The organism is Pseudomonas trivialis (assembly GCF_001439805.1).
Lineage (GTDB): Bacteria > Pseudomonadota > Gammaproteobacteria > Pseudomonadales > Pseudomonadaceae > Aquipseudomonas > Aquipseudomonas trivialis.
Window position 1 is genome coordinate 1 of sequence record NZ_JYLK01000008.1, and the last position, 115,343, is coordinate 115,343.

Below are 115,343 nucleotides of genomic sequence, written 5' to 3' on the forward strand. Positions count from 1 at the left end.
TGGAAGAGCGCGATGAATCAATTTGCGATTCTGTACGGAGATCGATTTATCAGGCCGACCTGGTAAAGATAGGGCCTGCCTGACGGCAGGCCGTAACCGGCCCGAACACAAAAAATCTGACACTCTCATCAGGCTCGCTCGACCAGCCGCCGGCTGGCAAAACTGAACGTCAACACCACAAAAATCAACACCCCCGTCGCCACCTGCTGCCAATAGAAATTCCAGCCAATCAACAACAGCCCATTGGCAATCACGTTGATAAACAGCACCCCGAGCAACGTCCCAAAAATATTCGCCCGGCCCTGCCGACTCAACGTCGTGCCAATAAACACAGCCCCAATCGCATTCAGCAAAAACGCATTCCCCGACAACGGCACATACGCACTCACCGTCGCCGCGAGCAACACCCCGGCGATCCCGCATGCCAAGGCTGTGGCCAGCGCCACCACGGTCACGATCCATCGCACCGACAACCCCGAGTAATACGCCAGCAACGGCTGCGTGCCTTGCGCCAGCAATTGCCGCCCCAGGCGCCCCCGCGCAAGTAAAAGACCGTAAAACAACGCCAGTCCCAGCACGATCAGTAACGGCGTGAGCCCCGCCACCCCCGGTTTCAATCCCTGGGCTATGTAGATCGGCTGCCCTCCGTCCGAGAGCAGTTGCTGCGCACTGGTGCCGATAAATAAAGTGCCGAGGGTGGCCAGGAACGGGCTGATGCGCAGCCCGCCAATCAGCACAGCATTCACCAGCCCCACCAGTAATGCCGCAGCCAACGCACCCGCCGCCGCCACGGCCCAGCCATGCCCTCCATTGAGCAGCACCACAACGCTGAAACTGGCGAAGTCCAGCGCCGTCCCCACCGACAGGTCGATGCCGCCCGCCGCCACTGCGTAGGTCATGCCGATGGACACAATCGCCAGCAGCACAAAATTGTTCAGCACCAGGCTTTTGAGGTTGCCGGCGCTGAGGAACCCCGGCGCCTGCACGGCAAACATTACGACAATCACCCCAAAGACCAGCGGCAAGGTCAATGGCAACAAGGCACGCAGCTTCATGGGTGGCTCCCTCGACTCAACGCGCTGGACGCGGCCACCACCAGCAGGATCAACACACCCTGCAAGCCGTTGACCCAGAAACTCGAGACGTTGAGCAATTGAAAACCATTGATCAGAAAGCCGATCAACAACGCCGCGAACAGCGTGCCGGGGATACTCGCCACCAGCCGTCGCGAAAACACGACGCCCAGAAACGCAATCGCCACCACCGACAGCAGCATGTCGCCGGACCCGGTGGTGCTGCCGCTGAAAAACGCCGCCGAACACAACGCAGCCACAGCGGCACACAGCCCCGCCAGCAGATAACTCGACAACACATAGCGCGCGTTGCGCAGCCCCGCCGCTTCGGCGGCCTGCGGGTATTCGCCCACCGCATGCAAACGCAGCCCGTAGGGCGAGTGCTGGATCAGCAAGGTCAGCAACCCCGCTGTCACCAGCAATACCCAGGCCAGCGCCGGCACCCCCAGCCAGGCGCCGCCGCTGAGCAGGTCCAGCAGCGGCGAGTCGGTGGGCACCACGGTATTTTCGGTCAGCACCAGCTCGAGTCCGGCCAGCACATTCATGCTCGCCAGGGTCGCCAGCAGCGGCGGCAGGCGCAATAGCACCACCGCCAGCCCATTGATCAGGCCGACCGCCACGCCGCACGCCAGGGCCAACGACACCGTCAACCAAAGCTCCAGACCAGCGTTGTTGAGGCGGCTGAACACCGCCGCACACAGCCCCAGGTTGGCCGCCAATGACAGGTCCAGCCCGCCGGCGACCACATTCGAGCCGCCGCCGATGATCACGCAGGTCAGCCCGAACGCCAGCACGCCGAGGATCGCCGACTGGCTGAACACATTGGCCAGATTGCCCACCGAGAGAAAATTCGGCGCGGCCACGGCAAACCCCAGCAGGATCGCCAGGAACACGCCGACCGAACCACGCCGCAGCAGCGCCTCAAGCATGCTCGACCTCCCGCGCCCGCACCGCTGCGGCGGGCACCGCCCCGGTGGCACACGCCAGCAATCGGTCGCTGTCGGCCTCGCCGGCACGAAACTCACCGGCGATTTCACCGCGATGCAGCACCAGAATGCGGTCGCTGATCCCCAGCAGCTCGGGTAAATCCGACGACAGCACCAGCACCGCCGCGCCCTCCTGCACCAGGCGCCCGATCAAGCGATAGATCTCGACCTTGGCGCCCACGTCCACCCCCACGCACGGCTCATCGAGCAGGTACACGGCCGAGCGGCGGCTCAGCCATTTGCCCAGTGCAACCTTCTGCTGGTTGCCACCACTGAGCTGGCTGACCGCCGCGTGGGGCCCCGGCGCCTTGATCGCCAACTCATCGATCAGCCGCGCCGTTTCCGCCTGCTCCCTGGAGCGGCTCAACAGGCCCCAGCGACTGAACCTGCCCAGCCCGGCCAGCGTCAGGTTTTCCAGCACCGACAATGCCGGCGCAATGCCCTGGCTGCGCCGCTCTTCCGGCACCAGCGCGATCCCGGCGGCAATCGCCTGGCCCGGTGAACGCAGGCGCAGCAGGCGACCTTGCAGATGGATACTGCCGCTGTCGGCCTGTTCGATGCCAAACAGCGTCTTGAACAACTCCTTGGCCCCGGACCCCACCAGCCCGGTGAGGCCGACGATTTCTCCGCGCCGCACCTGCAGGTCGATGTGCCGATAACGCCGCGCCAGGCTCAGCGACTTCACCTGCAGCAACGGCTCGCCCACTGCCACACGGGCCTTGGGGTACATCTCCTGCACCGCCCGATTGACCATCAGCCGCGCGATCTCGGCACTCGAGGTATGCCGCGGCTCGACCACCGCCACATCGCGCCCATTGCGCAGCACCGTAACCTCATCGCACAGGCTGTCGATCTCCTGCAGGTAATGGGAGATGTACAGAATCGATAACCCTTGGTCGCGCAAGCGCCTGACGATGCGCAACAGCTGGTCGACCTCGCGCTTGACCAGCGCCACGCTGGGCTCGTCGAATACCAGAATCTTCGGCTGGCGAATCAACGCGCGGGTGATCTGCAACACCTGGCGCTCGGCACTGTTCAGCTCGCTCACCAAGGCGCCGGCCGGCAATTGCAGGTCGAAATAGTCCGCCAGCAAACGCTGCGCCTCACGTTGCTGGCGGCGCCGATCCACAAACGGCCCACGGCGCAGCTCATGGCCGAAAAACAGCGCCTCGCCCACAGTAAAACTGGCCGGCAACAGCCGCTCCTGATGGATGAACTGCACGCCCAGCGCGTCCACCTGACGCGGCGACAGCCTGTGGTACGAACGCCCGTCGATGCTCACCTGCCCTGCGTCGGCGGTGTGGATACCGGCCAGGATCTTGATCAGGGTCGACTTGCCCGCGCCATTCTCGCCCACCAGCCCGTGGACGGTGCCGCGCTCGACCTTGAGGCTCGCGCCATCCAGCGCCAGGGTGGCGCCAAAGCGCTTGTGCACATGTTGCAGGTTTAGGGCCGGCATCAGTCACCTCGCAATTGTTGGACCTGCGGCAGGTTTGCAGCGGTGGTCAGCAGCGTCGCCACGTGGGTTTCCTTGGGCAAGTCACGCTGCCCGGCGAGGTAGCGCGCCACGTTCTGCACGGCGGTCCTGCCGATCAGCGCCGGCTGCTGCGCCACCACCGCGCCCACTGGTGAAGGGTCCTGGCCGAGCAGCGCCAGCACCTCCGGCGTGCCGTCGACGCCGTAGGTCTTGATCTCGGTGCGCCCGGCGTCGAGCAACGCCTTGCTCGCGCCCAACTGCGGAATATCCCACGCCGACCAGATCGCCGAGATGCTGCCCCTGGGGTATTTGTTGAGCAGCGCAGACACCTGGGAATAGGCGTCCTGCACGGTGTTGGGAATCACATCGCGCAACTCGGGCTGGATGATTTCCAGCTGTGGATACTCCTTGAGCGCCAGCTTCAACTGGTCATAACGAATCGCGCACACCGGCACGCCGTAGAAGCCGTTGAACACCAGGATTCTGCCCTTGCCGCCGGCATCCTTGATCAACTGCTCGGCCAGGGCCTTGCCGGTGGCGACGTTATCGGAGGTGGTGTTGTTGAGGCTGTACTGCGACGGCGCATCAATGGTGAACAGCGGGATGCCGGCCTTGCTGATGCGCTTGAGCCAGGGGTCGATCACGCTGAGGGTGCCCAGGGTCTGGATCACCGCATCGGGCTTCTGGGTGACCACGGTTTGCAACTGGGTCACCAGGTTCTTGTCATTGCGCCCGGCGTCCAGGGTGATCGGCGTACCGCCCAGGCGCTTGATCTCATCGACCTGTGCCTGGAATGCCTTGATATCGAAATAATGACTGGTGCCGGTCATGCTCACGGCGATGCGCTTGCCGGCGAGCGACGGCACCTCATCATCGGCGTGAGCCGTGCACACCTGGCCCAGCAACAGCGCAGCGCCAAGGCAGATCAAACGGGAAAGCGAGGAAAGGCTGGTGGGCATACGGGGCTCCGCTGAGGCGACCGGTGAATGGGTTCACCGATTGGCATTGCAGAGTGCGTGCCAGGATTTTTTTCTATTTAAATCAACAAGATATATAAAAATAAACAAAAGAAACTGTCATTTACGGATAAGAACTGACTAATCGCTGCTGCTCAGGCAACAGCGCCAGCAACGGGATGCTCGACCACAATCCAGGCTGTCAGCCTCTGTCGTCCATCACGCCGCCACGCGTTGACACTCTAAAACCGCACGCATAGAATCGGCCGCAAATGGACTGGGGGATCCCGGTCGGCGTTATAGCCTCGGTGAGTTTCACCGGGGCTTTTCGCTTTCTGCAGTGGGAAAAACTTTTAGCCCCCAGTTTTCAAACCCCTCCCCGACCTTCCCTCGTCCCCCACTGCAATAAAATTTGCGCTTGAGGATGTCGAAGGCGCGATTCTCCTGCCCAGGGCGCAAGACACTTATACCAATAGGGCGCGCAACGAGGTCCGCAAGTTGCAGTCCCGTGGAATTGACCTGCTTGGTCGCGAAAACGATATCAAACGGCAAGCGAACACCTGATCGATTGGCGCCGTCACACATCCGACGAAACTCCAACTCCAATTCATTATCCTCTTTACGACCTCGGCGCTCGAAAATCACATGGGTCAACGCTGCTTGCTGATTCTTCTCCTGAAGAAACTCGTAAAGGGTTTCAAGACAGAAACCCAGCGCAAGATGGTAGGGATTGTGGACTGGGCCCTGTTGTTCCTGAAGAGTCGCTTTGTCTATCACACAACTGATCAAGACAAAATTACTCGACTCAATGATTCCCGTTAGTTCTTCAAGAAAGACGTGCTTATGTTGGCGAGATACAAACATGCCAGAGAACGCGCCCTTTTCCTTGCGAATCTCCAGTTCATGCAAACCAACCAAATCATGCCCCATATGATTAAACTTGAATTTTTGAAGTGCAGGGATGACCTTTTCGCAATAGTGCCTCTTATGGAATACACAGAACGCCAAGACGAACATGGGGTAATTGACATCAAGTGTCTGCATACCGTGATCGCCACTTTCATCAACATAGACAATGAAGTCGCTGAACAGCCCCTTCGGTGGTTTCGCAGCCGCAAACTCCGCAGTTCGCTCAGCCTCACTTTCGCTTTCAAAAAGCAGGAACTGCGCAGAGGTTGGTGATTCATCTGCCATGGGATGTTTAATCCTGGGATTTCATGAATAGTCTTGGTCGTCAAACCGTGTCCATACTGCCCTGCGTTTTTGCTACGAGGGGCCACCAGTCTGGATTCTTTTGCGCGAACGATCAGGGTTGTTTGGGCAGGCGCTGATCAATCAACTGATACAACGCGCTGCTTTCAGGCCAGTTGCGCATGAACCGCGCGCGGTCCCTGGCAAATGCCGGCGCAAAGCTGGCATCGGAGGTGTGTTGGCACATCGCATCCAGGTCGATCAGCGACCACCGATCCCCCGCCCAGAACAGGTTATGGCCTTTGAAATCGCCATGGCTGATGCGCTCGCGGATCAGTTCGGCAAACAGTTGGTCCAGCGCCTGCAACTCGGCTTCGGGGGCGTCGCCGTTTTCCACGTAAGGCGCAAAGCGTTCGATGATGTCCGGCCCTGGCAGGTACTCCGTCACCAGGTACGCCCGGCTGCGCAGCCAGAAGAAGCGTTTTTCCAGCACGGCCAGCGGTGTGGGCGTGGCGATGCCGAGGAACGCCAGGCGGTTGCCCTCGCGCCAGGAATGCCAGGCGCGGCTCGGGCGCCAGAAGCGCTTGAGCCAATGGGCCAAGCCCTTGATGTTGTAGCGCTTGATCACCAGCGGCCGGCCGGCCACTTCGACCCTGGCCACACTGGCCGCGCCGCCGGTCTTGTACAGGTGGCCCTGATCCAGCAATGCATCGGCCTGTTCCAGCACCGGCAACATCGCCGTTTCTTCTTCGCGACGAATCGCGCGCAAGCCAAAGGCGCCGCGCTGCACGCTGAACAGCGTGCACTCGCGACCCACTTTGCCGAGGAAGTCCTTCAGGCGCCAGGCGCTGACCTTGCGCACCTGTTTTTCCAGCGCCTGCAGCGGCAAGGCGTGCTCGCCGTTGCTCAGCAGGTAATACACCAGCAATTCTTCGGTAAACGGCTCGAGGTTCCTGGGCAACTGCGCAAAAAACACCCCGAGGTTCTCCAGCACGCGGTTGCGCGACAGCGGCTTGCCCGCCTCTTCAACCCGCACACCGGCACCGTCGATCAGGTAGAGCGTGTCACCCTGGCGCAGCAAGTTATCCAGATGCAGATCTTGCTGCCACACGCCTTTGGCGTGCATCTGCGCAATCGCGCCCAGGGCTTCGGCCAGCACCGCCGTCTGCTCGTCAGCCAACGGCGGCAAGCCTTCGACCGCGCGCCAGGCGTCGGCCAGGCTTTGGGCGCCCTCGATAAACTCGAACAACAGCCAGCCGCCCTCGCCTTCCTGCAAGCCATCGGCGAGCAGCAGCGGCGTGGTCAGCCCTTGTTCGGCCAGCAGGCGGACACCGCTCAATTCACGCTGAAAGTGCCGCGCCGCCTTGCTGCCCACCAGCAACTTGGCCAGCACCGGGCGCCCGCGCCAGACCGCCGCGCCCACGTAGCGCTCGCCCGGCAACACGCGTAACAGGCTCAGCAGTTGCAACTGACCAGTACCGGCCGCATCCGCCAGTTCGATGGTCAGCGGCAGGCTCGGGCGGCGCCCGGCCTGTTTGAGTTCGGACAAACGCATCAGCGGTTCTCCTTGTGGCTGCGCCGCGCAGTGAGGCGCTGGTACCAGGTATCAACCAGCGCGCTGTCCTGCGGTTGTTCAAGATACGCCGCCAGCAGTTGCCGCACCTGGGCCTGCGACCACTGCGGCGCGCGGCGCAACAGCGGCTCAAGGTCCTTGACCCGGTCACGCCAGCCAAACAGCAACGGGCGGGTTTTCTCCAGGTCGATCAACTGCGCGGCGTAGCCGTCGCCGGTCGCCTGCAAAAAAATATGCTTGGGGTAAAAACAGCCATGTACCTGGCCCACGCTGTGCAGCTGCCGCGCCAGCCGACCGCAGGCCAGCAGGATCGCGTGGTGCTGGGCGTCGCTCAGTGACGTCCATTGCTCCAGCAAAGAGTCCAGGTCGTTCCAGCCATCCAGCGCACGGGTCAGCAGCATCGCACGGCGTTCGCCCGCGACCTTGCGCTCACCAAAGAACGCCGCTTGCAGGGCCGGAATGCCCAGCGCTCGATAGCGGCTGATATTGCGAAACTCGCGGGCGAAGCTCGGCTCGCCCAGCGGGCTGTGCAGGGTACGCGTGAGGTAGTTGCTCTGGCGCTTGAGGTAATAACCGTGTCCGTCGAGCTCAAGGCGAAACACGCTGCTCCAGCCGCCACGGCTGGTGTTCGGCTCGTCCACCGCGTCCAGTTGCTTGGCCCACAAGGCGTCGAAAGTGGCCAGGCCATTGCGCTCAAGCAGAGCGCGGTCCTCGGCCGCCAGGAAATCACTCATTCGCGTCCCTCGAAAAACTTCACCACGTGGCGAATCCGCAGTTTGTCCGACACCGTCAGGTGCGTGCGTTGGCGATATTGCATGTAAAAGCGCAGGCGCTGGGTGGCCGACAGGTGATACTTGGCCACTTTGTCCAGGCACGCCAGGTCCTTGGTGATGCGGTACTTGAGCCAGAAGCCGCGCCAGAAATCACCATTGGGGCAGTCGATCAGGTACAGCGTGGCCTGGTCGTCCACCAGCAGGTTGCGCCACTTCAAATCGTTATGGGTAAACCGGTGTTCGTGCATGGTGCGCGTGTATTCGGCGAGCTGGCGGCTGACCGCATTGACCCAGCGGGGGTCTTTGAGGCGCGCGTCCTTGTGCTCGGCCAGCGCCGACAGGTCTTCGGTCCTGGGCAGCTCACGGGTGATCATCGCTCCACGGTCATAGGCCAGGCCGTTGCGCTCCAGGCCCCAGGCAACCACGTCGGCAGTGGGAATGCCCCACTTGGCGAAGCGCTTGAGGTTCTGCCACTCGGACTTCACCCGGGGCTTGCCCAGGTAACGGCGCAGGCCTTTACCGGCACCCACGTAGCGCTTGACGTAGTAATTGACCCCACCGCGCTCAACGCGGATCACTTCCGACAGCGGGTCGCGGGTCAGCCGTTCGCCCTGCAAGGCGAACACCGCCTCCAGGCTGCCGAAGTCCTCCGCGAGGTTGGCGTAGGCAGGCTCCAGGTTCCAACCCGCCATCAGAGCGCATCCCCGTAGCGCTGCTTGCGGGCATACAACTTGTCGGCCTTGCCTTGCAGCCACTGCAGCAGGGCGCTTTCTTCGGCCAGGATGCGGCGCAGCGGCTGCTGGAAGTAGCCCTTGAGGAAGCGCAATTTGTCGCGGCGAGTAAGGCCAATGTCCAGCGCCGAGAAGTACAGCGCGGCCAGGTCCTTGTTGCGCCAGCGATGGCTGATTCTGGCGCGGGTCTGCGCGCGGTGCAGGTCGATTACCGACAGCTTGAAATGCTCGGCGGTCACCGGCGTGTCGGTGTGCAGCAGGAAGTGGCAGATGTAGCAATCGCGATGATTCACGCCGCCGCGATGCATCATGCCGGTCATGCGCGCCACTTCGGCGATCAGCGCGCGCTTCAGACGCGGCTCGGGCGGCTGCCTGACCCAGTCGATGCTGAAATCTTCGAGGCTGATGGTCGGCGCCAGCTCTTCGGTGATGATGAACGAGTGCTGGTCGGCCGGGTTGCTGCCGCGCTCGCCGTAGGCGACGGCGGTCATGGTCGGCACGCCGACTTCCTGCAGGCGCTGGATCGCCAGCCACTCCTGGCCCGCGCCGAGCACCGGCAGCTTGACGGTGACAAGGTTCTTGACGATCTCGCCCCAGCCGATGCCCCGGTGGATCTTCACGAAATAACCACGCCCCTCGACCTCGGTGCGCAGCGTGCGACGGGCTTCGAGTTCGCGGTACACCTCGCCCTCCAGACGCTCCACTTCGGCGAACGCATCGCGCCCGGCCCAGAGGGTCTTGAACGGTTCGGCAAGCATCAACTTCATGGTTTTGGCTCCGCCAGAATCACATCCGCCGCGTGCTGCGGCATGCTGTAGAGGTCGGCCGTCTCGGCATAGGCCAGCCCATTGCGGCCCCAGGCCGCGCGCTGTGCAGAGTCGGTCAACATGCGGGCCAGGTACGCGTTGAGCTGGGTTTGTTCAAATGGCTCATCGAGCACCAGGCCGTTGCCGGCCTCGGCGATGTAATGGGCGTAGCCACACACCGCCGACACCAGCACCGGCAGACCGGCCACCAGTGCCTCGAGCAACACGGTGCCCGTGTTTTCGTTGTACGCCGGGTGGATCAACAGGTCGGCGCCCAGCAGAAAACGCGGGATATCGCTGCGCCCTTTGAGGAACTGCACAGTGTCGCCCAGGCCCAGGGTGGCGCTCTGCAATTGGAATACCTTGGGGTCGTCCTGGCCGATTACAAACAGGCGCGTGCGTTTTTTCAGTTCGGCGGGCAATGCGGCCACAGCCTTGAGGCTGCGGTCGACGCCCTTGGTCTTGAAGCCCGAGCCAATCTGCACCAGTAACAGGTCGTCATCGCCGAGCTTGAATTCCTGGCGAAAACCCTCGCGAATCTCGGCCGCGTTCGGCGGCGCCCGACGGTCCTGGGCAATGCCCGGCGGCAGCAGGTGGAAACGCTCACGCGGGGTGTCGTAGTGCTTGATGAACAGTGGCTGCTGAACTTCGGAGATCATCAGCACTTCGGTTTTGGCGTCCCTGGCGAACACGGCGCGCTCATAGTCGGCAAAGTGCTTGTAGCGCCCGAAATAGCGGTACAGCGAATGACGCAGGTTTTGCGCCTTGTCTTCAAAGCAGCCATCGGCGGCGTAGTACACGTCCAGGCCGGGCATCTTGTTGAACCCGATCAGGCGGCCCACCGGGCGTTTGGCCAGGTCGGCTTCCATCCAGGCGCTGAGCTTTTCATTGCGCCGATGATTGAGGAACGCCTTGACTGGTGCCACCAGCACTTCGAAGCCCGGCGGGATATCGCCCTCCCAGATCAGCGTGTAGACCCGAATGCTGTGGCCACGCTGCTGGCATTCCAGGGCGATGCGCATGAAGTCGCGCTGCAGGCCACCGAAGGGGAAATATTTGTACAGAACAAATGCCAGTTGCATCAGCGCAGCTCCTCAGCCAGTAACAACGTGCTCAGTCGGCTTGCCACACGCTCAGGGTTCAGGCGCGTGAAGCACAGGGGCGACTCGCGCTGGAGGTCGAACCGACGCAGGTCGTCGGCCGTCGGTTGATAGGTACAGTGTTTTTGCAGGCAGGGTGCGCACGGCCAGTCGCTGGCCAGGTGAATCTGGCCCTTGCCGTAGGCGCCGGTCAGGCCCGGGTTGGTAGGGCCGAACAGGGAAATGGTCGGCACATCCAGCGCGGCGGCGAGATGACCGAGGCCGGTGTCGACCGCCACGCACGCACGCGCGCCGGCCAATACGCGGGCGACGCCGGCCAGGTTGAGTTTGGGCAGCACCTGGGCGTTGCTCAAGCCTTGGGCCAGGCGTTCGGCACGGGCCTTTTCATCGGCATTGCCCCACGGCAGCTTCACGTCCACGCCGAGGCGCCCCATGCGCTCGGCCAGCTCGCGCCAATAGGCTTCGGGCCAGTGTTTGGTGTCCCAGGTGGTGCCATGCAGCAACAGCACAAAGGGTTTTTCCGGCGGCAGGCCGAGCAGTTTTTCCACACTCAGGCCGTAATCGCCCAGGCCTTTGGGCAGGTCGTAGCCCAGGGCCACGGCAAACAGCTGGCGCAGCCGCTCCACTGCATGCTGCCCCCGGGCCACGGCCAGGCGCCGCGAATAGAAACGCGCCGCCATGGGTTCGCGGGCCGAGCTTTTATCGAACCCGGCGACGGGCGCACGCACGTAGCGGGTCAGCCAGGCGCTTTTGAGCAGGCCCTGGGCGTCGATCACCAGATCGTATTTAGTCGACTGGATGCTCTGCTTGAAGCGCCGCCACTCGCCACTCTTGAGGGTTTGCCAGATATTCTTGCGCCAGCGGCGAATAGCCACCGCAATCACCTTGTCGACCGCCGGGTGCCAGGTGGGGATTTCGGCAAAGCCTTCTTCCACCACCCAGTCGAACCGAATGCCGGGGATGGCCCGCGCCGCATCGGTGAGTGCCGGCAACGCATGGATCACGTCGCCCAGGGATGAGGTCTTGATCACCAGTACCCGCAACTCAGTGAACCTCGACCGCGTCGCCCTGCAACCGCTGCAACGCATCGGTCACCGGCTGCGGCAGCAATTGGCGCAGGCAATTGTAGTGGCCGAACCGGCAGGTGCGCTCAAAACACGGGCTGCACTCCAGGCCCAGACGCACCACTTCGACCTTGTCGGCCAACGGCGGCGTAAAGCCCGGCGAGGTAGAGCCGTACACCGCCACCAGCGGACGGTTCAGCGCGGCGGCCACGTGCATCAGGCCGGAATCGTTGGACACCACCGAATCGGCGCAGGACAGCAAGTCGATCGCCTCGGCCAGCGAGGTCTCGCCGCTCAGGTTCACCGCTTCTTCACGCAGGCCCGGGATCAGGCGCTGGCGGATGTCTTCGCCCACCGAATGATCGTTTTTCGAACCGAACAGCCACACCTGCCAGCCTTCGCGGATCTTCGTTTCGGCGACCTTGGCGTAATGCTCCGACGGCCAGCGCTTGGACTCGCCAAACTCCGCGCCCGGACACAGCGCCAGCACCGGGCGATCCAACTGCAGGCCGAACTTGGTCAGCGCGGCATCGCGGGTCAACGGGTCGATCTGCAGGCTCGGCCGTGGATACGGCGTGGGCAGCTCGGCGCCCGGCGCATAGGCCAGGGCCATGAAGCGCTCGATCATCAGCGGGTAGCGCGTTTTGTCGAGGGTGCGCACGTCGTTGAGCAGCACATAGCGAAACTCGCCGCGCCAGCCGGTACGCTTGGGGATGCCGGCAAAATAGGGCACCAGCGCCGACTTGAGCGAGTTGGGCAGCAGGATCGCCTGGTCGTACTGGCCGGCCAGGGACTTGCCGATGCGCCGGCGCGTTGCCAGCTCCAGCGCGCCGTGGCCGAGCGGAAAGCTCAAGGCCTGGCGCACCTCGGGCATACGCTCAAGGATCGGCCGGCTCCACTCGGGGGCGAGCACGTCGATCTGGCAGTCTGGATGGCGCTGGCGCAGGCACTGGAACAGTGTCTGTGCCATCACCATGTCACCGACCCAACTGGGCCCAACGATCAGAATATTCATGTAGTTTCCACAAACGATGCGGGGAGGCTTATGCCTCCCCGCCTCGACAATGATTGTAGATCGCGCTTTTTGTGGGAGCTGGCTTGCCTGCGATGGCATCGCTTCGGTATGGCTGAAGTACCGAGGCGCCTGCATCGCGGGCAAGCCCGGCTCCCACATAAGGCCGATTTCCACATTAAATTGGCGTCACTCAATTAATCAGCTTAAACCCAGCTCACGCCAGATTCGCATCACCTGCCGCCGCTCGTCGGCAAACTGCTCCCCGCTTACGGTGCCAGCCTCGTTCTGCAAGGCCTGGCGGTGTGCGGCAGAACGGTAGGCCTTGTACACCTCGCGCAGTAAATGGGCATCGGCGGCGGGCATCAGTCCGACCTGCTCCAGGCCCTCCAGAATGCGGATATTGTCGGTAAAGCGCAGCAACGAAGGATGGTGCGCAGACCACGCCAAAGCCGCGTATTGCACCATAAATTCAATATCGACGATACCTCCGGCGTCCTGCTTGAGGTCGAACAGCGCCGTGGCCTCGAAGGCATTGGCGCCGGTACCGGCCGTGGTGGCCTTGGTTCCCAGGTTGTCGCGCATCCTGGCGCGCATCTCGCTGACCTCCTGGCGCAGCTTCGCCAGATCGCGTTCACGCCCCAGCACCGTGGCCCGGACGTGCTCGAATGCCTGACCCACATCCTGGCTGCCCACCAGCACCCGCGCGCGGATCAGGGCCTGATGTTCCCAGGTCCATGCTTCATTTTGTTGATAGCGGTCGAATGCCCCCAGCGAACTGACCAATAGCCCGGACGCGCCGGAAGGTCGCAGGCGCATGTCCACTTCGTACAATTGGCCGGAGTTGGTCTGGGTGGTCAGCAGGTGAATGATGCGCTGGCCCAGGCGCGTAAAGAACTGCGCGCCGTCGATCGGCTTGGCGCCGTCGGTTTCGGCATGGGGGTCGCCATCGTGGATAAACACCAGGTCCAGGTCCGAGCCATGGCCCAGTTCGATACCGCCGACCTTGCCATAGCCGACGATGATGAACCCCGGATTGCACAGGCTGCCGTCCAGCCGCTGCGGCGAGCCGTGGCGCGCAACGGTCTGGCGCCAGGCCAGGGCCAGCACTTGTTCGAGAATGGCTTCGGCGAGCCAGGTGAGGTAGTCGCTGACCTTCATCAACGGCAGGCTGCCGGCGATTTCCGAGGCAGCCACGCGCAGGCGGTGGGCCAGTTTGAAGTGGCGCAGGGCCTCCATCTGCTGCTCGAGGTCGTCCTCGGGGATACGCGTGAGGCGCTCGCGCAGCTCAGCAGCCAATTCCGGCGCCAATGGCGGCTTGAACAGGCGACCTTCGTTGAGCAACTCATCCAGCAGCAGCGGGAAGCGCGTGATTTGCTCGGCGATCCACGGGCTGGCGGCGCACAGGGTCAGCAGGCGGCGCAGGGCGTCGGGGTTTTCGGTGAGCAGCACCAGATAGGCCGAACGGCGGGCAACGGCTTCCACCAGCGGCAATACGCGCTCCATCACCAGGTCCGGGTTGGCGTGCTCCACGGCCTGCGCCAGCAGACGCGGAATAAAGGAATCCAGGCGCTCGCGCCCCAGACGCTGCATGGCGCGCAATTGCGGGCTGCTGCGCAAGCCAGCCAAGGCCTTGAGTGCCTTGGGCGCATCGGCAAAACCGCCTTCGGCCAGTTGGCGGCAGGCCGCGTCGTCATCCTGGGATTCTTCCCACAATGGCAGCCACTCACCGCCCACGACCAACTCGCTTTCTTCGCCCTCCTCCTCATCCGGATCGGCAATCACCTGGCGGAAGTGCCAGTCCACGCGGCCCCGCCAGTGCATCAGGCGCTCGTGAAACGCCGTCCAGTCGGCGAACCCGAGCATAAAGGCAATGCGCGCCTGGTCTTCCGGGCTGTCGGGGAGCATTTGCGTCTGGCGGTCGGCAATCGCTTGGATCGCGTGTTCGGTGTAGCGCAGGAACTCGTAGCCATTGCGCAATTCGGCGATCACCGCCGGCGGCAGGTAGCCCTGGCCTTCGAGGGTGCCCAGCACGTTGAGCAGGGGCCGTTGTTGCAGGCTCAGGTCGCGGCCACCGTGGATGAGCTGGAACGCCTGGGCGATAAATTCCACTTCGCGAATGCCGCCCGAACCCAGCTTGATGTTTTCGGCCATGCCCTTGCGCCGCACTTCCTGCTGGATCAACTGCTTCATGGTGCGCAGCGCTTCAATGGCCGAAAAATCCAGGTAACGGCGGTAGACGAACGGTCGCAGCATATCCAGCAACAATGCGCCGGCCACCTGATCGCCCGCCACCACGCGCGCCTTGATCATCGCGTAGCGTTCCCAGTCGCGGCCCTGATCCTGGTAATACTGCTCCAGCGCGTTGAAGCTCAGCACCAGCGCGCCGGCCGAACCATAGGGGCGCAGGCGCATGTCGACGCGAAAGACAAAGCCGTCGACGGTCATCGGGTCCAGCGCCTTGATCAATTTTTGACCCAGGCGAATGAAAAACTCCTGATTGTCCAGGGAGCGCTTCACTCCCACCGTCTCGCCGCCTTCGGGGTAGGCGAAGATCAGGTCGATATCCGATGACAGGTTCAGCTCCACCGCGCCGAGCTTGCCCATGCCAAGGATGACCATGTGCTGGGCTTCGCCGCTGCGCCGACCGGTGGGCGTGCCGAACTGCACGCAGTGGCGCTGGTACAGCCATTGATAGGCCTGATCGATGCAGGCGTCGGCCATGTCGGAGAGGTCGCGGCAGGTTTGCACCAGGTCGGCCTGGCGGGTCAGGTCGCGCCAGATGATGCGCACTTGCTGGCGCGTGCGCTGACGCCGCAGGAGACGACCCAGTTCATCTTCCGTTTGCGCCTGTTGCACGGCGCCGGCGATCTGGCTGCACAGCTCGCCCGGCGCAAAGCCGCGATCCAGCTCGCCCCAGGCCACCAGTTCAAGCAACATCAAAGGGTCACGAACGCTCTGTTCAATGACAAAATCACTGGCGGCGCACACACGGGTAAACTCTGCCCACCGTTGCGGCGTCCACGCACTCAGTCCATTATCGTCGTCCAGCGCGGCCACGGCGTCACGAAATGACTGCTCGGCCCGCTGGGCAAATGGCAAGAGAATGGCAGGCAGTTCGGCCAGCGTTGGAAGGCTCATGGTCTATCCTTGATCGGCGTGTAAACAGCCTGTAGAGGTGAGCGCATGAACCACTCCCGGTGAAGAACTGTCGAACAAAAGTTAGAAATAGCTGAAATTAAATCAATCTTGGCAGGTAACATCAAACTTGAACCTTTTCTTGTTCGCAAAAGATCAACATTAACGATTATGCTCACCAGCCGGACCGAGCCATACGCTCGGTCTTGTGTAGTTTTACTACTCGTATATACATTCGAAAGGCTGAAATGGCCGACGATTTGTAGTAAAACTACAGGACGCCGAAGCAACCTTCGGCCATCCAAGAATTTATGTCGTCTGCCCACAAGGCCAGTCGCAAACTTCAGGCAACCGATTCTGGTAGCCTTTCCGCCCTGGAGCAAGCCATGCAAGACCTCGATCCCGTCGAAACCCAGGAATGGCTGGACGCCCTGGAATCGGTTCTCGACAAAGAAGGCGAAGACCGTGCTCATTACCTGATGACCCGTCTGGGCGAACTCGCGACCCGCAGCGGCTCGCAGTTGCCTTACGCCATCACCACGCCATACCGCAACACCATCCCTGTTACCCACGAAGCACGCATGCCTGGCGACCTGTTCATGGAACGCCGCATTCGCTCGCTGGTACGCTGGAACGCCATGGCGATGGTAATGCGCACGAACTTGAAAGATTCGGACCTGGGCGGTCACATCTCCAGCTTCGCTTCCAGCGCAACCCTGTATGACATCGGCTTCAACTACTTTTTCCAGGCCCCGACCGACGAACACGGCGGCGACCTGATCTACTTCCAGGGCCACACCTCCCCAGGCGTTTACGCCCGTGCGTTCATGGAAGGCCGCATCAGCGAAGAACAAATGAACAACTTCCGCCAGGAAGTCGACGGCCAGGGCTTGTCGTCCTACCCGCACCCTTGGCTGATGCCCGATTTCTGGCAGTTCCCAACCGTGTCCATGGGGCTGGGCCCGATCCAGGCGATCTACCAGGCACGCTTCATGAAGTACCTGGAAGCCCGTGGTTTCATCCCGGAAGGCAAGCAGAAAGTCTGGTGTTTCCTGGGCGACGGCGAGTGCGACGAGCCGGAATCCCTGGGCGCCATTTCCCTGGCCGGCCGCGAGAAGCTGGACAACCTGATCTTCGTCATCAACTGCAACCTGCAGCGCCTCGACGGTCCGGTTCGCGGCAACGCCAAGATCATCCAGGAACTCGAAGGCGTGTTCCGTGGCGCTCACTGGAACGTGACCAAAGTCATCTGGGGCCGTTTCTGGGACCCACTGCTGGCCAAGGACGTGGACGGTATCCTGCAACGTCGCATGGACGAAGTCATCGACGGCGAGTACCAGAACTACAAGGCCAAAGACGGCGCGTTCGTGCGTGAACACTTCTTCAACACGCCTGAACTCAAGGCAATGGTTGCAGACCTGTCCGACGACGAGATCTGGAAACTCAACCGTGGCGGCCACGACCCGTACAAGGTCTACGCGGCATACCACCAGGCGGTCAACCACAAAGAGCAGCCGACCGTCATCCTGGCCAAGACCATCAAAGGTTATGGCACCGGTGCCGGCGAAGCGAAGAACACCGCGCACAACACCAAGAAAGTCGACGTCGACAGCCTGAAGCTGTTCCGCGACCGTTTCGACATTCCGGTCAAGGACGAAGAGCTGGAGAACCTGCCGTTCTTCAAGCCCGAGCCAAACAGCGCCGAAGCCCGCTACCTCAGCGAGCGTCGCACCGCACTGGGCGGTTTCGTGCCGCAGCGCCGTGCCAAGTCGTTCGATATTCCCACGCCGCCACTCGATACCCTCAAGGCGATTCTGGACGGTTCGGGCGACCGTGAAATTTCCACCACCATGGCCTTCGTGCGCATCCTCGCGCAACTGGTCAAGGACAAGGAAATCGGTTCGCGCATCGTGCCGATCATCCCGGACGAAGCGCGTACCTTCGGTATGGAAGGCATGTTCCGTCAGTTGGGCATCTACTCCTCGGTCGGCCAGCTCTACGAGCCAGTCGATAAAGACCAGGTGATGTTCTATAAGGAAGACAAGAAGGGCCAGATCCTCGAGGAAGGCATCAACGAAGCGGGCGCCATGAGCTCCTTCATTGCTGCCGGTACTTCGTACTCCAGCCACAACCAGCCGATGCTGCCGTTCTACATCTTCTACTCGATGTTCGGTTTCCAGCGTATCGGCGACCTGGCGTGGGCAGCAGGCGACAGCCGTACCCGTGGTTTCCTGATCGGCGGCACCGCCGGACGCACCACGCTGAACGGCGAAGGCCTGCAACACGAAGACGGTCACAGCCACATCCTGGCGGCCACCATCCCGAACTGCCGCACCTTTGATCCAACCTACGGCTACGAGCTGGCGGTGATCATCCAGGACGGCATGAAGAAGATGACCGAGCAGCAGCAGGACGTTTTCTACTACATCACCGTGATGAACGAGTCCTACCAGCAACCTGCCATGCCGGCCGGTGTTGAGGAAGGCATCATCAAGGGCATGTACCTGCTCGAAGAAGACACCAAAGAAGCAGCGCACCACGTGCAGCTGATGGGCTCCGGCACCATCCTGCGTGAAGTGCGTGAAGCGGCGAAGATCCTGCGTGACGAATTCAACGTCGGCGCCGACGTGTGGAGCGTTACCAGCTTCAACGAACTGCGTCGCGACGGCCTGGCCGTGGAACGCAACAACCGCCTGCACCCAGGTCAGAAGCCACAACTGAGTTATGTCGAAGAATGCCTGAACGGCCGTAAAGGTCCGGTCATTGCATCCACCGACTACATGAAGCTGTTTGCTGAACAGATTCGTCAGTGGGTCCCGTCCAAGGAATTCAAAGTCCTGGGCACCGACGGTTTCGGCCGCAGTGACAGCCGCAAGAAGCTGCGTCACTTCTTCGAAGTCGACCGTCACTTCGTGGTGTTGGCAGCCCTGGAAGCCTTGGCTGACCGTGGTGAGATCGAACCCAAGGTGGTGGCTGACGCCATCGTCAAGTTCGGGATCAACCCGGAAAAACGCAACCCACTGGACTGCTGAGGAGACTTTTTGTGAGCGAACTCATTCGCGTACCTGACATCGGCAGCGGTGAAGGTGAAGTAATCGAGCTGTTTGTGAAGGTCGGCGACACCGTCGAAGCCGACCAGAGCATCCTGACCCTCGAGTCGGACAAGGCGAGCATGGAAATCCCTGCGCCCAAGGCCGGCGTGGTCAAGAGCCTGAAAGTGAAGCTGGGCGATCGCCTGAAAGAAGGCGACGAACTGCTGGAGCTGGAAATCGAAGGTGCTGCCGATGCAGCCCCTGCGGCCAAGGCTGAAGCCGCTGCCGCACCCGCGCCGGCCGCTGAAAAACCGGCTGCCGCCGAGGCCCCTGCGGCCCCGGCTGCTGCACCGGCAGAAGCCACGGTCCAGGACATTCACGTCCCGGACATCGGTTCGTCGGGCAAGGCCAAGATCATCGAGCTGCTGGTCAAGGTCGGCGACACCGTCGAAGCCGACCAGTCGCTGATCACCCTGGAGTCCGACAAGGCCTCCATGGAAATCCCCTCGCCGGCTGCCGGCGTGGTGGAAAGCATCGCGGTCAAGCTGGAGGACGAAGTCGGCACTGGCGACTTCATCCTCAAGCTGAAAGTACAAGGCGCAGCTCCAGCTGCCGCTCCAGCACCCGCCGCCGCGCCGGCTGCTGCAAAGCCTGAAGCTGCTCCGGCCGCTGCCGCCCCGGCACCTGCTGCAAAAGCCGAGGCCGCACCGGCCCCTGCTGCTGCCGCACCTGCGCCAAGCGGTGCCAAGGTTCACGCCGGCCCGGCGGTCCGTCAGTTGGCCCGTGAATTCGGCGTTGAGCTGAATGCAGTGTCGGCCACCGGCCCGCACGGTCGCGTGCTCAAGGAAGACGTGCAGGTTTACGTCAAGGCCATGATGCAGAAGGCCAAGGAAGCCCCGGCTGCCGGCGCTGCGACTGGCGGCGCAGGCATTCCACCGATTCCGGTCGTGGACTTCAGCCGCTTCGGCGAAACCGAAGAAGTGCCGATGACTCGCCTGATGCAAATCGGCGCATCGAGCCTGCACCGCAGCTGGCTGAATATTCCGCACGTGACCCAGTTCGACCAGGCCGACATCACCGACCTCGAAGCTTTCCGCGTTGCGCAGAAAGCCGTGGCCGAGAAGGCCGGCGTCAAGCTGACCGTGCTGCCACTGCTGCTCAAGGCCTGCGCGCACCTGCTCAAGGAGCTGCCGGACTTCAACAGTTCGCTGGCGCCGAGTGGCAAGGCGATCATCCGCAAGAAGTACGTGCACGTAGGTTTTGCGGTGGATACACCGGACGGTCTGCTGGTGCCTGTGATCAAGAACGTTGATCAGAAGAGCCTGCTGCAGCTTGCCGCTGAAGCTGCTGCGCTGGCTGCCAAGGCCCGTGATAAGAAGCTCACCGCTGACGACATGCAAGGCGCCTGCTTCACCATCTCAAGCCTGGGTCACATTGGCGGCACTGGCTTCACGCCAATCGTCAACGCGCCGGAAGTCGCGATCCTGGGCGTGTCCAAGGCGACCATCCAGCCTGTGTGGGACGGCAAAGCGTTCCAGCCCAAGCTGATGCTGCCGCTGTCGCTGTCCTACGATCACCGTGTGATCAATGGCGCGGCGGCTGCACGCTTCACCCAGCGCCTGAGCCAGTTGCTGAACGATATCCGCACCATCCTGCTGTAAGCATCACCCGGCCTCCCCTTCATCGGAGAGGCCGGGCGGCACCGATTTTCGAGCGCCACGCTCGTACCTCAACCCCGCCCCATGGCGGGGCTTTTTTTTGCGCGTACGGCACACAGGCAATGAACGGAGTACAGGTTTGTACACCTTTGATCAATGCGACTGCAGAAATCCCCCAGCCGGCCGATAACACCCTTATAGCACTTAGCCTTCATCCTCTCTTGTCAGCCTGTGCTGCATGATGCAACCTTGCCACAAGCAACAGTCAAGAGGGCGTGAGCCCGGCGCCAAGTGCGTTATTTCAAGTGAGCTTCCCCATGAAGAGCCAGCCCGATGTCGCCCGTATGGCGGCCGAGGTAGTGACGCAATTACCCGTGCCTTCGCGCCTGGGTATGCTGCGTTTCGAGCGGCTGAATGAGGCAAGCTGGGCCCTGCTGTACCTTGACCCCAACTGCGAACGCCAATTCGGCCTGTCGGCGGTGGAGCTGTGCGCCCTGCTCGGCACGCCCTACGCCAGCCTGATGGAGCCACAGGCACGCTATCAACTGCACGATGCCATCCAGCAACAGTTGAGCCAGAGCCCTCACTATCTGGTGCGCTATACCCTGCACACCAACGATGGCCCGCTGAACCTGCTGGAAATGGGCGAGGCCTACAAACAGCACAATCGTCATCTGCTGCGCGGCTACCTGATGGTGGTGGACGCCTTGTTCAGCGAGCTTCCCTCCACACTTCCGGCCGCCGACCTGGAAAGCCAGAACAGCCGCCTGCAAATTGCCCTGGAACTCAATCAGCGCGCACAACAGGAACAGCTGCAGCACCTTGAGCGGGTGCGCGCCCAGCAGGAGCTGATCCTGCTGCTGGCCCGCCAGCGCTACACCACCCCCAACTCGCTGCAGGAAGCCGCTGAGCTGATCACCCGCAGCGCCTGCGACATCTACCAGATCGATTTCGCCAGCATCTGGAACCTCGAAGGCCAACGCCTGGTGCCGATCTCGGCGTACAACCATGTCGACGGGCGCCACTATCTGCCCGACCCGATTGATGCCAGTGGCTTCCCCGACTACCTGGAGGCCCTGCACACCAGCCGTGCCATCGACGCCAGCAACGCCATGCGCGACCCACGCACCCGGGAAATGGCCGAAACCCTGCGCGCCAATGACACCTACGCCATGCTCGATGCGAGCATCCGCGTGGACGGCCAGGTGGTCGGCGTGTTGTGCCTGGAACAGGGCGGCAGCCCGCGCGCCTGGCAGTCCGATGAGATCGCGTTTGCCGGCGAGCTGGCGGACCAGTTCGCCCAGGTCATCAACAACCATAACCGGCGCACCGCCACCAGCGCGCTGCACCTGTTCCAGCGTGCGGTGGAGCAAAGCGCCAATGCCTTTTTGCTGGTCAATTGCGACGGCGTGGTGGAGTACGTCAACCCCAGTTTTACCGCGATCACCCAGTACAGCACCGAAGAAGTCCACGGCCACCGCCTGGCGCAGTTGCCGGCCCTGGAAAACCTCAGTGAGCTGCTGTTCGACGCGCCCTCGGCCCTGGCCAAGAGCAACAGTTGGCAGGGCGAGTTCAAGAGCCGGCGCAAAAACCTGGAACCCTACTGGGGCCAGCTGTCGATTTCCAAGGTGTACGGCGACAACCGTGAGCTGACGCATTACATCGGCATCTACGAAGACATCACCCAGACCAAGCTGGCGCAGCAGCGTATCGAGCGCCTGGCCTACACCGACAACCTGACCAACCTGGGCAACCGTCCGGCGTTCATCCGCAACCTCGATGAGCGCTTTGCCCGCGACAGCGACAGCCCGATCAGCCTGCTGCTGGTGGACATCGACAACTTCAAGCGCATCAACGACAGCCTCGGCCACCAGACCGGCGACAAGCTACTGATCAGTCTCGCCCGGCGCCTGCGTAACAGCCTGAGCACCAGCGGCAGCCTGGCGCGTTTCGCCAGTAACGAATTTGCAGTGCTGCTTGACGACACCGACCTCGAGAGCGGCCAACAGGTTGCCAGCCAACTGCTGGCCACCCTCGACAAGCCGATGTTCGTCGACAACCAGTTGATCAGCGTCACGGGCTCCGTGGGCCTGGCCTGCGCACCGTTGCATGGCCGCGACCCGCAGACGCTGATGCGCAACGCCGGCCTGGCCCTGCACAAGGCCAAGGCCAACGGCAAACATCAGGTACAGGTGTTCACCGAGGCGTTGAATGCCGAGGCCAGCTACAAGCTGTTCGTGGAAAACAACCTGCGCCGCGCGCTGACGCAAAACGAGCTGGATGTGTTCTATCAGCCCAAGCTGTGCCTGCGCAGCGGCCGCCTGCTGGGCATGGAAGCACTGCTACGCTGGAACCACCCGGAAAAGGGCATGATCCGCCCCGATCAGTTCATTAGCGTGGCCGAAGAAACCGGTTTGATCATCCCCATCGGCAAATGGATCGCGCGCCAGGCCTGTCGCATGAGCAAGCGACTGAGCGCCGCCGGCATGGGCAACCTGCAGGTGGCGATCAACCTGTCGCCCAAACAGTTCTCCGACCCGGACCTGGTGGCCTCCATCGCCAGCATCCTCAAGGAAGAAGAACTGCCGGCCAACCTGCTCGAGCTGGAACTCACCGAAGGCCTGCTGCTGGAGGCCACCGAAGATACGCGCCAGCAACTGGACCAGCTGAAAAGCTTCGGCCTGACTCTGGCCATGGACGACTTCGGCACCGGTTATTCGTCGCTGAGTTACCTGAAAAAATTCCCCATCGACATCATCAAGATCGACCGCAGCTTCATCCACGAAATCCCGGACAACCAGGACGACATGGAAATCACCTCGGCCGTGATCGCCATGGCCCACAACCTGAAACTCAAGGTGGTGGCCGAAGGTATCGAGACCGCCGAGCAGCTGGCGTTCCTGCGCCGGCATCGTTGCGATGTGGGGCAGGGCTACCTGTTCGACCGGCCGATCCCGGGCTCCGAGCTGCTCGAAAAGCTCAAGCGCTACCCACGCGGGCCAATCGCCTGACAGCGCTGTAACACTCGGGCACACTGGCGGTCCGATTCTTACCCAATTCAATCTGACTGAGAGGACTGATCATGGTCTTGCGCTCGGAAATTCTGGTGAACAAAAACGTGCTGCCGACTCAAGAACAAGCATTGCCTGGCCGTGAAACGCCAATGACCCTGCCAGAAACGCACTTCGTCAACGGCAACCCGCTGCTGGGCCCGTTCGTCGACGACGTTGGCTTTGCGATCTTCGGCCTCGGCTGTTTCTGGGGCGCCGAGCGCAAGTTCTGGGAGCGCGACGGCGTGGTCAGCACCGTGGTGGGCTACGCCGGCGGCTACACGCCGAACCCGACCTACGAAGAAGTGTGCTCGGGCCTCACCGGCCACAGCGAAGTGGTGCTGGTAGTGTATGACCAGGCCAAAGTGAAATACGAAGATCTGCTGAAGATGTTCTGGGAATTGCACAACCCGACCCAGGGCATGCGCCAGGGCAACGACATTGGTACCCAGTACCGCTCGGTGATCTACGCCACCACGCCGGAACAACTGGCGGCGGCGCACGCCAGTGCCCAAGCGTATCAGCAGGAACTGACCAAGGCCGGGCTGGGCGAGATCACCACGGAAATTGCCGAGGCGCCAACGGTGTATTTCGCCGAGGCGTATCACCAGCAGTACCTGGCGAAGAATCCGCAGGGCTATTGCGGCATCGGCGGCACAGGCGTGACCTGCCCGATCTAAGACGTGCGCAACTCAACTGTGGGAGCGGGCTTGCCCGCTCTTATCAAACACAAAATAACTTTTTGATTTAAAAACTGAAATTTCAGGAAGCCACATTCTTGTGGCGAGCAGGCTTGTCCTGCGTTGGGCTGCGTAGCAGCCCCAAAACCAGGCGTTGAGCCTTATCAGGTACACCGCGTTTTGCTGGATTGGGGGCGCTTCGCACCCCAACGCGGGGCAAGCCCGCTCGCCACAGAGCCTCCAGTTTGCTGCGCGACAGCACTGGGTCGAAGACTTGGCAGAGCCGCACATTTGGTTTGGTGCCTGGCTTGAGCGCCAATTATTCAGCGATGAGCCAATCCATCTGCCAGCCGCCCTGGGTCTGGCCGAGCTTTTTGGACAGCCATGGCAGCAGCTCGCGCAGCTCCTCTTCCAAACCCCACGGCGGGTTGGCAATTGCCAGGCCTGAGCCGGTCAGGGTGTTGGGCGTGTCCAGCGGATGCACCAGCAACTCCACACGCAGCAACTTCGGCGCGCCGGTGCCGGCCAGGTCCTGGTAGAAGCGACGCAACATGCGCTGATCCTTTACCGGGTACCAGATCGCCGCGACCGTCTGGCGCATGCGGCCAATGGCCTCCTTGAGGGAGGCGGCGCAACGCTGCATTTCATCGAGCTGTTCAAACGGCGGGTCGATCAGCATCAGCGCGCGTTTTTCCGGTACTGGGAGCAAAGCGCGCGGTACGTGCCAACCTTCGCCCAAATGCACTTTCACACGACGATCGCCCTTCATGTTGTCCTTGAGCAACACACCGTCTTCCGGGTGTTTTTCGTTGAGCAGTACGCGGTCCTGCGGGCGCGTTAGGCGGCGGGCCAGCTCGGGTGAGCCCGGGTAGTAGCGCAACTGGCCATCGGGGTTCATCTCATGCAGCACGCGCATATAGTCGGCGGTCAGTGGCGGCAGGTCGATGGCGCCCCACAGGCGGGCGATGCCTTCGAGGTACTCACCCGTGCGGTTGGCCTGATCACCTTGCAGGTCGTACAGGCCGATGCCGGCGTGGGTGTCGAGGTAGGCGAACGGCTGCTCCTTGCGCGACATCAGGGCGATGAGGCGGGTCAGGGTCAGGTGTTTGAAGACATCGGCGTGGTTGCCGGCGTGAAAGGCGTGACGATAATTCATGGTTGCTCCTGCGCAGGGGGCGAAGTTTACCTTCTGCGCGGGCAAAGGTGCAGGGCCGTGTGCCGGGCGGTGCTCAGGGCGTCAGTTCCGTACTGAGGTAGTCGATCAGTGCCGCAATGTCCGGCTCCGACCTGCGCACGAAGTACGACAGCTTGTGTTGCAGGGTCGTCGGGGCAAAAGCGCCGTACAGGTCCGGGCGCTGTTCTGCCAGCCATTGCAGCAGGTTGTCGATCAGGGTCTGGGGGGAGTGCGCGGCCAGATGCCCAAGCAGCGCCGGCGGAACCTGCCACCAGGGACTGGTTTTGGCGACGGTCACCGCACCCGTTGTCACCGTTAGCGGGCAGCCATTGATCAGGTAACGCTGAAACACCGGCAATACCTTCGAGGCGGCATCGCCCAAGTGTTGCAGCAGCGGCAGAAACCGGGCGCCGTCCCAGTAGCGCAAAAACACAGCCTGCCCCTCGGGCAGCAGCACCTTGGTCAGGCCCTGCAAATGGGCGATCACGGTTTCCAGCGGGCTGGACGACACCGCCAGCCATCCCCAATCCGTCGATTCGCCGGCGGCGACCCAATCGAGAAAGGCGCAGCCCGGTTCGACATTGGCCACATAAGGCATGACCTCGCCCCACTGCGCATAGGCCGTCCCTGCCCATACAGGTTGGGGCGCGGGCCCGACAGCACTGGCTCGCCAGACGGCAAGCGGCGCCGCCGCGCTGGCATTGCCCAGCACCGCGTAGAGGGTTTCACCGGCCTGCAAAGGGCACCGCGCCAGCCAGGCACTGGGCGTCAAAGGAATAGGCATCAGGGGCGTTTCCTGTCGATGTTGGCATGTTCGGCGATGTCACACTGCCCGTTCTTGCAGCGCTCACACTCTTCACAAAACGGCGCGCTGCGTTTCAGGCTCGCCACCTGCACCTGGCTCAGCGGCGCAAGCAGCTTGTCCGTCACGCCAGGCAGCAACGGCGCCGCCGCAGGAGCCGGCCCACCACCGACCTGAATCGGCACACTGCTGAAAATCCCGGCGGCCGACAGCGTGATCGACTGCCCCCCGGCCTGAATAGTGACGGTAGCCCCGGCATCAATCACCACACTTTGCCCCGCACCAATGCGGATGGAGCCCCCGGCCTGCACTTTCTGCGAACCGCCGACCACCAGATGATCGTCCTGCTTGAGCTCGGTGAGCCGATTGCCATGGGTGATGCGCTGTTCATCGCCCTGCAACTCATGGTGCGACTCGCCACCCACCGTCACCCGCCGATGATGGTCGACCTGCACCTGCTGGTCATTGAGCACATGCTGGGTCCAGTCCCGCTGGGCGCGCAGGTAGATTTCCTCGGCGCCCTTGCGGTCCTCGATGCGCAACTCATTGTAACCCCCGCCGCCAGGGCTGCTCTGGCTGCGCAAGATGCTGCGGGTCTTGTCCGCCGGCAGGTCGAGGGGCACGGGTGTGGAGGCATTGGGCAGGCAGCCCATCACGACTGGCATATCGATATCGCCGTTGATGAACCCCACCAGCACTTCCATGCCCACGCGAGGAATCAACACCGTCCCGTAGCGATCATGAGCCCAATTGCTGGCAACCCTCAGCCAGCAGCTGGAATGCTCGTTATGCTTTCCATCGCGATCCCAGGCCATTTGGACCTTGACCCGGCCGTATTCGTCGCAATGAATCTCGCTGTCGACGGGCCCGGTGACCACGGCATTCTGAAAGCCGGATATTTGTGGCCGCGACGTTATCAGCGGGGTGCGAAACACAGCGTCCCAGGGCGTTACCGTAAATTCGTTGCTGTAGCCCTGGGGCGACTGGCTTTCATATTCATCAGGCGCAGACTCCTCCAGCACTTGAGGTTGCCGCCCCGAATGACCCAGATGAGTGATCAGCCACAAGTCATTCCATTCCTGACGAGGGTGGCCGGTCATCTTCAAAAACTGCCCGCAAGCCAACGCTGACTGGTCGCTGTTCCCCTTGGCCTGGCGATAATCGCTTCGATGACGCTCCAACAGGCGTCGCGCCAGGTAATTACCGTGATCGCGGTCGGTAAAATATCCGGGGTAGCCCTGCGCATTCAGCACGGGAAGCTGCTCGCCGGAGGTTGCGCTTTCCAGTATCACGTTCGGCTTCCTGAAATCGTAGTCCCGCAGGTTCACACCCGTGCTGCGCGTCTCCATCCGCAGGATGAAGCACTTGATCGCGGGCGTGTCGGCGACCAATCCGAAACCTGGCGAGTACGCAATGGGCTCATCTGGTTGGGCAAACACGCTTTGATCATCGCCGAACACCAACAGATGGCGCTCGGGGCTGTGCTGAAAGTGGTAGTGAATACCCGACTCGACGCACAAGCGCTGGACGAAATCCAGATCGGTTTCGTCAAACTGCACACAATACTCACGCTCGGGATACTTCCCGCTCAGTTTGAACGCGAAGCTATCGGCCTGGATGGCTTGCGCCTCCAGCACCAGCGCAATAATTTGCGGCACGGTTTTTTTCTGGAAAATCCGCTGGTGGGTACTCCTCTCCAAATAAGCCAGCTGCGGCGACAGGACCATCTGGTAATGGGTAAATCGCTTGCCCGAATCACCCTGCCCCACCTGATAGACCTGACCGTGAACGCCTCGGCCTCGCGCATCAAATGAAAGGAAGGCCTGGCGGTGCATCAAGCTTTCAATGTCCAGATCGGGACGCTCGCTGACCAGCTCAAGCTCATAGTAGAAAGGGGTACTGATCCACTCGTCACCCCGAAAACTCAACACTTTCAGCTCACTGGGCTGCCCGTCGAGGGTCAGGGTAAAATTACGTTGATTGGCAGGCGCGAACATCCGGTGTTTCTCTGCAAAGGGTAGGCGAGCGATTCTGCCCCACCCCCCTGCTCTACCGAGCACACGCCTTTTAAATCAGTAAAACCCTACAGCGGCATGTCTGAAACTTCCTCGTACCGGCATGAACCGGATGCAAAAAAGGCCCGCAATCCGTAGGACGCGGGCCTCTCTTTCAACTCAACGGGCGCTTGACGCCCACCGAATTACTTGTTGAGGTTGTAGTCTTTTTCCGCAGCATCAAAACGCTCGAGCATCGCAGCGGTCGGTGCGCCCATTTTGCTGACGAAGTAGATCGCGAGGCTGGCGAAAATAAAGCCGGGGATGATTTCGTACAGCCCCAGCAATTCGAACTGCTTCCACACGATCACGGTAATTGCACCGACCAGGATGCCGGCCAGTGCGCCGTTGCGGGTCATGTGCTTCCAGATCACGGAGATCAGCACCACCGGGCCGAACGCAGCACCGAAACCGGCCCAGGCGTAGCTCACCAGACCGAGCACACGGTTTTCCGGATTGGCGGCCATGGCAATGGCGATCAACGCCACCACCAGCACCATGATGCGGCCCACCCACACCAGCTCAAGCTGGGAAGCGCCCTTGCGCAGGAACGCCTTGTAGAAGTCTTCGGTCAGGGCGCTGGAACACACCAGCAACTGGCAGCTCAGGGTGCTCATCACGGCCGCGAGGATGGCCGACAGCAGTACACCGGCGATCCAGGGGTTGAACAGCAGCTTGGCCAGCTCGATGAACACACGCTCGGGGTTTTCGGTCACGGGACTGGCCACTTCCGGGTGCGCCGAGAAATAGGCAATGCCGAAGAAGCCCACCGCCACGGTGCCGCCCAGGCACAGGATCATCCAGGTCATGGAGATGCGACGTGCGTTGGCGATTGACTTGACCGAATCCGCCGCCATGAAGCGCGCCAGGATATGCGGCTGACCGAAGTAACCCAGGCCCCAGCCCATCAGCGAGATGATGCCGATGAAGGTGGTGTTTTTGAGCATGTCGAAGTGGGTCGGGTCCTGGGCTTCAATCGCCAGGAACGTGGTGTCGACACCGCCGGTGGCCAGCAGCACGATGATCGGCGTGAGGATCAACGCGAAGATCATCAGGGTGGCCTGCACGGTATCGGTCCAGCTCACCGCCAGGAAACCACCGATGAAGGTGTAGGCAATCGTCGCCGCCGCACCGGCCCACAACGCCGTCTCGTAGGACATGCCGAAGGTGCTTTCAAACAGGCGGGCACCGGCCACGATGCCGGAGGCGCAGTAAATGGTGAAGAACACCAGGATCACCACCGCAGAGATAATGCGCAGCAGGCCGCTGTTGTCTTCGAAGCGGCTGGAGAAGTAGTCCGGCAGGGTCAGGGCATCGCCGTTATGCTCGGTCTGAACCCGCAGGCGACCGGCCACGAACAGCCAGTTAAGGTAGGCACCGACGATCAGGCCGATGGCGATCCAGCTTTCCGACAGGCCGGACATGTAGATCGCGCCCGGCAGGCCCATCAACAACCAGCCGCTCATATCGGAAGCACCGGCCGACAAGGCAGTGACCACGCTGCCGAGGCTGCGACCGCCCAGGATGTAATCGGACAGGTTGTTGGTGGAGCGATAGGCCATAAGGCCAATCAGCACCATTGCTGCGATGTAGATCACGAACGTGATCAGGGTAGGATTGCTAACGCTCATAAGAGTGACGCCCTGGCATTGTTTTTATGTAGCGACGGTCTCGCACGCTACCTGCTGTGTAGCGGATAGACGAACCTGCGTGCCGCGCATTTATGACTGGCGTTTCCCCAGGAAAGCCGCCAGCCGATGAACCGAACCTCGAAGGTGGTTGCACCTTGGCGCGAATGCTATTCAACAAAGCAAATAAGGTGCAACCAGTTTCTTGAGAATAAGTTGCACCTTTGGGACTTTCAGTCAAAAAGGCGGTTTTTTGCTCCTTTTCGGAGCAAGCCATGCACGCCTCAGACGCAAAATGCACCAGCAAGAAACACGCCCAGCCATGCGCTGAATGTTTCGGATGAAACGTCGAATGTTTCATGCATAAAAGGGTTGCACCCGGTTGCACCTTCGCCTGTGCTAACGCTAATCTTGCCGCCAGCAGATGCCACTCGGTTAGTGGCACCCATGAGGATAAGAAAATGGCTACGACCACCCTTGGGGTCAAACTCGACGACCCGACCCGCGAACGCCTCAAGGCCGCCGCGACCTCCATTGATCGCACGCCGCACTGGCTGATCAAGCAGGCAATTTTCAATTACCTGGAGAAACTGGAGGGTGGTGCAACCCTGACCGAGCTCAACGGTTTGAGCAGCAAGGAAGCCGATGAAGCGGGCGAGGTCCAGGCCGACCACGCACACCAGTGCTTCCTTGAGTTCGCCGAAAGCATCCTGCCCCAGTCCGTGCTGCGCGCCTCGATCACCGCCGCTTACCGCCGACCGGAGCCGGAAGTGGTGCCGATGCTGATCGAACAGGCACGCCTGCCGGCGTCGATGGCCGAAGCCACCAACACGCTGGCCGCCTCGATTGCCGAGAAGCTGCGCAATCAGAAAAGCGCTGGCGGCCGTGCCGGGATTGTCCAGGGCCTGCTGCAGGAGTTTTCCCTGTCGTCCCAGGAAGGCGTGGCGCTGATGTGCCTGGCCGAAGCGCTGCTGCGCATCCCGGACAAGGGCACCCGCGACGCGCTGATCCGCGACAAGATCAGCACCGGCAACTGGCACCCGCACCTGGGCAACAGCCCGTCGCTGTTCGTCAACGCCGCCACCTGGGGCCTGCTGTTGACCGGCAAGCTGGTCGCTACCCATAACGAGGCGGGTTTGACCTCGTCCCTGAGTCGCATCATCGGCAAAAGCGGCGAGCCGATGATCCGCAAGGGCGTCGACATGGCCATGCGCCTGATGGGCGAACAGTTCGTCACCGGCGAAACCATCGCCGAAGCCCTGGCCAATGCGAGCAAGTTCGAAGCCAAGGGCTTCCGCTATTCCTACGACATGCTCGGCGAAGCCGCGCTCACCGAACACGATGCGCAGAAGTACCTCGCGTCGTACGAACAAGCCATTCATTCCATCGGCAAAGCGTCCCACGGCCGTGGGATTTATGAAGGCCCGGGCATCTCCATCAAGCTGTCGGCCCTGCACCCGCGCTACAGCCGTGCACAGTACGAGCGCGTGATGGACGAGTTGTACCCGCGCCTGCTCTCGCTGACCCTGCTGGCCAAGCACTACGATATCGGCCTGAACATTGACGCCGAAGAAGCCGACCGCCTGGAGCTGTCCCTGGACCTGCTCGAACGCCTGTGCTTCGAGCCGCAGCTGACCGGCTGGAACGGCATCGGCTTTGTGATCCAGGCCTACCAGAAGCGTTGCCCGTATGTAATCGACTATGTGATCGACCTGGCGCGCCGCAGCCGTCATCGCCTGATGATCCGCCTGGTCAAGGGCGCGTACTGGGACAGCGAAATCAAGCGCGCCCAGGTCGAAGGCCTCGAAGGCTACCCGGTGTATACGCGCAAGGTGTACACCGATGTTTCCTACATTGCCTGCGCCCGCAAACTGCTGTCGGTGCCGGAAGCCATCTACCCGCAGTTCGCCACGCACAACGCCCACACTCTGTCAGCCATCTACCATATCGCCGGTCAGAACTATTACCCCGGCCAGTACGAGTTCCAGTGCCTGCACGGCATGGGCGAGCCGTTGTACGAGCAAGTGGTGGGCAAGGTATCCGAGGGCAAGCTGAACCGTCCGTGCCGCGTGTACGCCCCGGTCGGCACCCACGAAACGTTGCTGGCCTACCTGGTGCGCCGCCTGCTGGAAAACGGCGCCAACACCTCGTTCGTCAACCGCATTGCCGACCAGTCCATCTCCATTCAGGAGCTGGTGGCCGACCCGGTGGCCAGCATCGAGCAAATGGCCACGCTGGAAGGCGGCTTCGGCCTGCCGCACCCGCGTATCCCGTTGCCGCGCGACCTGTACGGCAGCGATCGCGCCAATTCGGCCGGTATCGACCTGGCCAACGAACATCGGCTGGCGTCGCTGTCCTGCGCCCTGCTCGCCACGGCCCACAACGACTGGAAAGCCGCGCCGATGCTCGGTTGCGCGTCCAGCGATCAGGCGGCGGCGCCGGTGCTCAACCCGTCCGACCTGCGTGACATCGTCGGCCACGTGCAGGAAGCCACCATCGAAGACGTCGACAATGCAATCCAGTGCGCCATCAGCGCCGGCCCGATCTGGCAGGCCACCCCGCCTGCCGAACGCGCTGCCATCCTGGAACGCGCCGCCGACCTGATGGAAGGCGAAATCCAGCCGCTGATGGGCCTGCTGGCCCGCGAAGCCGGCAAGACCTTCGCCAACGCCATCGCCGAAGTGCGCGAAGCCGTGGACTTCCTGCGTTATTACGCGGTGCAGGCGCGCAACGACTTCACCAACGACGCCCATCGCCCCCTCGGCCCGGTGGTGTGCATCAGCCCGTGGAACTTCCCGCTGGCGATCTTCAGCGGTCAAGTCGCTGCCGCACTGGCCGCCGGCAACCCGGTATTGGCCAAGCCAGCCGAGCAGACGCCGCTGGTCGCCGCCCAAGCCGTGCGCATCCTGCTGGAAGCCGGCATACCTGAAGGCGTACTGCAACTGCTGCCGGGCCAGGGCGAAAGCGTGGGTGCCCGTCTGGTGGGCGATGAGCGCGTCAAAGGCGTGATGTTCACCGGCTCCACCGAGGTCGCGCGTCTGCTGCAACGCAATGTCGCCGGTCGCCTCGATGCCCAGGGTCGTCCGATCCCGCTGATCGCCGAAACCGGCGGCCAGAACGCGATGATCGTTGACTCCTCGGCGCTCACCGAACAAGTGGTGATCGACGTGGTGTCCTCGGCGTTCGACAGTGCCGGCCAACGCTGCTCGGCCCTGCGTGTGCTGTGCCTGCAGGAAGATTCGGCTGACCGCGTCATCGAAATGCTCAAGGGCGCCATGGCTGAATGCCGCCTGGGCAACCCGGAGCGCCTGTCGGTGGACATCGGCCCGGTGATCGACGCCGAAGCCAAGGCCGGCATCGAGAAACACATCCAGGCCATGCGCGACAAAGGCCGCAACGTGTATCAGGTGGCGATTGCCGACGGCGAAGAAATCAAGCGCGGCACTTTCGTGATGCCCACTCTGATCGAGCTGGAAAGCTTCGACGAGCTGCAACGGGAGATCTTCGGCCCGGTGCTGCACGTGGTGCGCTACAAGCGCAAGGAGATCGACCAGCTCATCGGCCAGATCAATGCGTCCGGCTATGGCCTGACCCTGGGCGTGCACACCCGTATCGACGAGACCATCGCCAAGGTGATCGACAACGTCAATGCCGGTAACGTCTACGTCAACCGCAACATTGTGGGTGCCGTGGTCGGCGTGCAGCCGTTCGGCGGCGAAGGCCTGTCGGGCACCGGCCCGAAAGCCGGCGGCCCGCTGTACCTGTACCGCCTGCTGTCGACCCGTCCTACGGATGCCATCGAGCAATCCTTCGTGCGCGGCGACAACCTGGCCGCACCGGACGTACGCCTGCGCGATGCCATGAGCGCGCCACTGAACGCCCTGAAAACCTGGGCCGACAGCCACACCTTCAGCGAACTGAGCGCCCTGTGCTCTCAGTTCGCCGCGCAATCGCAAAGCGGTATCACCCGCCAACTGGCGGGCCCGACCGGCGAACGCAACAGCTACGCCATCCTGCCCCGCGAGCACGTGTTGTGCCTGGCGCAAATAGAGGGCGATCTGTTGACCCAACTGGCGGCGGTTTTGGCCGTTGGCGGCTCGGCGGTATGGCCGGAAACCGACCTGACCAAGGCCTTGTTCCCACGCCTGCCGAAGGAGATTCAGGCGAAGATCAAGCGCGTGGCCGACTGGACCAAAGACGAGGTGGTGTTCGACGCGGTCCTGCACCATGGCGACTCCGACCAACTGCGCGCGGTGTGCCAGCAAGTGGCGCAGCGTGGCGGGGCGATTGTCGGGGTGCATGGTTTGTCACAGGGTGAAACGTCGATTGCCCTGGAGCGTCTGGTCATCGAGCGCGCGTTGAGCGTGAACACCGCCGCGGCAGGCGGCAACGCCAGCCTGATGACCATCGGCTAACTGACGAAATGCGGTAAAGATGTGGGAGGGGGCTTGCCCCCTCCCACATTGGGTCTGCGTTCTGCTCTTCCATCACGCAAATCAATCTTGCTATCCAGCCTCTATTGGCGCACTTAGACTCAGGCCATTCCCTTAGAAGGTAAGCCGCCATGTCCGAGACGCTGCTCAGTTCCCGCAATCTGGCTTTCGAGCTGTATGAAGTCCTCGATGCCGAGGGCCTGACCCAGCGCGAGCGGTTTGCCGAGCACAACCGCGAAACCTTCGATGCGGCCATCAGCACCGCGCGCTCCATCGCCGAAAAGTACTTCGCGCCGCACAACCGCAAAAACGATGAAAACGAACCGCGCTACGAAGACGGCAACGCCATCCTGATTCCGGAAGTGAAACCGGCGGTGGAGGCGTTCCTCGAAGCCGGCTTCCTCAACGCAGCACGCAGCTTCGAAGCGGGCGGCATGCAACTGCCCACCCTGCTGTCGCAAGCCTGTTTCGCGCATTTCCAGTCGGCCAACGCTGCGTCCACGTCCTACCCGTTCCTGACCATGGGCGCCGCCAACCTGATCGAGAGCTTCGGCACTGAGGAGCAGAAGCAGCGCTTCCTGCAGCCGATGATCGACGGGCGTTTCTTCGGCACCATGGCCCTCACCGAACCCCACGCCGGTTCGTCCCTGTCGGATATTCGTACACGCGCCGAGCCGGCGGCTGACGGCAGCTACCGCCTCAAGGGCAACAAGATCTTCATCTCCGGCGGCGACCACCCGCTGTCGGAAAACATCGTGCACATGGTGCTGGCCAAGCTGCCGGATGCGCCGGCCGGGGTGAAGGGCATTTCGCTGTTTATCGTGCCCAAATTCCTGGTCAACGACGACGGCAGCCTCGGTGAGCGCAACGATGTGCTGCTGGCCGGGCTGTTTCACAAGATGGGCTGGCGCGGCACGACATCAACCGCGCTCAACTTCGGCGATAACGGTAACTGCGTCGGTTATCTGGTGGGCAAACCGCACCAGGGCCTGAGCTGCATGTTCCAGATGATGAACGAGGCGCGGATTGGCGTGGGCATGGGCGCCGTGATGCTTGGTTACGCCGGTTATCTGTATTCCCTGAACTACGCGCGCGAACGCCCGCAAGGTCGTCTGCCGGACAGCAAGGACCCGGGCACCGCGCCGGTATCGATCATCCAGCACGCGGACATAAAGCGCATGCTGCTCACCCAGAAAGCCTACGTTGAAGGTGCCTTCGACCTGGGCCTGTACGCTGCGCGGCTGTTCGATGACACCACCACGCTGGCCACCGACACCGAGCGCAAGCAGGCCCATGAACTGCTGGACCTGCTCACCCCCATCGTCAAATCCTGGCCGTCGGAGTTCTGCCTCAAGGCCAACGAACTGGCGATCCAGATCCTCGGCGGCCACGGTTATACCCGCGAATACCCGGTGGAGCAGTACTACCGCGACAACCGCCTGAACCCGATCCACGAGGGCACCCACGGCATTCAATCGCTGGACTTGCTGGGGCGCAAGCTCGCGCAGAATGGCGGCGCAGGCCTCAAGCAACTGATTCGATTGATCGCCGAGACGGGCGCACGGGCCCAGGAACACCCGTCACTGACCGCGCTACGCGAACCGCTGGAACAGTTGGTCACCCGGCTGCAAGGCGTAACGCTCGGCCTGCTCAGCGACCTCGCTCAGGGCAAGGTCAACAGCAGCCTGGCGAACTCGGCGCTGTACCTGAAAGTGTTCGGGCACACGGTGATCGGCTGGCGCTGGCTGGAACAGGCGATTCGCGCCGAGGAAGGGCTGGCCAAAGGCAATGCCGCGGACGCAGCCTTCTATAAAGGCAAGCGCCAGGCCGCCCGGTATTTCCTGACCTGGGAAGTACCGGGTTGCCATCACGAACTGGACATTCTGGAGGCGCGCGACGACACGTGCCTGGGGATGCAGGATGAGTGGTTCTAGGACTGGATCGCCTTGGAAATCACCTCGACCGTGGCGCTGACTTGCTCTTGGTAACGGTCGAGTTCCTGCTGGTGACGCTGCTGCATCTCGATCTGCTCGGCGCACAGATTGAGCGCGGCCAGTACCAATAATTTGTCACCGATCAGGGTCGGGTACTTTTTCTTGGTGGTGGCCAGGGATGCCTTGAGCATCGTCACGGCGTGCAACAGGGTCTGGTCTTCCCCGGCCGGCGCCTTGATCGAGTAATCCTCACCGAGAATCGAAACGACCTTTATCCCATCGTTCATGCGCTCACAGGCCCTGCGCTCACGCGCTCAACCAAGGCCTGGATGCGCGCGGCGGTGGCGCCGTGCTTTTCTTCCTGCTCCATCAGGTTCAGTTGCAGGCTGTCGTTTTCATCCCTGGCGCTGGCCAGTTCCGCCTTGAGGGATTCGTTGCTGCTCAGCAGGGCTTGATTGTGCTGTACCAGGTCGCTGACCAGTTGTTCCAGTTGGCTGAGTGATGCTTCTAACATTTTGATTTCTCGAGCTTTTTAAAAGGGCGGTGACGATAAAGAAAATTCACCTCGGATGCCAGGGTTTATCCCCGGCACGCAGCCCGATATTCCGGGGCCGGGCCACGCTTTCGAGCCTTAGTGACTGCAATAACCCCATCTGGTTCCTGAATCGATCAAAGCCCTGACCGGCTGCGACAAAAGCGCACGCCCGCTTCAGACTTCGGCCACTGTGCCGATAGCGCATGCACACCCCGTCTCATGGCCGCATGGATCGCGCTTCACCCCAGGATTCCAGCATGTCTCTTCGTAATATGAATATCGCGCCGCGAGCCTTTTTGGGCTTCGCGCTGATTGGTGCACTCATGTTGTTTCTCGGCGCGTTCGCCCTGAACCAGATGAGCAAGATCCGCGCGGCCACCGAAGACATCACCCTGGCCAGCGTGCCCAGCATTCGCGCCCTGGATGATTTCACCCAGTTGACCCTGCGCCTGCGGGTGCTGTCGTACCGCCTGCTGACCAACCGCGAGCCGGACGTGCAGCAGAAAACCCTGGAAGCCTTCGACCTGCGTAACCAGCAGATCCGCTCGGCCCAGGGCATCTATGAAAAGCTGATCGAAGGCCAGGAAGAACGCGCCGCCTACGACGAATACGTGCGTCTGCTCGGCCAGTACCACCAGATCGAAGAGCGCATGAAGAGTTTGTCCCGGGCCAACCAGATCGACGAACTGCGCGTATTGCTCAACACCGAGCTGCTGAGCAATTCCGAGCAGGTCAACGCGGTATTGGCGCGGTTGCTCGACATCAATAACAAGATGGCCCTGGCCACCAATCAGGAGGCCACGGATCAGTACAGCTCGGCCTTCAATCTGGTGGTCGGCCTGCTGGCGATCACCACCCTGATGACGGTGGTGTTCGCCTGGCTGCTGACCCGCAGCATCACCTCGCCGATCTCTCAGGCACTGGAGGCCGCCGAAGAAATCGCCGAAGGCAACCTCACGCGTCCGATCAAGGTCGACGGCAACGACGAAGCCGGTCGCCTGCTGGCGGCCATGGCCAAGATGCAGGAAAAACTGCGCGACACCCTGCAACGCATTTCCGGCTCCGCCACCCAGCTTGCGTCGGCAGCCGAAGAGCTGAACGTCGTGACCGACGAAAGCGCCCGTGGCCTGACCCGGCAGAACAACGAAATCGAACAGGCCGCCACCGCCGTCAACGAGATGACCAGCGCCGTGGAGGAAGTCGCGCGCAATGCCGTCAGCACCTCCGAAGCGTCGCGCAACGCCACGACGTCTGCCGGTGACGGCCGTGACCTGGTGCAGGAAACCGTGAGCGCCATCGAGCGCATGAGCGGTGATGTGCAAGCCACCGCCACCCTGATCGGCGAACTAGCCAATGAGTCCCGCGATATCGGCAAGGTGCTCGACGTGATCCGTGGCCTGGCCGACCAGACCAACCTGCTGGCCCTGAACGCGGCGATTGAAGCGGCACGTGCCGGAGAAGCCGGGCGTGGCTTTGCCGTGGTGGCCGACGAAGTACGGGCGCTGGCCCATCGTACCCAGCAATCAACCAGCGAAATCGAACGCATGATCGGCAGCATTCAGTCCGGCACCGAACACGCGGTGGATTCGATGCGCAACAGCACCGAACGCGCCGAATCGACGTTGAGCATCGCCAAGGGGGCGGGGCTGTCGCTCGATACCATCAACACGGCGATTGTGGAAATCAACGAACGCAACCTGGTGATCGCCAGCGCCGCCGAAGAACAGGCGCAGGTGGCGCGGGAAGTGGACCGCAACCTGGTGAATATCCGTGACCTGTCGGTGCAATCGGCGACCGGCGCCAGCCAGACCAGCGCAGCAAGCAGCGAGCTGTCGCGCCTGGCGGTGGATTTGAACGGGATGGTGGGCCGCTTCCGCCTCTGACTGACTGCACCGGTTCAAACATGTGGGGCCCTCAAGGTCTTCGAACGGTGGCGAGCGGGCTTGCCCGCGTTGGGCTGCGCAGCAGCCCCAAACCCAGACCCTGAGCACTATCAGGTACACCGCGTTTTCCTCAATTGGGGGCGCTTCGCACCCCAACGCAGGGCAAGCCTGCTCGCCAAAGGGATAGGGGTTTCCTGAAATAGTTAGTCGGTAGATTTGATACCGACACACCGCTATCGAGAGCCAGTCCTTCCCGCATTTGATCTGTGCGAATCGGAAAAAGCTTTTTGACAGCGCAGCAATTCAACAGGTTAGAATCGCTGGCACGCAGACTGCATGGTCAGTTTGCGCCCCGTCCTGATTTGCTCACGGAGTAACTGCCTTTGAATGCGACAACCATCAACAGCCTGTTCCTGATCGGCGCGTTGCTGGTGAGCGCAAGCATTCTGGTGAGCTCTCTTTCGTCCCGCCTGGGTATTCCGATTCTGGTGATCATCCTGGCCGTGGGCATGGTCGCCGGCGTCGACGGCGGCGGCATCATTTTCGATAACTACCCGACCGCCTACCTGGTGGGCAACCTCGCCCTGGCCGTGATCCTGCTCGACGGCGGCCTGCGCACGCGGGTGGCGAGTTTTCGCGTGGCGCTGTGGCCGGCCTTGTCGCTGGCTACGGTGGGGGTGCTGATCACCACTGGCCTCACCGGCATGGCGGCGGCCTGGCTGTTCGACCTCAATATCATTCAAGGCCTGCTGATCGGCGCGATTGTCGGCTCCACCGACGCCGCAGCGGTGTTTTCGCTGCTGGGCGGCAAGGGCCTGAACGAACGGGTCACCGCCAGCCTGGAAATCGAATCCGGCAGCAACGACCCGATGGCGGTGTTTCTCACCGTCACCCTGATCGACATGCTCGCCAGCGGCCAGACCGGCCTGCACTGGAGCCTGCTGACGCACCTGGTGCGCGAGTTCGGCATCGGCGGCATCATCGGCCTGGGCGGCGGCTGGCTGATGCTGCAGATGGTCAACCGCATCAACCTGGCGGCGGCCCTGTATCCGATCCTGGTGATCGCCGGTGGCCTGTTCGTGTTCGCCTTGACCAACGCGCTGCACGGCAGCGGCTTCCTCGCCGTGTACCTGTGCGGCCTGGTGATCGGCAACCGGCCAGTGCGCAGCCGTCATGGCATTTTGCATATGCTCGACGGCATGGCCTGGCTGGCGCAGATCGGCATGTTCCTGGTGCTGGGCCTGCTGGTCACCCCCCATGACTTGCTGCCTATCGCGTTGCCCGCCCTGGGCCTGGCGCTGTGGATGATTCTGTTTGCGCGGCCGCTGTCGGTGATGGTGGGCCTGCTGCCGTTCAAGGCCTTCCACGGCCGCGAAAAGGCCTTTATCGCCTGGGTCGGCCTGCGTGGCGCGGTGCCGATCATCCTCGCGGTGTTCCCGCTGATGGCCGGCCTGCCCCATGCACAGCTGTATTTCAACCTGGCGTTCTTTATCGTGCTGGTCTCGCTGCTGGTGCAGGGCACGAGCTTGCCGTGGGTGGCCAAGCTGCTCAAAGTCACCGTTCCGCCAGACCCCGCCCCCATCTCCCGCGCCGCCCTGGAAGTGCACGTCACCAGCGAGTGGGAGCTGTTCGTCTACCGCCTGGGCGCCGAGAAATGGTGCATCGGCGCAGCCCTGCGCGAACTGAAAATGCCCGAGGGCACACGGATTGCCGCGCTGTTCCGTGGTCAGCAACTGCTCCATCCGTCGGGTAGTACGGTGCTGGAAGTCGGCGATCTGCTCTGCGTGATCGGCCACGAACACAACCTGCCGGCCCTCGGCAAGCTGTTCAGCCAGGCGCCGCAACGCGGCCTCGACCTGCGCTTCTTCGGCGACTTCGTCCTTGAAGGCGACGCCCAGCTGGGCGCGGTCTCGGCCCTGTACGGGCTCAAGCTCGACGGCATCGACCCGGACATGCCGCTCAGCCGCTTCATCACGCAAAAGGTCGGCGGCGCGCCGGTGGTGGGCGACCAGGTGGAGTGGAACAACACCTTATGGACGGTCGCGGTCATGGACGGGAACAGAATCGGAAAAGTCGGCGTCAAATTCCCCGAAGGAAGTCGCCCGGGTCCCGGACTCTTCCTCTAAACTGCGGGGCCACGACGCCCCCCGATTCTTCACCTAGCACGACCGGTCTCTATGCCAACCCTGCGCACTTTTCTCGCCTCCGCCCTGCTGGGCCTGACCCTTTGCGTCGGCACCGTCAACGCTGCCGAACCGCCCAGCGCCGACGCCATCCAGCAAACCCTGGACAAGCTGCCCGACCGCAAGCTGCCCGACGCCGACATGAAGGCGTTGCAGGGCATCCTGCAACAGACCCTGACCTACCTGGGCAACCAGCAGGATTACGAGCAGCGCCTCGCTGACCTAAAGCGTCAGCTGGCCGAAGCGCCGCGCGAAACCATCGACAACCAGCGCGAGCTGGCGCGCCTCAAGGCCACCAAGCCGATCCCCGTGGCCCAACGTTACGCCAACCAGCCGGTGTCGCAGCTGGAGCAACTGCTGGTGCAACGCACCACGCAGCAAGGCGATCTGCAAAAGGCGCTGGCCGACGCCAACAGCCTGACCATCGCCGCCCAAACCCGCCCGGAACGCGCCCAGACCGAAATCAGCAGCAGTCAGACGCGCATCCTGCAGATCAATTCGATCCTCAAGACCGGCAAGGATAACGGCAAGGCGATCAACGCCGACCAGCGCAACCAGCTGAACGCCGAACTCGCCGCGCTGAATGCGCTGATCCCCTTGCGCCGTCAGGAGTTGGCCGGCAATAGCCAACTGCAAGACCTGGGCAACAGCCAGCACGACCTGATCCAGGAAAAAACCGCACGCCTGGAACAGGAAATCCAGGACCTGCAAACCCTGATCAACCAGAAGCGCCTGGCCCAGTCGCAACAGACGGTCACCCAACAATCCATCGAAGCGCAGAAAGCCGGTGGCAGCAGCATCCTCGCGACCGAAAGCGCCGAGAACCTGAAACTCTCCGACTACCTGCTCAAAAGTACCGACCGCCTCAACGATCTGACCCAGAAAAACCTGCAGACCAAGCAGCAACTGGACACCGTCACCCAAAGCGATTCGGCGCTGGACGAGCAGATCAACGTGCTCAAGGGCAGCCTGCTGCTCTCCAAGATTCTCTATAAACAGAAGCAGGCCCTGCCCCACCTTACCGTGGACCGCGATCTGGCCGACGATATCGCCAACATTCGCCTGTACCAGTTCGAGGTCAACCAACAGCGCGAGTCGATCAGTTCGCCCAGTGCGTATGTGGATAAACTGCTGGCCAATCAGCCTCCAGACGACGTCACCCCGCAACTGCGACGCACCCTGCTGGAACTGGCGGTCACCCGCAGCGACCTGCTCGAACGCCTGAGCCGCGAGCTGAGCGCCCTGCTCAACGAATCCATCACCCTGCAACTGAATCAGAAACAACTGCTGAGCACCGCCACCACCCTGCGCGCCACGCTCGATGAGCAGATGTTCTGGATCCCCAGCAACAAGCCGCTGGACGCCGAGTGGCTGGAAACCGTACCCGCGCACCTGAGCAAGCAGATCACCACGCTGCCGTGGGCCTCCAGCGTCAGCGAACTGTATGACGGCCTGACCCAACGCCCGCTGCTGTTTCTGCCCTTGCTGCTGTTGATCGGCGCGCTGTTGTGGCGGCGCAAGGCGCTGTACCACCGTTTGAACCGGGTCCACCTGGACATCGGCCACTTCAAGCGCGACAGCCAGTGGCACACGCCCCAGGCCCTCCTGATCAACATCCTGCTGGCGATGCCGGTGTCCCTGGGCCTGGCGCTGTGCGGCTATGCGCTGCAGATCGACGCCCGTGGGCAAAACGCCAACCTGGGCTCGGCCCTGCTGCAGCTTGCCCAGGCATGGCTGGTGTTCTACACCGCCTATCGCATCCTCGCGCCGGGCGGCGTGGCCGAACTGCACTTTCGCTGGGAGAAACCCCAGGTCCAATTTCTGCAAGGCTGGGTACGCAAGCTCGGGCTGGTGGTGCTGGCCCTGGTGGCAGTGGTGGCGATTGCCGAACACCAACCGGCGGCGCTGGCCGACGACGTGCTGGGCATCGCCGTGGTGCTCACCTGCTACGCCTTGATGGCCTGGCTGCTGAGCCGCCTGCTGCTCAACAGCCCGACCCACGAGAAAGCCTCACTGTTTCGCAAGGTCGCGGGCATTCTGTTTACCGCCCTGCCCGTCGCGCTGTTTGTCGCGGTGTGCTTCGGCTACTACTACACCGCGCTCAAGCTCAGCGACCGCCTGATCAACACCCTGTACCTGCTGATGTTGTGGCTGGTGATCGAAGCCACGTTCGTGCGCTGGCTCAGCGTTGCCGCGCGGCGCCTGGCCTACGCGCGGGCCCTGGCCAAACGCCAGGCCGCCAAGGAAGCCGGTGAAGGCGAAGCGGTGGTTGAAGAGCCGACCCTGGACATCGAAAAGGTCAACGAACAATCCTTGCGCCTGATCCGCCTGGCCCTGCTGGGAGGCTTTATCGCCGCGCTGTATTGGGTGTGGTCGGACCTGATCTCGGTATTTTCCTACCTGGACAACGTCACGCTCTACGAATACACCAGCGGCACCGGCGCCAACATCAGCATGGTGCCCATCAGCATCGGCGACCTGCTCGGCGCGCTGATCATCGTCGGCATCACCTTCGCCCTGGCGCGCAACCTGCCCGGTCTGCTGGAAGTGCTGGTGCTGTCCAAGCTGGAGCTGGCCCAGGGCAGCGCCTACGCCATCACCACCTTGCTGTCCTACGTGATTGCCGGCTTCGGTATTGTGTCCACCCTCGCCACCCTCGGCGTGAGCTGGGACAAGTTGCAGTGGCTGGTCGCGGCGCTGTCACTGGGTATCGGCTTCGGGATGCAGGAAATCTTCGCCAACTTCATCTCCGGCATCATGATTCTGTTCGAGCGTCCGGTGCGCATCGGCGACACCATCACCATCGGCAACCTGTCGGGCACGGTGAGCAAGATCCGCATCCGCGCCACCACCATCACCGACTTCGACCGCAAGGACATCATCGTCCCGAACAAAACCTTCATCACCGGGCAATTGATCAACTGGTCGCTGACCGACACCATCACCCGCGTCACCTTGAAACTCGGGGTGGACTACGGCTCCGACCTCGATCTGGTGAGGGAATTGCTGCTCAAGGCCGCGCGGGAAAACCCACGGGTGTTGAAAGACCCGGAACCCCACGTGTACTTCCTCAACTTTGGCGAAAGCACCCTTGACCACGAGCTGCGCATGCACGTGCGCGACCTGGGCGACCGCAACCCGGTGCTGGACGAGGTCAACCGCTACATCAACAGCGAATTCAAAAAGCAGCACATCAACATCTCGTTCCGCCAGATGGAGGTGTACCTGAAAAACATGCACGGGCAGGAATACAAGCTGGTGCCAGTGGAAGACGAACACAAGACCCTTGTCGGCCCGGTTCCAGAGCCTGAAGTACCCGAACCGCCTGCCGCCAACGTGGTGGACGCACCGGAGCCGCCGCCGAGCAAACTCGACTAAACCGTCCTTCCCCAGCAGAATGCTCGGACATTCTGCTGGAGATGGCCGGTGAAAGCCCTCGACGAACTGACCTTCGACAACCGCTTCGCACGCCTGGGCGATGCGTTCTCAACCCACGTGCTGCCAGACCCCCTCGACGAACCGCGCCTTGTGGTGGCGAGCGATGCCGCCATGGCGTTGCTCGACCTCGACCCGGCCGTGGCCCAAACGCCGGTATTCGCCGAACTGTTCAGCGGCCATAAATTGTGGGAAGCCGCAGAACCGCGGGCGATGGTTTATTCCGGGCATCAGTTTGGCGGCTACAGCCCGCAACTGGGCGATGGGCGCGGACTGCTGCTGGGCGAGGTGTATAACGCGGCGGGCGAGCACTGGGACCTGCACCTGAAGGGCGCCGGCATGACGCCTTACTCGCGCATGGGCGATGGTCGCGCCGTGCTGCGCTCCTCGATTCGCGAATTCCTCGCCTCCGAAGCCCTGCATGCCCTGGGCATCCCCAGCAGCCGCGCGCTGTGCGTGATCGGCTCCAGCACGCCGGTGTGGCGCGAAAAACAGGAACGCGGCGCGATGGTCCTGCGTCTGGCCCCGAGCCATATCCGCTTCGGCCATTTCGAATACTTCTACTACACCAAAAAGCCCGAGCAGCAGGCAGAGCTTGCCGAGCACGTACTCAACCTGCACTACCCCGAATGCCGCGAGCAGCCCGAGCCGTACCTGGCCATGTTCCGCGAAATCGTCGAACGCAACGCCGAGATGATCGCCAAGTGGCAGGCCTACGGCTTCTGCCATGGCGTGATGAACACCGACAACATGTCGATCCTGGGCATCACCTTCGACTTTGGCCCCTTCGCGTTTCTCGACGACTTTGATGCGCACTTCATCTGCAACCACTCCGATCACGAAGGGCGCTACTCCTTCAGCAATCAGGTGCCCATCGGCCAATGGAACCTCAGCGCGCTGGCCCAGGCACTCACGCCGTTTATCAGCGTGGACGCGTTGAAGGAAGCGCTGGGTCTGTACCTGCCGCTGTACCAGGCCCACTACCTGGACCTGATGCGCCGCCGACTGGGGCTCACGACCGCCGAAGAGGAAGATCAAAAGCTGGTGGAGCGGCTGCTCGCGCTGATGCAGAACAGTGGCGTGGATTACACGCTGTTCTTCCGCCGCTTGGGCGATGAATCGCCAGCACTGGCCGTAGCGCGGTTGCGCGATGATTTTGTCGATAGAGCGGGGTTTGACGCCTGGGCCGACCAGTACAAGGCCCGTGTTGCGCGGGACGGGGAATACAGTGAAGAACAGCGCCGCGCACGGATGCACGCGGTTAACCCGCTGTATATCCTGCGCAACTATTTGGCACAAAACGCCATCGCCGCCGCCGAGTCAGGAGATGACAGCGAGGTTCGGCGATTGCATGAGGTGCTGACCAAACCGTTCGAAGAACAAGTGGGAATGGAACAGTACGCGCAGCGCCCGCCCGATTGGGGCAAGCATTTGGAGATCAGTTGTTCGTCGTAAGGAGGCGGATCGTGAGGTTTTCCGACATACCAGCAGCACTGTTACGCAGCACCCATTTACAGCTTGCCGCGCCGACAATCGACAAGGCAGAGCAGATGCACCGGCTGATTCAGGACTTCACCCAGCCCCACACCGACTTTCTGGTGTGGGCAAACGGCCGCAACAGCCTGGAAGATGCCCGCGCCAACCTGCAAACGGCTGTGGATAACTTCAACGCCGATCAGAACGAATACAAGTTCCTGATTATCGACAACAGCTGCGACGCGCTAGTCGGTTGCATCAGCCTGTTTATCCGTGACCTGCGCATCCCGCACCTGGAAATCGGCTATTGGATCGGCACCGACAGCATGGGCAAAGGCTACGCCAGCGAAGCCTGCGCCCTGGTGCGCGACCTCGCCGTTGAGTTCTTCAACGCCAAACGAATCGACCTCACCACCGCCCGCCGCAACACCCGCAGCATCAACGTGGCAGAGCGGTGCGGGTTCGAATGCGAGGCGGTGCTGTCCAATGCACGGGTCGATAATGCAGGGGTGGTGGACGACACCTGCGTGTATGTGTTCAAAGGTGCGTCTAGATAAACGTTTCCACCGACACGCCAAATCGATCCGCCAGCCAGCGGATCTGCCGCAGGTTGAGCTGGCGTTTGCCGTCGACGATTTCAGCGACGACGGCCTGGGTGCCAATGCCCGAAAGATCGCCGGGTCTCAGGCCATGCTCTCGCATCATCGAGCGCAACACGTCGACCCCGCTGGCGACGGGCATTGGGCGATGCTCATGATCGTAGCCTTCGATCCAGTCAGCCATGATATCCAGCAGCCCTTTCAGCGGGTGAGCTTCGCTTTCGCCCACAATATCGAGTAAATCATCGAGCGCTTTCACCAAGCCGTCATAGTCGCGTTCGTTTTGGGGCTTGGTCAGCAGCGATGAAACAAAGGGCCAGTGTTCAATCGCGAGTTTTAGATCGTCGTTCATGGGTTGTCACTTCTTGTAGAGGCTTGATAAACCGACCGTCCGGCTCCAGATTGAACCCATTGGCCAAATCCGAGGAGCCCACCATGTCCGAACCGCTTGTAATCCCCTGCCCTCATTGCAATGGCCTCAACCGCATCCCCGGTGAACGCCTGAGCGATGCCCCAAAATGCGGGCGCTGCAAACAGCCAGTGTTGCTGAAAAAGCCGTTTGAGCTGAAACAGGGCGATTACGCCAGCCAGATCAAGGGCGACTTGCCGTTGCTGGTGGATGTGTGGGCGGAGTGGTGTGGGCCGTGCAAGTCGTTTGCGCCGGTGTTCGAGCAGGCGGCCAGGCAGCTCGAGGGCAAATGCCGGCTGGCCAAGCTGGACAGTGAAGCGAACCAGCAGTTGTCGGCGCAGTTGGGGATTCGGTCGATTCCGAGTTTGATCCTGTTCAGAAATGGCCGGGAAGTGGCGCGCCAGAGTGGAGCGTTTCCACTGCCGCAGCTGATGAGCTGGTTGCGAAGCCAAGGGGTGTAACCCGCCCTTGAAACCGGCGCAGTCCAATGTGGGAGGGGGTTTCGTAACTGTTAAGGACTAGCGTTTCGGTGGGGAGGTTGGGTGTGATGTTGTAAAGATTGCTAGCTGTCATGGTCATTCCCGGATTGGCCCGCCCTCACCTCGCTACTAAACAAGGGGTGGCAGCTGTACGCAGGTTAGTAGACCGGGGGAACGGCGCAAAGCCGGCGCACCCGAAGGTGCCCTACGCACAGCCACCATCAAGCACAGACAGAATCTGCTGGATGAAGCTTGTGCACTTTACGACGCTCTTCGGGCTACTAAACCCGATCGCTGAACATTCAGCGACCGGCAAACCTTAGAGCCCCCATTCAGACGCACAAGCCGGCGGATTCTGGCGTAGTTGTAGGTAACGAGACAAGACTTGCCCGCTATTGCAGAGCTGTCCTACAGCCTTTGTAAGAGAAATTCCCGAACACAAAGGAGAGCCTAAAGAGTGTGGGGCTCTGCGTGCCTTAATTTGGCGGAAAACTGTGAATAAACACGAATCTTCTCTAAAAAATTCTCCGCATATACACCGTGCCGTACGCAGGAACGCACTTAACTTGGTCACTCACGAAGTGACAGTCGGCGTGAGGTATGCATGAGGAATCTTTGCTAGACTCCAAATGCGCCGCACAAAGTAAACACTCGTTAAGTTATTCGCATACCCAATCGACAGGACCAGGAATGTTTAACTCATTGACCCAGGGCATATGTAATATCTTATTGGTTGGTTGCCTGCTCTACCTGAGCGCAAGCTGGCTAATTTCTCCCTCAGAAGTCAACTTAGACGAGCTTGTATATAAACAATCGCTCGGAAACGGCAACTCATCTACGGAGCCCGCGACAATCGCGGGGGAGCAACAGTAGCCTTTTCTTATCGCTACTATATTTCGAAGGAAGTTGAGGATGATGAACAAGCGTTGAAAGCACTAAAAGAAATCAACCCTTTCTTGATAACCAAAAATCCAGATACCTCTGCACAGATAGTAGATGGCACGTTCTATCTATCCACTCGCGGAAGAATTTATGAATTCAGTAGTTATGCTCTTGAGAACGTTCAGGGCGCGAGTGCTATTAAAGTAATCATGACATTGTAAATATCAATGTGGGAGGGGCTTGCTCCCTCCCACAGTTTTTTTGAGCTGAATCTTGCCTCAAGTGCTCTCAAGCAAGTTATGCAACTGCACAAACTGCTGCGTCAGCTTGTGCCGTGGGTCCAGGTGAATCAGCGGTTTGCTCTCCTGGTGCGACTCGCGCATGCGCACCGAGCTGGCCAGGTATACGGGCAACACCGGCAACCCTTCGGCAATCAACTCGTCCAGCATCTGCTGCGGCAGGCTCGCGCGGGCCTGGAACTGGTTGACCACGATGCCTTCCACTTCGAGGCTTTCGTTGTGGTCTTCCTTCAATTCTTCGATTTCCGCCAGCAGGCCGTAAAGGGCCTGGCGCGAAAAGCTGTCGCAGTCGAAGGGGATCAACACGCGATCGGCGGCGATCAGCGCCGAGACGGCATAGAAGTTCAGGGCCGGCGGCGTGTCGAGGTAAATACGGTCGTAATCTTCGCTCAGTTCGTCCAGCAACTTTCGCAGTTTGTTGATCTTGTGCTTGGCCTCGAGCTTGGGTTGCAGGTCGGCCAGCTCCGGCGTTGCGGTAATCACATGCAGGTTGTCGAACGGCGTTTCGTAGATATCCACCTTGTTCTTCTTGGAAAACGGCCCGGAAGACAGGGTTTGCTTGAAAAAATCGGCGATTCCCATGGGGATATCGTTACCGGTCAGCCCGGTGAGGTACTGGGTAGAGTTGGCTTGTGCATCGAGGTCCACCAACAGGGTTCGATAGCCTTCGCTGGCGCTGACCGCCGCCAGGTTGCAGGCGATGCTGGACTTGCCGACCCCGCCTTTTTGATTGAACACCACACGCCGCATGGGGAAACCTCCGGGTATCAATGAATGCCCGAGTGTAGAGGGCAAAAGCGCCTGTTAGCTACCTCGTTGATCACTGCATTGGAAGCCGGTCCCATACGCTAAAAAAGGAAAGCTCCGACAACCCATTTCTGTCGGGGGTCAAGCACAATCCGTAACCTTCCCCTCGCAAGGTTCAATAAATCGTGAACAATTATTTACCAATGTTTGCTAGAACCTCGCAGCACCGGGATAATGCGCGCCATTCGGCCCTGCGCTGTCCCGGAAAACCGGGACATCGGTGGCACATGGAAGCCCGCAGGGGCGGGATAACTTCTCAGTGATCAACTTCAGCATCGCCCAATGGCGCGCCTGGGCTCCTGGCCTCGACAGCGCGGACGACTGGCACGCCTGGTGCCGGGCCCCGGTGTTGCTGCCCGCCAGCGAAGCCTCCCCTGACGTGTCATTTTTGCCGGCCATGCAGCGTCGGCGCCTCAGCCGCCTGGCGCGCATGGCGTTCAGCGTGGGTTGGCCGCTGGCCGAGGGCCTGCCGGACCTGCCGCTGGTATTTATTTCCCGGCATGGCGAAACTCCGCGCACCCTCGACATCCTCAGCGACCTCGCCAATGACGAACCCCTGTCGCCCACCCAGTTCAGCCTGTCGGTGCACAACGCGGTGGTGGGGCTGTGGTCGATTCTGCGCAATGAGACCAGCGAAATGACCGCCCTGGCCGCCGCCGGCGACGGCCTCGAACACGGTGTGCTCGAAGCCGCCGCGCTGCTCAACGAAGGCGCGCCGGCGGTGTTGCTGGTGATCACCGAAGAACAGCCGCCCGCTGCCTATGCCGGCTGGATTCACGACGTACCGTTCCCCTATGCCCTCGGCCTGCTGCTTACGCCCGGCGACGAGTGGCAGCTGGAACTCACCGGCAGCACTGTCCAACCCTCGACTGTCGCCCAGTGGCCCCACGCGCTGAACCTGCTGCGCACCCTGCTCACTGAACAGGGAGCCTGCCAACATGCCTGGAAGAACCGAGTATGGAATTGGCAACGCAAGCTGTGAACGAGAAACCCCGGGACGCCTATTACTGGCGCCTGTTCGCCACCGCCGCGAGTTTTTTCCTGTTCGGCCTGGGCGGCCTGTGCCTGCGCCTGCTGGTGTTTCCGCTGCTCAGTTGCCTGCCCGGCGGCGCGGCGAAACATCAGCGCCGCGCCAGGCACACCATCAGCCGACTATTCTGGTTTTTCATTCGCCTGATGCAGCGCGTGGGGGTGCTGACCTACAGCGTCGAAGGCGCGGAAAAACTCGGGCGCCCCGGCCAGATGATCGTCGCCAACCACCCGTCGCTGATCGACGTAGTGTTCCTGATCGGCCTGATGCGCCAGACCAACTGCGTGATCAAACGCAGCCTGTTTCAAAACCCGTTCACCCGCGGCCCGGTGCGCGATGCCGGCTACCTCAGCAACGACGGCAGCGCCGACATGCTCGATGCCGCCGCCGACGCCCTGCGCGCCGGCCAAACCCTGATCATCTTTCCCGAAGGCACCCGCACCACGCCGGGCGCGCCGCCGGCCTTTCATCGCGGCGCCGCCGCCATCGCGCTGCGGGGCGCATCGGTCATCACGCCCGTGGTGATCAAGGTCAGCCCCACCACCCTGACCAAGGCCGAACCCTGGTATCGCATTCCCAAACGTCGATTTCACTTCAGTTTGCGCGTGGGTGCCGATATAGAACCACAGGCGTTCGCCTCACTGGGGCCTGCGCCTCAGGCCTCGCGCAAGCTCAACGATTACCTGCACCACTATTTCATTAAGGAGCTCGCCGAAGATGAGCGACCAACAACGCCTTGAGCGCGACATAAAGATGCTGATCATCGAGGCCCTGGGCCTGGAAGACATCAGCGTCGACGACATTGGCAGCGAACAGACCCTGTTCGGCGAAGGCCTGGGCCTGGATTCGGTCGACGCCCTGGAACTGGGCCTGGCGATCCAGAAGAAGTACGGCATCAAGATTGATGCCGACGCCAAGGACACCCGTAACCACTTCACCAACGTGGCCTGCCTTGCGGCGTTCGTCACAGCCAGACAGGCAGCTTGAGACCGGACCATGCAAACTCGTGACGATATTTTCAACACCCTGCGCGCGGCCCTGGTGGAACTGTTTGAACTGCCGCCGGAGCGCGTCACCCTTGACGCCAACCTGTATCAGGACCTGGAAATCGACAGCATTGATGCCGTGGACCTGATCGACCATATCAAGCGCCAGACCGGCAAGAAGATCGCCGCCGAGGAATTCAAGGCGGTGCGCACCGTCAACGACGTGGTTGAGGCGGTGTACCGCCTGGTCCAGCCCGCCGCATGAGCCGGTTGATCAGCCTTGGCCTGTTGCTGGCGGGGCTGCTGTACCCGTTTGCGGTGTACTACGGCACCGAGCACTTCGCCCCGTGGCAGTTCGGCCTGCTGTTGGGCAGCCTGTGGCTGTTGCGCGCCTTTACCGGTGCGCGACGCCCCGGCAGCCGCTGGATGGCGGTGGCGGTGATCCTGTTCTGTCTGTTGCTGGCGTGGTTCGACAATCCCTACCTGCTGCGCTGGTACCCAAGCCTGGTCAGCGCGTTCATGCTGGCCCTGTTCGGCCTGAGTCTCCTGTACGGTCCGCCAATGGTCGAGCGCATAGCGCGCATCACCGAGCCGGTGCTGGCGCCCAAAGTGGTTGCGTACACCCGCCAGGTCACCGTGGTGTGGAGCGTGTTTTTTCTGTGTAACGGCCTGCTCGCCGCCGCCCTTACCCTGTGGGCGCCGCTGAGCTGGTGGACGTTGTACAACGGCTTCATCGCCTACGGGCTGATGGGACTGTTGTTTGCCGTGGAATGGCTGATACGACAAAGGGTTCGAGGCCGCGTATGAAAGGTTTGAAACTTGAGCACCTGCTGCTTGAGCCACTGGAGCAGCGCCTGGTCACCACCGAGCCTGCGATGCACCATGCCCAACTGTGGACGCACGCCCTGAGCCTGGCGGCGGGCCTGCAGGCGCGCGGTATCCGCCGCCTGGCGGTGCACCTGGAAGACGCCGGCGTACTGGCGATTGCCCTGCTGGGCGCCTGGCGCGCCGGCGTGAGCGTGCTGCTGCCCGCCGACCTGCAACCGCACACGCGCCAACGCTGGGACGCATCCGTTGATGCCTGGCTGACCCAGGCGTCGGACCTCGACGCGCTGTACCAGGCGCCCCTGCCCGGCGCCGCCCTCGACCTGAATGCCTGCCAACTGAGCCTGTGCACCTCCGGTTCCAGCGGTGAACCCAAGCGCATCGACAAGACCCTGCGCCAATTGGCCAACGAAGTCGACGCGCTGGAAGCCCTGTGGGGCGCCGACCTCAAGGACGCGTGCATCATCGGCAGCGTTGCCACTCAGCATATTTACGGCTTGCTGTTCCGCGTGCTGTGGCCGTTGTGCGCCGGGCGCAGCTTTGGTCGCACCCAACTGGCGTTTTCCGAAGACCTGCAGCGCGCCAGCCGCGAACATCCCCGGTTCGCCTGGGTCGCCAGCCCCGCGCTGCTCAAGCGCATGGGCGACAACCTCGACTGGCCGGCGTTGAGCCAGGTGTCGCGGGTGTTTTCCTCCGGCGGCGCGTTGCCCGTCGAGGCCGCCGGCAGCCTGTACGATCGCCTGGGGCAATGGCCGACGGAAATCCTCGGCAGCTCGGAAACCGGCGGCATCGCCTGGCGCCAGGGCGCGCAACCCTGGCAGCCCTTTGCAGGCGTTGAGCTGAGCCAGGATGCCGACGGCGCGCTGCGTATCGCCTCGCCTTATTTGCCTGCCGGGCATATCGAACACACCGCCGACGCCGCACGCATCCATGCCGATGGCCGTTTCGAACTGCTGGGGCGCCTGGACCGCATCGTCAAGCTGGAAGAAAAACGCATCTCCCTGCCCATGCTCGAACAGGCCCTGATGGCTCACCCCTGGGTCACCGAAACCCGCCTGGGCGTGGTCCAGGAAAACCGCGCGTCATTGGGCGCCCTGGTGGTCCTGAGCGTCGAAGGCCTGCATGCCCTGCGCAATCAGGGCCGACGCACGGTGACCCAAACCCTGCGCCAGCATTTAAGCCGGCATTGCGAAGCTCTCGCCTTGCCACGGCGTTGGCGCCTGCTGCGTCAGCTGCCGCTCAACAGCCAGGGCAAGCTGCCCCAGGCCGAGGTAAACGCGCTGTTACTGGCGCCCCGGCCCAAAACGCCCGACGTACTGGAGCAGGTCGAAGCCAACGGCGAATGGACCCTGCAACTGAGCATCCCGCCGGACCTCGCGTATTTCAGCGGTCACTTCCCGGTCACACCGGTATTGCCAGGCGTGGTGCAGGTGGAATGGGCATTCAACCTGAGCCAACAACTGATGGACGTGCCGACCCGGTTTGCCGGCATGGAAGTGCTCAAGTTCCAGCAACTGCTGCGCCCTGGCGATACCCTCGAACTGCACCTGCGCTTTGACGCCCAGCGCAGCAAGCTGTATTTCGCCTATCGCAATGCCGACACCGCCTGCTCCAGCGGCAGGATTCAGCTGGAGAGGGCGAATGATTAACCTGTCGCAGCTGTTATGGCCAGTGGGCGTGTTGTGGCTAATGGGCTTGTTGTGGCGAGCGGGCTTGCCCGCACGGTGGGTGCCCCATGCATAACCCCTGCGCCCTGATCCCCGTCTACAACCACGAAGCCGCCGTGCCCGCCGTGGTCCGCAGCCTGCTCGCCAGCGGCCTGCCCTGCCTGCTGGTGGACGACGGCAGCAGCCCGGCCTGCGCGGCAGTGCTGGTGCAGTTGGCGACCCTGGAACACGTCACCCTGATCACCCTGCCCCACAACCTCGGCAAGGGCGGCGCCGTCATGGCCGGTTTCCGCGAGGCCGCACGCCTGGGCTACAGCCATGCGCTGCAAGTCGACGCCGACGGCCAGCATGATCTGCGTGAGGTCGAAACCTTTATCGACACCTCGCGCCGGCACCCCGACGCAATCATCTGCGGCTACCCCGAATACGACGACAGCGTGCCCAAGGGCCGCCTCTACGCGCGCTACCTCACCCACGTATGGGTGTGGATCAACACCCTCTCGCTGCAGATCCGCGATTCGATGTGCGGTTTTCGCGTGTACCCGCTGGCACCGGTGCTGGCGCTGATGGACACGGCCTACATCGGCACGCGCATGGATTTCGATTCGGACATCCTCGTACGCCTGGCCTGGCGCAACCAGCCGATGCGCTGGCTGCCGACCCAAGTGCATTATCCCGCCGACGGCCTGTCGCACTTTCGCCTGTTCCACGACAACCTGCGCATCAGCGCCATGCACACCCGGCTGTTCTTCGGCATGCTGGTGCGCGCGCCGATGATCCTGTGGCGACGGTGGCAGGCATGACCGACAACACCAAACACTGGGCCGACCGCGAAGAACGTGGCAGCTTCTGGCTGATGAAATTCACCGCCGTCGCCGCCCGGGTGCTCGGCCGGCGCCTGCTGAGTCCGTTGCTGTACAGCATCGTGTTGTACTTTTTCCTGTTCGGCCGCACCGCGCGCCAGAGCGCCTGGCAATACCAGCAGCGCCTGGCGCAGTGGAGCGGGCGCGATGAGCTGCGCCCCACACGGCGCAAGGTATTCGGCCAGTTCATGGCCTTCGCCGACTCCCTGCTCGACAAGCTCGACGTGTGGAACGGCAAACTGCGTCTGGAACAGATCGAAATCAACGACCCGGCGCAACTGCGCGGGCAATTGCGCGGCGAGCGCGGGCAGATGCTGGTGGGCGCGCACCTGGGCAACCTTGAGGTGTGCCGCGCGCTGGCGGAGATCGGCGAACAGGTGACCATGAACGTGCTGGTGCACACCAAGCACGCCGAACGCTTCAACCGCCTGCTGGGCGAGGCCGGCGCCACCCACTTGCGGCTGATTCAGGTCAGCGAGCTGGACCCGGCCACCATGCTGCTGCTCAGCCAGCGCCTGGACGACGGCGAATGGCTGGCGATTGCCGGCGATCGCGTGCCGCTGCATGGCGGGCGCACGGTGCGCGTGGACTTTCTCGGGCATGCCGCCGCGTTCCCTCAAGGCCCGTGGCTGCTGGCCGGCCTGCTCCAATGCCGGGTCAACCTGCTGATGTGCCTCAAGCACCAGGGCCGCTACCGCCTGACCATCGAGCCCTTCGCGCAACGGATCGAATGGAAGCGCAGCACCCGCGAACAGGTGATCGCCCTGTGGACCGCGCGTTACGCCGCACGCCTGGGCGAGTTCTGCCTGCAGGCGCCCCAACAATGGTTCAACTTTTACCCCTTCTGGAAGACCCATGATCCCGCACCCTGAGCCGGTCACCTTTGGCGAACGCCCCCTGCGCATCGAAGACGTGCTGGCCCTGGCCAACCGTCAGGCGCCCACGCGGTTGCAGGACGATGCAGCCTATCGCCAGCGCATTGCCAAGGGCGCGCAGTTCCTCGACTCGCTGCTGGACAAGGAAGGCGTGATCTACGGCGTGACCACCGGCTACGGCGACTCCTGCGTGGTGGCGGTGCCCTTGCAGCACGTCGAAGCGCTGCCGCGTCACCTGTACACCTTCCACGGTTGCGGCCTGGGCAAGCTGCTCGACGCCCAGGCCACCCGCGCGGTGCTGGCGGCCAGGTTGCAATCGTTGTGTCACGGCGTGTCCGGGGTACGCGTGGAGCTGCTCGAACGCCTGCATGCCTTCCTCGAACACGATGTGCTGCCGCTGATCCCCGAGGAAGGCTCGGTGGGCGCCAGCGGTGACCTGACGCCGCTGTCCTATGTGGCGGCCACCTTGTCCGGTGAGCGCGAGGTGTTGTTCCACGGCGAACGGCGCCCGGCCGCCGACGTGCACCGCGAGCTGGGTTGGGCGCCACTGGTGTTGCGTCCCAAGGAAGCCCTGGCCTTGATGAACGGCACTGCGGTGATGACCGGCCTCGCCTGCCTGGCCTTCGCCCGCGCCGATTACCTGCTGCAACTGGCCACGCGCATCACCGCACTCAATGTGGTGGCCCTGCAAGGCAACCCGGAACACTTCGACGAACGCCTGTTCGCCGCCAAACCGCACCCGGGACAGATGCAGGTCGCCGCATGGTTGCGCAAGGATCTGGCGATTGACGCGCCGACCGCGCCGCTGCACCGCCTGCAGGACCGCTACTCGCTGCGCTGCGCGCCCCACGTGCTCGGCGTATTGGCCGACAGCCTGAACTGGCTGCGCTCATTCATCGAGATCGAGCTGAACAGCGCCAATGACAACCCGATCATCGACGCCGAGCAGGAACGCGTGCTGCACGGCGGGCACTTCTACGGCGGGCACATCGCCTTCGCCATGGACAGCCTCAAGACCCTGGTGGCCAACGTCGCCGACCTGCTCGACCGGCAGCTCGCGTTGTTGGTGGACGTGCGCTACAACCACGGCCTGCCGAGCAACCTGTCCGGCGCACCGGCCGACCGCGCGATGATCAACCACGGTTTCAAGGCCGTGCAGATCGGCACCAGTGCCTGGACCGCCGAAGCACTGAAAAACACCATGCCGGCCAGCGTGTTCTCGCGTTCCACCGAGTGCCATAACCAGGACAAGGTGAGCATGGGCACCATCGCCGCCCGCGATGCGATCCGCGTGCTGGAGCTGACCGAACAAGTGGCCGCCGCCGCCCTGCTGGCCGCCAATCAAGGGGTGTGGCTGCGCGCCCGGGCCGAGGATGCGCGCCCGCTGCCACCGGCCCTGGCCGCCATGCACGTCGAGCTGGGCAAAGACTTTCCGCCCGTGATCGAAGACCGTGCCCTGGAAGGCGAATTGCGCCTGTGCCTGCAACGCATCGCCGCGCAACACTGGAGGCTGCATGCGTAGCCCCGGCGTGTTGCACTGCGACACTGAGATCCTCGTGCCGTTTTTCGACGTCGACACCCTGCATGTGGTGTGGCACGGCCATTACGTCAAATACCTGGAAGTCGCACGCTGCGCCTTGCTCGACAGGATCGGCCACAACTACAGCGCCATGCGCGAGGCGGGCTACGCCTGGCCGGTGATCGACATGCAATTGCGCTACGTGCGCGGCGCGGTGTTCGGCCAGACGATCAACGTGCGCGCCAGCCTGGTGGAGTGGGAGAACCGCTTGAAGATCAACTACCTGATCACCGACCTCGCCAGCGGCGAGCGCCTGACCCGCGCCAGCACCGTGCAAGTGGCGGTGGAAATCACCAGCCGCGAGATGCAACTGGTCTCCCCCACACTCTTCACCGACGCCGTCGAGAGGGCCTTGAAATGAGATCTCCTGTGGGAGCGGGCCTGCCCGCGAAAATCGTCAACGATAATGCGATCCGCCATGCACTGCGCAGCGTCCTCAGGTTTTTCGTGGGCAAGCCCGCTGCCACATTGATCGGGCTGTTGCTGAGTTTCAGCGCCCACGCTTTCGACCTGCAACAGCTCAGCGATCAACTGGCCAAACCCTCCGTGATCCACGGCAGCTTCACCCAGGAAAAACACCTGCGCGCCCTGCCCCAGCCCCTGGTCAGCAAGGGCACCTTCGTGCTCGCCAAGGACCACGGCCTGCTCTGGCTGCTGAAAACCCCGCTGCAACAGGACTACCGCATCAGCGCCCAGGGCATCGCCCGGCGTGAAGGCAACGGCTGGCAATTGCTGCCGAACAAGAGTGCCGGGGCTGAGCAGAACCGTCTGTTTCTCGCCGTGCTGCAGGGCGACAGCAGCGGCTTGCAGCGTGATTTCGAGCTGCACCTGCAAGGTGAGTCCACGCAGTGGAAGCTGACCCTGATTCCGCGCTCGCTGCTGCTCAAGCAGGTGTTCAATCAAATCAACATCGACGGCGGCGCGCTGGTGCACACCATCGAGCTGCAGGAGACCCAGGGCGACAGCACCGTGCTGCGCATGCAGGACAGCACCGCGAGCCTGCCCCTGACCGACGCGGAGCAACATGACTTTGCCCAGTGAGCGCCTGCTGCCGCGCCTGTTCCTGATCCTGCTGGTGGCCGTGCTGGCGCTGGCCGGCTGGCAGTGGCGCCACGGCGCGCCGCTGTCGGCCAACCTGATGGAACTGGTGCCGGGCAGTGCGCCGGACGCCCTGGAGCAGCAAGCCGAACACCGCATGCAGGAGCCGCTCAACCGCGAGATGCTGGTGCTGGTGGGGCATGCCGACCGCCAGCAGGCGGTGACCGTGGCGCAACAGTTGGGCGAGCGCTGGCAGGCCAGCGGGCTGTTTGAAAAGGTGCAGTGGAACCTGCAGGCCGACCTGCCGGCACTGCGCGAGCAATTGCTGCGCGGACGACTGGCGATGCTCGCGGCCAAGGACCGCGAGCAACTCATCGAACATCCCGAGGCGTTTATCCAGCAGCGCGTGCAATCGCTGTTCGACCCCTTCACCGGCTTCAGCCTGGTGCCGAGCCAGGACGACTGGCTGGGCCTCACCGGGCGTATCCAGAACAGCCAGCCGCAGCATGGCTCGGTGCAACTGGATATCGGCAGCGGTGCGCTGATTGCCGATGCCGACGGCAAAAGCTGGGTGCTGCTGCGCGCGCGCACCACCGGCAATGCCTTCGACATGCACCTGCCGCTGCAAGTGGCGGACCTGCTCCAGGCCAGCCGCGCCGAGGCCGCCGAACACGGCGCGCAACTGCTCGCGGCCAGCGGCCTGCTGTATGCGGCCAATGGGCAGCAGCAAGCCACGCGGGAAATCACCTGGGTCGGCGGCGGCGCGACGGTCGGCATTCTGCTGTTGCTGCTTCTGGCCTTCCGCCGCTGGCGCGTATTGCTCGCCTTCGTGCCGGTGGTCACAGGCATGCTGTTTGGTGCGGTGGCCTGTGTGGCGCTGTTCGGCCATGTGCATGTGATGACGCTGGTGCTGGGCTCCAGCCTGATCGGCGTGGCGGTGGATTACCCGCTGCATTACCTGTCCAAAAGCTGGAGCCTGAAGCCGTGGCAAAGCTGGCCGGCGTTGCGCCTGACTTTGCCGGGGCTGAGCCTGAGCCTGGCGACCAGTTGCATCGGTTATCTGGCGCTGGCCTGGACACCGTTTCCGGCGCTGACGCAGATTGCGGTGTTTTCCGCCGCAGGGCTGGTGGGCGCCTACCTCTGCGCCGTGTGCCTGCTGCCGGCGCTGCTCAAGGGCATTGAATTGCGCCCGGCGCAGTGGCCGCTGCGATTTGCCGAGGGCCTGTGGCGGCTGCGCGAGTCATTGCTGCAGCGCGTGCCGAGCCCGCTGTTGCTGGCGCTGGTGCTGTTGTTCTGCGCCGGCGGTGTATGGCACCTGAACAGCAAAAACGACATTCGCCAGTGGATCGGCGCACCGCCCCACTTGCTGCAGGAAGCCCAGGCCGTGGCACGGATTACCGGCTTTCAGCCCACCAGCCAGTTCTTCCTGGTGCGCGCAGACAACCAGCAACAGTTGCTGGAGCGTCAGGCCGCGCTGGGCCAGCGCCTGGAGCAACTGGTGAATATGGACAAGCTGCAGGGTTATCTGGCGCTCAACCAACTGGTCAGCTTGCCGGCCGAGCAACAGCAACTGCGCGATGCGCTGGGCAACCTGGCGCACCACTGGCAGCCGCTGGTGGACCTCGGTGTGCCGGCCAGCGCCCTGCAAGCCGAAGTGGCGCAGTTGCAGGCGCTGCCCACCGAAGACATCGACGCCGCCCTCAAAGGTCCGCTGGCCGAACCCTGGCGCACGCTGTGGCTGGGCCCGGTCAACGGCGGCGTGGCGGCAATGGTCAGTCTGCAGGGCCTGAACAATCCGGCGCTGCTGCGAGTGCAGGCCGTGGACTTGCCCGGTGTGCAGTTGGTGGATCGCCTGGGCGACCTGAACCGTGTGTTCGCCGCCACGCAGATCAGCGCCGCCGAACTCAAGTTACTGTCGTGTGTGCTGATCGTGGTGCTGCTGATGGTACCGTTCGGCTTCGGCGGCGCCTTGCGCATCGTTGCCCTGCCGTTGCTGGCCGCGCTGTGCAGCCTGGCCAGCCTGGGCTGGCTGGGCCAGCCGCTGACCCTGTTCAGCCTGTTCGGCCTGTTGCTGGTCACGGCCATCAGCGTCGATTATGCGATCCTGATGCGCGAGCAGATCGGCGGCCCGGCGGTCAGCCTGCTGGGCACGTTGCTGGCGGCGCTGACGACCTGGTTGTCGTTCGGCCTGCTGGCGGTATCGAGTACGCCGGCGGTGAGCAATTTCGGCCTGTCGGTCAGCCTCGGCCTGGCATTCAGCTTTATGCTGGCGCCCTGGGCCGCGCCGCGCAAACCCGCCTTATGAATGTGATTATCGCCCATGCGGCAAGGAGCCTCCGTGCCCACAGTTGAAATGGAACGTCGCCAGGTAGTGGTGATCGGTGCCGGCCCGTCCGGTGCCATCGCCGCCGCATTGCTCAAGCGCAAAGGCCATGACGTCGTGATCATCGAGCGCGAGCATTTCCCGCGCTTCTCGATTGGCGAAAGCCTGCTGTCGCACTGCATCGACTTTATCGAAGAGGCGGGCATGCTCGAGGCGGTGCAAGCGGCCGGGTTCCAGGTCAAAACAGGCGCTGCGTTCGCCTGGGGCGAGCGCTACAGCGCGTTCGATTTTGGCGACACGTTCAGCAACGGCAAGCCAACCACCTATCAGGTGCAGCGCGGCGAGTTCGACAAGCTGCTGGCCGACCAGGCGGCGCTGCAGGGCGTGGACATTCGCTATGGCCAAACCATCGTCGGCGCGGATTTCAACGGCGAATGCCGTTACCTGCACGTGCGTCGGCAAAACGGCAGCGAGTATCACCTCAAGGCCAGATTCGTGCTCGACGCCAGCGGTTACGGCCGCGTGCTGTCGCGCCTGCTCGACCTGGAGGCACCGTCGAATTTCCCACTGCGCCGGGCGGTGTTCACCCATGTTGAAGACCGCATCAAACACCCAGGCTTCGACCGTAGCAAAATCCTCATTACCACCCACCCGGTGAAGCGCGATATCTGGTTCTGGACCATCCCGTTCAGCAACGGCCGCTGTTCGGTGGGCGTGGTGGCGGCGCAGACGCATTTCGACGGCCGCGACAGCGACCTCGATGCGTGCCTGCGCGGCTTTATCGATGAAACCCCAAGCCTGTCCGGCGTGCTGCAAAACGCCGTGTGGGATACCCCGGCGCGCAGCATCGGCGGCTACTCGGCCAACGTCAAAACCCTGCACGGCCCTGGTTTTGCCTTGCTGGGCAATGCGGCGGAATTTCTCGACCCGGTGTTTTCGTCCGGCGTGACCATCGCCATGCGTTCGGCAAGCATGGCCGCCGGCGTGCTGCATCGTCAGCTCACGGGCGAAACCGTCGACTGGCAAACCGAATTCGCCGAGCCGCTCAAGCGCGGCGTCGATACCTTTCGCTGCTACGTGGAGGGCTGGTACGCCGGCACCTTCCAGGATGTCATCTTCCACCCGGGCAGTTCGCCGGAGATTCGCCGCATGATCAGCGCGATCCTCGCCGGTTATGCCTGGGACGAGCGCAACCCGTTTGTCAGCGAGCCCAAGCGACGCTTGCGGATGTTGTCGGAAATTTGTGCGAGTGATCCGGTATGAGCAGCCAGTACCTGAGTAAACATTACGTCGAAGAAACCCGCTTCGGCCTTTGGTTTCTGCGCAGCCGCACCTGGCAACACTATGTGTTGCGCGTGGCCATCGACGACCTGCGCGGCCTGTTCACCGAGCCTGTGCCGCAGGCCCCGGTGTTGCTGGACGCCGGCTGCGGCCAGGGCAAATCCTTTGCGTACCTGCAGCAGGTATTCGCTCCGGAACGGCTGATCGGCCTGGATGCCGACCCCCACAGCCTCGACCAGAGCCAGGCCGAAGCGGCGCGCCAGGGCCTGGCCATCGAACTGATCGGCAGCGACTGCGCCACCCTGCAAGTGCCGGACGCCAGTGTGGACATCCTGTTCTGCCATCAGACGTTCCACCACTTGGTGGAGCAGGATCGCGCCCTTGCAGAGTTCTATCGCGTGCTCAAGCCCGGCGGCTACCTGCTGTTTGCCGAGTCCACAGAAGCCTATATCGACACCTGGGTGATTCGCTGGCTGTTCCGCCACCCCATGCAGGTGCAAAAAAGCGCCGCGGCGTACCTGGCGATGATCCGCGAGCAGGGCTTTGAATTTGGCCCGCAGAACGTTTCCTACCCCTATCTGTGGTGGAGCCGCGCCACGGATTTCGGCCTGCTGGAGCGCCTGGGCCTGCGCAAGGCGCCGCCGGTGGGCCAGCGTGAAGAAACTTTGGTCAACTGCGTGGCGCGCAAGCCGCTGGCGAGCAGCGCACCATGATGCGCCTGCTGCTGATCGGCTGCCTGTTGCTGCTGAGCGCGTGCGCCAGCCAGGCGCCGTTGCCGGAAAAAATCCCGGCCCTGAATTTGCCGCTGCAATTGCACGTGCAGCGCATGGAAGGCAACCAGCGCCAGGACTGGCTGCTGGTGATCCAGCGCGAGGGCGCCGCCATTCGCTGGTCGATGATGGACCCGCTGGGCATTCCCCTGGCGCGGCAAAAGTTGATTGATGGCACGTGGCAGGCCGACGGCCTGCTGCCACCCAATCCGCAGGCACGCGAGCTGTTCGCCGCCCTGTTGTTTGCGCTGGCCTCGGCGGACGACCTGCGCGCCCTGTACCCGGGCGCCCAGGCCAGGGACCTGACGCGCACCCTGCCGGGCCATTGGCAAATCGTTTATCAGTCTTCCGAGGTGTTCAGCGTGAACATGACGGGCCAGCCGCTGAGCTATCGCATTACGCCGCTTGGGGTTGAGCGATGACCGCCTATCTCAATGCCCTGGGCGTGATCTGTGCCCTCGGCCGTGGGCAGGCCGAGGTCGCCCGCAGCCTGTTTGCCGGCGACTGCGCAGGCATGCGCGCCGAGAGCGGCTGGGTGCCGGCGCGTGCACTGCCGGTGGGCGCTGTGCACGGTGAGCTGGCGCCGATCCCGCTGCAACTGGGCCAGCAAAGCAGCCGTAACAATCAGTTGCTGCTGGAGGCCGCGCTGCAGATCGAAGGCGAGATGCGCCGGGCGATCCAGACCTATGGCGCCTCGCGGGTGGGGGTCGTGCTGGGCACCAGCACCTCGGGCATCGACGAAGCCAGCCGTGGTATTGCCCAGTACCTGCGCGACCGGCAGTTCCCCGGCAATTACGACTATCAACAACAGGAACTCAGCGCGCCGGCCAACTTTCTCGCCGACTGGCTGCACCTGAGCGGCCCCGCCTATGTGATTTCCACCGCGTGCACCTCGAGTGCCCGGGCGCTGATGAGCGCCCGGCGCCTGCTGGACCTGGGCGTGTGCGATGCGGTGATCTGCGGTGGCGTCGACAGCCTGTGCAAGCTGACCCTCAATGGCTTTACCTCGCTGGAAGCGGTGTCGGGCGAGCGCTGCAATCCGTTTTCGGTGAACCGCAACGGCATCAATATCGGCGAAGCGGCGGTGCTGTTCCTGATGACGCGCGAGCGGGGGCCCATTGCCCTGCTCGGCAGCGGCGCGAGCAGCGACGCGCACCATATTTCCGCGCCGGAACCCACGGGCAAAGGCGCGTTGCAAGCCATGCGCAAGGCCTTGAGCAGTGCCGCATTGAACCCCGAGCAGATCGGCTACCTGAACCTGCACGGCACCGCCACCCAGCATAACGACGCCATGGAAAGCCTGGCCGTCGCCCAACTGTTCCCGCACGGCGTGGCGTGTTCGTCGACCAAGCCCATGAGCGGTCACACCCTCGGTGCGGCCGGTGCGCTGGAGGCGGCGTTCTGCTGGCTGAGCCTGGCTCACGGCGTGGTGCCGCCGCACGTGTGGGACGGCCAGGCCGACCCGGCACTGCCCACGTTGCAGTGGGCACGCGGCGGTGACGCCCTGCAACAACCCCGCCTGATGAGCAACTCGTTCGCCTTCGGCGGCAACAATGTCAGCCTGATTATCGGAGAGGCCCCATGATCGATTGGCCACTCGCCGAACTGCTGCCCCACGCGGGCGACATGATCCTGATCGACCAGGTGCTGTCGTTCGATGAAGAGCAGATTCATACCTGTCTCACCGTAAAGCCCGGCGGCCTGTTCAACCGCGCGGACGGCAGCCTGCCGGCGTGGGTCGGCATCGAACTGATGGCGCAGAGCGTCGCCGCCTATGCCGGTTGCCGCGCACGCAAGAACGGCGAAGCGGTGGAACTGGGCTTCCTGCTCGGCACGCGCAAGTTCGAGTGCAACGTGGATGGCTTCCCGGCCGGCGCCGAACTGACCATCCACGGCCTGCGCTCGCTGGAAGACGACAACGGCATGGGCGTGTTCGAATGCCACCTGACCGGCGACGGCATCCACGCCAGCGCGCGCCTGAACGTATTTCGACCGCCCCAGGCGGCCAACTATTTAGCTGAATCGAAGGACCCAACGTCATGACTCAATCCGTACTGGTCACCGGCTCCAGCCGAGGCATCGGCCGCGCCATCGCCCTGCGCCTGGCCCAGGCCGGGCACGACATCGTGCTGCACTGCCGCAGCGGGCGCGCCGAAGCCGATGCGGTGCAGGTCGAGATCCAGGCATTGGGACGCAATGCCCGCGTGCTGCAATTCGACGTCGCCGACCGTGCCGCGTGCCGCGAAATACTCGAAGCCGATGTGGAGCAACACGGCGCCTATTACGGCGTGGTGCTCAACGCCGGCCTGACCCGCGACGGCGCGTTCCCGGCCCTCTCGGAAGACGATTGGGACGTGGTGTTGCGCACCAACCTCGACGGTTTCTACAACGTCCTGCACCCGGTGATGATGCCAATGATTCGGCGCCGCGCGCCCGGGCGCATCGTGTGCATCACCTCGGTTTCAGGGCTGATCGGCAACCGTGGGCAGGTCAATTACAGCGCCTCCAAGGCCGGGCTGATCGGCGCGGCCAAGGCGCTGGCCATCGAGCTGGGCAAGCGCAAGATCACCGTCAACTGCGTCGCTCCCGGTTTGATCGACACCGCCATGCTCGATGAAAACGTGCCGGTGGAAGAACTGATGAAGATGATCCCGGCGCAGCGCATGGGCACTCCGGAGGAAATCGCCGGCGCCGTGAACTTCCTGATGTCGGCCGAAGCCGGCTACATCACGCGCCAGGTATTGGCAGTGAACGGAGGCCTGTGCTGATGAAGCGCGTCGTCGTCACCGGCATGGCCGGCATGACCTCCCTGGGTTGCGACTGGGAGACCATCGCGGCCAACTTTCGCGCCAACCGCAGCGGCATCCGGCGCATGGATGAGTGGGACCGTTTTATAGAGCTGAACACGCGCCTGGCCGGGCCGATTGACGATTTCGTGGTGCCCGCACACTGGACCCGCAAGCAACTGCGCAGCATGGGCCGCGTGTCGCGCCTGGCGGTGTGGGCGGCGGAGCAGGCGCTGCAGGACGCAGGCTTGCTCGGCGACGAGTCGATCAAGGACGGGCGCATGGGCGTGGCCTGCGGTTCGTCCACCGGCAGCACCGATGAGATCAAGGCGTTCGGCAACATGCTGCTGAACTCGGTGGCCGAGGGGCTCAACGCCAACTCCTACGTGCGCATGATGCCGCACACCACGGCGGCCAATATCAGCATCTTCTTTGGCCTCACCGGGCGGCTGATCCCCACCTCCAGCGCCTGCACCAGCGGCAGCCAGGGCATCGGGTATGCCTACGAGGCGATCAAGTTCGGCCGCCTGCCGTTGATGCTCGCCGGCGGCGCCGAAGAGCTGTGCCCCACCGAGGCCATGGTGTTCGACGCCCTCTACGCCACCAGCTTGAAGAATGACGCCCCGCAGACCAGCCCACGCCCCTACGACAGTGGCCGTGACGGCCTGGTAATCGGCGAAGGCGGCGGCATGCTGGTGCTGGAAGAGCTGGAACACGCCCTGGCGCGCGGTGCGCATATCCACGCCGAACTGGTCGGCTTCGGCAGCAATGCCGACGGTCAGCACACCACCCGCCCGGAACAGAAAACCATGCGCCGCGCCATGGAACTGGCCCTGGAAGACGCCGCACTCGCGCCGTCCGCCATCGGCTACGTGAATGGTCACGGCACCGCCACCGACCAGGGCGACATCGCCGAAACCCTGGCCACCAGCAGCCTGTTCGGCAGCCGCATGCCCATCAGCTCGCAGAAGAGTTTCCTCGGCCACACCCTGGGCGCGTGCGGCGCGCTGGAATCATGGTTCAGCATCGAGATGATGAACCGCGACCAGTACGTGCACACCTTCAACCTGGACACCGTCGACCCGCAATGCGGCGAGCTGGATTACCTGCAAGGAGGCTTTCGCGAGATGCACCACGACTACGTGATGAACAACAACTTTGCCTTCGGCGGGGTGAACACCTCGTTGATCTTTCGGCGCTGGTGCTGACGATTCACCCGCAAACGAGTGACCCCAATCGGTGGCAAAACGCCGTAAATGTGGCGAGCGGGCTTGCCCCGCGTTGGGGTGCGAAGCGCCCCCAATTAAGTAAAACGCGGTGTATCTGATAATGCTCGGAGCCTGCTTTTGGGGCTGCTTCGCAGCCCAACGCGGGGCAAGTCCGCTCGCCACAACAAGCCTGCTCGCCATGGGGAGTCTTCGCTTAACTGGTCGACCTTGGGGCAATCCCGCTCGCCACCAACAACGCCACAAACGCCTTCGCCATCGGCGACTGCACACCCTTGCGTTGCACCAGCCATACCGCTGACACCGCGGCAGGGTCCAGCAAGGTGCGATAGACCACCCCATCGATGCGGATGCGCTGGTACGACGCTGGCAATACCGACACCCCCAGCCCCGCCGCCACCAGGCCGATGATGGTCATCGCTTCGCCAGCCTCCTGGGCAAAACGCGGGCTGAAGCCGGCGTCGCGGGCCAGGTCGAGCAGTTGGGCGTACAGGCCGCTGCCGTAGCTGCGCGGGAAAAACACGAAGGGTTCCTCGGCCAGTTGCGCCAGGTGCAAGCCGTGCTCACTGCCTGCTGTCAACGGATGGCCGGTGTTCAACACGGCCACGAGCGGCTCACGCATCAGCTCGACGGCACTCAGGGTGTCGGGCAACGGCAATGGCCGCATCAAACCGACCTGGATCGATTCGTCCACCAGTGCCTCGGCCACCTGGGTACTGCTCATTTCCCGCAGCGTCAGGTGAACGGCCGGAAACGCCTGGCGAAACCCATGAATTGCCTGGGGGATGCTGGCGTTGATCGGCGCCGAGGAAGTGAAACCGATCTTCAGCTCTCCCAGCTCCCCCATGTGCGCACGCCGCGCGACATCCGCCGCCTTGTCGACCTGCGCCAGCACCAGGCGCGCCTCGTGCAGGAACAGCCGCCCCGCTTCGCTCAGCTCAACACGCCGGTTGGTACGCTCGAACAAGCGCGCACCCACTTGCTGTTCCAGCGCCTGAATCTGCTGGCTCAGCGGTGGTTGCGAGATGCCCAGCACCTGCGCGGCGCGGCCGAAGTGCAGTTCCTCGGCCACAGCGATGAAGTAGCGCAAATGACGTAATTCCATACCTTCACCATTAAGTCGCAGAAGCTATCAAACAGATCGAACAATATATTGGAAAGAATCATTAGCCAGCTATATTCTTTTTTGCATTGCCGGCCATGGCAGTCTTGCCCACCGAGGTCCCCGTGAAATCTGCTGTCGCTCCGTTCGCCCAGGAAGTCCCGACCACCGCTTTGGATGAGGTGGCCGCCGAACTCACTGAGGCGTTCATCGAAAAAGGCACGCCGATGTTCATGCGCACGGTGCTGGCGCTGTTCTGCGGTGGCTTTGCCACGTTTGCCTTGTTGTATTGCGTGCAGCCGATGATGCCGGCGCTGTCCCATGAGTTCGCCATCAATGCCGCGCAGAGCAGCCTGATCCTGTCGGTGTCCACGGGAATGCTCGCGTTCGGCCTGCTGATCACCGGGCCGATATCCGACCGGCTGGGGCGCAAGCCGGTGATGGTGGCGGCGTTGTTTTGCGCGGCCCTGGCGACGTTTGCCAGCGGTCTGATGCCGAGCTGGGAAGGCATCCTGCTGATGCGTGCGCTGGTGGGCCTGTCCCTCAGCGGCCTGGCCGCCGTGGCGATGACTTACCTCAGTGAAGAGATTCACCCGCAGCACATCGGCCTGGCAATGGGCCTGTACATTGCCGGCAACGCGATTGGCGGCATGAGCGGGCGGCTGATCATGGGCGTGCTGATCGACTTCGTCAGTTGGCACACCGCCACGCTGATCATCGGCGCCCTGGCACTGATCGCGGCAACCGTGTTCTGGAAGATCCTCCCCGAATCGCGCAACTTCCGCGCCAGCAGCCTCAAGCCGCGCAGCCTGATGAACGGTTTTGTCATGCACTTCAAGGACGCCGGCCTGCCCTGGCTGTTTCTCGAAGCCTTCCTGCTGATGGGCGCCTTCGTGACGCTGTTCAACTACATCGGCTACCGCCTGCTGGCCGATCCCTATGACTTGAGCCAGGCCGTGGTCGGCCTGCTGTCGCTGGTGTACCTCGCGGGCATCTACAGCTCGGCGAAAATCGGCTCCCTGGCCGACCGCCTCGGCCGCCGACGCGTGCTGTGGGCCACCATCGTATTGATGCTGGCCGGCTTCGTCCTGACCCTGTTCAGCCCGCTGTGGCTGATCGTGCCCGGCATGCTGATCTTCACCTTCGGCTTCTTCGCCGCCCACTCGGTCGCCAGCAGCTGGATCGGCCGCCGCGCCGTCAAGGCCAAGGGGCAGGCCTCGTCGCTGTATCTGTTCAGCTATTACGCGGGATCGAGCATTGCCGGGACGGCAGGTGGGTTCTTCTGGCACCTGGGCGGGTGGAACGGGATCGGCGGGTTTATCGTGGCGGTGTTGATCGGCGCGTTGCTGGTGGCGTTGAAGCTGGCGAAGTTGCCGCCGTTGGGGGAGGTCTGAAGGTTTCTGGCTTTTAATGTGGGAGGGGGCAAGCCCCCTCCCACATTTTTGCTCTGTGTTTTATTCGTGGTACTGCGCCGAGAGTTCGTGCACCGCGCGCAGGAACGCACCCGCATGCTCCGGGTTCACTTCCGGCGTAATGCCATGGCCCAGGTTGAACACATGCCCGGTACCCTTGCCGTAGCTGGCCAGGATGCGGCCAACTTCGCTGCGGATCGCTTCGGGGTTGGCGTACAGCACGGTCGGGTCCATGTTGCCTTGCAGCGCGACGCGGTTACCCACGCGCTGGCGCGCTTCGCCGATATCGCAGGTCCAGTCCAGGCCCAGAGCGTCGGCACCGGTGTCGGCGATGCTTTCCAGCCACAGACCGCCGCCCTTGGTGAACAGGATGACCGGCACTTTACGGCCTTCGTGCTCGCGGATCAGGCCGCTGACGATCTTGCGCATGTAGGCCAGGGAGAATTCCTGGTACGCCGCCGCCGACAGGTTGCCGCCCCAGGTGTCGAAAATCTGCACGGCCTGGGCACCGGCCATGATCTGGCCGTTGAGGTAGGCCGTGACCGACTGCGCCAGCTTGTCCAGCAACAGGTGCATGGCTTGCGGATTGTCGTAGAGCATGGCCTTGGTCTTGCGGAAGTCTTTCGACGAACCGCCTTCGACCATGTAGGTGGCCAGGGTCCAGGGGCTGCCGGAGAAGCCGATCAGCGGCACGCGGCCATTGAGTTCGCGGCGGATGGTGCTGACCGCGTCCATCACGTAGCCGAGGTCCTTGTGCGGATCAGGAATCGGCAGGGCTTCAATGTCGGCCAGGGTGCTGACGACTTTCCTGAAGCGCGGCCCTTCGCCGGTCTCGAAATACAGGCCCTGGCCCATGGCGTCGGGGATGGTGAGGATATCGGAGAAAAGGATGGCCGCGTCCAGTTGCGGGTAGCGGTCCAGCGGCTGCATCGTGACTTCACAGGCGAATTGCGGGTTCATGCACAGGCTCATGAAGTCGCCCGCATGGGCGCGACTGGCCCGATATTCCGGCAGGTAACGACCGGCTTGACGCATCATCCACACGGGCGTGACGTCTACGGGCTGCTTGAGCAGGGCACGAAGGAAACGGTCGTTCTTGAGGGCAGTCATGTCGGCATCCGCAAAAAAAGTGCGGGCATTTTCTCAGAGCACGACGCAAAAGGCACGGAATGCACCGTGCCTTTTGTCTATCGGGTCAATTTGTCGCGGTAGCTTGAATACACCGCAAGCCCCCTCCCACATTTTGATCCCATTTCAATCAAGGATCGGGGTCAGACCTGCAGGTAATCCAGGATCCCTTCGGCGGCGTTGCGGCCTTCGAAGATCGCCGTCACCACCAGGTCAGAGCCGCGCACCATGTCGCCACCGGCGAAGATCTTCGGGTTGCTGGTCTGGTGTTTGTACTGGCCTTGTTCCGGGGCCACCACGCGGCCCTGGCTGTCGGTCTGGATGGTGAACTGCTCGAACCACGGCGCCGGGCTCGGGCGGAAACCGAAGGCGATGACCACGGCGTCGGCCGGGATGATCTCTTCGGAACCCGGGATCGGCTCGGGGCTGCGACGGCCACGGGCGTCCGGCTCGCCGAGACGGGTCTCGACCACCTTCACGCCTTCCACCTTGTCTTCACCAACGATGGCGATCGGCTGGCGGTTGTAGAGGAATTTCACGCCTTCTTCCTTGGCGTTCTTCACCTCTTTGCGCGAGCCGGGCATGTTGGCTTCGTCACGGCGATAGGCGCAGGTCACCGACTTGGCGCCCTGGCGGATCGACGTACGGTTGCAGTCCATCGCGGTGTCGCCACCGCCGAGTACCACGACCTTCTTGCCTTTCATGTCGACGAAATCTTCCGGCGACTTCTCAAAGCCCAGGTTGCGGTTGACGTTGGCGATCAGGAAGTCGAGCGCGTCATGCACGCCCGGCAGGTCCTCACCGGCAAAACCGCCCTTCATGTAGGTGTAGGTGCCCATGCCCATGAACACGGCGTCGTATTCGGCGAGCAACTGCTCCATGGTGATGTCCTTGCCGATCTCGGTATTGAGACGGAACTCGATCCCCATGCCGGTGAACACTTCACGACGGTGGCTCAGTACGGTCTTTTCCAGCTTGAACTCGGGAATACCGAAGGTCAGCAGGCCACCGATTTCCGGGTTTTTATCGAACACCACCGGGGTCACGCCGCCACGCACCAGCACGTCGGCACAGCCCAGGCCGGCAGGCCCGGCGCCGATGATCGCCACGCGCTTGCCGGTCGGCTTGACCTTGGACATGTCCGGGCGCCAGCCCATGGCGAACGCGGTGTCGGTGATGTACTTCTCCACCGAACCGATGGTCACCGCGCCGAAGCCGTCGTTGAGGGTGCAGGCACCCTCGCACAGACGGTCCTGCGGGCACACCCGGCCGCACACTTCCGGCAGGGTGTTGGTCTGGTGCGACAGTTCGGCGGCGGCGAGGATGTTGCCCTCGGCCACCAGTTTCAGCCAGTTGGGAATGAAGTTGTGCACCGGGCACTTCCATTCGCAATACGGGTTACCGCAGCCCAGGCAGCGGTGGGCCTGGTCGGCCGAGTGCTGGGGCTTGAAGGGTTCGTAGATTTCCACGAACTCTTTCTTGCGTTGACGCAACAGTTTCTTCTTCGGATCCTTGCGCCCGACATCGATGAACTGGAAGTCGTTATTCAGACGTTCAGCCATGTTAAAACCTCATCAAACTCTTCAGGCGCATATCACTGCGGGTTGGCACGGATGCTGGAAAGCAACGATTTCAGGTTGGCAGCCTTGGGCTTGACCAGCCAGAAACGACGCAGGTAATCATCGAGGTTTTCGGCGAGGTTACGCCCCCATTCGCTGCCGGTCTCTTCGACGTACTCGTCCAGCACATGCTGCAAGTGGTTACGGTAGGACTCCATGGCTTCGCCGCTGATGCGCTGGATCTCGACCAACTCGTGGTTGACCTTGTCGACGAAGGTGTTGTCCTGGTCGAGCACGTAGGCGAAACCGCCGGTCATGCCCGAACCGAAGTTATAACCGGTCTTGCCCAGTACCGCGACAAAGCCCCCGGTCATGTATTCGCAGCAGTGATCGCCAGTGCCTTCCACCACGGTGTGGGCACCGGAGTTACGCACGGCGAAACGCTCACCGGCAGTGCCGGCGGCGAACAGCTTGCCACCGGTGGCGCCGTACAGGCAGGTGTTGCCGATGATTGCGCTTTCCTGAGATTTGTAAACGCTGCCGATTGGCGGAACGATCACCAGTTTGCCGCCGGTCATGCCCTTGCCCACGTAATCGTTGGCGTCGCCTTCGAGGTACATGTGCAGGCCACCGGCGTTCCACACGCCGAAGCTCTGGCCTGCGGTGCCCTTGAAGCGGAAGGTGATCGGCGCTTTGGCCATGCCCTGGTTGCCGTGCCTGCGCGCGATTTCGCCGGAGACACGGGCGCCGATGGAACGGTCGCAGTTGCAGATGTCCAGAGCGAATTCGCCACCGCTGGCGTCATTGATCGAGGAGCCGGCCATATCGACCATCTTCTCGGCCAACAGGCCCTTGTCGAACGGCGGGTTGCGCTCCACGCCGCAGAACTGCGGTTTGTCGGCCGGGATGTGATCGCTGCCCAACAGCGGCGTGAGGTCCAGGTGCTGTTGCTTGGCGGTCTGGCCCTGAAGGATTTCCAGCAGGTCGGTGCGCCCGATCAGCTCTTCCAGGGAACGCACGCCCAGCTTGGCCAGCCACTCGCGGGTCTCTTCGGCGACGTAGGTGAAGAAATTCACCACCATGTCGACGGTGCCGATGTAGTGGTCCTTGCGCAGTTTTTCGTTCTGCGTGGCGACGCCGGTGGCGCAGTTGTTCAGGTGGCAGATGCGCAGGTATTTGCAGCCCAGGGCGATCATTGGCGCGGTGCCGAAGCCGAAGCTCTCGGCGCCGAGGATCGCGGCCTTGATCACGTCGAGGCCGGTTTTCAGGCCGCCGTCGGTCTGTACCCGCACCTTGCCGCGCAGGTCGTTGCCGCGCAGGGTCTGGTGGGTTTCAGCCAGGCCGAGTTCCCACGGTGCACCGGCGTACTTGATCGAGGTCAGGGGCGATGCGCCGGTGCCGCCGTCGTAGCCGGAGATGGTGATCAGGTCGGCATAGGCCTTGGCCACGCCGGCGGCAATGGTACCCACGCCGGCTTCGGCCACCAGTTTCACCGAGACCAGTGCCTGCGGGTTGACTTGTTTCAAGTCGAAAATCAGCTGCGACAAGTCTTCAATCGAGTAGATGTCGTGGTGCGGTGGCGGCGAAATCAGCGTCACGCCCGGCACTGCATACCGCAGCTTGGCGATCAGGCCGTTGACCTTGCCGCCCGGCAGTTGCCCGCCCTCACCCGGCTTGGCGCCCTGGGCCACCTTGATCTGCAGCACTTCGGCGTTGACCAGGTATTCCGGAGTTACACCGAAACGGCCGGTCGCCACCTGCTTGATCTTCGAGCTTTTCAGCGTGCCGTAGCGCGCCGGGTCTTCGCCGCCTTCGCCGGAGTTGGAACGCGCACCCAGGCGGTTCATGGCTTCGGCCAGGGCTTCGTGGGCCTCGGGCGACAGGGCGCCCAGGGAAATACCGGCGGAGTCGAAGCGCTTGAGGATCGATTCCAGCGGTTCGACTTCGCTGATGTCCATCGGCGTGTCCAGGGTCTTCACCTTGAACAGGTCGCGAATCATCGACACCGGGCGGTTATCCACCAGCGCGGTGTAGGCCTTGAACTTGGCGTAGTCGCCCTGCTGCACGGCGGCTTGCAGGGTGCTGACCACGTCCGGGTTGTAGGCGTGGTATTCGCCACCGTGCACGAACTTGAGCAGGCCGCCTTGCTGGATCGGCTTGCGCGCGCTCCAGGCTTCGGCTGCCAGGGCTTTCTGTTCAGCTTCGATATCGACGAAGCGTGCACCCTTGATGCGGCTCGGCACACCACGGAAGCTCAACTCGCAGACTTCTTCGGACAGGCCGATGGCTTCGAACAACTGCGCGCCGCGATAGGACGTGACGGTGGAGATGCCCATCTTCGACAGGATCTTCAGCAGGCCTTTGGTGATGCCTTTACGGTAGTTTTTGAACACCTCATAAAGGTCGCCCAGCACTTCACCGGTACGGATCAGGTCGCCCAGCACTTCGTAGGCCAGGAACGGGTACACCGCCGACGCGCCGAAGCCGATCAGCACCGCAAAGTGATGCGGGTCACGGGCGGTGGCGGTTTCGACGAGGATGTTGGAGTCGCAACGCAAGCCTTTTTCGGTCAGGCGGTGGTGCACCGCGCCGGTGGCGAGCGAGGCGTGGATCGGCAACTTGCCCGGCGCGATATGGCGGTCGGTCAACACGATCTGGGTACGCCCGGCACGCACGGCTTCTTCGGCCTGATCGGCGACGTTGCGCACGGCGGCTTCCAGGCCAACGCTCTCGTCGTAGTTCAGGTCGATGATCTGGCGGTCAAAACCCGGACGTTCCAGGGTCATCAGCGAGCGCCACTTGGCCGGGGAAATGACCGGCGAGCTGAGGATCACGCGGGAGGCGTGCTCAGGCGACTCCTGGAAGATATTGCGCTCGGCACCGAGGCACACTTCCAGGGACATCACGATGGCTTCGCGCAGCGGGTCGATCGGCGGGTTGGTCACCTGAGCGAACTGCTGACGGAAATAGTCATACGGCGTGCGCACGCGCTGGGACAGCACGGCCATTGGCGTGTCATCGCCCATGGAGCCGACCGCCTCGTAGCCCTGCTCGCCGAGCGGACGCAACACTTGGTCGCGCTCTTCGAACGTGACCTGATACATCTTCATGTATTGCTTGAGTTGGTCTACGTCGTAGAAAGCCGAACCGTGGTCGTTGTCTTCCATGGTCGCCTGGATGCGCAGGGCGTTCTTGCGCAGCCATTGCTTGTAGGGGTGACGCGACTTCAAGCGGTTGTCGATGGCGTCGGTGTCGAGGATCTGCCCGGTTTCGGTGTCCACGGCCAGGATCTGGCCAGGGCCTACGCGGCCTTTGGCGATGACGTCTTCGGGCTGGTAGTTCCACACGCCGATTTCCGAGGCGAGGGTGATGAAACCGTTGGTGGTGGTGACCCAACGCGCCGGGCGCAGACCGTTACGGTCGAGCAGGCACACCGCGTAGCGGCCGTCGGTCATGACCACGCCGGCCGGGCCGTCCCACGGCTCCATGTGCATCGAGTTGTACTCGTAGAATGCACGCAGGTCCGGGTCCATGGTTTCGACGTTCTGCCACGCAGGCGGAATGATCATGCGCACGCCACGGAACAGGTCGATGCCGCCGGTGACCATCAGTTCGAGCATGTTGTCCATGCTGGAAGAGTCGGACCCCACACGGTTGACCAGCGGGCCGAGCTCTTCGAGGTCCATCAGATCGTTGGCGAACTTGGTGCGACGGGCCACGGCCCAGTTGCGGTTGCCGGTGATGGTGTTGATCTCGCCGTTGTGGGCGAGGAAGCGGAATGGCTGAGCCAGCGGCCATTTCGGCAGGGTGTTGGTGGAGAAGCGCTGGTGGAACACGCAGATTGCGGTTTGCAGGCGCTCATCGCTCAGGTCCGGATAGAAGGCGGTGAGGTCCGCCGGCATCATCAGGCCCTTATAAATGATGGTCTTGTGGGAAAAGCTGCAGATGTAGTGGTCGGCGTCAGCGGCGTTGAGCACCGAGGAGCGGCGGCGCGAGGTGAACAGCTTGATCGCCATGTCCTGGTCGCTGAGGCCATCACCGGCGATGAACACTTGTTCGATCTGCGGCAGGCGCTCATGGGCCAGACGGCCGAGCACGCTGGTGTCGATGGGCACTTTGCGCCAGCCAACGAGTTGCAGGCCGGCAGCGAGGATCTCGCGGTTCATGTTTTCGCGAGCGGCTTCGGCTTTGACCGGGTCCTGGTTGAAAAACACCATGCCCACGGCGTACTGCTTGGGCAGGTCGACCGAAAAATGCTGTTTGGCCACAGCGCGCAGGAACAGGTCGGGCTTTTGAATCAGCAAGCCGCAACCGTCACCGGTCTTGCCGTCGGCGTTGATCCCACCGCGGTGGGTCATGCAGGTCAGGGCTTCGATGGCCGTTTGTAAAAGGGTATGACTGGGCTCGCCCTGCATGTGGGCTATCAGGCCGAAACCACAGTTATCCTTGAATTCATCGGGTTGGTACAGACCTGCTTTCATAGACACTTTCTCACCAGGCTGCCTCTTATACCGAGGCAAATTTCTTTTCAATTCAACCGGTTACCTTCCACGCCGAACGTACGCCGGCTTAGCGGGGGCAAAAGGGAGGTCATTGTACACACCGACACAGAGGCTCACAAATTTAGCGACGAAATGTCGCAAATCTATGTCGCATTTATGAAAGGTTTAAAGGGATATGCTGTGCTAGTCAAAACTTTTTTAATTTTGACTGCCACGACTCAAAAGCTACCGTGACGCAGACACCACAAAGCGCGCGGCCTTCAGGGCTGCACGCTGTTGTAGTTTTTTGAGGTGCCGGGAGGGCGGCCTGGGTAAGGCCGCCGGATCTTCAGCGAGCAGTTGCCAGTTCTTGTTGAACGCTGGCAACGGTGCGAGGCCAAGGTTTACCAGCCTGAACCTTCGCTGGCAAGGTTTTGATCGCGGAATCAGCTGCGGCACGGCTGGTGAAGTTGCCGTAAGTGATCACGTAGAGAGGCTTGCCGTTGAGCACTTTCTTGAAATAACGGTACTCGCCGCCCTGCTCTTTCACGAACGCCTGGGCGTTGGCTTCGGAGCTGGTGCCCAGGATCTGCACCACGAAGTTGCCGGTAGGCTGGCTGGCGTACCAGCCGCTGCCGGCGGCGCCGGCCTTGGCGACGGTGGCTGGCTTCTCGGCCGGTTTGGCGGCGGTGGTCGGCGCAGGCTTGGCGGCAGGTGCAGGCGTGACCGGCTTGGTCACCGGCGCTGGCTTGGCGGTGGCGACCGTCGGTGCCGGAGTCGGGGTTGCGGCAGGTGCCGGTGCAGGCTTGCCCGCCGGTACGCCGGCTGGCGGTGCGGTGGTGGTGACGGTCGGCGGAGTGGCGCTGGAGCCTTCCACCGGCACGCCGTCGTCACCTTCGGAGATGCCACCGGCTTCTTCGGCGAGCGGACCGCGCATCACCGGCTGGCCGACCATCGGCAGGTTGGTGGGCTGACCGGAGTTGGCGAACTCGACGTTCGGTGTGGGCTTGCCCAGTGGCAACTGCGCCTGTTCCGTTGGCGCGCCGGCCGTGGTCGGCGCCTTGCTGCGGCCCGGGATCAACCAGGCGGCGGCAACGGCGACCACGACAACAGCGGAAATGGCCAGTACGTGCTTCTTAGGCATAGTGAACCCCATCTTTGGACGCTTGACCGCGGAGCGGCTGGCAATCATGGCTTCGATCATGGCATCGCGGGCAACCTGATTGATGTTTCCAGGCCAGCCATCGGAGCTTTCGTGAATATCAGAGATCTGATTTGCCGTGAAAAGTTCGATACCTGCCCCCGCGCCTTCGAGGCGCTGGGCCAGGTATTCGCGGGTTTCTTCTTCTTCGTAGGGCTGCAACTCGATAACGTGGAACAGCTCCTGTTCGCCGCTGATCTGCTCCAGATCGGCGATCAACGACGACTCACCAAACAGAAATACGTGCGGACGGCCTTCCGGCGTACCGGCGGCCAGCGCCAGCAGAGCTTCAAGGGCGGATTCGTCGAGCTGCTCGGCATCGTCCACCAGCAGGTAGACTTCCTGACCGGTCAGGCCCAACTGCACCACCTGCTTGAGGATGGCATTGGGCTCGGCGTTGGCCACGTCCAGCGCCTGGGCGACCTGACGCAACACACCCGCCGCATCGCCGGCACCACGGGCCGACACCACCACACTCTGCACCGACTGTTTGTTGGTGCTGGCAACCAGCGCCTGGCGCAGCAAGGTCTTGCCGCTGCCCAGCGGGCCCGTCACCACCAGCAGCAGCTGGCTGTAGCGCGCAAGGTGATGCAACTGACCCAACACCGGCTTGCGCTGGGCCGGGAAGAATTTGAAGCCAGGCACCCGTGGAGCGAAGGGGTCGTGGCTCAACTGGTAGTGGCCGAGGAACGCCTCGTCGGCATGCAAACTAGTCATCGCGATCTTATTAACCTTTAAGCTGGGCCAGGGCGCGGTAATCCGCTCCCAGCGTGGCCTGTAAAATCTCTTTCGGATAATCGTCGGTCACCACCGCTTCGCCCATGCGGCGCAGCAGCACCAGTCGAAGTCGACCGTCGATCACTTTCTTATCTACCGCCATATGTTCGAGGAAGTCCGCCTCGGTCATCTGCGCGGGTGGAATCACCGGCAAACCGGCACGCTGCAACAGACGGATACCGCGATCACGCTCCTGGGCGCTGATCCAGCCCAGGCGCTGGGACATCTCCAGTGCCATTACAGTGCCAGCCGCGACAGCCTCTCCATGCAACCACACACCATAGCCCATGTGCGTTTCGATCGCATGGCCGAATGTGTGGCCCAGATTGAGGGTGGCGCGCACGCCGGACTCTCGTTCATCGGCATTGACCACCAGCGCCTTGGCCGCGCAGGAGCGCGAAATGGCTTCGGTGAGCGCCACCTGATCGAGGGCGCGCAGAGCGTCTACATGCTCCTCCAGCCAGGTGAGGAACGGTTCGTCGCAGATCAGCCCGTACTTGATGACTTCCGCCAGCCCCGCCGACAGCTCGCGCGGCGGCAAGGTGTTGAGCGTCGTGGTGTCGATCAGTACGGCCTGGGGCTGGTAGAACGCGCCGACCATGTTCTTGCCCAGCGGGTGGTTGATGCCCGTCTTGCCGCCCACCGACGAATCGACCTGGGACAGCAGGGTGGTCGGCACCTGGATGAAATCCACGCCGCGCTGGTAGCAGGCGGCCGCGAAGCCGGCCATGTCGCCGATCACGCCGCCGCCCAAGGCGACCACGGTGGTACGACGGTCATGCCGCGCAGACAGCAGGCCATCAAAAATCAGTTGCAGGGTTTCCCAGTTCTTGTGGGCTTCGCCGTCGGGCAGCACCACGGAAATCACCGAGTATGCCGAAAGGCTGCGGCTCAGACGCTCAAGGTATAGCGGCGCGACCGTTTCATTGGAGATGATCGCCACCTGCCGCCCGGCAATGTACGGCGTGAGCAAGTCGGGCTGGTCCAGCAGACCTTCGCCAATATGGATCGGGTAGCTGCGCTCGCCTAAATCGACCTTAAGTGTCTGCATGTGTCCCCGCGTGAGAGATGGATTGACGACCGGCAACGTCCGCTGCCTGATGGCTCTACGCCACACCTCAAGGTGATGACGCGCCGCCGAGAATAGCGCATTTCGGGCCAGGCTTTAACGGGGTGGCAGCCGATGCAGGCGCTCAAGAATCTCGACCACCACCATCCGCGGCGGCCGTTCATCGGTTTGTACCACCAGATCGGCGATTTCCCGGTACAGCGGATCACGCAGAGTGAGCAGGTCCCGCAGGGTTTTCTCCGGGTTGGCCGTGCGCAACAACGGGCGATTGCGGTCGCGGGCGGTGCGGCCCACCTGCTGCTCGACCGACGCATGCAGATACACAACCCGACCACCGGCATGCAGTGCTCGACGATTCTCATCACGCATCACCGCGCCACCACCGGTTGCCAATACCACGCCGTCGCACTCGCACAGCTCGGCAATCATCGCCTGCTCGCGGTCGCGAAAGCCCAGCTCGCCTTCCTTGTCGAAGATCCATGGGATATTGGCGCCCGTGCGCAATTCAATTTCCTTGTCGGAATCTTTGAACGGCAGGCGCAGCTCTTTGGCCAGCAAACGGCCGATGGTGCTTTTTCCAGCGCCCATCGGCCCTACAAGAATCAAATTTCGCACAGAATCAACGACTCACAGCAATCGCCTGGTTATTCATGATACGCGGAGTCAGGAATACCAGCAGCTCGGATTTTTTCTCCGCCAGCACATCACGCCGGAAAAGGCGGCCAAGATACGGCACATCGCCCAAAAATGGCACTTTATCTACCACTTTGCTCTGGGTATTGGAGAAAACGCCGCCGATGACGATGGTCTCGCCATCCCGCACCAGCACCTTGGCGTTGACCTCGTTTTTCTTGATCGGCGGTACGTCATTGAGTTTGTTCAAATAGTCGGGCTCATCCTTGGTGACTTTCACCTCCATGATCACACGGTCGTCGGGGGTGATCTGCGGGGTGACCTCCAGCGACAGCGAAGCCTCCTTGAACGACACCGAGGTGGCACCGCTGGAGCTGGACTCCTGATAGGGAATCTCGGTGCCCTTGAGAATGCGCGCAGTCTCCTTGTCGGACGTGACCACCTTGGGCTGTGAGACGATTTCGCCATTGCCGGTTTTTTCCATGGCGCTCAGTTCCAGGTCCAGCAGGAAGTTATCGGTGATGAAGGCGATGCCCAGCCCGGACGCGCCGGCAAGCGAGCCAAGGTCGACGAAGGGTGAGGCGGGTGGGTTTTCCGGCGGCTTCGCGCCTTCGGCCAAGGATTTCGGGATACCCCCGGCGCCCCAGTTGCCGCGACTGAGCCGCCCGCCCCAACGCACGCCCAGGCTTTTGTCATAGTCGACATTGGCCTCGACAATCCGCGCCTCGATCATTACCTGGCGCACCGGAATGTCCAACTGCGCCACGATACGCCGCAGCTCTTCGAGCCGTTCACCGGTCTGGTAGGCAATGATGTTGTTGGTGCGGTCATCCACCGCCACCGAACCGCGCTCATCGGTGGTGCCCTCGAGGCCGTTCACCGACTGGAACAACTTGGCCAGATCGGCCGCCTTGGCGTAGTTGACCTGCAACAGCTCGCGGCGCAACGGTGCCAGGTCGGCCATCTGCCTTCGCGCTTCCAGGGTCAGCAGTTCGCGCGCGGCCAGCTCGTCGGCGGGCGCCACCAGCAACACGCCGGCTTTCACCCGTTTGTCGAGGCCCTTGCTTTGCAGCACCAGGTCCAGCGCCTGGTCCCAGGGCACATTCTTCAGGCGCAGGGTGACCGAGCCTTGCACCTCGTCACTGGCCACCAGATTGAGGCCGGCCACATCGGCGATCTGCTGCAACGCAGCGCGCAGGTCGATGTTCTGGAAATTGAGGTTCAGTGTGTCGCCGGTATAGCCGCCCGACGCTGCGCCACCGGGTGGCGGCATCTGGATCAGGTCTACACGATTGGGCACAGCAGCAGCCATCGGTGCCGTGAACGCTATCCATAGCGCCACACCGAAGGACGAGAAAGTCCTTTTCATTGTTCGATTCCGTTATGAGTTGACGTTCAACACAAGGGTTCGTGAGCGCTGCAACCAGGCGCCCTGTTCATCGGGAAACAGCTCGGCCAGCTCGATGTGGCCGTCATGGATGGCCGTGACGCGGCCATGGTTGGGCCCCAGGTAGTCGCCGACCGCCAGGCGGTGCACGCTGGAGGCCGCGCGCAGCAGGGCGAAACGTTGAATACCACGGGACAGCGTGCCGACCATTTCGAACTGGTCGACAGCCAGGCTTTCCAGCACGCCGCGCGGCCGTGAAAGGTCCGGCGCGGGCGCAGGTTTGCCGGGCGCATGCTCCACCTGCATAGCCGAGGGCTGGAACGGGTCACGCAGGGCAGCAGCGCTGTAGGCAAAGCGCGGCCCCCACGGCGTGACCGGCCCAGGCTCGCCATGGGGCGACAGACTGCGGTAGGTCTTGGCCAACAGCTCCACACGCAGCAAGGCCCCGTCAGACGCAAGCGCGAGATCATGCACGGTGACGATCCGCGCCAACCCGCCCAGGCCGCTCACAAAGGTTGCCAGGTCGTGGTAGGTGCCAAGCACGCCAACCTGCACCGGCGCTTCGATATAAAACGGCCGAGGCTGCTCGTCCAACACCTTTACGCCTTCGACCAGCAGGCCATCGCCGGCCGCCAGCCGGGCGATGTCTTCGAGCAGGCCGGGCATATCGGACTCAGCGGATAATTGCCGGAACAGCCCGCCAACCCGCGCCTGCATCGCCTGGGCCTCATCGCTGCGACGCTCAAGGTTTGCGGCAAGATCGGTCTTTTGCGCGAGCGCCTGTTGTAGGGCCACTTCCTGCGTCTGGAGCACCCGCAGCCGCTCGCGGGACGGCGCCAGGACCACACTGTTGCCCACCGCCAGCACCAGCCCGGCCAGCGCGCAGCCAAGCAAAACCTTACCGGGCAAGGGCCATTTGGCAGCGTGGTGAGTGAGTGCAGAAAGATCGAGCCTGGGCAGGCTCATGGCTGGGCCTCGGTGGATTCCCCCTGGCGCACCATCAGTTGAAATTCATTGCGGCCATCCGCGCCTTCCGCCCGCACATGCTGCAGCCGGGTAGCGTGGGCACCCTGGGAGGCCTCCAGGCTGCGCATCAACTGGGCGATATCCTGGCTGGACTCGGCGCTGCCGCTGATGCTCACGCTGTCGCCCCGGGCAACCACCTCGTGCAGATGCACGCCGTCGGGCACGGCGCGGGCCAGTTGGTCCAGCAACTGCGTACCGGCGGAACGGGCTTCGTGCAGGTCCTGCACGACCTTCATGCGCTCGGCCAGTTGCTGGCTCTGCTCCTGCAGGTCGTCGATGGTCTTGATCCGTGCATCCTGGGCGGCCACGTCCTTGCTCACATGGCTGTTGCGCGTTACCTGGCGGTCGATGGCCTGGTCGATGACCTGATCCGCCAGCCACACCGCCGCCAGCGCCACACAGGCGAACGCCAGCAAAAATACCAGAAAGTATTTGCGCCGCCGCTGCGCCAGCGCCTGGCGCCAGGGCAAAAGATTGATTCGTGTCATCCAGCGAAACTCCTCAGGGCCAATCCGCAAGCCACTCCCATCCCGTGGGCATCCGCGGCCCATTGTGCGCCATCGACACGACGGCCCGGCGTGAAGCTGGCGAAATCCTGACTGCATGCGCGCTCCAATGCAAACCCTTCGACATCCACCACCCTCGGCACCAGCCCTGCCAGGGCCAAAACAGCCTCGCGGGTTTCAACCTGTTCCTTCAGGCACGCCGCCAGCAATACCTGCACCCGCTCGGGGTTGTCGGCACAAGGGCCGCGCACTTGAAAGTCGATGGCGACGTCGTCCAGCGGGTAAGGAATGTACTGGTCGGCTTCCAGTTGGATCTGCCGGGCCATTTCCTGCTCGCTGAGCCGCGCCTGCAGGTCGATCACCCGCGTGATCACCGAGGAGCCCGCTACCGCCACCGCAGCCTGCCGGGCCGAGGTGCGCAGGCGCGACAGGGCCTGATGCAGGGCCTGGCCGATCAGTTCAAGGTCGAGCAAGGTGCCATCGACCACCGCCCGGCTCGGCAGCGACTGCGTGGCATAGCCTTCGACGGTATAGCCGCTGGCCGAACGGCTCAGTTCAATCAGTTTGATCCCGCTGTCATTGATGTCGACGCCCAGCACAGTATCGACTTTTCGCCTGAAAAATCCCTTTCCCATAAAACTCCCTAAACCTTTGCCTGTCTTACCGCCTGATTGGCGCCGGGCACCGTGCATTCGGTCGACTTGTTGAACCGGTACGAATGACGCCCCAAGTCGAAAAATGCTTTAATGCCCAGCGTTTTTTTCCGCTTTTATCTGCTGCCCGGGTCGATCCATCGTTTGTCATGCATGCCCCGGCGCCTAACTCATTCTTTTCTCTGGAAATCCAAAAGCCTTGATTCGTCTGCTGAAGTTTTTCGGGTACTCCATTGTCGCCATCGTTTGCGGGCTCCTGCTCGTCCTCAGCGGGGCCTATCTCTACCTTAGTCCGGGTTTGCCCTCCGTAGAGGCACTCAGAAGTATCCAGTTGCAGATTCCTTTGCGGGTCTACAGCAGCGATGAAAAACTGATCGCGGAGTTCGGCGAAATGCGCCGCACACCGATCCGTTTCGCCGACATTCCACCCAATTTCATTAGCGCGCTGTTGTCGGCTGAAGACGATAACTTCGCCAATCACTACGGTGTGGACCCCAGCAGCCTGGTGCGCGCCGCCACGCAGTTGGTAAAAAGCGGACACATTCAATCCGGTGGCAGCACCATCACCATGCAGGTGGCAAAAAACTTCTTCCTCACCAGCGAGCGCAGTTTTTCGCGCAAGGCCACCGAGATCCTGCTGGCCTTGCAGATCGAGCGTCAGCTGACCAAGGACGAGATCCTCGAGCTGTACGTCAACAAGATCTACCTGGGCAACCGCGCCTACGGCATCGAAGCCGCGTCGCAGGTGTACTACGGCAAGTCGATTCGTGACACCAGCCTGGCGCAGATGGCAATGATCGCCGGCCTGCCCAAGGCCCCTTCGCGCTTCAACCCCCTGGCCAACCCGGCGCGCAGCAAAGAGCGCCGCGACTGGATCCTGGGGCGCATGTACAAACTGGGCAAGATCGACCAGGCCGCCTATGAAAGCGCGGTGGCCGAGCCGCTGAACGCCAGCTACCACGTGCCGACGCCGGAAGTGAACGCGCCGTATATCGCCGAAATGGCCCGCGCCGAAATGGTCGGCCGTTATGGCAGCGAGGCGTACACCGAAGGCTTCCGCGTGACCACCACCGTGCCGAGCGACCTGCAGGACATCGCCAATGACGCGGTGCATTCCGGGCTTGTCGCCTACGACCAGCGTCACGGCTACCGGGGCCCCGAATCGCGCCTGCCGGGCAAGACCCTCAGCGCCTGGACGGCCGAGCTTGGCAAACAACGCACCATCAGCGGCCTCGAGCCGGCCATCGTCACCCAGGTGAAGAAAGACGGCGTGCAGGTGCTGACCCGCACCGGTGAAGCACACGTGGCCTGGGACAGCATGAAGTGGGCGCGACCGTTCCTGAACACCAACAGCATGGGCGCGCTGCCCAGGCAGCCGTCGGACGTGGCACAGGTGGGTGACTTGATCCGCGTGCAACGTCAGAAGGACGACAGCCTCAAATTCAGCCAGGTACCGGTCGCCCAAGGCGCCCTGGTGTCCCTGGACCCGCAGAATGGTGCGATTCGCGCGCTGGTCGGCGGCTTTGCCTTCGAGCAGAGCAACTACAACCGCGCCACCCAGGCCAAGCGCCAACCGGGCTCGAGCTTCAAGCCGTTCATCTACAGCGCTGCGCTGGACAACGGCTACACCGCCGCCAGCCTGGTCAACGATGCACCGATCGTGTTTGTCGACGAGTACCTGGACAAGGTCTGGCGTCCGAAGAACGACACCAACACCTTCCTTGGCCCGATCCGCATCCGCGAGGCGCTGTACAAGTCGCGCAACCTGGTGTCGATCCGCCTGCTGCAGGCGATGGGCGTGGGCAAGACCATCGACTACATCACGCGCTTCGGCTTTGCCAAGTCGGACCTGCCGCCCAACCTGTCCCTGGCCCTGGGCACCGCGACCCTCACGCCGATGGAAATCGCCACCGGCTGGAGCACCTTTGCCAACGGCGGCTACAAGATCGCGCCCTACCTGATCGACAAGATCGAGAGCCGCAACGGCGACACACTGTTCACCGCCAACCCGCCACGCGTGCCGGGTGATGTGGTCAACGGCGTGGCTGCTACCGACGGCCTGGCCGCGCCGAGCAACGGCGGTATCACCATCGAGCCGACGCCGGGCGCAGCACCGGCCACGAATGCCGGCAACCCGGCCGAACCCCAGGCACCTGCGGTGGCCGAGCGCATTGTGGATGGTCGCACCACCTATATCCTCAACAGCATCCTCGAAGACGTGATCAAGAAAGGCACCGGCCGTCGCGCCCTGGCCCTGGGCCGCGCGGATATCGCCGGCAAGACCGGTACCACCAACGAATCCAAGGACGCCTGGTTCTCCGGCTACAACGGCGACTACGTGACCACCGTGTGGACCGGCTACGACCAGCCGGAAAGCCTGGGCCGCCGTGAGTTCGGCGGCACTGTCGCGCTGCCGATCTGGATGAGCTACATGGGCGCCGCGCTGAAGGACAAGCCCTTGCACACCCAGCCGGAACCGGAAGGCATCCTCAGCCTGCGGATCGACCCGGTGAGTGGTCGCGCCGCATCCCCGAGCACGCCGAATGCGTACTTTGAACTGTTCAAGAGCGAAGACACGCCGCCATCGGTCAACGAACTGGGTAACGGCGTCGCACCGGGCAGTCCGCTACCGGCAGACGAGGCCGCGCCGATCGATTTGTTCTAACCCGATCTAGAGCCTGATACAGATCCAATGTGGGAGGGGGCTTGCTCCAGATGGCAGTGTCACAGTCACTTGATGTATTGACTGGTGCACCGCTATCGGGAGCAAGCCCCCTCCCACATTGGATCTCCACAGGCCTCAAGTTGATCGCCAAATCATAAAAAAGCCCCGACTCATCCGAGCCGGGGCTTTTTGTTGGTGCGCTACAACGGCTTAGCCGTTGAACACATCATCCACGCTTTGCAGCGGGTAGTGCTTCGGATACGGCAGGGTGGCCACACCGGTCTCGATGGCGGCCTTGGCCACGGCGTCGGAGATCAGGGTGATCAGACGCTTGTCCATCGGTTTCGGGATGATGTACTCACGACCGAACGCCAGCGGTGCACCACCGTAGGCGTCGCAGACATCCTGTGGCACCGGCAGTTTGGCCAGTTCACGCAGGGCATTGGCGGCGGCGACTTTCATTTCTTCGTTGATGCGCTTGGCGCGAACGTCCAGGGCGCCACGGAAGATGAACGGGAAGCCCAGCACGTTGTTGACCTGGTTCGGGTAGTCCGAACGACCGGTGGCCATGATCACGTCGCTGCGGGTGGCGTGGGCCAGCTCAGGCGAGATCTCGGGGTCCGGGTTGGAGCAGGCGAACACGATCGGGTTCGGCGCCATGGACTTGAGGCCTTCGGCGCTCAGCAGGTTCGGGCCGGACAGGCCAACGAACACGTCGGCACCGTTGAGGGCGTCAGCCAGGGTGCGCTTGGAGGACGGATGAGCAAACATCGCCTTGTACTGGTTCAGGTCGGTACGCTCGGACTGGATCACGCCCTTGCTGTCGACCATGTAGATGTTTTCGAGCCTGGCGCCCATGCTGATGATCAGCTTCATGCAGGAAATGGCGGCGGCGCCGGCGCCCAGGCAGACGATTTTTGCCTCGGCCAGGGTTTTGCCGGCGATTTCCAGCGCGTTGATCATGCCGGCTGCGGTAACAATCGCAGTGCCGTGCTGGTCATCGTGGAATACCGGAATGTCGCACTGTTCGATCAACGCCTTTTCAATCTCGAAGCACTCGGGTGCCTTGATGTCTTCCAGGTTGATGCCACCGAAGGTGATGGAAATGCGCTTGACCGTGTCGATGAACGCCTGCGGGCTCTCGGAGTCGACTTCGATGTCGAACACGTCGATGCCGGCAAAGCGCTTGAACAGCACGCCCTTGCCTTCCATGACGGGCTTGGACGCCAATGGGCCGAGGTTGCCCAGGCCGAGAATCGCGGTGCCATCGGAAATCACTGCAACCAGGTTGCCTTTGCCGGTGTACTTGTACGCCAGTTCAGGGTCACGGGCGATTTCACGTACGGGCTCGGCAACACCAGGGCTGTAGGCCAGCGAGAGGTCGCGAGCAGTGGCAGTGGCTTTGGTGAGCTCTACACTCAGCTTTCCTGGACGAGGATGGGCATGATATTCGAGAGCGGCAGTTTTCAAATCAGACATATCGGCATTCCGCTTTTACTGTTGGTCGACGGACCGCCGAGGATACGCGCGAAGCAATTTCCCTACAAGACTGGGCAGTCACGGGCCGCAAGTCCCCGCAAAGACGCAGTTTGATCGCAAGCCACGGGATACGAGGGCGCAACTGTTCACAATCACAGCATTTAAATGTCTACAATTTTTATTGGCGAGACGACTTGAGCATGGCCGGATCGCTCAACGGCAGCAACCAGCGCGCCTGGCCGCTCTCAAGACGACCACGTCGAGCACGATCCTGCACCCAGCCACGCGTCTCGACAGTCTGGCCTTGCAGACCGGCGAGCGTGGCTGCGTCGAACTTCCCGACCACATTCGGCGCAATGCGCAATGCCAGCGAACCGGGGAGTTGAATCCAGATGCCACCGCGATTACGTTCGACCTTTTTCACCCGGCCGCTGATCAGGGCAAATCCTGCGCGCCTGACCTGCGCCACGCTGCGCACGGGCGAGGTGCGCCACAGCCCCAGGCGGTGCTGGCGCGCATTGTTTTCTGCCGCCTGCTGGCAAGCGATGAGGTCGACATTGGGTGCAATGCCCACCTGAAACCCCAGGCCTTCGGCGAGCAACTGCGCTTCCAGATTGTTGCCATCGGCGCCATAGAGGTGGGCCAGGGTACGGCCGTAATGATCCTTGCGCTCGCGCCCCGGCACGAGCCCGACGCGCCCGTTACTGGCCCGCACCAAGGCCTGCAATCGCTGACGGGCAGCAACGGCGTAAGGCTCGTCGGGACGGCCTTTTTGGCGGTTTCCGGCGCATTGAGGCCGATCATGCGCACGCTGCGGCCATCCGTGAGGCGCACCGTGTCGCCATCCACCACGCGCTTGACCTGCACATGGGCCAGGGAGGTCGGCGCCGGGCAGAACACATCGGCCTGGGCGGCGGACAGCCAAATTCCGGGCACAAAAAAGGCGCCCACAAGGGACGCCTTTTTCAACAGCTGGCAAAAGCCCATAAGGCTTTTGAACCTTACTCTGCCGGAGTGGCAGCAGCAGGCTTCTTGCCGAAAGCACCAAAGCGATCTGCGAAGCGCTGTACACGGCCGCCGGTGTCCAGAGTTTTCTGCTTACCGGTGTAGAACGGGTGGCACTCGTTGCATACGTCAGTACCCAGTGGCTTGCACAGGTTCGAACGGGTTTCGAACTTGTTGCCGCAGCTGCAGGTGACTTCGATGGTTTCGTACGCTGGATGGATATCGGCTTTCATGGCACTTCCTCGGGCTAGCGTGCCGCCACTCGACACTATTGTCGAATACCGCACGTAATTAGGCCGCGAATTCTAACAGACCTTTCAAATCGCGCAAGCGGCGCTCACAGCCCAATCCCTTCCTTTCATCAGAAAACTGTCGGCTACCCCAAGCCTCCCCCTGTCTGCTAGGCTCGCGCCCCTGCACCACCGCCTGCCTTATAGATGAGACCTCTCGCGTGCCCGACGCCATTTTGCGCCTAGCCCTGCCCTCGCCCCTGCGCCGCCTGTTCGATTACCGGGCGCCGGCCGGTGTGCTGCGGGCGCAGTTGCAGCCGGGGATGCGCGTGCGCGTGCCGTTCGGTCGCCGGGAAATGATCGGCATCCTGGTGGAAATTGCCGACCACAGCGAAGTCCCGGCAGAAAAGCTCAAACCCGCACTGGCGATCATCGACGCCACGGCGCCACTGCCACCGGCGCTGTTCAAGCTGTGCCTGTGGACCGCCCAGTACTACCAGCACAGCCTGGGCGACACCTTGAGCTGGGCGCTGCCGGTGCTGCTGCGCCAGGGCGAACTGGCCGAAGCGCGCCAGGAACGCTTCTGGTCCACGGTGCCCGGCGCGCGCCTCGACGACCCGCGCATCGCCCGCGCGCCGCGCCAGCGTGAGGCCCTCGCCACCCTGGCGCAGCACCCCCACGGCGTGGCGCATCAACTGTTAAGCAAGCTGATGCTGAGCAAGGACAGCCTCGACCTGCTGCTGGCCAAAGGGCTGGTGCAGGTCGAAATCCGCAAGCATGCGCCCGACCCGCGCCATGAACACTGGTTGGCCCAGCCGGAGCTGCCGCTGAACCCAGAGCAACGCGCCGCCTATGAAGCAATCCGCGCAGGCTTCGACAGCTTCCACGCGTTCCTGCTGGCCGGCGTCACCGGCAGCGGCAAGACCGAAGTCTATCTGCAGTTGATCCGCGAGACCCTGCAGGCCGGCAAACAGGCGCTGGTGCTGATCCCCGAAATCAACCTGGGCCCGCAGACCCTGGCGCGCTTCGAGCAGCGCTTCAATGCGCGCATCGCTCTGGTGCACTCGGCGGTCAACGACCGTGAGCGCCTGGAGTCGTGGCTGGCGGCGCGGGACGGCGAGGCCGACATTATTATCGGCACCCGTTCGGCGCTGTTTACGCCGATGAAAAATCCCGGGCTGATCATCATCGACGAGGAGCACGACGGCTCCTATAAACAGCAGGAAGGCCTGCGTTATCACGCCCGCGACCTCGCGCTGGTGCGCGCGCGCCAGGAGGACATCCCGATTGTGCTGGGTTCGGCCACGCCGTCCCTGGAGAGCCTGCACAACGCCTACACCGGCCGCTATGGCCTGCTGCGCCTGAACGAGCGTGCCGGTGGCGCCAAACAGCCACGTTTCCTGCGCCTGGACGTAAAAAGCCGTCCGCTGGACAGCGGCATTTCCGGGCCGATGCAACAGGCCATCGGCCAGACCCTCGCCGCCGGCCAGCAGGTGCTGGTGTTTCTCAATCGACGCGGCTTTGCACCGACGCTGTTGTGCCACGACTGTGGCTGGATGTCCGAGTGTGAACGGTGCGATGCGCGCATGACCGTGCACCAGCGCCACGGCGAGCTGCGCTGCCATCATTGCGGCCATGTGGAGCGGGTGCCACGTCACTGCCCGCAGTGTGGCAAGGTCGACCTGCGCCCCGTCGGCGCGGGCACCGAGCGCGCCGAAGAGCGCCTGGGCATCCTGTTTCCGGATTACCCGGTGCTGCGGGTCGACCGTGACAGCACCTCGCGCAAGGACGCCATGAATCAGCTGTTTGCCACCATCCAGAAAGGCCAGCCGTGCATTCTGGTGGGCACACAGATGCTCGCCAAGGGGCATCACTTCCCACGGGTCACCCTGGTGTCGATTCTCGATGCGGACGGTGGCTTGTTCTCCGGGGATTTTCGCGCCAGCGAGCGCATGGCGCAGTTGATCGTGCAGGTCGCCGGCCGCGCAGGCCGCGCCGAAGAACCGGGCCGGGTGATTATCCAGACACACCTGGCCGATCATCCGCTGCTGATCCAGTTGACCGAACAAGGCTACTTCGCCTTCGCCGAACAGGCCCTGAGCGAACGCCGCTCCGCCGGCCTGCCGCCGTTTGCCCACCTCGCCCTGCTGCGTGCCGAAGCCCATAAACCGGGGCAGGCCGAAAGTTTCCTCGATGAGGCCTGCAGCGCCGCTGAACGTTTGCTGGCAGAGCTGGGTCTGAGCGGCATCGAACTGCTCGGCCCGGTGCCCGCCCCCATGGAGCGCCGCGCCGGACGTTATCGCGCCCAGTTGCTGTTGCAGGCGACCTCCCGCGCACCGTTGCACCGGCTGTTGAGCAGCTGGTTGCTGGCCCTGGAGCACATGCCCGGCGGCCGGCAGGTGCGCTGGTCGCTGGATGTGGATCCGGTGGATTTGTATTGATAGCGAGATCGCCATCGGGCTTGAACGGTTGGCAAGCCCGCCCGCGCCACGGATAATGCCGAGTTTTTCCACCTGCGCATCGCGCGCCGCCGCTTGCGGTTGAAAGAGAACACCATGAAAGACACCATTCGCCAGCTGATCCAGCAAGCCCTCACCCAACTCGTCAACGAAGGTGTGTTGCCTGAAGGCCTGTCGCCGGCGATCCAGGTGGAGAACACCCGCGACAAGACCCACGGCGACTTCGCCAGCAACATCGCGATGATGCTGTCCAAGCCGGCCGGCATGAAGCCGCGCGACCTCGCAGAAAAAATCATCGCCGCACTGCCCGCCGACGCCAGCGTCAACAAGGCCGAAATCGCCGGCCCGGGCTTTATCAACTTCTTCCAGAACACCCAGGCCCTGGCCTCGCGCCTGGACGCAGCCCTGGCCGACGCCCGCATCGGTGCACGCAAAGCGGGGGACAGCCAGCGCGTGGTTGTCGACCTGTCGGCGCCCAACCTCGCCAAGGAGATGCACGTCGGCCACCTGCGCTCGACCATCATCGGCGACGGCGTGGCGCGGGTGCTGGAGTTTCTCGGCGACACCGTGATCCGGCAGAACCACGTGGGCGACTGGGGCACCCAGTTCGGCATGCTGATGGCCTACCTGCAGGAGAACCCGATCACCAGCAACGAGCTGGCCGACCTCGAGAACTTCTACCGCGCGGCCAAAAAGCGCTTCGACGAATCCGAGGCGTTTGCCGATCGCGCCCGTGGCCTGGTGGTCAAGCTGCAAGCCGGTGACACCGAATGCCTGGCGCTGTGGAACCGCTTCCGTGAAATTTCCCTGTCCCACTGCCAGGACATCTACGAGCTGCTCAACGTCAAACTGACCATGGCCGACGTAATGGGCGAAAGCGCCTACAACGACGATCTGATCAACGTGGTCAACGACCTCAAGGCCGCAGGCCTGCTGGTCGAGAGCAACGGCGCGCAGTGCGTGTTCCTCGAAGAATTCAAGACCGCCGACGGCGAGCCGCTGCCGGTGATCATCGTCAAGGCCGACGGCGGCTACCTCTACGCCACCACCGACCTCGCCGCCGTGCGCTACCGCAGCGGCGTGCTCAAGGCCGACCGCGCCTTGTACTTCGTTGATCAGCGCCAGGCCCTGCACTTCCAGCAGGTGTTCGAAGTGGCCCGCCGTGCAGGTTTCGTCACCCACCCGATGCACATGGAGCACATGGGCTTCGGCACCATGAACGGCGCCGATGGCCGCCCGTTCAAGACCCGCGACGGCGGCACCGTGAAGCTGATCGACCTGCTGACCGAAGCCCAGGAACGTGCCTACACCCTGGTGAAGGAAAAAAACCCGGAGCTGGCCGAGGCCGACCTGCGCAACATCGCCCGCGTGGTGGGCATTGGCGCGGTGAAGTACGCCGACCTGTCCAAGCACCGCACCAGCGATTACAGCTTCAATTTCGAGCTGATGCTCAACTTCGAAGGCAACACCGCGCCTTACCTTCTCTACGCCTACACCCGCGTGGCCGGTGTGTTCCGCAAACTGGGCAAGGATTTCAGCGAAGTCCAGGGCCAGATCAATCTTCAGGCCCCCCAGGAACACGAACTGGCGGCCAAACTGGCGCAGTTCGGCGAAGTGCTGAACAGCGTCGGCGAAAAAGGCACGCCGCACATTCTGTGCACCTATCTGTACGAAGTGGCCGGGTTGTTCTCCAGCTTCTACGAGAACTGCCCGATCCTCACCGCCGACGACGAAGCCCAGAAGCACAGTCGCCTGCGCCTCGCCGCACTGGCTGGACGGACCCTCAAGCAAGGCCTGGAACTGTTAGGCCTGGAAACCCTGGAGCGTATGTAAGTTGGCTGCCAAGAAGAAACCAGCACCCAAGCGCGGCGCGAGCCGCTATCAGGCCCCGGCAAAGAAGCCGATTCCGGGCTGGCTGTGGATGGCGATCGGCCTTACGGTCGGCGCGTTTGTCGTGTTCCTGATGAAGCTGGACCCGGGCCAGGGCGACGACGTCAAACGGGTCAAAAAGGAACAGCAGAAAGCCAGCAAAATGGCCGAAGCCAATAAAACCGCGCCCAGCCCGACCGCACCGGTGAAGCCGAAATACGACTTCTACACGCTGCTGCCCGAGTCGGAAGTGATCGTGCCGCCTGATGCCGTGCCGGAAAAAACCCTGCCGACGCCGCAGGTGCCGACCACCCCGGTGACCCCGGCGGAAGCTGCAAAAATCGACACCGCCCGCGCCCAGGCCGCGCTGGCCGGGATCACCCCGCCGCCGGCGCCACCGGTTGCCGAAACCAAGGCGGCGCCAGTGACCAAGTTCTTCCTGCAGGCGGGCTCGTTCCCGAAACAGGCGGATGCGGAGCGCGTTCGCGCGCAGATCATCCTGTTGGGCCAGACCGTTTCGGTGGAGTCCGGCACGGTGAAGGAAGCAACCTGGTACCGCGTGCTGGTGGGGCCGTTCAGCAACCGCGAGCAACTGACCGTGGCGCAGAAGCAACTGGCGGGCGCGGGCTTTAGCAACCTGTTGTTACAACAACGCCAGAGCCGCTGATCCAGGCGTAACGCTGATCAAAATGTGGGAGAGGGCTTGCCCCCTCCCACATTGGACTTTCATTGATCTTCAGAATGAGTCCGACACCGCCGCGCTGCTTGTTCGCACAACGTCCTATAGTTGAAATCCCCACCACCACCCCCATATCAGTTTCCATCAGGGCATTTTCGCCCCGCTGCGTGGAGACTCTCCCCTTGACCACCATCGTTTCAGTACGTCGCCACGGCAAAGTCGTCATGGGCGGCGATGGCCAGGTTTCCCTGGGCAACACCGTGATGAAAGGCAACGCCAAGAAAGTGCGTCGCCTGTACCACGGCCAGGTGCTTGCCGGTTTCGCTGGCGCCACCGCCGACGCCTTCACCCTTTTCGAGCGTTTCGAAGGTCAGCTGGAAAAACACCAGGGCCACCTCGTGCGCGCGGCGGTCGAGCTTGCCAAAGAATGGCGCACCGACCGCTCCCTCAGCCGCCTCGAAGCCATGCTGGCGGTCGCCAACAAGGACGCGTCCCTGATCATCACCGGCAACGGCGATGTGGTTGAGCCTGAACACGGCCTGATCGCCATGGGCTCCGGCGGTGGCTACGCCCAGGCGGCGGCCAGCGCACTGCTGAAGAAGACCGACCTGTCGGCCCGCGAAGTCGTCGAGACCGCGCTGGGTATCGCCGGCGATATCTGCGTGTTCACCAACCACAACTTCACCATTGAGGAGCAGGACCTCGCCGAGTAAGCCGTAGGCTTATTTGCGCTTGAGGCCGCCAAACACTATGTCCATGACTCCCCGCGAAATCGTCCATGAACTCAACCGCCATATCATCGGCCAGGACGATGCCAAGCGCGCCGTCGCCATCGCCCTGCGTAACCGCTGGCGCCGGATGCAACTGCCCGAAGAACTGCGCGTTGAAGTAACGCCCAAGAACATCCTGATGATCGGGCCAACCGGCGTGGGCAAAACCGAAATCGCCCGGCGCCTGGCCAAACTGGCCAACGCGCCGTTCATCAAGGTCGAAGCGACCAAGTTCACCGAAGTGGGGTATGTGGGCCGCGATGTCGAGTCGATCATCCGTGACCTGGCCGACGCTGCCCTGAAGATGCTGCGCGAACAGGAAGTGACCAAGGTCAGCCATCGCGCCGAAGACGCCGCCGAAGAACGCATCCTTGACGCCCTGCTGCCTCCGGCGCGCATGGGTTTCAACGAAGACTCGGCGCAGTCCACCGATTCCAATACGCGCCAGCTGTTCCGCAAGCGTCTGCGTGAAGGGCAACTGGACGACAAGGAAATCGAGATCGAAGTCGCCGAAGTCTCCGGCGTCGACATCTCCGCACCGCCTGGCATGGAAGAAATGACCAGCCAGTTGCAGAACCTGTTCGCCAACATGGGCAAGGGCAAGAAGAAAAGCCGCAAGCTCAAGGTCAAGGACGCGCTCAAACTGGTGCGCGATGAAGAAGCCGGACGCCTGGTCAATGAGGAAGAACTCAAGGCCAAGGCCCTGGAAGCGGTCGAGCAGCACGGCATCGTGTTCATCGACGAAATCGACAAAGTGGCCAAGCGCGGTAATTCCGGTGGCGTCGATGTGTCCCGCGAGGGTGTTCAGCGCGACCTGCTGCCGCTGATCGAAGGCTGCACCGTGAACACCAAGCTGGGCATGGTCAAGACCGACCACATCCTGTTTATCGCCTCTGGTGCGTTCCACCTGAGCAAACCGAGCGACCTGGTGCCGGAGCTGCAAGGCCGTCTGCCGATTCGCGTGGAGCTCAAGGCGCTGACGCCGGGTGATTTCGAGCGCATCCTCAGCGAACCGCACGCGTCGCTCACCGAGCAGTACCGGGAACTGCTGAAAACCGAGGGCCTGGGCATCGAGTTCCAGCCGGACGGTATCAAGCGCCTGGCCGAGATTGCCTGGCAGGTCAACGAGAAGACCGAGAACATCGGCGCCCGTCGCCTGCACACGCTGCTTGAGCGTTTGCTGGAGGAAGTGTCGTTCAGTGCCGGCGACCTGGCCGGTGCGCAAAATGGCGAAGTGATCAGGATCGACGCGGATTACGTCAACAGCCACTTGGGCGAACTGGCGCAGAACGAAGATTTGTCGCGCTATATCCTGTGACCGCCCTGCTCTAAAGTGTGGGAGGGGCTTGCTCCCTCCCACATTTTGGAATATCACCCATGTCTAAATTCCCGACCGCCGTAAACCTGCACAAAACCTCCAACACCCTCGGCCTCACCTACGGGCCGGATGAAACCTACCAGTTGCCCGCCGAACTTCTGCGGGTGCACTCGCCTTCCGCTGAAGTCCAGGGCCACGGCAAACCGATCCTGCAATTCGGCAAGCTCCACGTTAAGTTGATCAAGGTGGAACCGGCCGGCCAGTACGCACTGAAATTGACCTTTGACGACGGCCATGACAGCGGACTGTTCACCTGGGATTACCTCTACCAACTGGCCGTGCGTCAGGAAAACCTGTGGGCCGATTACCTGGCCGAACTCAAGGCCGCCGGCAAAACCCGCGACCCGAGCGAGTCGGTCGTGCGGCTGATGCTCTAGCTCAGGCTTCCTGCACGTTAGAGGGCACTTTCTAATTTCATCTGCTTGAATGTTCTGCTTCGTGGTCAATGATTGGCCCGCTTGCGAAACAAATTAAACTCGGGTAACCAATGGAACTGGCAAGTTCCCTGCATTTGACGATGCGGTAGCAACGGTCACCCAAGTGCAGTACCTGGCTTGTGCCGTGCAGCGAAACCGGACGCGCGGCAGTAACCGGTACTCGTCTTTCGGACAATGGAGCGTCGTAGATGAGTGACAAGAACAACGATGACCTGAAACGCCAGGCCTCGGAAAACACCCTGGGGCTCAACCCGATCATCGCGTTACGCAAAAAGGACTTGCTCGCCTCGGCGAAGATGGTGCTGACCCAGGCCATCCGGCAACCGCTGCACAGCGTCAAGCATGCCGCCCACTTGGGGCTCGAGTTGAAAAACGTGATGTTCGGCCAATCCGCGTTGGTGCCCGAGCAGGACGACCGTCGCTTCAACGACCCCGCCTGGAGCCAGAACCCGCTCTATAAACGCTACCTGCAAACCTACCTGGCGTGGCGCAAGGAACTGCACGACTGGATCGACGACAGCAGCCTGTCGCCCCAGGACATCAGCCGTGGTCACTTCGTGATCAACCTCATGACCGAGGCCATGGCCCCCACCAACAGCGTGGCCAACCCGGCAGCGGTCAAGCGCTTCTTCGAGACCGGCGGCAAAAGCCTGCTCGATGGCCTGTCCCACCTGGCCAAGGACATGGTGCACAACGGCGGCATGCCCAGCCAGGTCAACATGGGTGCTTTCGAAGTGGGCAAGACCCTGGGCACCACCGAAGGCGCGGTGGTGTTTCGCAATGACGTGCTGGAGCTGATCCAGTACAGGCCCATCACCGAACAGGTGCACGAGCGCCCACTGCTGGTGGTGCCGCCGCAGATCAACAAATTCTATGTGTTCGACCTGAGCCCGGAAAAAAGCCTCGCGCGCTTCTGCCTGCGCAATAACCAGCAGACTTTTATCGTCAGCTGGCGCAACCCGACCAAGGCCCAGCGCGAGTGGGGCCTGTCCACCTACATCGAAGCGCTCAAGGAAGCGGTGGACGTGGTCAGCGCGATCACCGGCAGCAAGGACATCAACATGCTCGGCGCCTGCTCCGGCGGCATCACCTGCACTGCCCTGCTGGGCCACTACGCGGCGCTGGGCGAGCACAAGGTCAACGCGCTGACCCTGCTGGTGAGCGTGCTGGACACCACGCTGGACACTCAGGTGGCGCTGTTCGTCGACGAACAGACCCTGGAAGCGGCCAAGCGCCATTCCTACCAGGCCGGCGTGCTCGAAGGCCGCGACATGGCCAAGGTGTTCGCCTGGATGCGCCCCAACGACCTGATCTGGAACTACTGGGTCAACAACTACCTGCTGGGCAATGAGCCGCCGGTGTTCGATATCCTGTTCTGGAACAACGACACCACGCGCCTGCCGGCCGCTTTCCACGGCGACCTGATCGAGCTGTTCAAGAACAACCCCCTGGTGCGCGCCAATGCCCTGGAAGTGTGCGGCACGCCCATCGATCTCAAGCAGATCACCGCCGATATCTACTCCCTGGCCGGCACCAACGACCACATCACGCCATGGCAGTCCTGCTACAAATCGGCGCAGTTGTTTGGCGGCAAGGTGGAATTCGTGCTGTCGAGCAGCGGCCATATCCAGAGCATCCTCAACCCGCCGGGCAACCCCAAGGCGCGCTATCAGACCAGCGATGGCCTGGGCTGCACCGCGCTGGAGTGGCAGGAGAATGCGACCAAGCACACCGACTCGTGGTGGCTGCACTGGCAGGCGTGGCAGGCAGAGCGCGCCGGGAAACTGAAGAAAGCCCCCACCAAACTGGGCAATAAAGCCTACGCCGCAGCTGAAGCGGCGCCTGGAACCTATGTGCATGAACGCTAGAACACACTTTTATGATGGGATGAGATCAATTGTGGAAGGGTGCTTGCTCCCGATAGCGATGTGTCAGTCAACACCTGTATCACTGATATGACGTCATCGGGAGCAAGCCCCCTCCCACAGTTCGACCCCATTCCAGCTTTAAGACTTCACAGGGCTTGAGCATGTCGCAACCGTTCATCTTCCGCACCATTGACCTGGACGGCCAGACCCTGCGCACGGCGGTGCGCCCGGGCAAGCCGCACATGACGCCGTTGCTGATCTTCAATGGCATCGGCGCCAACCTGGAACTGGTGTTTCCATTCGTGCAGGCCCTGGACCCGGACCTGGAAGTGATTGCTTTCGATGTGCCGGGCGTCGGCGGCTCTTCGACGCCCAGCCGGCCCTATCGTTTCCCCGGCCTGGCCAGGCTCACCGCGCGCATGCTCGATTATCTGGACTATGGACAGGTCAACGCAGTGGGCGTGTCGTGGGGCGGCGCGCTGGCGCAGCAGTTCGCCCATGACTACCCGGAACGCTGCAAGAAACTGATCCTGGCGGCCACGGCGGCGGGTGCGGTAATGGTGCCGGGCAAACCCAGGGTGCTGTGGCTGATGGCAAGCCCACGCCGCTATATCCAGCCGTCCCACGTGGTGCGCATTGCGCCGATGATCTACGGCGGCTCGTTCCGTCGCGATGCCCGGTTGGCTGCCGAGCACGCGAGCAAAGTGCGTTCGGCGGGCAAGCTGGGTTACTACTGGCAGCTGTTCGCGGGGCTGGGCTGGACCAGCATCCACTGGCTACACAAGATCCGCCAGCCGACCCTGGTGCTGGCCGGCGACGACGACCCGCTGATCCCGCTGATCAACATGCGCCTGCTCGCCTGGCGCATCCCCAATGCGCAATTGCACATCATCGATGACGGCCATCTGTTTCTGATCACCCGGGCCGAAGCCGTGGCGCCGATCATCATGAAATTTCTACAGGAGGAGCGCCTGCGCGCCGTGATTCACCCGCGACCGACCGTGTAAGAACGCATCGCGGGCCACGTGTGTGGGCCTGCGCTCAACTCAATGATCAGCCCAAGAAGACCGGATGAAAACCCGCGACCGTATCCTTGAATGTGCCCTGCAGTTGTTCAACCACAAGGGCGAGCCCAATGTGTCGACCATGGAGGTGGCCAATGAAATGGGGATCAGCCCCGGCAACCTCTACTACCACTTCCACGGCAAGGAGCCGCTGGTACTGGGGTTGTTCGAGCGCTTTCAGGGCGAACTGACGCCGCTGCTCGACCCGCCCGCCGACGCGCACCTGGAACCCCAGGATTACTGGCTGTTCCTGCACCTGATCGTCGAGCGCATGGCGCATTACCGGTTTCTGTTCCAGGACCTGTCCAATCTGGCCGGACGCCTGCCCAAGCTGGCCAAGGGTATTCGCCACCTGCTCACCGCCCTCAAGCGCACCCTCGCCTCGCTGCTGGCGCGGCTCAAAACCGATGGTCAACTGGTGAGCGATACCCAGGCGCTGGGGCAACTGGTGGAGCAGATCACCCTGACCCTGCTGTTTTCCCTGGACTATCAGCGCGTTCTCGACCGTGCCGGCGAGGTGCGGGTGGTGGTTTACCAGATCATGATGCTGGTGGCGCCGCACCTGTTGCCGCCGGCACGCCAGGCCACCGAACGACTGGCACTGCGTTACCTGCAAGACCCGGTTTAATCGGCAATTATTCCAATTCGCCGAACTGCTGATTGAACTTGAACAGTTCGCTGTCGTTGCTGATACCCAACTTTCGATACGCCGATTGTTTTTGCGTGCTGATGGTACTTGCGCTGCGTGAAAACTTGGCGGCGATTGAACTCACCGACATGCCATCGAGAAAACACCGCAGCACTTCCTGCTCTTTGGGTGTGAGGCAGGCACTCAAGCGCAGTGGCGTAGAAACATCCATCCCCGAACGCAGGCCGGCAACGTGCGTCATCGATTGCATGCCTTGCAGCGCCGGCACCATACAGGGCTGTACATACAAGCGGCCCTGGGCAACGGTTCGAATAGCGATGATCAACGCCTGCAGGTTCTGGGTTTTCCCCAGGATTCCCCAGCAACCGGCTTTCAACGACAGCGAAACCGTCGCGGGCGTGTAATGCGACGCCACGATCAATGGCCTGCAGCGGTTGAAACGCCGCTTGAGCACTCGGATCAGGTTCAGACCGTCGGTCTCCGACGGCGCCAGCACGAAGTCCATCACCACCACGTCCGCAGAGTGCCGGGCCAGCGCCTCCAGCAACGCACTGGCCGTGCCGAAGGAGCCGATCACGTTGATATCGGCCTCTTTGCCAAGGCCCAACTCGATACCCTGGCGAACCATCTCGTGGTGATCCAGCAGCATGACAGTGCAAGGGGTGGAATTTGAAGTTGCCATCGGGACACCTGCGTTAATGGCTGTAACTTGCTCAACGCTATAACCCAGGCCTACAGGGCATTCAATATATGCCCACAACAAAGACTACATAAAACTACAGTAACGACTGACAGAGTATTCCGAGGGAAACTTCCCAGGCCCGCCGCACTTTAAAAAATATTCAATACAAACAATACGATTTCAATCTATTACGAACGCAATATCGATACTTCTCTATAGAGAACATTCATTTTTAGATACAAATTATGAGGACCGATTATTACACCCAACTTGAGATCACGATGAACGTTAAGGCTTTAATCCCCGCCGCACTCCTCCTGAGCACTGCGCTGTCGACCAGCACACACGCCACCGATGGCGTGATCAATTTCAGCGGTCTGGTGACGGACGTGACCTGCACCATAGAAGGCGCCGCTCCCGGCACCGGTGCGGTGGTCAAGGACGTGAACCTGGGCGGCGTCTCCGCTGCCCGTCTGGCCACCGCCGGCAGTCGCGCCAACCTCACCGGCTTCACCATTCGCATCGGCGCTCCCGGCGAAGGCAGTTGCACCAACGGGCGCACCGCCATGGTGGCGTTCGATCCGACCAGCCCCGCTATCGACGTGGCGACCGGGCGCCTGAATATCGATGGCTACAACGACCCGTCCGACACCACCAACGCCAAGAACGTACAGGTCGAAGTCACCAGTCGCACCGGCACGCCGCTCAATGTCTACACCGAGAAATCCGAAGGCGTGGTGATCACCGACAACCAGGCGACCATCCCCCTCGCAGCGCAGCTCTATGCCAGCGGTGCCGCCACCGAAGGCAAGGTCAATACCCGGGTCGGTTTCATGATCGAGTACGCCGAGTAAAAGGCGGCGAGAGGAGATCGGACGATGAAAACAACGAACGGCCTGGCACGGCTTTGCGCAACAATTGCCGTACTGTTATTGCTGGCGCCTGCGGTCCAGGCGGGCGTGATCGTGCATGGCACACGAGTGATCTACCCGGCGCAGCGCCAGGAAGTCATCGTGCGCCTGGAAAACAGAGGCAGCCGCCCGGCGCTGGTGCAAACCTGGCTGGACAGTGGCAACCGGCAGTCCAGACCGGCCACCGCGCAGGCACCGTTCAGCGTGTCGCCGCCGATCTTTCGCATCGAGCCTTACCAGCAACAGGCATTGCGCCTGCGCTATTCCGGCGACCCGGTGCCCACCGACCGTGAAAGTCTCTACTGGCTCAACGTGTTGGAAGTCCCGCCACGCGCGGCGGATGCCGAAAAAAACAACCAGATCGAGTTGTCGTTCCGCACCCGTCTGCGCGTATTCCTGCGCCCGCCAACGCTGCCCTACCCGGCGGCCAGTGCCGCGGCCAGGCTGAAATGGAAGCTGATCAGCCACGAGCAGGGTTTTGCCCTGCAGGTCACCAATCCTACGCCGTACCATCTTTCGCTCGCTTCAGTGGATCTGCTCAACGCAGGCCAACGGTTCAGCAAAGCGCCGAACCAGACCGCCACCGACAGCCTGCTGCTGCCGGCCGGCGACGTGAAACAATTTGTGCTGCCGCTGCTGCGCAATCGTCCCGGCGGCGCGGCAAAGGTCGAGTTCACCACCATCACCGACTTCGGCGCCCGCGTGCGTCACTCGGCTGACCTTGACGCGCAGGTCCGCTGACATGAACACGACCGCGATTTCATCGGCACGGGTCAGGCGCGCGGTGTTGGCCTTGGCGCTGATAGGGGCCCATACCGCGCAGGCGAGCGTGGTGATCAACAGCACGCGCATCGTCTATGGGCAGAACGACAGGGAAGTGACGGTGCGCCTGGAAAGCAAGAACCAGGCGCCGGTACTGGCTCAGGTATGGCTGGACAATGGCGACGAACAGGCGACGCCGGAACGGGCGGGCGTGCCCTTTGTGATCACGCCGCCGATCTTTCGCATGGAGGCGGGCAAACAGCAGGTCACGCGACTGGCCTACACCGGCGAAACCTTGCCGCAAACCCGCGAAAGCCTGTTCTGGTTCAACCTGCTGGAGGTGCCCTCGCAGTCACAAGGGGCCGCGCAGGCCAATCAATTGCAGTTGGCGTTTCGCTCGCGGATCAAGCTGTTCTTCCGGCCGGCCAACCTGCCCTACAGGGTCGAGGACGCACCGGCAAAACTGCAATGGCGCCGTATTGGCACTGCGCAAGGTCAGGCTTTGGAAGTGTTCAATCCAACACCCTACCACGTGACCTTTGACCAGATTGAAGTGCTTGAAGCAGGGCAGCCTCACGCGCGCAAACCGCCCACGTCAGGTGCTGAAAACATGGTGATCCCCGGCGGCCGCAACCGCTTTGAGCTGCCCACGCTCAAGTTGGCGCCAGGCGCCGCGGCCACCGTGGCGTTCACGACCCTCGACGATTTCGGGGTGAAGGTGGCCCACAGCGCCACGGCACCGCCCTGACGTCGCCCTGGCGTCCCAACTCGATAAGAACCTTCGTACCGATGCCCGATCACCCGGGCAGGAAATTGCCTGCGCCGACATTTCATCGGCCTCTGTTTTTGAGCACTGCAACCATGAGTCTGAACACGCCGGTCGGCGTAAAAACTCCACGCCACTCGATGTACCCGCTAGCGCTCGGCCTGTTGTTAGCCAGCGACGTACAAGGTGTCGAACAGGTCGAATTCAACCCGGCCTTCTTTGCCGATCGCGCGGCCGGTCTGCAGGTGGACATCTCCCGCTTCAACCAGGGCAATGTCGTGCTGCCCGGCAGCTACCGCGCGGATGTGCACCTCAACGGCCAGTGGATCGGCCGTGAGACCGTGTCGTTCGTCAGGGTGCCAGGCCAGGACGCGGCGCAAATGTGCCTGGCGCGCGAGGCATTGCAGCGCTTCGGCGTCAGCGTGGACACCGTGACGGCGTTTTCCGCCTGCACGGACATCGCCACGTACCTGCCAGGCGCCAGCAGCCGGTTCGATTCCGGAGAAAACCGCCTGGACCTGCTGATTCCGCAGATCTACCTGGTGCGTCAGCCGCGCGGCTACGTCGACCCCCAGCACTGGGACAGCGGCATCAACGCCGCCTTTGTGCGCTACAACGCCAACACCTTCGTCACGCAAACGGCGGGGCGCTCTCTGGGCTCGAGCTATCTGGGTTTGAATACCGGACTCAACCTGGGTGATTGGCATGTGCGCCATAACGGCAGCTACAGCCGCACTTCGACCGCCGCCGGCTACCAAAGCAGCGCCAGCTATGTGCAACGCGATCTGAGCCCGTGGCGCTCGCAACTGGTGATCGGCGAAATCTACACGCCGGGAGCGTTGTACGACAGTGTGCGTCTGCGCGGTGCCAGCCTGTTCAGCGATGACCGCATGCTGCCCGATTCCCAAAGCGGATTCGCGCCGGTGGTGCGCGGTGTGGCCGAGACCAACGCCCGGGTCAGCGTACGCCAACGGGGTGTGCTGCTGGACGAAGTCTCCGTGGCGCCGGGCCCGTTTGTACTCAATGACCTGTTCCCCACCGGCTACGGCGGCGACCTGCACGTCACAATCACCGAGGCCGACGGCCGCATGCGCGAATTCATTGTGCCTTTCGCGGCAAATGCCAACCTGCTGCGCCCCGAACACAGCCGCTATTCGCTGAGCGTCGGTCAACTGGATGAAATCGGCCTGCGCCATCGGCCCATGCTGATGCAAGCCACTTACCAGCGTGGCCTGAACAACCTGTTGACCGGCTACACCGGCGCGGTGCTGGGGGATGACTATCGCTCACAACTGCTCGGCGCCGCGGTCAATACGCCGCTCGGCGCGCTGTCACTCGACTTGACGCACGCGAACGCACGCCTGCCGGGGCACGGCGCCAGCGAGGGGCAAAGCGTGCAATTACGCTACAGCAAGAATTTTGCAGACTCCGGCACCCACTTTGCACTGGGCGCCTACCGTTACTCCACGCAGGGTTTCCTCAGCGTGAGCGATGCGGCCCATGTGCGCGATCTCGCCATCGACGGGCTGAAACTGGACAGCGTGTCACGCCTGCGCGACCGCATGGATATCAGCCTCAACCAGAGCGTGGGCAGCGGCTCGGCGTACCTGACCGGTTCATCGCAGAACTACTGGAACCGCACCAACGGCAACCTTACGTTTACCGCCGGCTACAGCGGGGCCTGGCGGGGCCTTAATTACACCGTCAGCGCACAACGTACCCGCGACTTGCTCAGCGAACGGGTCGACAAGCAGGTCGACTTCACCTTGAGCCTGCCGCTGGGCAGCAGCGCCCGCCCGCCGACCTTGACCACCACGGCCTACCACGGCGATCAAAGCAGCGGCGAGCGCGTCAGCCTCGGCGGCAGCCTGGGTGAGCGCAGCGAATTGAGCTACGGCTTCAGCACCAGCCATGCACGGGGCGGCGGCAACGCGAGCAGTGCCGACCTGAGGTATCAGGCCAGCCAAGGCGTGCTGTCGGCCGGGTATGGCCAGAGCGACGCGTACCGTTCGAGCGCAGTCGGTATCACCGGCGGCGTCGTCGCCCACTCAGGCGGGGTGACCTTCGCCCCGGAGCTGGGTGACACCATCGGCATCGTCCAGGCTCCGGACGCCCAGGGCGCAAGGGTCAACGGCAACCGCAGTGCGCAGATTGGCAAAAGCGGCTTTGCCGTGGTGCCCCACCTCACGCCCTATCGGCAAAACGTGGTCGAGCTGGACCCCAGGGACCTGGCCGTCGACATCGAACTCAAGACCGCCTCGCAAAATGTTGCTCCACGCGCGGGCTCGGTGGTGAAGCTGCCGTTCGAGACGGTCAGCGGCCAGGCGCTGTTGATCAGCGCCGTGCGCGAGGACGGTGAGCCGTTGCCGTTCGGCGCCGATGTCTTTGATGAAGACGGCGCCAGCGTCGGCATCGTCGGGCAAGGCGCTAAAGCGTTCGTGCGCGTGTCCCGCCCTCGTGGCCGGTTGCGCGTCAAGTGGGGCGGGCTCCTCGAAGAGGCCTGCACGTTCGACTACGCCCTGGATACACCCGCCGGTGGCACGCGTCTGCGCCAGCTGAATGCCGGCACCTGCAAGGCAGACCGTCATGGTTGATCGGCAAAACGCGCAACGTCGCGCGCCCCCAAACACCCTGTTTTTTCTTGCGAGACCGAAGATGAAGCATTTCCTCACCCATGCTATCGCGCTGCTCGCGGTGGGTTCGCCGATTGCGGCACAGGCCTACTGTGAGAGTTATTCCAATTCCCAGCATGGCCTGACGCTGCCTGCCGTCGTGACCGTACCGAACAGCCTGCCCGTGGGCAGCGAGATCCTGCGCCAGCCGTTCAACGGCGTGCTGCCTGCACGGTTTCTCGACTGCCCCACCCACAACCTGATCGTGCTTGTCGCGCGCCAACTGGGCGCGGTCATTCCGGGAATCATGGCTTACCAGACTGAAGCGGCAGGGGTTGCCATCAAGATCAGAATCACCGATGCACGCGGGATCACCAATAACTTTGCCCTGACCAGCGGCGAAACCGTGAACCCACCGGGGAGGATTCCCATCTTCACCAACGCGGAGGCCATTTTCTACAAAACCGGTCCGATCACAGGCGGGGTCGTTCCCGCGGGCAATATCTTCGATTACCGAATGCGGGATGTCGGAAACAATATCCTCGGGCGTTATCAACTGCTGCTCGACAGCCCGGTGCGCTTCGTCAGTCCCACTGCCACCTGTGACCTCGCGGTGGGGGACGTCAACCGCACGATTGCGCTCGTACCGGTTCAAGCCAACGCCTTCGACAACTCACCCTTTGCAGGTGTACACGACTTTGAGCTGAGCGCCGAGTGCAGCGATACCCAGTCCGTCACCTTCCGTTTTTCCGGCGCCCCTGCCACCGAGAACCCACTGCTCTTTGCCAACACCGGCACAGCGGGCGGTGTCGCCCTCTGGCTGTATTCACGTATCAACGGCGCTGCGCAGACCCTCCCGGCCAACGGCAGCGACAACGAACGCACGGTGGCCGTAACGGGCAATCGTGCAGTACTGCCGCTCAGTGCGGCCTACCACAGAAATGGCACTGTCAGCCCAGGCACGCTGATCAGTACCGCCACCGTCAACATCACCTACAACTGACCCCCCAAGGACTTTTGATGAAACTCCCGAAACTTCCCCTGACGCTGGCCCTCACGGCAAGCCTGTGCACGTTGAATGCAATGGCTGCCACCACGGGCACGCTGACCTTTGCAGGCGTGGTCAACGCCGGCACGTGTAACCTGATCGCCGGCGACGTGAACCGCACCATCACCCTGCCGCCGGTGAAAGTGTCGGACTTCGATACGGCCGACTCGGCCGGAGAGCACGACTTCGAATTGGCCGCCGACTGCGACTCGGACGTCAAGAATGTGATTTTCCTGTTCGCCGGCACGCCATCTACCGACAACCCTGCGCTCTTTGCCAACACCGGGACCTCGGCGGGCACCGCACTCGGGCTGTCCAGCGGGCAAGCCTTGCCGGCCAACGGAACCCCTGTGCAGCGCAGCCGCACGATTGCCACGAGCAACAAAAAGGCAGTGGTGCCGCTGAAAGCGGCGTACCACAAGACCGGCAAGGCGATCACCCACGGGACACTGGCCAGCGCAGTGACGGTGTCGATTACTTACAATTGATGATGCCCAGGCAGTGAACACAAAAAAACGCCCGACCTTCACAGGCCGGGCGTTTTTTGTGTGCCCTGGAAAATCAGGACTGACTGGACGCCGCCGGGGTTGCCGGCGGAGTGGCAGCAGGTGCAGAGGCCGAGTTGGCGGCGGAGGCGGTTGGCGCCGACGTTGCCGGCTTGGCGGCGGCGGGTTTCTTGGCAGCGGCGGGCTTTCTGGCGGCGGCCGGTTTGGCAGCGGGCTTGGCGGCAGCAGGCTTCGCAGCGGGTTTGGCCGCTGCAGTTTTGGCTGCAGGCTTGGCGGCGGCTTTAGTCGCAGGCTTGGCGGCGGTCTTCGCTGCCGGCTTGGCCGCTGCTTTAGCGGTCACCGGTTTGGCGGCGGCGGTTTTTGCAGCAGGCTTGGCAGCCGCTTTGGCCGGAGCCTTGGCGGTGCTTTTCGCAGCGGGTTTGGCCGCTGCCGTTTTAGCGACTGCAGGCTTGGCAGCGGGTTTGGCCGCCGCTGCCTTGACGGGAGCCGCCTTGGCACCGGTGAGTTTTTCAATCTGTCGGGTCAAGGTATCGACCTTGCTGTGCAAGGTCTTGAGCTCTGCCTTGCTCGGCACGCCCAAACGCGAAATGGCACTGTTAAGACGCTTGTCAAAGGTCTCTTCCAACTTGCTCCACGTATCGGAAATGCTCGACTTGGCGGAGCCGGCGGTGGCCTTGGCCGCGTCGACTTTTTTACCCGCCGCGGTCTTGGTCAACTTTTCGGCTTTCTCGCCGTCCTTGACCAGGGTCTCGAAGTATTTACCGCCGTCACTGCTAACCTTCGAGTACACGCCTAAACCAGCAAGCCAGATCTTCCGGGAATATTTTTCAACTTCCCCGACCCACGAGCTGCCTTCTTTCTGAGTAGTCTTTTTAACAGCCATTCCGGTGTCTCCTTAGTGTTTACGCGCGACACGTTCGAGCAATGCCGTCAGCTCTTCGAGCTTAGCAGAGAGTGTCTCAACGTCATGTTTAGACGCAATGCCGATCCGATTCAAGGCACTTGCAACACGCGAGTCAAAAGCGTCTTCAACTTTATCCAGTTGAACTTCAACCAGGCCTTTGACGCTTGAGAGATGACTCTTTACTTGATCAATCTGACTGTTAGCCGCAGCCACTTGTTCAACTGCAACTTTTTTGCTTTTACTTTCAACATGTTGACCGCTCTTGACGAGTTCCTTGAAGTACTCGCTGCCCTCGCCGCCGACCTTGGCATACGCTCCAAGGCCCGCCAGCCAGATCTTGCGGGCGTAGCGCTTGACGTGACTGACGGCAGGGGTCTGAACATCGATTTTTTTTCGCAGCACAACGTTGGTCAAGGTGCACCTCACACATCAGGGCGGAAATCGGCCCGCAGGAGTTGAGGGCTTGAGCACAAACTAGGCTGGAAAATTAGAATCGGCACCCTAAGTACAATCGATCAGGCCAACGCTTTATCCAGTGCTTTCTCGATCTCGGATTTAAGTGTGCCACTCATGGCCGACATCAACAGGCCAAGCTCCACGTTGATGCGCAATGAATCGTCGTCCACCTGTACCGTGCCTTTAACGCCCGAGCGTTTGAGGTTCAAGGTGTCCCCGGACCACGACGACTCCACGCCATACTTGTCATTGAGTTTTTGCGCCAGCGCGTCGGCTTTCGCCCGCGCGCCTTCCTTACCCAGGGAATGCTCACGCTCAACGGTTATACGGGCCATGCCAATGACTCCTTTCATAAGGGGCTGAGAAACCTTCAATGCGCCAGAAGGTCTCGATAAGCACCTATCTTACCTTCAGCCTTGCCAAGACAAAGCAGCCCTTGGGGATTATCATGTGCCGCATTCTCTTTTGGTGACAGCGATATGACTGATCAGCGCAAAGGCAGCGATGCCGAACCCACCACTCACTTCGGTTTCAAGAACGTCCCGCAAAGCCAGAAAGCGGAAAAGGTCGCTGAGGTATTCCACTCCGTGGCGGCCAAGTACGACCTGATGAACGACGTGCTGTCAGGCGGCATGCACCGTCTGTGGAAGCGCTTCACCATCGAGCTGTCGGGCGTACGCACCGGCAATCGCGTGCTGGACATTGCCGGCGGCACCGGCGATCTGGCGGCCAAGTTCTCCAGACTGGTTGGCCCCACCGGCCAGGTAGTGCTGGCGGACATCAACGGGTCGATGCTCAAGGTCGGCCGAGATCGCCTGCTGGACAAGGGCGTGGCCGACAACATCGAGTTCGTCCAGGCCGACGCGGAAAAACTGCCGTTCCCGGACAACCATTTCGACTGCGTGACCATCGCCTTCGGCCTGCGCAACGTGACCCGCAAGGAAGACGCGATCCGCTCGATGCTGCGCGTGCTCAAGCCCGGCGGTCGCCTGCTGGTGCTGGAATTCTCCAAGCCGACCAACGCGCTGATGTCCAAGGTCTACGACACCTACTCGTTTGCCTTCATGCCGCTGATGGGCAAGCTGATCACCAACGACGCCGAAAGCTATCGCTACCTGGCCGAGTCGATCCGCATGCACCCCGATCAGGAAACCCTCAAGTCGATGATGGTGGAAGCCGGCTTCGACCGCGTGACCTATCACAACATGACTTCGGGCATCGTCGCCCTGCACCGCGGCATCAAACCCTGATGCTGCTCGCGGGCCTTCTTGCCGGCGTCGAACACGGCCTCAACCGTGTACTGTGCCTGGACAGCACCGCACTGGCGCGGCTGGGGCACTTGAACGGCAAGGTGATTGCCGTCGATTGCACCCGCCCGGCCGTGCAGCTGTTCATCCTGCCCAGCGATGAAGGCCTGCTGCTGGCCACGCAATGGGCGGCCGAAGCCGATTGCACCCTGCGCGCGCCGGCCTCCAGCCTGTTGCACCTGGCGCTGAGCCGCAACAAGACCGCCATCCTGCACAGCCCGCAGGTGCACCTGGAAGGCGAAAGCGCGGTGCTGATGGACCTGGCCGCCGTGTTGCAGGACCTGGCGCTGGACTGGGAATACGAGCTGTCGCGCTGGCTCGGCCCGGTGGCCACCCCGTTGATCAGCGGGCACCTGCGCAGCCGCGCGCAGTGGTATCAACAGGGGTTTGCCAGCCTCAACCAGAACCTCGCCGAATACCTGAGCGAAGAAGCGCGCACCCTGGTCGGGGAGCGAGAAGCGCAAGCGCGCTTTCGTGAACTCGACAAGGCCAAAATCGACCTGGAACGCCTCGAGGCCCGCTTCGAGCGCCTGAGCCGTTCCCTTGATCCAAGCGATAACGCATGAAGCTGCTCGCCGTCCGCCGTTTGTTTCGTATCCAGCGCGTGGTCATGCGCTATCGCCTGGATGACCTGCTGTTCGCCTTGCCACTGCCATGGTTCTTGCTGGCGGTGCGCTATGTGCTGCCGTGGCGCTGGTTGCCACGCAAAAAGCTCGAGCTGAGCCGTGGTGCGCGCCTGCGCCTGGCGTTGCAGGACCTGGGACCGATCTTCATCAAGTTCGGGCAGATCCTCTCCACCCGCCGCGACCTGTTGCCCGAAGACATCGCCGACGAACTGATGCTGCTGCAGGACCGCGTGCCGCCGTTCGACTCGCAGCAGTCGATGGCACTGATCGAGTCGCAGTTGGGCAAGAAGATCAGTGAAGTGTTCAGCCGCTTCGATGTCGAGCCGCTGGCGTCGGCGTCGGTCGCGCAAGTGCACGCCGCGCAGCTCAAGACCGGCGAAGAAGTGGTGGTGAAAGTGATCCGCCCCGGCCTCAAGCCGATCATCGGCCAGGACCTGGCGTGGCTGTTCGTCCTCGCTCGCGCCGCCGAACGTTTCTCGGCCGATGCACGCCTGCTGCACCCGGTGGACGTGGTCGCGGACTACGAGAAAACCATCTACGACGAGCTCGACCTGCTGCGCGAAGCCGCCAATTCCAGCCAGCTGCGGCGCAACTTTGAAGGCTCGCAACTGCTGTACGTGCCGCAAGTGTATTGGGACTGGTGCCGCCCCAAAGTGCTGGTGATGGAGCGCATCTACGGCCTGCAGGTCACCGACCTCGCCGCCCTGGCCGACCAGCGCACCGACATGAAGATGCTCGCCGAGCGCGGCGTGGAGATCTTCTTCACCCAGGTGTTCCGCGACAGTTTCTTCCACGCCGACATGCACCCCGGCAATATCTTCGTCAGCACGGTCACGCCGTGGAGCCCGCAATACATCGCAATCGACTGCGGCATCGTCGGCAGCCTCACCCCGGAAGATCAGGACTACCTGGCGCGCAACCTGTTTGCCTTCTTCAAACGCGACTACCGCCGCGTGGCGCAGTTGCACATCGATTCGGGCTGGGTGCCGGCGGAAACCAAGCTCAACGAATTCGAAGCGGCGATCCGCACAGTGTGCGAGCCGATCTTTGAAAAACCGTTAAAGGATATTTCCTTCGGCCAGGTGCTGATGCGCCTGTTCCAGACCGCGCGGCGCTTCAACATGGAAGTGCAGCCGCAGTTGGTGTTGCTGCAAAAAACCCTGCTCAACATCGAAGGCCTCGGCCGCCAGTTGTACCCGGACCTCGACTTGTGGAACACCGCCCAACCGTTCCTGGAACGCTGGATGCGCGAGCGCATGAGCCCGAAAACCATGATCGGCAACATGTACAGCCAGATGGAGCAACTGCCCCATCTGGCCAACATGACCCGTGACCTGCTGGAGCGCATGTCGCAGCCCCATGCCAGGGACCCGGAGCCGCCATGGCGCAAGCGCAAGGACGACTGGTTCCTGCGCCTGCTCGGCGCCGCGCACCTGGTGGGGGGCGTGATGCTCGCCATCGTCGGGCCATTGAACCAGCTGGGCTTCTGGCCGGCCGGGGTCATGGTGGCCGTGGGTATTTATCTGATCGTGCGTCGATAGCCCATCCGGTTATACACTGTCGCAAATTGCCGGAGCCGAACATGAAAGACTGGCTGGACGAGATCAAGTGGGACAGTGACGGCCTGGTGCCGGCCATTGCCCAGGACTACAAGACCGGGCGCGTGTTGATGATGGCCTGGATGAACCGCGAGGCCCTGAGCCTGACTGCCGCCGAGCAGCGCGCCATTTACTGGTCACGCTCGCGTGGCAAACTGTGGCGCAAGGGCGAAGAGTCCGGGCATGTGCAAACCCTGCACGAGCTGCGCCTGGACTGCGACGGCGACGTGGTGATCCTCAAGGTCGAGCAGATCGGCGGCATCGCCTGCCACACCGGGCGTCACAGCTGCTTCTACCGCGTGTTCGAGAACGGCGAGTGGAAAGTGGTGGAGCCGGTGCTCAAAGACCCGCACGCCATCTACTCGGCAGGACACTGAACATGAGCGATACCCTCAACCGTGTGGCCCAGGTGCTGGAAGCGCGCAAAGGCGCGGACGCCGACAGTTCCTATGTCGCCAGCCTCTACCACAAAGGCCTGAACAAGATTCTGGAGAAGCTCGGCGAAGAGTCCGTCGAGACGATCATTGCCGCCAAGGATGCGCAGATCAGCGGTGATTGCAGCGATGTCATCTATGAAACCGCAGACCTGTGGTTCCATAGCCTGGTCATGCTCGCCCAACTGGGGCAGCATCCGCAGGCCGTGCTGGATGAACTGGACCGTCGCTTCGGCTTGTCCGGGCACGTCGAAAAGGCCTCGCGCCCGTCCGCTTGAATAACTAAGACTGGAGGATTTGCAGCATGGGCATTTTTGACTGGAAACACTGGATCGTCATTCTGGTGGTGGTGGTACTGGTGTTCGGTACCAAGAAACTCAAGAATCTGGGCACCGACGTCGGCGAGTCGATCAAGGGCTTTCGCAAAGCCATGAACGACGATGAAAAACCGGCCGATCCGGTGGTCAATCCTGTGCCGCCGGCCCAGCCCGTGCACCCGCAGGCCACCCAGCCGATCACCGAGCGTCGTACCTTCGACGTGCAGGCTGAAAAAGTCGAAGAGCCGACCCGCAAAGACCTGTGAGTACTGACTAATGTTTGGTATCAGCTTCTCTGAACTGCTCCTCGTCGGCCTGGTTGCCCTGCTGGTGCTGGGGCCGGAACGGTTGCCCGGTGCAGCACGCACGGCGGGCCTGTGGATCGGTCGCCTGAAACGCAGTTTCAATGCGATCAAACAGGAAGTTGAACGGGAAATCGGCGCTGACGAAATCCGCCGCCAGTTGCACAACGAACACATCCTGTCGCTGGAGCAGGAGGCGCGCAAGATCCTGACGCCGGTGCAGGAGCCCGCCAAACCGGCGGAGCCTGCGGCCAACAGCATCGCACCGGTGGTTGAAACCCCGCCCGCGCCGCCGACCGTTCCCACAGAACCCGCGCCGGCGCCTGTTGCAGCGCCCGCTCCCCATGACCCTACATTGCCGCCGCGAGCCCCATGAGCGCTGATAAACCGGAAACCGACCAGCACATGCCGCTGGTCTCGCACCTCACCGAGCTGCGTACCCGCCTGCTGCGTTGCGTGGCAGCGATCTTCATCATCTTTGCCGGGCTATTCGCCTTCACCCAGCAGATCTACACCTTCGTCTCCACGCCCCTGCGCCAGTACCTGCCGGTGGGCGCGACGATGATCGCCACCGATGTGTCGTCGCCGTTCCTCACGCCGTTGAAGCTGACCATGATGGTCTCGCTGTTCCTCGCGATCCCGGTGATCCTGCATCAGATCTGGGGCTTTATCGCGCCGGGCCTGTACAAGCACGAGAAGCGCATTGCGGTGCCGTTGCTGGTGTCGAGCATCCTGCTGTTCTACACCGGCATGGCGTTCGCCTACTTTCTGGTGTTCCCGCTGATCTTCAAATTCTTCGCCGCCGCCACCCCGGCCGGTGTGGAAATGATGACCGACATCACCAGCTACCTCGATTTTGTGATGACGCTGTTCTTCGCCTTTGGCGTGGCCTTCGAGATCCCGGTGGCCGTGGTGCTGCTGGTGTGGATCGGCGTGGTCGACGTGAAGTACCTGAAGAAAATCCGCCCGTACGTGATCATCGGCTGCTTTGTGGTGGGGATGATCCTCACGCCGCCGGATATCTTCTCCCAGACCCTGCTGGCCGTGCCGATGTGGATGCTGTTCGAGATCGGCATCCTGTTCAGCGGTTTGATCAGCAAGCGGGGCGAACACCCCGAAGACCAGCCCGCCGACGATGACCAACCGCCAGCGACCCAACCGTGAACCTGCTGCTGCTTGAGGAGGCCGACTTCATTGCGGCCGACCGCGTGGTGCTGCGTGATCGGCGCCTGGTACACATGCAGGACGTCCACCGCGCCGCCGTGGGCGACAACCTGCGGGTGGGCCGCCTCGGTGGGCTGATGGGCAACGCGCAATTGCTGCGCCTTGAAGCCGGCGAGGCCGAACTGCACGTCAGCTTCGACCAGCCGCCGCCGGCCAAACTGCCGCTGACCCTGCTGCTGGCCCTGCCCCGGCCAAAGATGTTGCGCCGCGTGCTGCAAACCGTAGCCGCCATGGGGGTGCCAAGGGTAGTGCTGCTCAACAGCTACCGGGTGGAAAAAAGCTTTTGGCAAACACCGTTCCTGGAGCCAGAAGCGGTACGCGAACAACTGATCCTGGGCCTGGAACAGGCGCGGGACACGGTGCTGCCGCAGATCACCCTCGAGAAGCGCTTCAAGCCGTTCGTCGAAGATCGCCTGCCGGCCCTGACCGACGGCACCCTCGGCCTGATCGGCCACCCCGGCGACTACCCGCCCTGCCCGCGCGGCCTCGACGAGCCCGTCACGCTGGCCATCGGCCCCGAAGGCGGCTGGATCCCCTATGAGGTGGATCTGCTGACCAGGGCCGGCCTGCAACCGGTGCAACTGGGCGCGCGCATCCTGCGCGTCGAAACCGCCGTCGCCGCCCTGCTCGCCCGCCTTTTCTGAAAAAACCCTCCGACAGCAGGTATGTGCTGCTACAGAATCCCGCGTACCGGCCGATAGCCTCTGAATAAGTCCAAGCCTGGTTCCAGGGGAGTTTGCAACATGTATCGTCAGTTAGCCGAAAAGCTGGGTAATGTCAGCGTCAAAACCAAGCTGGGCGTGGGTTTTGGCCTGGTATTGGTGCTGACATTAATGATCAC

Annotated in this window: 93 protein-coding genes and 6 pseudogenes (1 of these 99 running past the window's edge); 59 read left to right on the forward strand and 40 right to left on the reverse strand. The window is 62.5% G+C overall.

What is annotated here, in order from left to right; all coding sequences use genetic code 11:
• Positions 1–128 precede the first annotated feature (128 nt).
• From TU79_RS13530 to glnE, 13 genes are all read right to left on the reverse strand, one after another.
• Entirely contained in the window at positions 129–1,055 is a 927-nt protein-coding gene (locus TU79_RS13530) for an ABC transporter permease (RefSeq protein WP_057008446.1), read from the reverse strand.
• Entirely contained in the window at positions 1,052–2,002 is a 951-nt protein-coding gene (locus TU79_RS13535) for an ABC transporter permease (RefSeq protein ID WP_057008447.1), read from the reverse strand. The genes TU79_RS13530 and TU79_RS13535 overlap by 4 nt, the downstream gene beginning before the upstream one ends.
• On the reverse strand, positions 1,995–3,518 hold the full coding sequence (locus tag TU79_RS13540) for a sugar ABC transporter ATP-binding protein (protein ID WP_057008448.1): 1,524 nt from the start codon (positions 3,516–3,518) through the stop codon (positions 1,995–1,997). The genes TU79_RS13535 and TU79_RS13540 overlap by 8 nt, the downstream gene beginning before the upstream one ends.
• Complete coding sequence (locus tag TU79_RS13545) at positions 3,518–4,495, reverse strand: sugar ABC transporter substrate-binding protein (protein ID WP_057008449.1); 978 nt, start codon at positions 4,493–4,495, stop codon at positions 3,518–3,520. Before TU79_RS13545 ends, TU79_RS13540 begins: the two co-directional genes overlap by 1 nt.
• Positions 4,496–4,807: 312 nt before the next feature.
• Complete coding sequence (locus TU79_RS13550; protein ID WP_057008450.1) at positions 4,808–5,686, reverse strand: DUF3800 domain-containing protein; 879 nt, start codon at positions 5,684–5,686, stop codon at positions 4,808–4,810.
• Positions 5,687–5,798: 112 nt separating this feature from the next.
• Positions 5,799–7,238: a lipopolysaccharide kinase InaA family protein gene (locus TU79_RS13555; RefSeq protein WP_057008451.1), complete on the reverse strand. Its 1,440-nt coding sequence runs from the start codon at positions 7,236–7,238 to the stop codon at positions 5,799–5,801.
• Positions 7,238–7,990: a lipopolysaccharide kinase InaA family protein gene (locus TU79_RS13560; RefSeq protein ID WP_057008452.1), complete on the reverse strand. Its 753-nt coding sequence runs from the start codon at positions 7,988–7,990 to the stop codon at positions 7,238–7,240. Before TU79_RS13560 ends, TU79_RS13555 begins: the two co-directional genes overlap by 1 nt.
• The gene (locus TU79_RS13565) at positions 7,987–8,721 is read right to left on the reverse strand and encodes a lipopolysaccharide kinase InaA family protein (RefSeq protein WP_057008453.1); all 735 of its coding nucleotides are present in this window, start codon (positions 8,719–8,721) and stop codon (positions 7,987–7,989) included. The genes TU79_RS13560 and TU79_RS13565 overlap by 4 nt, the downstream gene beginning before the upstream one ends.
• Positions 8,721–9,527: a lipopolysaccharide core heptose(I) kinase RfaP gene (gene rfaP, locus TU79_RS13570; protein ID WP_057008454.1), complete on the reverse strand. Its 807-nt coding sequence runs from the start codon at positions 9,525–9,527 to the stop codon at positions 8,721–8,723. The genes TU79_RS13565 and rfaP overlap by 1 nt, the downstream gene beginning before the upstream one ends.
• Complete coding sequence (locus TU79_RS13575; protein ID WP_057008455.1) at positions 9,524–10,648, reverse strand: glycosyltransferase family 4 protein; 1,125 nt, start codon at positions 10,646–10,648, stop codon at positions 9,524–9,526. Before TU79_RS13575 ends, rfaP begins: the two co-directional genes overlap by 4 nt.
• A complete protein-coding gene (gene waaC / locus TU79_RS13580) occupies positions 10,648–11,709 on the reverse strand; it encodes a lipopolysaccharide heptosyltransferase I (RefSeq protein ID WP_057008456.1) in 1,062 nt (353 codons plus the stop codon). The genes TU79_RS13575 and waaC overlap by 1 nt, the downstream gene beginning before the upstream one ends.
• Before the next feature lies 1 nt (position 11,710).
• The gene (gene waaF / locus TU79_RS13585) at positions 11,711–12,745 is read right to left on the reverse strand and encodes a lipopolysaccharide heptosyltransferase II (RefSeq protein ID WP_057008457.1); all 1,035 of its coding nucleotides are present in this window, start codon (positions 12,743–12,745) and stop codon (positions 11,711–11,713) included.
• A 198-nt stretch (positions 12,746–12,943) separates the two neighbouring features.
• Positions 12,944–15,883 (reverse strand): bifunctional [glutamate--ammonia ligase]-adenylyl-L-tyrosine phosphorylase/[glutamate--ammonia-ligase] adenylyltransferase, encoded by a 2,940-nt coding sequence (gene glnE, locus TU79_RS13590; protein ID WP_057008458.1) that lies wholly within the window; start codon positions 15,881–15,883, stop codon positions 12,944–12,946.
• Positions 15,884–16,266: 383 nt separating this feature from the next.
• Between glnE and aceE the strand changes: the two genes are divergently transcribed.
• The 4 genes from aceE to msrA all read left to right on the forward strand — a co-directional run bounded on the left by aceE (position 16,267) and on the right by msrA (position 24,300).
• Positions 16,267–18,912, forward strand: coding sequence for a pyruvate dehydrogenase (acetyl-transferring), homodimeric type (aceE, locus tag TU79_RS13595; RefSeq protein WP_057008459.1), 2,646 nt, complete (start codon positions 16,267–16,269; stop codon positions 18,910–18,912).
• Between the two features lie 11 nt (positions 18,913–18,923).
• Positions 18,924–20,573 (forward strand): dihydrolipoyllysine-residue acetyltransferase, encoded by a 1,650-nt coding sequence (gene aceF, locus TU79_RS13600; protein ID WP_057008460.1) that lies wholly within the window; start codon positions 18,924–18,926, stop codon positions 20,571–20,573.
• A 314-nt stretch (positions 20,574–20,887) separates the two neighbouring features.
• The gene (locus TU79_RS13605) at positions 20,888–23,581 is read left to right on the forward strand and encodes a putative bifunctional diguanylate cyclase/phosphodiesterase (protein WP_057008461.1); all 2,694 of its coding nucleotides are present in this window, start codon (positions 20,888–20,890) and stop codon (positions 23,579–23,581) included.
• 71 nt (positions 23,582–23,652) lie between these two features.
• Entirely contained in the window at positions 23,653–24,300 is a 648-nt protein-coding gene (msrA, locus tag TU79_RS13610) for a peptide-methionine (S)-S-oxide reductase MsrA (RefSeq protein WP_057008462.1), read from the forward strand.
• 319 nt (positions 24,301–24,619) lie between these two features.
• Here the strand turns inward: msrA and TU79_RS13615 are convergent, their stop codons facing one another.
• The 4 genes from TU79_RS13615 to putP form a co-directional block, all read right to left on the reverse strand.
• Complete coding sequence (locus TU79_RS13615; protein WP_057008463.1) at positions 24,620–25,456, reverse strand: 23S rRNA (adenine(2030)-N(6))-methyltransferase RlmJ; 837 nt, start codon at positions 25,454–25,456, stop codon at positions 24,620–24,622.
• Between the two features lie 73 nt (positions 25,457–25,529).
• A complete protein-coding gene (locus TU79_RS13620; RefSeq protein WP_057008464.1) occupies positions 25,530–26,258 on the reverse strand; it encodes a DUF4123 domain-containing protein in 729 nt (242 codons plus the stop codon).
• Positions 26,258–28,273, reverse strand: coding sequence for a type VI secretion system tip protein TssI/VgrG (gene tssI, locus TU79_RS13625; RefSeq protein WP_057008465.1), 2,016 nt, complete (start codon positions 28,271–28,273; stop codon positions 26,258–26,260). Before tssI ends, TU79_RS13620 begins: the two co-directional genes overlap by 1 nt.
• A gap of 203 nt (positions 28,274–28,476) precedes the next feature.
• The gene (gene putP / locus TU79_RS13630) at positions 28,477–29,961 is read right to left on the reverse strand and encodes a sodium/proline symporter PutP (RefSeq protein ID WP_057008466.1); all 1,485 of its coding nucleotides are present in this window, start codon (positions 29,959–29,961) and stop codon (positions 28,477–28,479) included.
• Positions 29,962–30,419: 458 nt separating this feature from the next.
• Between putP and putA the strand changes: the two genes are divergently transcribed.
• A complete protein-coding gene (gene putA / locus TU79_RS13635; protein ID WP_057008467.1) occupies positions 30,420–34,373 on the forward strand; it encodes a trifunctional transcriptional regulator/proline dehydrogenase/L-glutamate gamma-semialdehyde dehydrogenase in 3,954 nt (1,317 codons plus the stop codon).
• Positions 34,374–34,522: 149 nt separating this feature from the next.
• A complete protein-coding gene (locus tag TU79_RS13640; RefSeq protein ID WP_057008468.1) occupies positions 34,523–36,325 on the forward strand; it encodes an acyl-CoA dehydrogenase in 1,803 nt (600 codons plus the stop codon).
• Here the strand turns inward: TU79_RS13640 and TU79_RS13645 are convergent.
• Positions 36,322–36,612, reverse strand: coding sequence for a cell division protein ZapA (locus TU79_RS13645; RefSeq protein ID WP_057008469.1), 291 nt, complete (start codon positions 36,610–36,612; stop codon positions 36,322–36,324). The genes TU79_RS13640 and TU79_RS13645 overlap by 4 nt on opposite strands.
• Positions 36,609–36,839 (reverse strand): hypothetical protein, encoded by a 231-nt coding sequence (locus tag TU79_RS13650; protein WP_057008470.1) that lies wholly within the window; start codon positions 36,837–36,839, stop codon positions 36,609–36,611. The genes TU79_RS13645 and TU79_RS13650 overlap by 4 nt, the downstream gene beginning before the upstream one ends.
• Before the next feature lie 293 nt (positions 36,840–37,132).
• Between TU79_RS13650 and TU79_RS26930 the strand changes: the two are divergent.
• From TU79_RS26930 to TU79_RS13675, 6 genes and pseudogenes are all read left to right on the forward strand, one after another.
• Positions 37,133–37,888, forward strand: a pseudogene (locus TU79_RS26930) (MCP four helix bundle domain-containing protein); the annotation flags it as partial.
• Positions 37,880–38,743, forward strand: a complete 864-nt coding sequence (locus TU79_RS26935; RefSeq protein ID WP_428839035.1) for a methyl-accepting chemotaxis protein — start codon at positions 37,880–37,882, stop codon at positions 38,741–38,743. The pseudogene TU79_RS26930 and the gene TU79_RS26935, both read left to right, overlap by 9 nt.
• A gap of 383 nt (positions 38,744–39,126) precedes the next feature.
• Positions 39,127–40,869, forward strand: coding sequence for a potassium/proton antiporter (locus tag TU79_RS13660; RefSeq protein ID WP_057008472.1), 1,743 nt, complete (start codon positions 39,127–39,129; stop codon positions 40,867–40,869).
• 51 nt (positions 40,870–40,920) lie between these two features.
• The gene (gene mscK / locus TU79_RS13665) at positions 40,921–44,304 is read left to right on the forward strand and encodes a mechanosensitive channel MscK (protein WP_057008473.1); all 3,384 of its coding nucleotides are present in this window, start codon (positions 40,921–40,923) and stop codon (positions 44,302–44,304) included.
• A 48-nt stretch (positions 44,305–44,352) separates the two neighbouring features.
• The gene (gene selO / locus TU79_RS13670) at positions 44,353–45,816 is read left to right on the forward strand and encodes a protein adenylyltransferase SelO (protein WP_057008474.1); all 1,464 of its coding nucleotides are present in this window, start codon (positions 44,353–44,355) and stop codon (positions 45,814–45,816) included.
• An 11-nt stretch (positions 45,817–45,827) separates the two neighbouring features.
• Positions 45,828–46,394 carry a GNAT family N-acetyltransferase gene (locus TU79_RS13675; protein ID WP_082638495.1) on the forward strand — a complete coding sequence of 189 codons (567 nt, stop codon included), beginning with the start codon at positions 45,828–45,830 and terminating at the stop codon, positions 46,392–46,394.
• Here TU79_RS13675 and TU79_RS13680 read toward each other — a convergent pair.
• The gene (locus tag TU79_RS13680) at positions 46,387–46,788 is read right to left on the reverse strand and encodes a helix-turn-helix domain-containing protein (protein ID WP_057008476.1); all 402 of its coding nucleotides are present in this window, start codon (positions 46,786–46,788) and stop codon (positions 46,387–46,389) included. The two genes, TU79_RS13675 and TU79_RS13680, sit on opposite strands and share 8 nt — an antisense overlap.
• Positions 46,789–46,871: 83 nt before the next feature.
• Here TU79_RS13680 and trxC point away from each other — a divergent pair, with 83 nt between their 5' ends.
• Positions 46,872–47,306, forward strand: coding sequence for a thioredoxin TrxC (gene trxC, locus TU79_RS13685; RefSeq protein ID WP_057008477.1), 435 nt, complete (start codon positions 46,872–46,874; stop codon positions 47,304–47,306).
• 1,178 nt (positions 47,307–48,484) lie between these two features.
• Here the strand turns inward: trxC and TU79_RS13690 are convergent.
• Positions 48,485–49,255, reverse strand: coding sequence for a ParA family protein (locus TU79_RS13690; RefSeq protein WP_003237260.1), 771 nt, complete (start codon positions 49,253–49,255; stop codon positions 48,485–48,487).
• A gap of 316 nt (positions 49,256–49,571) precedes the next feature.
• Between TU79_RS13690 and TU79_RS13695 the strand changes: the two genes are divergently transcribed.
• The 19 genes from TU79_RS13695 (at position 49,572) to TU79_RS13785 (ending at position 66,543) form a co-directional block, all read left to right on the forward strand.
• Positions 49,572–50,294: a beta-ketoacyl synthase chain length factor gene (locus TU79_RS13695; protein ID WP_057008478.1), complete on the forward strand. Its 723-nt coding sequence runs from the start codon at positions 49,572–49,574 to the stop codon at positions 50,292–50,294.
• Positions 50,270–51,082, forward strand: coding sequence for a lysophospholipid acyltransferase family protein (locus TU79_RS13700; RefSeq protein ID WP_057008479.1), 813 nt, complete (start codon positions 50,270–50,272; stop codon positions 51,080–51,082). Before TU79_RS13695 ends, TU79_RS13700 begins: the two co-directional genes overlap by 25 nt.
• Positions 51,060–51,329, forward strand: coding sequence for a phosphopantetheine-binding protein (locus TU79_RS13705; protein WP_057008480.1), 270 nt, complete (start codon positions 51,060–51,062; stop codon positions 51,327–51,329). The genes TU79_RS13700 and TU79_RS13705 overlap by 23 nt, the downstream gene beginning before the upstream one ends.
• Before the next feature lie 9 nt (positions 51,330–51,338).
• Complete coding sequence (locus TU79_RS13710; protein WP_057008481.1) at positions 51,339–51,593, forward strand: acyl carrier protein; 255 nt, start codon at positions 51,339–51,341, stop codon at positions 51,591–51,593.
• Positions 51,590–52,135, forward strand: coding sequence for a COG4648 family protein (locus tag TU79_RS13715; protein WP_057008482.1), 546 nt, complete (start codon positions 51,590–51,592; stop codon positions 52,133–52,135). Before TU79_RS13710 ends, TU79_RS13715 begins: the two co-directional genes overlap by 4 nt.
• Positions 52,132–53,802 (forward strand): acyl-CoA synthetase family protein, encoded by a 1,671-nt coding sequence (locus TU79_RS13720; RefSeq protein WP_057008483.1) that lies wholly within the window; start codon positions 52,132–52,134, stop codon positions 53,800–53,802. The genes TU79_RS13715 and TU79_RS13720 overlap by 4 nt, the downstream gene beginning before the upstream one ends.
• 86 nt (positions 53,803–53,888) lie before the next feature.
• Positions 53,889–54,623, forward strand: a complete 735-nt coding sequence (locus tag TU79_RS13725) for a glycosyltransferase family 2 protein (RefSeq protein WP_057008484.1) — start codon at positions 53,889–53,891, stop codon at positions 54,621–54,623.
• On the forward strand, positions 54,620–55,555 hold the full coding sequence (locus TU79_RS13730) for a lysophospholipid acyltransferase family protein (protein ID WP_057008485.1): 936 nt from the start codon (positions 54,620–54,622) through the stop codon (positions 55,553–55,555). The genes TU79_RS13725 and TU79_RS13730 overlap by 4 nt, the downstream gene beginning before the upstream one ends.
• Positions 55,539–57,080 carry an HAL/PAL/TAL family ammonia-lyase gene (locus TU79_RS13735; RefSeq protein WP_057008486.1) on the forward strand — a complete coding sequence of 514 codons (1,542 nt, stop codon included), beginning with the start codon at positions 55,539–55,541 and terminating at the stop codon, positions 57,078–57,080. The genes TU79_RS13730 and TU79_RS13735 overlap by 17 nt, the downstream gene beginning before the upstream one ends.
• A complete protein-coding gene (locus TU79_RS13740) occupies positions 57,073–57,498 on the forward strand; it encodes an acyl-CoA thioesterase (protein WP_057008487.1) in 426 nt (141 codons plus the stop codon). Before TU79_RS13735 ends, TU79_RS13740 begins: the two co-directional genes overlap by 8 nt.
• Complete coding sequence (locus tag TU79_RS13745) at positions 57,495–58,178, forward strand: outer membrane lipoprotein carrier protein LolA (protein ID WP_057008488.1); 684 nt, start codon at positions 57,495–57,497, stop codon at positions 58,176–58,178. Before TU79_RS13740 ends, TU79_RS13745 begins: the two co-directional genes overlap by 4 nt.
• Positions 58,162–60,480: an MMPL family transporter gene (locus TU79_RS13750; RefSeq protein ID WP_057008489.1), complete on the forward strand. Its 2,319-nt coding sequence runs from the start codon at positions 58,162–58,164 to the stop codon at positions 60,478–60,480. Before TU79_RS13745 ends, TU79_RS13750 begins: the two co-directional genes overlap by 17 nt.
• Before the next feature lie 33 nt (positions 60,481–60,513).
• Positions 60,514–61,761, forward strand: coding sequence for an NAD(P)/FAD-dependent oxidoreductase (locus TU79_RS13755; protein ID WP_082638496.1), 1,248 nt, complete (start codon positions 60,514–60,516; stop codon positions 61,759–61,761).
• The gene (locus TU79_RS13760; protein ID WP_057008491.1) at positions 61,758–62,492 is read left to right on the forward strand and encodes a class I SAM-dependent methyltransferase; all 735 of its coding nucleotides are present in this window, start codon (positions 61,758–61,760) and stop codon (positions 62,490–62,492) included. Before TU79_RS13755 ends, TU79_RS13760 begins: the two co-directional genes overlap by 4 nt.
• Positions 62,489–62,971 (forward strand): DUF3261 domain-containing protein, encoded by a 483-nt coding sequence (locus TU79_RS13765; RefSeq protein WP_057008492.1) that lies wholly within the window; start codon positions 62,489–62,491, stop codon positions 62,969–62,971. The genes TU79_RS13760 and TU79_RS13765 overlap by 4 nt, the downstream gene beginning before the upstream one ends.
• Positions 62,968–64,134, forward strand: a complete 1,167-nt coding sequence (locus TU79_RS13770; protein WP_057008493.1) for a beta-ketoacyl-[acyl-carrier-protein] synthase family protein — start codon at positions 62,968–62,970, stop codon at positions 64,132–64,134. Before TU79_RS13765 ends, TU79_RS13770 begins: the two co-directional genes overlap by 4 nt.
• Positions 64,131–64,592, forward strand: a complete 462-nt coding sequence (locus tag TU79_RS13775) for a hotdog family protein (RefSeq protein WP_057008494.1) — start codon at positions 64,131–64,133, stop codon at positions 64,590–64,592. Before TU79_RS13770 ends, TU79_RS13775 begins: the two co-directional genes overlap by 4 nt.
• The gene (locus tag TU79_RS13780; protein ID WP_057008495.1) at positions 64,589–65,317 is read left to right on the forward strand and encodes a 3-ketoacyl-ACP reductase FabG2; all 729 of its coding nucleotides are present in this window, start codon (positions 64,589–64,591) and stop codon (positions 65,315–65,317) included. The genes TU79_RS13775 and TU79_RS13780 overlap by 4 nt, the downstream gene beginning before the upstream one ends.
• On the forward strand, positions 65,317–66,543 hold the full coding sequence (locus TU79_RS13785) for a beta-ketoacyl-ACP synthase (protein ID WP_057008496.1): 1,227 nt from the start codon (positions 65,317–65,319) through the stop codon (positions 66,541–66,543). The genes TU79_RS13780 and TU79_RS13785 overlap by 1 nt, the downstream gene beginning before the upstream one ends.
• A gap of 214 nt (positions 66,544–66,757) precedes the next feature.
• Here the strand turns inward: TU79_RS13785 and TU79_RS13790 are convergent, their stop codons facing one another.
• Positions 66,758–67,666 (reverse strand): LysR family transcriptional regulator, encoded by a 909-nt coding sequence (locus TU79_RS13790; protein ID WP_057008497.1) that lies wholly within the window; start codon positions 67,664–67,666, stop codon positions 66,758–66,760.
• Positions 67,667–67,788: 122 nt separating this feature from the next.
• Here TU79_RS13790 and TU79_RS13795 point away from each other — a divergent pair, with 122 nt between their 5' ends.
• The gene (locus tag TU79_RS13795) at positions 67,789–69,057 is read left to right on the forward strand and encodes an MFS transporter (RefSeq protein WP_057008621.1); all 1,269 of its coding nucleotides are present in this window, start codon (positions 67,789–67,791) and stop codon (positions 69,055–69,057) included.
• A gap of 60 nt (positions 69,058–69,117) precedes the next feature.
• Here the strand turns inward: TU79_RS13795 and hemE are convergent, their stop codons facing one another.
• The 10 genes and pseudogenes from hemE to pilM all read right to left on the reverse strand — a co-directional run bounded on the left by hemE (position 69,118) and on the right by pilM (position 83,477).
• Positions 69,118–70,185, reverse strand: a complete 1,068-nt coding sequence (hemE, locus tag TU79_RS13800) for a uroporphyrinogen decarboxylase (RefSeq protein WP_057008498.1) — start codon at positions 70,183–70,185, stop codon at positions 69,118–69,120.
• A gap of 161 nt (positions 70,186–70,346) precedes the next feature.
• Positions 70,347–71,765: an FAD-dependent oxidoreductase gene (locus TU79_RS13805; protein ID WP_015373583.1), complete on the reverse strand. Its 1,419-nt coding sequence runs from the start codon at positions 71,763–71,765 to the stop codon at positions 70,347–70,349.
• A gap of 32 nt (positions 71,766–71,797) precedes the next feature.
• On the reverse strand, positions 71,798–76,243 hold the full coding sequence (gene gltB, locus TU79_RS13810; protein WP_057008499.1) for a glutamate synthase large subunit: 4,446 nt from the start codon (positions 76,241–76,243) through the stop codon (positions 71,798–71,800).
• A gap of 349 nt (positions 76,244–76,592) precedes the next feature.
• Positions 76,593–78,161, reverse strand: a complete 1,569-nt coding sequence (locus TU79_RS13820) for an SPOR domain-containing protein (protein WP_057008501.1) — start codon at positions 78,159–78,161, stop codon at positions 76,593–76,595.
• 10 nt (positions 78,162–78,171) lie between these two features.
• Positions 78,172–79,272 carry a 3-dehydroquinate synthase gene (aroB, locus tag TU79_RS13825; RefSeq protein ID WP_057008502.1) on the reverse strand — a complete coding sequence of 367 codons (1,101 nt, stop codon included), beginning with the start codon at positions 79,270–79,272 and terminating at the stop codon, positions 78,172–78,174.
• 114 nt (positions 79,273–79,386) lie between these two features.
• Positions 79,387–79,905: a shikimate kinase AroK gene (gene aroK / locus TU79_RS13830; RefSeq protein WP_003237314.1), complete on the reverse strand. Its 519-nt coding sequence runs from the start codon at positions 79,903–79,905 to the stop codon at positions 79,387–79,389.
• A gap of 4 nt (positions 79,906–79,909) precedes the next feature.
• A pseudogene (locus tag TU79_RS13835) lies at positions 79,910–81,163 on the reverse strand (type IV pilus secretin PilQ); the annotation flags it as partial.
• 141 nt (positions 81,164–81,304) lie between these two features.
• A complete protein-coding gene (locus TU79_RS13840; RefSeq protein ID WP_057008504.1) occupies positions 81,305–82,276 on the reverse strand; it encodes a pilus assembly protein PilP in 972 nt (323 codons plus the stop codon).
• Positions 82,273–82,824 (reverse strand): PilN domain-containing protein, encoded by a 552-nt coding sequence (locus TU79_RS13845; RefSeq protein WP_057008505.1) that lies wholly within the window; start codon positions 82,822–82,824, stop codon positions 82,273–82,275. Before TU79_RS13845 ends, TU79_RS13840 begins: the two co-directional genes overlap by 4 nt.
• Entirely contained in the window at positions 82,821–83,477 is a 657-nt protein-coding gene (pilM, locus tag TU79_RS13850; protein ID WP_057008506.1) for a type IV pilus biogenesis protein PilM, read from the reverse strand. Before pilM ends, TU79_RS13845 begins: the two co-directional genes overlap by 4 nt.
• A 220-nt stretch (positions 83,478–83,697) precedes the next feature.
• Here pilM and TU79_RS13855 point away from each other — a divergent pair, with 220 nt between their 5' ends.
• On the forward strand, positions 83,698–86,160 hold the full coding sequence (locus TU79_RS13855; protein WP_414896185.1) for a penicillin-binding protein 1A: 2,463 nt from the start codon (positions 83,698–83,700) through the stop codon (positions 86,158–86,160).
• Positions 86,161–86,370: 210 nt separating this feature from the next.
• On the opposite strand, the gene TU79_RS13860 is transcribed toward TU79_RS13855, so the two are convergent.
• The 3 genes and pseudogenes from TU79_RS13860 to rpmE form a co-directional block, all read right to left on the reverse strand.
• On the reverse strand, positions 86,371–87,639 hold the full coding sequence (locus TU79_RS13860; protein ID WP_057008508.1) for a malic enzyme-like NAD(P)-binding protein: 1,269 nt from the start codon (positions 87,637–87,639) through the stop codon (positions 86,371–86,373).
• A 178-nt stretch (positions 87,640–87,817) separates the two neighbouring features.
• A pseudogene (locus TU79_RS13865) lies at positions 87,818–88,626 on the reverse strand (thermonuclease family protein).
• Between the two features lie 14 nt (positions 88,627–88,640).
• Positions 88,641–88,877: a 50S ribosomal protein L31 gene (gene rpmE / locus TU79_RS13870; protein WP_003237330.1), complete on the reverse strand. Its 237-nt coding sequence runs from the start codon at positions 88,875–88,877 to the stop codon at positions 88,641–88,643.
• A 218-nt stretch (positions 88,878–89,095) separates the two neighbouring features.
• Here rpmE and TU79_RS13875 point away from each other — a divergent pair, with 218 nt between their 5' ends.
• The 9 genes from TU79_RS13875 (at position 89,096) to TU79_RS13915 (ending at position 100,026) form a co-directional block, all read left to right on the forward strand.
• Positions 89,096–91,315 (forward strand): primosomal protein N', encoded by a 2,220-nt coding sequence (locus tag TU79_RS13875; RefSeq protein ID WP_057008509.1) that lies wholly within the window; start codon positions 89,096–89,098, stop codon positions 91,313–91,315.
• A gap of 114 nt (positions 91,316–91,429) precedes the next feature.
• Positions 91,430–93,166, forward strand: coding sequence for an arginine--tRNA ligase (gene argS / locus TU79_RS13880; RefSeq protein ID WP_057008510.1), 1,737 nt, complete (start codon positions 91,430–91,432; stop codon positions 93,164–93,166).
• Position 93,167: 1 nt separating this feature from the next.
• Positions 93,168–93,869, forward strand: coding sequence for an SPOR domain-containing protein (locus TU79_RS13885; protein WP_057008511.1), 702 nt, complete (start codon positions 93,168–93,170; stop codon positions 93,867–93,869).
• A 194-nt stretch (positions 93,870–94,063) separates the two neighbouring features.
• On the forward strand, positions 94,064–94,594 hold the full coding sequence (hslV, locus tag TU79_RS13890) for an ATP-dependent protease subunit HslV (RefSeq protein WP_003237338.1): 531 nt from the start codon (positions 94,064–94,066) through the stop codon (positions 94,592–94,594).
• A gap of 37 nt (positions 94,595–94,631) precedes the next feature.
• On the forward strand, positions 94,632–95,969 hold the full coding sequence (gene hslU, locus TU79_RS13895) for an ATP-dependent protease ATPase subunit HslU (RefSeq protein ID WP_057008512.1): 1,338 nt from the start codon (positions 94,632–94,634) through the stop codon (positions 95,967–95,969).
• Between the two features lie 59 nt (positions 95,970–96,028).
• Positions 96,029–96,406 carry a gamma-butyrobetaine hydroxylase family protein gene (locus TU79_RS13900; RefSeq protein WP_057008513.1) on the forward strand — a complete coding sequence of 126 codons (378 nt, stop codon included), beginning with the start codon at positions 96,029–96,031 and terminating at the stop codon, positions 96,404–96,406.
• Positions 96,407–96,654: 248 nt separating this feature from the next.
• Positions 96,655–98,334 (forward strand): class II poly(R)-hydroxyalkanoic acid synthase, encoded by a 1,680-nt coding sequence (gene phaC / locus TU79_RS13905; RefSeq protein ID WP_057008514.1) that lies wholly within the window; start codon positions 96,655–96,657, stop codon positions 98,332–98,334.
• 161 nt (positions 98,335–98,495) lie between these two features.
• Positions 98,496–99,341 carry a poly(3-hydroxyalkanoate) depolymerase gene (gene phaZ, locus TU79_RS13910; RefSeq protein WP_057008515.1) on the forward strand — a complete coding sequence of 282 codons (846 nt, stop codon included), beginning with the start codon at positions 98,496–98,498 and terminating at the stop codon, positions 99,339–99,341.
• A gap of 64 nt (positions 99,342–99,405) precedes the next feature.
• On the forward strand, positions 99,406–100,026 hold the full coding sequence (locus tag TU79_RS13915; RefSeq protein WP_057008516.1) for a TetR/AcrR family transcriptional regulator: 621 nt from the start codon (positions 99,406–99,408) through the stop codon (positions 100,024–100,026).
• A 7-nt stretch (positions 100,027–100,033) separates the two neighbouring features.
• Here the strand turns inward: TU79_RS13915 and TU79_RS13920 are convergent, their stop codons facing one another.
• Positions 100,034–100,696 carry a response regulator gene (locus TU79_RS13920; RefSeq protein ID WP_057008517.1) on the reverse strand — a complete coding sequence of 221 codons (663 nt, stop codon included), beginning with the start codon at positions 100,694–100,696 and terminating at the stop codon, positions 100,034–100,036.
• Between the two features lie 314 nt (positions 100,697–101,010).
• Between TU79_RS13920 and TU79_RS13925 the strand changes: the two genes are divergently transcribed.
• The 6 genes from TU79_RS13925 (at position 101,011) to TU79_RS13950 (ending at position 107,316) form a co-directional block, all read left to right on the forward strand.
• Complete coding sequence (locus TU79_RS13925; protein WP_057008518.1) at positions 101,011–101,583, forward strand: fimbrial protein; 573 nt, start codon at positions 101,011–101,013, stop codon at positions 101,581–101,583.
• A gap of 24 nt (positions 101,584–101,607) precedes the next feature.
• Positions 101,608–102,381 (forward strand): fimbrial biogenesis chaperone, encoded by a 774-nt coding sequence (locus tag TU79_RS13930; protein WP_057008519.1) that lies wholly within the window; start codon positions 101,608–101,610, stop codon positions 102,379–102,381.
• 1 nt (position 102,382) lies between these two features.
• Positions 102,383–103,150 carry a fimbrial biogenesis chaperone gene (locus tag TU79_RS13935; RefSeq protein WP_057008520.1) on the forward strand — a complete coding sequence of 256 codons (768 nt, stop codon included), beginning with the start codon at positions 102,383–102,385 and terminating at the stop codon, positions 103,148–103,150.
• 113 nt (positions 103,151–103,263) lie between these two features.
• On the forward strand, positions 103,264–105,762 hold the full coding sequence (locus TU79_RS13940; RefSeq protein WP_057008521.1) for a fimbria/pilus outer membrane usher protein: 2,499 nt from the start codon (positions 103,264–103,266) through the stop codon (positions 105,760–105,762).
• Positions 105,763–105,823: 61 nt separating this feature from the next.
• A complete protein-coding gene (locus TU79_RS13945; RefSeq protein WP_057008622.1) occupies positions 105,824–106,783 on the forward strand; it encodes a fimbrial protein in 960 nt (319 codons plus the stop codon).
• Positions 106,784–106,800: 17 nt separating this feature from the next.
• Positions 106,801–107,316 (forward strand): fimbrial protein, encoded by a 516-nt coding sequence (locus TU79_RS13950; RefSeq protein WP_057008522.1) that lies wholly within the window; start codon positions 106,801–106,803, stop codon positions 107,314–107,316.
• A gap of 73 nt (positions 107,317–107,389) precedes the next feature.
• On the opposite strand, the pseudogene TU79_RS26940 reads toward TU79_RS13950, so the two are convergent.
• The 4 genes and pseudogenes from TU79_RS26940 to TU79_RS13965 form a co-directional block, all read right to left on the reverse strand.
• A pseudogene (locus TU79_RS26940) lies at positions 107,390–107,803 on the reverse strand (hypothetical protein); the annotation flags it as partial.
• An 87-nt stretch (positions 107,804–107,890) separates the two neighbouring features.
• Positions 107,891–108,217: pseudogene (locus TU79_RS26945) on the reverse strand (phasin family protein); the annotation flags it as partial.
• Between the two features lie 12 nt (positions 108,218–108,229).
• Positions 108,230–108,652 (reverse strand): phasin family protein, encoded by a 423-nt coding sequence (locus tag TU79_RS13960; protein ID WP_057008524.1) that lies wholly within the window; start codon positions 108,650–108,652, stop codon positions 108,230–108,232.
• 101 nt (positions 108,653–108,753) lie between these two features.
• Positions 108,754–109,029 carry a polyhydroxyalkanoic acid system family protein gene (locus TU79_RS13965; RefSeq protein ID WP_057008525.1) on the reverse strand — a complete coding sequence of 92 codons (276 nt, stop codon included), beginning with the start codon at positions 109,027–109,029 and terminating at the stop codon, positions 108,754–108,756.
• Positions 109,030–109,173: 144 nt separating this feature from the next.
• On the opposite strand from TU79_RS13965, the gene ubiE reads away from it, so the two are divergent.
• From ubiE to TU79_RS26950, 10 genes and pseudogenes are all read left to right on the forward strand, one after another.
• Positions 109,174–109,944 carry a bifunctional demethylmenaquinone methyltransferase/2-methoxy-6-polyprenyl-1,4-benzoquinol methylase UbiE gene (gene ubiE, locus TU79_RS13970; protein ID WP_003237369.1) on the forward strand — a complete coding sequence of 257 codons (771 nt, stop codon included), beginning with the start codon at positions 109,174–109,176 and terminating at the stop codon, positions 109,942–109,944.
• Positions 109,944–110,567 carry a ubiquinone biosynthesis accessory factor UbiJ gene (locus TU79_RS13975; RefSeq protein ID WP_057008526.1) on the forward strand — a complete coding sequence of 208 codons (624 nt, stop codon included), beginning with the start codon at positions 109,944–109,946 and terminating at the stop codon, positions 110,565–110,567. Before ubiE ends, TU79_RS13975 begins: the two co-directional genes overlap by 1 nt.
• Positions 110,564–112,168, forward strand: coding sequence for a ubiquinone biosynthesis regulatory protein kinase UbiB (gene ubiB / locus TU79_RS13980; protein ID WP_057008527.1), 1,605 nt, complete (start codon positions 110,564–110,566; stop codon positions 112,166–112,168). The genes TU79_RS13975 and ubiB overlap by 4 nt, the downstream gene beginning before the upstream one ends.
• A 41-nt stretch (positions 112,169–112,209) precedes the next feature.
• Positions 112,210–112,602 (forward strand): phosphoribosyl-AMP cyclohydrolase, encoded by a 393-nt coding sequence (gene hisI / locus TU79_RS13985; protein ID WP_057008528.1) that lies wholly within the window; start codon positions 112,210–112,212, stop codon positions 112,600–112,602.
• Between the two features lie 2 nt (positions 112,603–112,604).
• Positions 112,605–112,937 carry a phosphoribosyl-ATP diphosphatase gene (locus tag TU79_RS13990; protein ID WP_003237387.1) on the forward strand — a complete coding sequence of 111 codons (333 nt, stop codon included), beginning with the start codon at positions 112,605–112,607 and terminating at the stop codon, positions 112,935–112,937.
• 26 nt (positions 112,938–112,963) lie between these two features.
• Entirely contained in the window at positions 112,964–113,242 is a 279-nt protein-coding gene (locus TU79_RS13995) for a twin-arginine translocase TatA/TatE family subunit (RefSeq protein ID WP_003237389.1), read from the forward strand.
• Positions 113,243–113,252: 10 nt separating this feature from the next.
• The gene (gene tatB / locus TU79_RS14000) at positions 113,253–113,654 is read left to right on the forward strand and encodes a Sec-independent protein translocase protein TatB (RefSeq protein ID WP_057008529.1); all 402 of its coding nucleotides are present in this window, start codon (positions 113,253–113,255) and stop codon (positions 113,652–113,654) included.
• A complete protein-coding gene (gene tatC / locus TU79_RS14005) occupies positions 113,651–114,442 on the forward strand; it encodes a twin-arginine translocase subunit TatC (RefSeq protein ID WP_057008530.1) in 792 nt (263 codons plus the stop codon). The genes tatB and tatC overlap by 4 nt, the downstream gene beginning before the upstream one ends.
• Entirely contained in the window at positions 114,439–115,146 is a 708-nt protein-coding gene (locus TU79_RS14010; protein ID WP_057008531.1) for a 16S rRNA (uracil(1498)-N(3))-methyltransferase, read from the forward strand. Before tatC ends, TU79_RS14010 begins: the two co-directional genes overlap by 4 nt.
• Positions 115,147–115,335: 189 nt before the next feature.
• Positions 115,336–115,343 (forward strand): annotated as a pseudogene (locus TU79_RS26950) (methyl-accepting chemotaxis protein) (its annotated part continues 961 nt past the right edge of the window); the annotation flags it as partial.

Coding starts and splice junctions, on each gene's coding strand:
- TU79_RS13530 (WP_057008446.1), bottom strand. CDS start 1,055: ATGAAGCTGCGTGCCTTGTTGCCATTGACCTTGCCGCTGGTCTTTGGG.
- TU79_RS13535 (WP_057008447.1), bottom strand. CDS start 2,002: ATGCTTGAGGCGCTGCTGCGGCGTGGTTCGGTCGGCGTGTTCCTGGCG.
- TU79_RS13540 (WP_057008448.1), bottom strand. CDS start 3,518: ATGCCGGCCCTAAACCTGCAACATGTGCACAAGCGCTTTGGCGCCACC.
- TU79_RS13545 (WP_057008449.1), bottom strand. CDS start 4,495: ATGCCCACCAGCCTTTCCTCGCTTTCCCGTTTGATCTGCCTTGGCGCT.
- TU79_RS13550 (WP_057008450.1), bottom strand. CDS start 5,686: ATGGCAGATGAATCACCAACCTCTGCGCAGTTCCTGCTTTTTGAAAGC.
- TU79_RS13555 (WP_057008451.1), bottom strand. CDS start 7,238: ATGCGTTTGTCCGAACTCAAACAGGCCGGGCGCCGCCCGAGCCTGCCG.
- TU79_RS13560 (WP_057008452.1), bottom strand. CDS start 7,990: ATGAGTGATTTCCTGGCGGCCGAGGACCGCGCTCTGCTTGAGCGCAAT.
- TU79_RS13565 (WP_057008453.1), bottom strand. CDS start 8,721: ATGGCGGGTTGGAACCTGGAGCCTGCCTACGCCAACCTCGCGGAGGAC.
- rfaP (WP_057008454.1), bottom strand. CDS start 9,527: ATGAAGTTGATGCTTGCCGAACCGTTCAAGACCCTCTGGGCCGGGCGC.
- TU79_RS13575 (WP_057008455.1), bottom strand. CDS start 10,648: ATGCAACTGGCATTTGTTCTGTACAAATATTTCCCCTTCGGTGGCCTG.
- waaF (WP_057008457.1), bottom strand. CDS start 12,745: ATGAATATTCTGATCGTTGGGCCCAGTTGGGTCGGTGACATGGTGATG.
- glnE (WP_057008458.1), bottom strand. CDS start 15,883: ATGAGCCTTCCAACGCTGGCCGAACTGCCTGCCATTCTCTTGCCATTT.
- aceE (WP_057008459.1), top strand. CDS start 16,267: ATGCAAGACCTCGATCCCGTCGAAACCCAGGAATGGCTGGACGCCCTG.
- TU79_RS13605 (WP_057008461.1), top strand. CDS start 20,888: ATGAAGAGCCAGCCCGATGTCGCCCGTATGGCGGCCGAGGTAGTGACG.
- msrA (WP_057008462.1), top strand. CDS start 23,653: ATGGTCTTGCGCTCGGAAATTCTGGTGAACAAAAACGTGCTGCCGACT.
- TU79_RS13615 (WP_057008463.1), bottom strand. CDS start 25,456: ATGAATTATCGTCACGCCTTTCACGCCGGCAACCACGCCGATGTCTTC.
- TU79_RS13620 (WP_057008464.1), bottom strand. CDS start 26,258: ATGCCTATTCCTTTGACGCCCAGTGCCTGGCTGGCGCGGTGCCCTTTG.
- tssI (WP_057008465.1), bottom strand. CDS start 28,273: ATGTTCGCGCCTGCCAATCAACGTAATTTTACCCTGACCCTCGACGGG.
- putP (WP_057008466.1), bottom strand. CDS start 29,961: ATGAGCGTTAGCAATCCTACCCTGATCACGTTCGTGATCTACATCGCA.
- putA (WP_057008467.1), top strand. CDS start 30,420: ATGGCTACGACCACCCTTGGGGTCAAACTCGACGACCCGACCCGCGAA.
- TU79_RS13640 (WP_057008468.1), top strand. CDS start 34,523: ATGTCCGAGACGCTGCTCAGTTCCCGCAATCTGGCTTTCGAGCTGTAT.
- TU79_RS13645 (WP_057008469.1), bottom strand. CDS start 36,612: ATGAACGATGGGATAAAGGTCGTTTCGATTCTCGGTGAGGATTACTCG.
- TU79_RS13650 (WP_057008470.1), bottom strand. CDS start 36,839: ATGTTAGAAGCATCACTCAGCCAACTGGAACAACTGGTCAGCGACCTG.
- TU79_RS26935 (WP_428839035.1), top strand. CDS start 37,880: ATGCAGGAAAAACTGCGCGACACCCTGCAACGCATTTCCGGCTCCGCC.
- mscK (WP_057008473.1), top strand. CDS start 40,921: ATGCCAACCCTGCGCACTTTTCTCGCCTCCGCCCTGCTGGGCCTGACC.
- TU79_RS13680 (WP_057008476.1), bottom strand. CDS start 46,788: ATGAACGACGATCTAAAACTCGCGATTGAACACTGGCCCTTTGTTTCA.
- trxC (WP_057008477.1), top strand. CDS start 46,872: ATGTCCGAACCGCTTGTAATCCCCTGCCCTCATTGCAATGGCCTCAAC.
- TU79_RS13690 (WP_003237260.1), bottom strand. CDS start 49,255: ATGCGGCGTGTGGTGTTCAATCAAAAAGGCGGGGTCGGCAAGTCCAGC.
- TU79_RS13700 (WP_057008479.1), top strand. CDS start 50,270: ATGGAATTGGCAACGCAAGCTGTGAACGAGAAACCCCGGGACGCCTAT.
- TU79_RS13705 (WP_057008480.1), top strand. CDS start 51,060: ATGAGCGACCAACAACGCCTTGAGCGCGACATAAAGATGCTGATCATC.
- TU79_RS13710 (WP_057008481.1), top strand. CDS start 51,339: ATGCAAACTCGTGACGATATTTTCAACACCCTGCGCGCGGCCCTGGTG.
- TU79_RS13715 (WP_057008482.1), top strand. CDS start 51,590: ATGAGCCGGTTGATCAGCCTTGGCCTGTTGCTGGCGGGGCTGCTGTAC.
- TU79_RS13720 (WP_057008483.1), top strand. CDS start 52,132: ATGAAAGGTTTGAAACTTGAGCACCTGCTGCTTGAGCCACTGGAGCAG.
- TU79_RS13725 (WP_057008484.1), top strand. CDS start 53,889: ATGCATAACCCCTGCGCCCTGATCCCCGTCTACAACCACGAAGCCGCC.
- TU79_RS13730 (WP_057008485.1), top strand. CDS start 54,620: ATGACCGACAACACCAAACACTGGGCCGACCGCGAAGAACGTGGCAGC.
- TU79_RS13735 (WP_057008486.1), top strand. CDS start 55,539: ATGATCCCGCACCCTGAGCCGGTCACCTTTGGCGAACGCCCCCTGCGC.
- TU79_RS13740 (WP_057008487.1), top strand. CDS start 57,073: ATGCGTAGCCCCGGCGTGTTGCACTGCGACACTGAGATCCTCGTGCCG.
- TU79_RS13745 (WP_057008488.1), top strand. CDS start 57,495: ATGAGATCTCCTGTGGGAGCGGGCCTGCCCGCGAAAATCGTCAACGAT.
- TU79_RS13750 (WP_057008489.1), top strand. CDS start 58,162: ATGACTTTGCCCAGTGAGCGCCTGCTGCCGCGCCTGTTCCTGATCCTG.
- TU79_RS13760 (WP_057008491.1), top strand. CDS start 61,758: ATGAGCAGCCAGTACCTGAGTAAACATTACGTCGAAGAAACCCGCTTC.
- TU79_RS13765 (WP_057008492.1), top strand. CDS start 62,489: ATGATGCGCCTGCTGCTGATCGGCTGCCTGTTGCTGCTGAGCGCGTGC.
- TU79_RS13770 (WP_057008493.1), top strand. CDS start 62,968: ATGACCGCCTATCTCAATGCCCTGGGCGTGATCTGTGCCCTCGGCCGT.
- TU79_RS13775 (WP_057008494.1), top strand. CDS start 64,131: ATGATCGATTGGCCACTCGCCGAACTGCTGCCCCACGCGGGCGACATG.
- TU79_RS13780 (WP_057008495.1), top strand. CDS start 64,589: ATGACTCAATCCGTACTGGTCACCGGCTCCAGCCGAGGCATCGGCCGC.
- TU79_RS13785 (WP_057008496.1), top strand. CDS start 65,317: ATGAAGCGCGTCGTCGTCACCGGCATGGCCGGCATGACCTCCCTGGGT.
- TU79_RS13790 (WP_057008497.1), bottom strand. CDS start 67,666: ATGGAATTACGTCATTTGCGCTACTTCATCGCTGTGGCCGAGGAACTG.
- hemE (WP_057008498.1), bottom strand. CDS start 70,185: ATGACTGCCCTCAAGAACGACCGTTTCCTTCGTGCCCTGCTCAAGCAG.
- TU79_RS13805 (WP_015373583.1), bottom strand. CDS start 71,765: ATGGCTGAACGTCTGAATAACGACTTCCAGTTCATCGATGTCGGGCGC.
- gltB (WP_057008499.1), bottom strand. CDS start 76,243: ATGAAAGCAGGTCTGTACCAACCCGATGAATTCAAGGATAACTGTGGT.
- TU79_RS13820 (WP_057008501.1), bottom strand. CDS start 78,161: ATGACTAGTTTGCATGCCGACGAGGCGTTCCTCGGCCACTACCAGTTG.
- aroB (WP_057008502.1), bottom strand. CDS start 79,272: ATGCAGACACTTAAGGTCGATTTAGGCGAGCGCAGCTACCCGATCCAT.
- TU79_RS13840 (WP_057008504.1), bottom strand. CDS start 82,276: ATGAGCCTGCCCAGGCTCGATCTTTCTGCACTCACTCACCACGCTGCC.
- TU79_RS13845 (WP_057008505.1), bottom strand. CDS start 82,824: ATGACACGAATCAATCTTTTGCCCTGGCGCCAGGCGCTGGCGCAGCGG.
- pilM (WP_057008506.1), bottom strand. CDS start 83,477: ATGGGAAAGGGATTTTTCAGGCGAAAAGTCGATACTGTGCTGGGCGTC.
- TU79_RS13860 (WP_057008508.1), bottom strand. CDS start 87,639: ATGTCTGATTTGAAAACTGCCGCTCTCGAATATCATGCCCATCCTCGT.
- rpmE (WP_003237330.1), bottom strand. CDS start 88,877: ATGAAAGCCGATATCCATCCAGCGTACGAAACCATCGAAGTCACCTGC.
- argS (WP_057008510.1), top strand. CDS start 91,430: ATGAAAGACACCATTCGCCAGCTGATCCAGCAAGCCCTCACCCAACTC.
- hslU (WP_057008512.1), top strand. CDS start 94,632: ATGTCCATGACTCCCCGCGAAATCGTCCATGAACTCAACCGCCATATC.
- TU79_RS13900 (WP_057008513.1), top strand. CDS start 96,029: ATGTCTAAATTCCCGACCGCCGTAAACCTGCACAAAACCTCCAACACC.
- phaC (WP_057008514.1), top strand. CDS start 96,655: ATGAGTGACAAGAACAACGATGACCTGAAACGCCAGGCCTCGGAAAAC.
- phaZ (WP_057008515.1), top strand. CDS start 98,496: ATGTCGCAACCGTTCATCTTCCGCACCATTGACCTGGACGGCCAGACC.
- TU79_RS13915 (WP_057008516.1), top strand. CDS start 99,406: ATGAAAACCCGCGACCGTATCCTTGAATGTGCCCTGCAGTTGTTCAAC.
- TU79_RS13920 (WP_057008517.1), bottom strand. CDS start 100,696: ATGCTGCTGGATCACCACGAGATGGTTCGCCAGGGTATCGAGTTGGGC.
- TU79_RS13925 (WP_057008518.1), top strand. CDS start 101,011: ATGAACGTTAAGGCTTTAATCCCCGCCGCACTCCTCCTGAGCACTGCG.
- TU79_RS13930 (WP_057008519.1), top strand. CDS start 101,608: ATGAAAACAACGAACGGCCTGGCACGGCTTTGCGCAACAATTGCCGTA.
- TU79_RS13935 (WP_057008520.1), top strand. CDS start 102,383: ATGAACACGACCGCGATTTCATCGGCACGGGTCAGGCGCGCGGTGTTG.
- TU79_RS13940 (WP_057008521.1), top strand. CDS start 103,264: ATGAGTCTGAACACGCCGGTCGGCGTAAAAACTCCACGCCACTCGATG.
- TU79_RS13945 (WP_057008622.1), top strand. CDS start 105,824: ATGAAGCATTTCCTCACCCATGCTATCGCGCTGCTCGCGGTGGGTTCG.
- TU79_RS13950 (WP_057008522.1), top strand. CDS start 106,801: ATGAAACTCCCGAAACTTCCCCTGACGCTGGCCCTCACGGCAAGCCTG.
- TU79_RS13965 (WP_057008525.1), bottom strand. CDS start 109,029: ATGGCCCGTATAACCGTTGAGCGTGAGCATTCCCTGGGTAAGGAAGGC.
- ubiE (WP_003237369.1), top strand. CDS start 109,174: ATGACTGATCAGCGCAAAGGCAGCGATGCCGAACCCACCACTCACTTC.
- TU79_RS13975 (WP_057008526.1), top strand. CDS start 109,944: ATGCTGCTCGCGGGCCTTCTTGCCGGCGTCGAACACGGCCTCAACCGT.
- ubiB (WP_057008527.1), top strand. CDS start 110,564: ATGAAGCTGCTCGCCGTCCGCCGTTTGTTTCGTATCCAGCGCGTGGTC.
- hisI (WP_057008528.1), top strand. CDS start 112,210: ATGAAAGACTGGCTGGACGAGATCAAGTGGGACAGTGACGGCCTGGTG.
- TU79_RS13990 (WP_003237387.1), top strand. CDS start 112,605: ATGAGCGATACCCTCAACCGTGTGGCCCAGGTGCTGGAAGCGCGCAAA.
- TU79_RS13995 (WP_003237389.1), top strand. CDS start 112,964: ATGGGCATTTTTGACTGGAAACACTGGATCGTCATTCTGGTGGTGGTG.
- tatB (WP_057008529.1), top strand. CDS start 113,253: ATGTTTGGTATCAGCTTCTCTGAACTGCTCCTCGTCGGCCTGGTTGCC.
- tatC (WP_057008530.1), top strand. CDS start 113,651: ATGAGCGCTGATAAACCGGAAACCGACCAGCACATGCCGCTGGTCTCG.